The organism is Mangrovibacterium diazotrophicum (assembly GCF_003610535.1).
GTDB classification, from domain to species: Bacteria; Bacteroidota; Bacteroidia; order Bacteroidales; family Prolixibacteraceae; genus Mangrovibacterium; species Mangrovibacterium diazotrophicum.
In genome coordinates, this window is record NZ_RAPN01000001.1 from 3229598 (window position 1) to 3344940 (window position 115343).

Consider the following 115343-nt stretch of genomic DNA (forward strand, 5'->3'; position numbering starts at 1 on the left):
CCCGTTTTCATTACCACCCGATACGCTACCGGTCACATCATAGGACCACGCTGTTTGGAAGAAATCTTCCATATTGTTGTATATCGAACCCGAAACAGGAGCACCCCAGGAACTGGCTGTTCCATCATCGGCGACACCGTTGTTACCCTGTCCGTACATTTTTTGATATTCAGGATATTTATTAGCCACATCCATGCGGAATTTAGAGCTCACGGTAACTTGTGGTACACCGGCCTTCCCTTTTTTAGTCGTGATGATTACAGCACCCGCAGCAGCTTTCAAACCATAAAGCGCTGCAGCAGCAGGACCTTTCAACACCGAGATAGACTCGATATCGTCCGAGTTAAGGTCCAAACCACGGTTGGCCGAGTAAGTTGAAGTGGCACTCAAACCACCGGTACTCGAGTCGCCGCCAACAGCCGAGTTGTCGATTGGAATACCATCAACTACAAATAATGGCTGGTTGTCGCCCGTCAGCGAAGTACCCCCGCGAATAATAATCTGAGACGAAGATCCTGGCGCACCGCCCGAGTTTGTTACGTTCACCCCGGCAATTTTACCATTCAATGAGTTTACCAGGTTGGGCTCTTTGACTTTCACCAGGTCAGCACCCTTCACCTCCTGGACTGCATAGCCCAAGGCTTTGGTTTCTTTTTTGATCCCCATGGCTGTTACAACCACTTCGTTCACCTCTTCAGTTGAAGCTTCGAGCTGAATTTGAAGGCTCGTTGAATTGCCAACGGCTACTTCCTGAGACTCCATCCCGATGAATGAAACCTGCAAAACAGCACCTGGCTTCACCGATAAAGTGAATTTACCACTCATGTCGGTCACTGTACCATTGGTCGTTCCCTTCTCCTGGATAGTCACTCCCGGAAGAGGATCCTTTGTCGTCTTTTCCTGAACGACTCCGGATATCGTTCGGTCTTGTGCTGTTGCCATGATGGCGATCCAACACGAAAGGAAGAGAAAAATTAATCGTTTTTTCATGAGACACCTTTTTGTTTGGGTTAAGTAATACATCCATTAACTATTCAAGTTTCTGGATTGAAAACTGCAAATATTGATTCGATCTATTTTGCTTCTTTTGAGTTTGGCTTTTGATCTTTTTGCTTCGTCGTACGTTGTTTTACTATCGCAACGATTCACAAACACGCGTTCAACGATCAAATTTAATTTTTCAAATCAATAAATCAAGTACATTGTAATATGTATTACAAATTTTCTTAAAAATTTTAACACTCTTACGTCTTTTTCCCAATCGATTGAGTTAAAAACCTTACTAACTGAGTCCTATAGAGACTGCAAACACTTCTAAAATTAGCTGAAAATCACTTGTATTACAAATCGCCGTTAATCTCGTCGTAAAACACTTGTAAAATATTTGTCCGCACATTCAACTTGCCCAGCAAATTATTGTCGCGCGTTGGGTACACCCGGTTACTCAGGAACACATAAACGAGTTTGTATTTGGGATCAGCCCAGATAAATGTACCCGTGAAACCGGAATGGCCGAAACTTTCGGGGCTGGCACCGGGGCAAGGATAGCTGTCTTCGGCATCAACCTCTTTGTTGTTCACCAATGGTTTGTCGAAACCTAGTCCGCGACGATTATTTTCTTCCGGAAACTGGTAGCGTGTGAATTCTTTCATCGTTGCCTCGCTCAAATATTGCCGGCCACCATAGCTTCCCATTTGCATGTACATTTGAACCATCTTCGCCAAATCATTGGCATTTGCGAACAAACCTGCATTACCCGAAACCCCGCCCATCACAGCAGCGGCTTCGTCGTGCACAGTACCTTGCACCAACTGTTTACGATAAAGCGAATCGTATTCCGTGGGGATAATCTGGTCTTTACTATACTTTTCAAGCGGCTTGTAAGTCACATGGTAAGCCCCGAGCGGCTTGTAGTAGTTGTCATCCAGAAACTCCACATAGGATTTCCCTGAAAGTTTTTCGGTCAACTCAGGGATCAACAGGAAGGTAATCCCGCTATACACATATTTTCCGGGAGGATTGATGCTCGACAAGCGGATATCCCGATAGACTGTTTTCTTGAATTTATCTTTCAGGAATAGCCCCGGAGCAACTTCCAAACTATATCCGTCTTCGGATTGTGGCATGTACCACTTTTCAATTAACTGCTCTTTGTCCTTCATGGTCTCTTTCCAGTACTGGATGTAAGGGATCAAACCTGAGCGGTGAGCCAAAATCTCGCGCCATCCCAGATCCTCCTTGTTGGAGCGATGGAACAGGCCTTTTCTCCAATCCGTCCAGTAATCCGAGAACCGGTCATCCAGGTCAATCATCCCTTCATCTGTCAGTTTCAGAACAGCAGCTGTTGCTGCCGAGACTTTGGTCACTGAAGCCAGGTCGTACAAATCGTCTTCGGAAACCGGGATGCGCTTGTCGAAGGTATGATAACCATATGTTTTACTGAAAATGACTTTTCCATCCTTCACAGCAAACACGCTGCAACCGGGCGTTGCTTGTTGTGCAATGGCGTCATTGGCAATCGAATCGATCCGATGACTTAAACGGGCGCTGCTCATTCCAGCTTCCTCCGCAATGGTGTATTTCAAACGGCCCACGCCGTCCAGTTGAATGCCGTCGCCTGCACGATAATAATTGCCAAGCGATACTGGCAATTTCCCTTTAGCACCAATCCCTCCAAAAATCAGTTGAGCCGACAGCTCCTGCACCAGTGTATCATTTTGGTAAGCCATAATCAGGCCTGCCGGAGCTTTAAAATCTTTCACTTCTGCCAATGCATAAGGGCTCGAAAAGAACACCTCAACTGCTTTCTTTTCGGTGCCCAAATATTCCAGCAAAGCTTCTGTTTCGTCGGTCAGTCCGTAAGGCCTTTCAGGCTTTACCGCCTGCATATTACCCACCTGCATCGAATGGCGGCGCTTGGCTTCGTACAAATGAACACCCGCAACAACCAAATTATAGTCTTTCAGCCTTGTTTTTAATTCAGCCAGTTGCTCTGCAGTAAATCTTTCCGGTAAAAAGAAGTTCGTGGTCTTGGTGTACTTGCCTAACATCTTTTGGAAAGGCGTCTCCTCCGTTCTTCCAACCGCCACGCAAGCAACCGTCAAGGTATCTAATCCCTGAAGGGGTAAAATTTCGTTTTTATTTTCCAGTAAAGTGATGGATGCTTCAATCATCTTCCGTTTTGCCAGTTCTACCTCCGGACTGTTCAAATCGGCCATCAGGTTCTTCGCGCTCAGCGGAGAATAGTCTGCCAACCCGGCCCAGTATTTAGCTTTTAGCACACGATGGCACTTTTCGTCAATTTCAGCCCAAGTCAATTTGCCTTCCTTCAATGCCTTCTTGATTCCTTCCAAGGCAACTACAAAATCTTTCGGAAACTCAACAACATCGTTGCCTGCTTTCAACGCCAAAGCTTCCAGCTCGCCGGGTTCGCCAAATGCTTTGGCACCTCCCATGTTCATCGCGTCGGTTACCACCAGGCCATCAAAGGACCACTCGTCACGCAAAATTCCAGTAATAACTTTGGGCGATAAGCTGGACGGAATTCCATCGTGATCATCAAGATGCGGTACATGCAAATGCGCCGACATGATGCCGGTCACCCCTTGCTCAACCATATGTTTAAACGGGTAAAGCTCCACCGAATCCAACCGAGCGCGATCATAGGGAACCAACGGTAAAGTCAGATGCGAGTCGGCCTGTGTATCGCCGTGTCCGGGGAAGTGCTTTGCAACCGCAATAATGCCATTCTTCTGCAGGCCTTTCGCATAGGCAAGGCTCAATTCGGTCACTTCCTTGGGAGATTCACCGAAAGAGCGCATTCCAATAATCGGGTTCAGCGGCTGCGTGTTAATGTCGGCAACGGGTCCAAAGCTCACCTGAACACCCAGACGTTTCATTTGCTGCGCCATTTGGTTGGTGGCTTGTTCAACTAACTCCGGATCGTACGATGCCCCCATCATCATGTTGTACGGGAAGCTGGTTACGCCGTAAAGTCGCATCCCAACGCCCCACTCCGCGTCCATTGCAATCAACAGCGGTGTTTGAGCTACCGACTGGTACAAATTGGTCAACTGAACCTGTTTCTCCGGGTTTCCGGTAAAGAAGATTACCCCACCCAGGTTGTATTTTTTAACGAGGTCGGCAACCTTCATTTGCGCCTCGACTTTATCATCAGCATAAGCATTTATCCAAATCAATTGCGCAATGCGCTGATCGGGTGTTAGCGATTGAAATACAGAATCTACCCATTGCTCCTGCTCCGGGTTTTGCGTATTGAATTGCGCCAGACACTGCCCGGCTAGCGTAAATAATATTCCAAACAGGAAGATCAGTTTCTTCATAATGTCAATTTTAAAGCCTGCTCGTGTAAACAGACCGAACGTTGTAAGAATTGTTTGTTAGACTTTGATAAATATTTTGTTTCTATACATCACATAACCAATCAGCCAAAAAAGCACCACGTGCGCCAATGCGAACAACAACGAGCCGTTTATTGGTCCCGCCAACGGCTCGAAAACCTGCGTGTACAGCCAATTATAACCGTTTTGCACATCTCCTTCGGGCGTTTTCAACTTAATCAGCCGAAGCAACGAAATTGCCCAAAAGGTAGAAAGCGAAAATATAAACAACGGGTTTTTACCGAAAACAACAAAGAAAGAAGTCCATTTTTCGTACGAACGGACGTCGATAATCCAGACTAATACGCCCAATACAAGTGAAGCCCATCCGCCGGCATAAATCACATACGAACTGGTCCACAGAGGTTTGTTAATCGGAAAATAAATCCCCCAAATCCAACCAATAGCAATCCCTGCTGCTCCCCACAAAATCAACATCAACGGAACTTGCGTCTTGGTTCGGCTCTTAATGAGCATCCCAGCCATGTATCCCAGCAAGGCTGTCGCGATAGCCGGGAAAGTACTCAGCAACCCTTCCGGATCGAAACGAATGCCGAATCCTTTGTACATGTGATTTTCTCCCAGAATCGACATATCAAACGGAATTGTTGCGTTTCCCTCGAGGCTATATGGCTCGGACCCTCCGCCGAAATACAGAATTGCCCAATAAGCCAGCAAAATGGCAGCCGTAACCCAGGGCAAGGCTTTACGGCCAACTGTAAGAACAATCAACGACGATATCCCGTACACCACGGCAATCCGCTGCAATACGCCCATAATCCGGACATGCGAAAAGTCCTTCTGCCACTGCGGAAACGAATTAAAAAATAAGCCGATGGCAAAAATCAGCAGGGTTCTCCTGGAAAGTCGAATCAGCGACTCGCGATTTAAAACATTTCCATATTTCGAAAACGAAAAGAACATGGAAACGCCGACTACGAAAAGGAAAAATGGAAAAACCAGGTCGGTCGGGGTGCAACCGTTCCATTCCGAGTGTCGCAAAGGCGAGTAAATGTGCGCCCAACTTCCAGGGTTATTAACGGTAATCATTCCAACGATTGTTATCCCCCGAAGCACATCAAGTGCTAAATATCGCGTTGTTGTTTTCATTCAATAAATTTAAACCTTACTCGTATCAATTCTTTCAATGCTCCAGAAGCCACGAAAGATGCCCGGGGAAAACCCAGGCATCTTTGAAAGACCTCTTTATGTAGCAAATCATCTTTTTAAATTTCCGGATCCTCCGGGCAATTCGGATTATTATCCCGCTCCTCCTGCGGATAAGGATAGTAATTCCGGTTTCGTTCACTTGTTAGATCAGTTCCGGAAGTGATCACTAAATCGGGATGGAAACGTCGGCTATCTGCCAAACGCTGACCAGTAAAGAACAACTCGATACAGCGATTTTTGTAAATCTCCTCCAATAAATCGGCTTGAGACAGAGAACTCAAATAGTCTGTCTGATCCTCCAAACCCGCTTCTACACCATACACATCATTTGTTTTGGTGAGCACTTCATTCAGATAAGTAACGGCTTGCGTTAACTGACCAGAGCGCGCATACGCTTCTGAAATGTTCAACAAAACTTCACCCGGCAGGTAAACCGGTATTTCTGAACTGTAGGTCGAGAAGAAACCTTTAATTTGTTTCATTGTCGCTCCACCCAGCTCGGCCAACTCAACGGTATCCGGGGCCGCCAAATAGAAGTCGTAACGACCATCGCCATCTGCTGGAATGTAATCACCCTTCAACCCGAAATTATCTTTCGGAAACAGATAGGGAGAACCGTTCACTGCAAAATCATATACCGGGTTATAATTTTCGTTGTCATACGAAAAAGTTGAAGTCATTGTCAGGTCGATGCCCTGAGCAGTACTAATACAGCTGGTGTAATCACCCTGGTACAAATAAGCCCTGGACAACAAAGCGTCGATGCAACTTTCCAAATCAATATTTCCCATCACATTTGAAATGAAATCGCTTGACAGGCCTGAAGCAACAGCACTTTTCGCTTCTGTTAGCAAGCTTACTATTTCAGCCATTCCGGCGTCGAAATCCGAGAATTCGGCATCGCCATCAGCGGAATTCATCAAGGGAGCTTCTTCAAAATTTTGATAGAGGTTACAAAGCGTCAAGGCTTTGAAGTATTTCGCGAAGGCCAGAATACCGTTTCGGGTTCCGTCTTCCATCGTGATACTTTCAACATTCCCGATCAAATCTTCCGCCTGGCCCTTGTCTTTTAAAAGTGCCGACCACAGACTACCAACACCCGTGTTGATGTTGGTCAGCGAGGTACTTCCGTAGGTCAAGTCCATCGGTGTTTGATAGGTACTGGTTGTACCGATCTCGCGCGTTGTCACACCGGGAACGTAAATGACATACCGGAGTGAAGTTACCGAGTAATGCGTGCGCAAGCCAACGCAAACCGCGTAAAAACCGGCAAGGCTGTTGTATGCGTTCTCTTCATTGGGCTGGTTGGGGTTCGAGAACTCCGTGTCGCATGCCGACAAACTGACAACCAACAAACCCATCACTATATTTTTAAGTATTCTTTTCATAGTTCTTCGGGATTTTAAAAGTTAACATTCACACCAAAAATGATGGTTCTCGGAATTGGCACGTTGGCCATATCGTTACCCCGTACCACATTCGACTGACCTTCCCGGTTAACTTCGGGGTCCATTCCGTAGTAATTGTCGAATGAGAACAAGTTCCGCCCTGTCAGACTCAACTTGATTGATTCGCACCAGTCAACAGCCGGCTTAATCCGGTAGCCTAACGACAGCTCGCGAAGCTTCACAAATGATCCATCTTCGATGAACGAATCGTAAATACTATACTCAGCTACCCCCCAGCCTTTCGGACGATCGCCGCGCAACTCTTTGGCATAACCGTCACCACCAGCATAACGGTTCAAAATACGTTTATCCCAGCTAATTACATCGTAACCTTGCACAGCATCAAACTGCACACGGAATGACCATTTTTTGTAACGCACTTCGTTGATCAACGAAGCAATGAAATCAGGGTTTGGATCACCAATTACCTTTTTCAGGTTTTCACCTGTTGGCTGTCCGTTAGCGTCGCGCTCAGAAACAGGTTCATTATTTTCATAATGTCCTTTTTCACGCTGCGGAAGACCGTCGGCTGTCAGCAACAAACTACCATCGTCGTTACGTGCATAGTAGTAACCGTAGAAAACACCCAGCGGATAGCCGTTTTTCGCGGCCGATTCACCCCAGGCGTAAGTGATGATATCACCTTCAATTCCGTCAACCTTGTTTTTGTTTGTACTGAAGGTTGCGGTTAAATCCCAGTTCAAATCTTTTTTCTGAATGACTGCAGCTTTTAGCAACAACTCGAAACCTTTATTGGTCATTGTTCCAACGTTCTCAACACGGTATTCAGCGCCGGTTGAAGGAGAAAGTGTGCGTTCAAGCAACAAGTCCTCGATATCTTGTTTGTAGTAAGTCATCTCCAGCCCCAATCTTCCGGAGAGGAATTCCAGATCCGTACCAACTTCAAACTCTGTTTGTCTTTCCGGCTTCACATCTTTATTACCTAAAGTTGAAGGTTTGATCAAACCGGTTGTTCCGTCAATCGAAACCGTGCTGTAGTTGGTGTAACGGTCATAAGCTTCAATCGCAGTCATATTACCCGCCTGCCCCCAGGAAGAACGCAGTTTGAAGGTATTGACAATATTGCCAAATGAACTTTCTTTCCAGAAGTCATTGTCAGAAACAACATACGATCCACTCACTTTAGGATAAGTCTGACGTCTTTCATCATCACCAAAAACCGATGATTCATCAACACGAATCGCTCCGGTCAGGAACAACTTATCCTTGTAGCCAAAAGTCTGTTGCAGATAATAGCCGCGGATCGACTTTTCAGCCATGTAATCATTTCTTCCGGTAACTGTACCGGCGTTCGATGATTCAACTGCAGGAATCAGATTCTCGGCAGACAGTGAAAGGATCTGGTATTTTTCGTATTGCAAGCTATAACCTGCTGCTGTTGTCGACACAATGTCTTCGTTGATGTTAAACATGTAACGGGCATTCAGGTCATTGTTCAACTTCATCTCGTCCAGGCTTTCCTTTTGCGAAACCCCTTGCGGTGTTGTGTTGAAACCTACCGGCACATATAGTTTACCCAGCGAGTTTGAGTAGTCGTAACCAAAGGTATAATCCATGGAGAATCCTTTAAACGGATGCAATGCCAATTTGAAATCGGTAATCGCCCGCTTATTAATCTGTTGCGCGTCTACCAGGTCAATGGCTTCCTGAATGTTTGTGATCCATCCGAAACTTGGGTACACTCCATCAGTAGGACGCATGTCAACTGAGTTATCGGCAAACAACAAGCTGGTTAAAAGTCCGTAGTTGAAATCCTCGTTGTTGAACTGATTTTGGCTGGTGTTGTATGAAATACTTGTACCAACACTCATGTCCATCCACGAAGTCAGTTTATCATCAATCCGCAAACGAGCAGTTGTCCGTTTAAAATTCGTGCCGTTCACAATACCTTCGTTATCGAAGTGTGATGCTGAAAAGAAGTATTTGGTATCGCCTTTGGCACGTGAAAGTGAAACGTAGTTTTTCGTACCAACTGCAGTGTGGAAAATCAAATCCTGGTAATTGTAGCGTTTAACCGGTGTTCCATCAGCATTGGTTGAAGTCGTTCCATCGCCATCCCAAATCAGGTTCACATCGTTATAGGGCAACGTTTTGCGCACTTCCGAAACGCTAAGTTGTGAATTTACATTGATATCCAAACGCTCCGAGCTTCCGCGTTTTGTCCAGATCTGAACAACCCCGTTACTCGCACGAGAACCATAGATCGCTGCAGCGGCAGCACCTTTAATTACCTCAACGCGTTCAATATCCTGTGGTTCAATGTCAACCAAACGGTTTTGCGTATAACCGCCGAGATTGATCAACTCACGCGATTCGTTGTTTACCACTACACCGTCAATGATGTACAGCGGGTCAGAACTACCCAATACCGTACTGGCACCGCGAAGACGAACAGAAATACCACCCGATGGATTACCCGAGTTCTGCATTACCTGCGCACCGGCTAATTTACCTGACAAAGCGCTCCCAACGCTGATAGCGCCCGATTCCTGAATATCAATCGCGGGAATCGTAGAAATGGCGTTACCCAGCTGTTTCTTTTTGGTCAGTGCACCGGCACCAGTCACAACAACCTCATCCAAGCCCAACGCGTCGGCTGCCATCGCAACATCCAACACGGCGCTTGCACCAACTTTAACCTCCTGGGTTTTCATACCGATGAATGAAAAGAGTAGTACATCACCTTCAGCGACCTCAAGGCTGTACTTTCCATCAATATCACTAACAGTCCCTTTTGTGGTCCCTTTTACCGATATATTCACACCCGGCAACGTAGTACCATCAGAAGCAGATGTAACAACTCCGGAGACCATTTTCCCCTGAGCAAAGGCATTTATTAGAAATGCCAGTAAAAAAATAAGCAAGAAAGTTTTTTTCATAGGAATCTCGATTATAAGTTTAAGACTCTTCGTTTTTTTCAATATTACAACTTGTATTACATCTTACAACATGATAAAAACGAAGTCTTCACAAAAACAGAGTATTCTTAAAAAATACTTAACACAGGCTTTTTGATAGCCCAATGCTGTTTAAACATAACGCAAAGACAGCCATGACAAACTTATTCGATCATTTTATCACTTTCGCAAAAACAACAAAAACAATAACAGCCCAAGACAAATAAATCTGGTATGACAAATTATATATAAATTTGAAGAATATTGACATCAAACGATAACTTTCTTTTTATGAGCAAACTTTACATTGGCATAATGTCGGGAACGAGCATGGATGGAATCGATGCAGTTCTGATCTCGTTTGAAAATGGCAAACTGAGCCATTTAGCTGACCACACGATGGCATTTCCAGAAGCGCTTCAAGCCGATCTTCACAAATTAATTGGATCATTCCAAACAAGCTTGAAAGATCTGGGCGAGATTGATCACCGACTTGCTCTCTGTTACGCTCAAGCGGCCAACGAACTAATCGAAAAGGCCAAAGTAGCCGCAACTGACATTGAAGCTATTGGCTGCCACGGGCAAACTGTTTTTCACTCGCCCGATACGCAGCACCCCTTCACCATGCAACTAGGCGACGGCAACCTGATTGCTGCCCGAACCGGCATTAAAATCATTACCGACTTCCGACGAATGGATATGGCGGTTGGCGGCGGTGGCGCTCCGCTAGCACCGGCTTTTCACCAATACTTTCTGAACGACCATTCGGAGAACCGCTGCATTTTAAACCTGGGGGGCATTGCCAATATTACCATACTGGACAACGACGACAACAAAGTTGTTGGTTTCGATACCGGCCCAGCCAACTGCCTGATGAATAGCTGGATTAAAATGAAAAAAGGGGTGGAATATGACGACAATGGAGATTGGGCCAGATCGGGGAAAGTTATTCAGCCACTCCTTGACAAAATGCTAAAGGAACCGTATTTCAGTCTTCCGGCACCGAAAAGTACTGGTCGGGAACTATTCAACCTGGACTGGTTGAACACCCAGATAAAAGATTTGCAACATTATAAAGATGGGGACATCCAGGCAACGCTTTTGGAGTTGACAGCAAAATCCATTGCAGACGCCATTCTTGTGACTGCTCCGCAAACAAGTGCAGTTTATGCGTGTGGCGGCGGAGTTTACAATCCCTACCTCCTGGAGCGGATCTCCGCAAATTTAGATGGTGTAAAAATCGGCACAACAGCCGAACTAGGCACTCACCCGCAATGGGTTGAAGCAATTGCCTTTGCCTGGCTGGCCATGCGCCGCATGACAAACCAACACGGCAACCTGCCTTCTGTTACGGGAGCCAAATCGAAAGTTTTATTGGGAACGATATACGACCCGGCTACATTCTAGTTTGCCGGGTTGTCTTTGCGGTTAACGATCAACAAGCCGAGAAACATGATTAGCCCATTCACCAGCAACAGCTCGAATCCGATTTTATAACCAAAGAGCCAAGCTTCGGAATTCACATTCAGGATGTAAGATAAAACCGGAGAAAGCAAACCAATCACCGGCACGTAGCGATCTATCACTTGGCGCTTCGTCAGGATACCAAATGCAAACAAGCCCAACAACGGTCCGTAAGTGTATCCGGCGACACGAAATACAGCTGACACCACACTTTCGTTATTGATAATGCGGAAGACAACAATCACCAGAAACATCAGCAATGAAAACCCAACGTGCACCAGCATTCGGGTCTGCTTACTTTTCGCACCAGCGGGGTCCAGGTTTAAAAAGTCAATACAAAACGAGGTTGTCAAAGCTGTCAAGGCCGAATCGGCGCTGGAGTAAGCAGCGGACAAAATTCCAAGCAAGAACAGCGCACCTGCAAGTGGCCCAAAGTATTTCATGGCCAGCAAGGGGAACAAATCGTCCGTGTGTTCAGGCAGGCTGATTCCTTTTTGCTGCGCGTAGTAATACAACAAAACACCGAGCGATAGAAAGAAAATATTGGCAATAATGAAGGCAAAACTGAACCAGTAAATATTCTTCTGTGCGTCTTTGCGCGTCTTACAGGTGAGGTTTTTCTGCATCATGTTCTGATCCAAACCATTCATTGTCAACACGATACCAACACCGGCCAAAAATTGCTTGAAGAAGTTTGTTTCTGATTTCCAGTCCCAATCAAAAATGCGACTGTACGGGTGCTGGTCCACCACGGTGAACATGTCACCAAAGCCAAGGTTCATCTGCTTCAGAATCACCCAAATGGTAATGCCGATCGCTCCGAGGATAAAAAATGTTTGCAGCGAGTCGGTCCAAACAACGGTTTTAATACCCGCACGGTAAGTGTACACCCAGATCAAAAACAGGGTGATCAAGACCGTTACACCAAAAGGAATACCCAGGTCGTTGAAGAACGCAAGCTGCAATACCCCGGCCGCCAGGTACAAACGAAAGGAAGCTCCGATTGTCTGTGAAACCAGAAAGAAAAAAGCACCTGTTTTGTACGAACGAACACCAAAGCGCTCGTCGAGGTAGGTATAAATGGAAACTAAATTCAACCGATAATAGAGCGGAATCAAGACGAGCGCGATAATCCAGTAACCGATGAAGTTCCCCATTAAAAACTGAAGGTAAGTCCAGGCCGAATTGCCGACCTCTCCCGGAACAGAAATAAAAGTCACCCCCGAAATTGTCGATCCGATCATCCCGAAAGCGACCAAATACCACGGCGAGCGCCTGTTACCGGTAAAGAAAGTCTCGCTGTCGGCATTACGCGAGGTAAACCACGATACCCCCATTAAAACGGCAAAAAAGGCTAGAATTATGATCGCAATCAATAAAGTACTCATCAGAATTTAATTGTTTGGTTAGAGCTTGCGCTACAAATATGTAAAAGTTTGCTCAATAAGCTTATTGATAATCCACATCAATATCCCAGTTCCACTGGTTAAAATACAGGTTGCCCTCTTCCCATTCCACTTCACCTCGTTGAAAATCGTAAGGTTCACTTCGCAAAAACTTCTTCGGCGGGTAAAGCTCCTGCGCGAAATCGTCATTCACAATCAAGCGATAAGCGTCAATGCCATGCACATAGAATTGACGAAGTTTTTCATCGTCGCTAGATTGAAGTTTGAAGGACTGATCCAAAGGCACCCAGCCAATTCCTTCGTAAAACACTTCGCACCAATCGTGCAAATTCACATGCCCCGGATGCAGCATGAAACCGCTCTGCCACTTGACCGGAACGCCCTGCGAACGCGCCAGACTCATAAACAGGAAGGTCTGCATACCGCAGTCGCCATGCCGGTTCGATAAAACATACTCCGTAATGTTGGCCATCGTGCAGTACTCCAACGCACTGGCCCATGGAATCGAATCGTTGATCCACTGGTAAATCCTTTCTACTTTCCGCAATGGATTCTTTTCTGCACCCACAATTCGACTCCCCAACGCTCTAATTTCATCAGAGAAAAGAATATGCGGCGGCCGTTCCTGCGTGTAGTGCATATAAACGGCACTGGTTGTATCATAAGGCAGCACATCCGAAGGCTCAATGTCGAAATACTGCGCTGATGTTTGAATAGCGTATTTCACGGAGAACACAGTCGGCTGGTTCTTCACGGTCTTCTGTTCCGCATAAAATGTACGCTGCAAATGCTCATTTGGTGCCAAAATGCTGTTATCCGCCTCCGAAGAAAGCACTTTAAAATTCTTCTGCCTGGCAATGCCCTCGCGTGGTGCAGGCAACCAGCAGCGCAACACGGTGCCCTCGGGAACAACATCGGGCTTTACACTGATCGTATAGCTCACAACCAGATTCTGAGGCAACACCGGAGCATAAGTTTTGTCGCTGGCCGCAATCACCTTGGCAGTATGCTCCAGACAAAACGAATCCAATGCTGAAACCTCCGGTGTGAACATAGCAGAATCGAAGATCAAAAGGCGTTGCAAATTGGCAACAGCGTTTTTAAAATAGCGCTTCTCTCCGCCAATTACCCGCATCTCAAGTTTCCCCGATTGCTCCCAATCCTGCATCTGCGAATCTGAAACAGCTCCATAGCGCTTCTCAATTTGTCTCCTCACTTCCGGTTCAGTCAACGAAAAATCCAGCAGAATCCGATCATTGATCTCCTGAATCGAATCAGGATTCGACTCAAGAGCAACCTGCGATTCCACGATCGAAGAACTTAATGCTGTTCGGTTTACGTCGCGAAGCGAAGTGAAAGCAAAAAGCGAAATGACCGCAATTCCGGGTATTAGTAGGAGATATCGATTTTTCATGCTAACTTGTATGACATGTCACAAATATAGCAATTCGAGAATATCAAATCATGACATTTGAAAGAAAGTCTCAAAAATTCAGAAATTACTAAAATAGAGTAATCAGAAGCTCGAATCAAAAACCATATTGACACGATAAATCCTATATTTTACCATAAAGACTAATTCAACAGCTGAACCGACATATGAATGATAACAAAACCACTAATTGGCAAGACAGTCGGAAAACGACAGAAAATCAATAAGCTTTTAGAAATCTAACCAGTGAATTTACCCGAGCCGAAAAACTGAAACGTTAAATAAACCTCAAAATATTTGTAATACATCTTACATGAACGAAATTTATTTGATCAATTGGTCTATATTTGTACAAAGCATAAGAGATCTTTCAAATCATAATATTGAAAAAAAATTCAGGGACAAACCTGAATCATTGACAAGCACAAAAAAGTATAAGTCAATAGTTTACCGAACTTTAAAAATTGAATTATAACCGGTGACCACCGAAATACAGCCACTATTTATGAGCATAAACAGCATAACAGAATCTGAATCACTGTACAACAATTTAGAGGAAATGTCTGTCAGACAGCTATTGGAAGGCATACATGAAGAAGACTGCAAAGTGCTACCGGCAGTTCAAAAAGCGATCCCGCAAATTGAGCAATTGGTTTCAAAAGTCGTGGACCGCGTCAAAAAAGGCGGACGACTGTTTTACATCGGTGCAGGTACCAGCGGACGACTGGGCATACTTGATGCTTCCGAGATCCCCCCAACCTACGGCGTCGGATACAATCTGGTTATTGGGCTAATCGCAGGAGGTGATCAAGCCATCCGGAAAGCAGTAGAATCAGCTGAGGATAATCGCGAACTGGGATGGCAGGAACTGCAGGCTTTCAATATCAGCGAGCATGATACTGTTGTTGGAATAGCAGCTTCCGGTCGTACTCCTTATGTGATCGGCGCCGTTGCAAAAGCTCGGGAAAATGGCATACTTACTGCATGCATCACCAACAATCCGGGCAGTGAGTTAGCTGCTAATGTCGACATCCCCATCGAAGTAGTCGTGGGACCGGAGTTTGTTTCGGGTAGTACCCGCATGAAATCCGGTACGGCACAGAAACTCGTTCTGAATATGATCACCACAACCCTGATGATTAAGTTGGATCGCGTTAAAGGAAACCGGATGGTAAACATGCAACTCACCAACCAGAAACTAGTGGAACGCGGCACCCGGATGATTATGGAAGAATTGGGTTTCGATGAGGAGAAAGCACGTCGCCTTCTACTGCTACACGGCTCTGTTCAGAAAGTTTTGGAAGCCAATAAAGCCGATTAAATCAATCGGCATTGCTACTTTTCAGGAACTTATTATAAACCTGCAGGTTGTGCTCCAAATGGAGTTGCATTTTCTCGTAAGCGCGGTCGGCATCTCTTTCGCCGATGGCATTCACAATCTCTTTGTGATAGCCTAGCGTGATTTCTTTTTCACCCTCTATATTGGCATAAATGTAATTCCGCATGCGGGGAAGCAAGTTGTGCACCGGCTCCATCGTCACAATCACAAAGGGGTTTCCTGTAGCACGCGCTACGGCCAGGTGAAATTTATTATCCAGATCCGACTCCATCTGTGTGTTATCCGGATCACAAATAGAAAACTCGGCCAAATTGCTTTGCAGGTTCTGAAGATCCTCTTCGGTGCGGTTTAAAGCAGCCATTTTCGCAATCTCCGGCTCGAACGCCATCCGAAGCTCAATAATCTGCGAAATAAGATTCACATCGAATTTTAAATCGTAGTAGAGGTTCAACGAGTCAATCGCATCCTTCATGTTGATCTTCTTAACGATCATCCCACTACCTTTGCGGATTTCGATCAAACCGCGGGCACTCAAACGGCGCAAAGCCTCACGCAGCGCTGTGCGGCTTACAGCGAACATTTCGCAAAGTTCCCGCTCCGACGGCAATTTAGAGCCAATCGGAAGCTTCTTCTCTCGGATCGCACGTTCGATGTTTCGCTCAATTTTCTGACTTAACGTTTGTGTCGTCCCAATTTTTTGAAAGATGTCATTCATATCTGCCATAACTGTACTCGGTCTACCTCTATTAGCACAAATTAAAATAATTTTTCGTGTATTCGCTTCAATTCACCGGAATTAAGTTCTTTTTTGTACGAACTTGAAACAAAACGACCACCTGTCGCCGTTCGGACTACAAAAAAGGTGTCAACTAATACAGCCAACACCTTCTAAAATCGTTCAGTCCGAACTAAAAATATTTAATTTCTTCACCTAAAAAATCACTCAGCAAGCTATTGGCTAACCGACTTGCACCGATACGGAACAATTTCGGGTTCAACCATTCGTCACCCAAAATCTCTTTGACAATTTTCAGGTAAAGAATTGCATCGTTGGTTGTTGCGATACCTCCCGCCGGTTTAAAGCCAACCTGTTTTCCGGTTTTCATCCAGAATTCCTTGATCGCGTGACACATCACAATCGCCGCTTCAGGAGTGGCCGCCGGATTCATTTTACCGGTTGATGTTTTGATGAAATCGGCTCCGGCCTCCATGGCCAGCATCGAGGCATGATGAATTTTGTCGGTTTCAACCAAAGCCCCTGTTTCCAAAATAACCTTTAAATGAGCATCGCCGATTGCCTCTTTAATCGTGGCTACTTCTTCCTGGCAAACCAATTTATTGCTCTCAAGAAAAGCCCAAAGCGGAAGTACAATGTCAATCTCATCAGCGCCGTAATCCACCGCCATTTTAGCTTCCTTCACTTTTACATCAATAAAGGTCATGCTGCTCGGAAAACCGCCCGCAACGGCTGCAATGTTTACGCCTTCAACATTTAAAACCTCCTTCACGCTGCGAACCATATTCGGATACACGCAGATGGCTGCCACATTCGACAAATTGGGGTAGTCGTTTGCAAAGTCATTCACCCGTTGCGTGAACGCCTTCACAGAGCTAACGGTATCGGTTGCATTTAGAGTTGTAAGATCAATACAAGAGAATGCCAGTTGCTGCATCTCGCTGATGTTGTCTATGTCGGCTTTTGCTTTCAAAGCAGCCAATTCAGCCTGAATCGTCATCGCTTTTCTATTTAAGTTTCGAATTATTCTGATGGCGGTCTTTATCCCGCACGGTTTTCTTTTCCATACTTTTCAGGAAAGCCTCGTTCAGATCAACACCGGTTTGGTTTGCCAAGCAGATCAACACCCACAACACATCGGCCATCTCTTCACCTAAATCTTTCCCCAAGTCCGATTTTTTAAACGACTGATCGCCGTAAGTACGAGCCATAATTCGCGCTAACTCTCCCACTTCTTCTGTCAGAATGGCTAAGTTGGTTAACTCGCTGAAATACCGAACGCCAATTGTCTGAATCCAGTGATCAACCATTTCTTGCGCTTCCGGTATGCTAACCGGTTTCATTTGCTCTTTAATGCCCTCCATCTGTCGTTTGTTTATACGAAGTTAAGCAATCCTAGTTTAACCCGCTCAAAAATCCTTATTCTGCGAGTCGATAATGATGGTAACAGGTCCGTCATTTAAGAGGTTCACTTTCATGTCTGCACCAAACTCGCCGCTACCGACCGGTTTGCCCAACTTTGCGTCGATTGCCTTCAGGAATTTCTCATACATTGGGATGGCGATGTCGGGTTTCGACGCCCGAATGTACGAAGGACGATTGCCTTTCTTCGTGCTCGCATGAAGCGTGAACTGACTCACAACCAAGGCGTCGCCGTTAACTTCTTCCAGCGACTTATTCATCACGCCGCTCTCGTCATCAAATATCCTGAGTTGACAAATCTTCTTCACCAGCCAATCAATATCTTCATCCGTGTCTGCATCTTCAATACCTAAAAGAATCAACAAACCTTTCTCGATGGATGATTTTACGGTGCCATTTATGGTCACTGACGCCGACGAAACACGTTGAACAACTACCCTCATCTATTTTTCTTTTGTCTATTTTATGTTTCAGTTCCGAACAAGAAATAGCTTATTTTGTTTAAGCATCAAAAAGAAAATATAAACAGAACAAACCAGAATATTCGGGAAGAATGGCAAAGATAAAGATGTATCGAAAAGTTAGGAATGTCTTTTCTCAAAATACAATGAAAGTTAGGAAAAGTACGGGACTCTTTCTCGCGTTATTGCTGATCCCTTTTATTGGCTTCGCCCAAAACGGAAGTGTCGTCGGTCGGGTGTTTGACCAGTCCAGCAACCAGGAATTGCCGTTTGCGAATGTCGTCGTGTCTGGATCAACTACCGGAACAACAACCGACGAAAACGGAAACTTCCAGATTTCCGGACTTCAACCCGGATTTATCCGCATTCAGGTTTCGGTGATTGGCTACAAGAATACACTATCGCCCGAGATTGAAATTAGCAACGCGAAGACAGCCCATGTTGAAATTGCCATGGAACGGAGCAACACAGAGCTCGAGGAAGTTACCGTGTCAGCCTCGCCCTACCGGACAACCGAGGAAAGTCCCCTTTCCCTGAAAACCATCGCCCTCTCAGAAATTGAAAACAGCCCCGGTGCCAATCGCGATATCTCAAAAGTCATTCAGTCGTTTGCCGGGGTGCAGTCCACGCCGAATTTCCGCAACGATATTATCATCCGAGGTGGTGGCCCTTCCGAAAGCCGCTTTTTTCTGGATGATGTGGAAGTACCGAACATCAACCATTTTGCCACCCAGGGTGCATCGGGCGGCGCAGTAGGCATTATCAATGCGGACCTCTTGCGTGAAGTAGAATATTACTCGGGCGCTTTCCCGGCCGACCGAGGTAATGCGCTTAGTGGCGTGTTCGAATTCTCGCTGGTTGACGGCAACAGCGATAAATTCCGGGGCCAGACAACCCTGGGCGCGTCCGAAGTAAGTGGCACCATCGACGGGCCAATTGGCGACAAAACAAGCTACATTTTTTCTGTACGCCGATCCTATTTGCAATTACTTTTTAGCGCATTAGAACTTCCGTTTTTACCAACTTTTAACGACGTTCAGTTTAAAGTGAAAACCCGGATCGACCGGAAAAACGAGATCTCGATTATCGGTCTCGGCGCCTACGACATTACCAAACTGAACACCGGGATTGATGATCCGGATGAACAACAGCAATACATCTTGAGTAGTCTCCCTACGAACAAACAATGGACGTACACGATCGGTGCTGTTTACAAACGCTACAACGATAACGGCTATCAAACCTTTGTTGTGAGCCGAAACCAGCTGAACAACCAAGCCGAAAAATACCTTGACAACGACGAAAGCTCGGAGGCCAACAAAACATTGGATTACAATTCGCAGGAAGCTGAAAACAAAATCCGCTACGAGAATGCCATTCGTTCGGGCAGCGCTAAACTAAACTTCGGCGCCAACCTTGATTTTGTCCATTACACCAATCAGACAGTCCAAACCCGCTATTACGATGATGGCCCGCTGCTGGTCGACTACAACACAACGCTCGACTTTGTGAAATGGGGCCTGTTCGCGCAAGCCAGTCAAAGTCTGATTAATGATCGTCTGAGTCTGAGTCTCGGCATTCGCTTGGATGCTAACAGCTATTCGGCAGACATGCGTTCACCCTTCGACCAGTTTTCGCCCCGGTTTTCAGCTTCGTGGAAACTGACCTCGGCGTGGAGCCTCAACCTTAACACCGGACGTTACTACCAACTGCCGCCCTACACGGCGATGGGCTACCGCGAAAACAATACCTTCGTCAACAAGCAAAACGGACTAAAATACATCCAGGCTGATCACTACATTGCCGGCGTTTCATTTCAACCCAACAGCAATTTGTTTTTCAGCCTCGAAGGGTTTCGAAAAAATTACGCTGATTACCCGTTTTCTGTGAACGACTCAGTTAGCCTGGCTAACCTGGGAGCTGATTACGGGGTGATTGGCAACGAGGAAGTCAGTTCGGTTTCCAAAGGCAGAGCTTACGGAATGGAACTGCAGGGTCGTTATTCAGCCCCCGGAAAATTTAACTTCAACCTCTCGTACACCTTGGTGCGAAGTGAATTTGAAAACAAAAGCGGGAAACTGGTTCCCTCGAGCTGGGACAGCCGCCATGTGCTGGTGCTAACTTCGACCAAAAAGCTGAAACGAAACTGGCAAATCGGGGCACGTTGGCGCTATGTCGGCGGACTGCCCTACACGCCTTGGGACATAGACAAATCGAGCCTTGTGGAAGCCTGGAATGCGAATAACGGACCGTATTACGATACCGACAACTGGAACACCAAACGCTTCAAAGCCTTTCACCAGCTCGACCTGCGCATCGACAAAGCGTACTACCTCAACAAGCTGACGGCAAAATTCTACATCGATATTCAGAATTTCTACAACTTCAAAAATGTAAACCAGGATATTTTGGTTCGCGAACAGGATGCCAACGGCGCGTATCTCACGACCGACGGGGGAACCCGCTATGTTTTGAAGCGCGTGAAAGACGAATCCGGCACGGTTTTACCAACAGTTGGGGTAATCCTTCAATTTTAAATTGAGCGGTTTTGCATAGCCTTGGCTATATTTGCACCAAAATTTGAAATCTGCACACCGCGGAAAATTGCTTTATTAGAACAGAATGACTGTACTTTGTTACCATTTGAATAATCCGGATCCGTATTTCAACCTCGCTACGGAAGAGTATTTGCTGAAAAACTACGAGGAAGATATTTTCATGCTTTGGAGCAGCGAAAGCTCGATTGTTGTGGGCAAGCACCAAAATGCGCTGGCCGAAATCAACCACCGGTATGTCAAAAAGAACAAGATCAAAGTAGCCCGTCGTCTTTCAGGTGGCGGAACGGTTTTTCACGACCCTGGAAACCTCAACTTCACCTTTATGAAAAAGGTTGAAAAGATTGAGGAAGTGAACTACAAACTATTTCTGGCGCCGGTAAAAGCAGCCCTCGAAAAATTGGGACTGGAGATTGGAAGTAGCAAACGCGACGATCTTTTGATTGACGGTAAAAAGATCTCAGGCAATGCCCAGCATGTGTTTCGCAAACGGGTTTTGCACCACGGTACACTTCTTTTTGATAGTCACTTGGCCAAGCTAAAAAGCGCGCTGAAAGTTGATCTTTCGCGCTTCGAGGACAAAGCCGTGCAATCAAACCGAAGCGTGGTAACCAACATTGCCGACTACCTGAAAAAACCGATGACCGTGGAGGCGTTTCGCAATTTCATGTTCGAAACCATCTCCACAAGTTTTGAAGGCTGTCAGTTTGCCGAACTCACCGAAGAAGACAAAGCGGCCATTCAAATTCTTCGCGACGAAAAATACTGTCAGTGGGAATGGATTTACGGCTATTCACCCAAATACATTTACCGCAACACCATCAACATAGATGGCGGCGAACTGAAAGTAACGCTGCGTATTGTAAAAGGCAAAATTGACCAATCAGAATGGGAAGGTCCCCTTTCAGACGAGTTGAAATTCAAGCTAACCGAACTGCTACGCGGTAAAAACCACGCCCACGAAACACTGAAACCAGCACTAAAAATGCTACAGCCCAATCTGGAACAGGAAGGACTAAAACCCAAAGAATTACTTCGCGGTTTACTTTAATTGAAAACCAAACACAACACATTCTAATTCAACACAAAACAAAGATAAAATCATTTGACGCTGGAGATTTTGACGCCGATTGGTTAACACAAGGTTAAAGAATAACGCAAGATTCTTCGTTCAATATCCCCAATTCGTGAAAGTTTTTTATTTTCGCATCGATATATTTATATATTTGGACTATTCGATAAAATAAAGAAGGATAATAACAATATGGAAAAAATACTAATCATTGGAGGAGTCGCAGCCGGAGCAACGGCAGCAGCAAAAGCACGACGCTTATCGCCCGATGCACAAATCACGATGCTCGAAGCCGGCCCGGATATTTCGTTCGCCAATTGCGGACTGCCCTACTACATCGCCGGTGATATCGACAGCCGCTCGAAATTGATTCTTCAAAGCCCCGAGAGCTTCGACGAGCAATACCAGGTAAAAGTACACACCAATACACTGGTCAACGCGATCGACCGGGCGAATAAAAAGGTACAGACAACAGATAGCGTGAACGGATCGAAAAATACTTTCGAATACACCAAACTCATCTTGGCACAGGGTGGCCGGCCAATCCAGCCGGAAATACCCGGAGCTACAGCCGACCATGTTTTCAGTCTGTGGACATTGGATGACATGGATAAAATCGACAATCACCTGAGCAATAAAGATCCGAAAACGGCAGTGGTCGTTGGTGGCGGTTTTATTGGCTTGGAGATGGTGGAAGCGCTCGTAAAACGAGGTTTGAAAGTGCATGTCGTCGAAAAGATGCCCCATGTAATGTCGATTATGGAAGCTGAAATCGCCGGATTTATTACCCGCGAGCTGAAAGCTTACGGCGTGGGTGTCCATACCGAAACGGCAGTGACGAAGATTAACGCAAATTCCGTTGAACTGGAGAATGGGCAAAAGTTGAATGCCGACATGGTTCTGCTTTCGATCGGCGTACGCCCAACATTGCAACTGGCAAAAGATGCCGGTTTGGAAATTGGTGAAGCAGGTGGCTTGCTGGTCAACAACAAGCTGCAAACTTCCGACCCGGATATTTACGCTGCAGGCGACATGGTGGAAATTGAACACCGGGTAAGCGACAAGAAAGTGCGGATTCCGCTGGCTGGCCCTGCAAATCGCCAGGGACGTATTGCCGCTGAAAATGCTTTGGGAGGTCAGCACAGCTACAAAGGATCGATTGGCACATCGGTGGTGCGTGTTTTCGAAGCCGTTGCCGGAACCACTGGTTTATCGCTGAAACAAGCGCGTGCAGCCGGTATCGACGCCGACGCTGTTGTGGTACACAAAGAACACCACACCGCTTACTACCCGGGCGCCGAAACCGTGACCGTTTTACTGGTTTACGATAAAAACACGGGCGTTGTGCTTGGTGGCCAAACCGCCGGCTACAAAGGCGCCGACAAACGATTGGATGTAATTGCAACCGCATGTGCCGCCAAACTGCCTGTTGCCGATATCGCCGATATCGATTTTGCCTATTCACCACCAATCGGCACAGCCAACGACGCCATGAACATGGCTGCTTACGTTGCCGAAAACAAGATCTCGGGCTACGGACCGAGCCTTATGGTTTCGGAATTGGATGATTACCTCGAGGACAAAGAGCAGTTGATTGTTCTGGATATCCGCGATGTATTTGCGCATCAGAAAAGTAACATGAACGGAGCCTATCACATTCCGCTGGAAATGCTTCATCCGAACCTGGACCGGATACCAACGAATATTCCGGTGCTGATTTACGATGAAACGGGGAAAAAAGGACACCAGGCTGTCCGGATGTTGATTGGCGCCGGTCACCCGGAAGTGAACAATATTTCAGGAGGACACACCTCATTGCAACGTCACGCTGCTGCTGTTGGCTTCAAAAACATCAACATGGTTGCGCTGCCAATTGAGAAGAAAACTATTGGCGAGAAAGCAGCTGAAACAGTGGAAACAAACAACGAGGTCAGTACAACTGAACTAAAACGACTGGTGATCGATGTCCGTACACCCGGCGAATTCCGCAGCGGTGCCTTCCCTGATGCCATCAACATCCCACTGGACGACCTGATGCAGGGCAAAGCCGATCTGGGAGAAGACACGAATCGCGAAATTATCGTTTACTGCGCCAGTGGAGCCCGTTCGGCCTATGCGAAACAGATTTTGCAAAGCCGTGGTTTCTCGAATGTGACCAACGGAGGCGGTATTTCAGCTATGATGTCGAGATATTAAAATGGGGCTTTGCCCCAAACCCCACCCACTTTTTTGTCATAACACAAAAAAGTAGGCAAAAAAAGTCTAGGCTGATTTTTATCTTCAACCTCCATCTTTCTAAAAGCTAAGTTCGGCGGGTGATTTCCTCCTCACGTCGGAACTTCCCGTCTGCACTAAGCTTTTAGTTTGACTTCGGTTTCGATAAAAATAGGCCCGTCAGTCTCAACTATTTCGGGCGGTGTTTTTTAAATTACCGAAAGGACGATCTATTAGTTTTGATACGTCATTCCGCTAGCACTGTCAATTAGTTGTTTGCCTGAATTGAAATTTATATAGAAGAAATATATCGGGTGATTATTCTCAAACGAGTTCACTATCAATGAATCATTCGTAACACGATACTCTCCCGTGAATTCCTCGACGGTTTTTCCTTCGCGTCCAAACTTCTTAAATCTGAATATCCCATTTACCAGAGATATTTCTGAGTAGCCAATTTTTTCATTCGAATGAAACTTATCGGGATCTGAATTCTTAAAGTCTCGATAAAACCCTTCCACTTTCCTTTTTTCAGGATTTAGCCCAGAATACTGAATTTTGACTCGGTTACCGATTTGTTGTATCCCAAACCGCTTGCCAACTTTCTTAAAGCCATAGTAAGTTATACCATTGACAGAATAGGCATATTTTACACTTTGGATGTATCCGTCACCTTGTGTCGAATAGCCTAGACTTAGGTCTACTACTTTGCCTGTTGTTACCTTGGTTTCTTCCCAAAAAATCGTTGGCAGCTCAAAATTGTTCCATGCCAAGTACGCAAAGACAGAAATAAAAACTAATCCAAAAGCCCATGGGGTAGTACTTCTACTCATGTTGTAACGTGCAATCTAGAAATTAATAAAATCTTTCCTCGAATAGGTCCCTGGCATTGCATGATCCCCGGGTTCAAAGTCGAAGTTTATATACTCGATGTTTTCAAATTCACTCAAATTATAAACGACGATCGCTAAATAGGAATCAGCTCCAGCTGTTCCGCTTTGCTGGGTTAAAAATTCTCCGTCACTAATTCTGACGTAAGCTGTGTCATTAGAAACTTTGCATAACTCGATCTGGATACTGGGATTTTCCCGATTAATCATCTGAACAATCTGGTCTGCTGACTGAGTTTTTTGGTTACTTCTTTCTTTCATATAGAAGCTTGACGATACTGTATCAAATTCAACCGTCCAGATATTACTTGATTGGAATTCTCGATGGCAACTTATAAACAAAATCACAAATAAAACATAGATCGTCTTTTTCATAGTGGTTCAGATATTGAAAGTATTTATGGGAAGCGATAGTCACGATGAGAAAAGAGTCAGATAACAAAATCAATTTACAAATACTTTTAAAAACTCGCGCACCACATGTCCCTTACAATATTTGCAGTACAATCATCCCATAACGATATCTCCCGACTGCCAGAGTATTTGTGAAATTCTTGAACAATTGCGACCTGTTTATATCCTTGTTAAGCTCAACTAGAATTCGAGTAACAGCCTGCAGACTAACATTTGTGGATACTACTGAAATCTGAAATTCAGGTTCCCAATAGTAATAGTTTCTCCGAATCTCAGGTGTTTTTATTTCGAATGTTACCGAACTTCCATCGCATCCAAACACATAATCTTCAATATCTCTACAGTCAGGCAAAGTTTCAAAATGATTTTCTTTAAAGGTTTCAAATAATCTTTGAGCAGTATCATCTGGGATTGTCAAACACTGACTAATTATTTTGCTTTTCTTCTCCTTGCGAGCAATTTTTTTCACGTAGCATATTAATTTCCCTTTTACACCAGTTTCTCCATCTGAAACTAATTCCACGACCTGATAGTCGTCAAACCACAACCTAAAAATTTCGCTGCTAGTCGTTGAATCGCTCCTTTCAAGGTTTAAAATCTCAATATGAGTATCTATAAATTTTGTTGTCAATGAGTCTCTATTATTTTGTGCTTTAAGACTATTGGCAAAAAGAAACAAAAAGAAAATATGCAGGATTCTATGTTTCATTCAAGATGTCGTAATTTCTCCGAAAACAGGCTAGGCTGTCGCGTCAGTTTGTTCTTCTTAAATCTATAATGCGGACCAGTCGGAAAACAGCTTCAATTTAACATTTTAAACAACAGAATTCAGTATTTCAGCGAAAATGATAACCAACCGAAGAAGATTTGGCAGTATCGAAGCACTTAACATTGGCTTCAGATTTCATTAAGGATTGATAACAATTCTTTGGTCAAATAAGCCGGCATGCTATAAAACACAAAAAGATCCGATTTGTTATAGATACCAGTTAACACACACACGACAAGATCGTTGTACCTGCCGTGTTAAAACAAGCAATTATGTCAAAAAATGTTTCAGACTTATTAGTCGAAATGCTGGTGAAAGCCGGCGTAAAACGTGTATATGCAGTAACAGGAGACAGTTTAAACCCCGTAAATGATGCCATTCGGAAAGACGGCCGTTTACAATGGATTCAGGTTCGCCACGAAGAAGTGGGTGCCTATGCCGCCTCGATGGAAGCCGAGTTGAACGGAATTGGATGTTGTATGGGTAGTAGCGGCCCGGGCCACGTTCACCTGGTTAATGGTTTGTACGATGCCAACCGCTCGGGAAACCCGGTGATTGCCATCGCCTCAACAGCCCCAACAAACAAGCTCGGAACCGATTATTTCCAGGAAACCAACGTCATTAAATTGTTTGACGACTGCAGTAAATATTGTTTCATGGCCAATACCCCCGAACAAGCCATTCACGGCATGCAGGGGGCCATTCAACACGCGATATCCGAAAAAGGAGTGGGCGTTTTAGGATTGCCGGGCGACGTTGCATCGGCCAAAGTAAAATCGGTCCCTTCATCGGATCGTAACTACTTCCCGAAACCAGTTGTAACGCCGGGAACCGAAGAGATAGACCAGCTGGCCAACGTCCTCAACTCGAATAAAAAAGTAATGCTTTACTGTGGTTACGGTGCCAAAGATGCCCAGGAAGAAGTATTGGAGCTTGCTAAAAGATTAAACGCACCAATCGGTTACAGTTTCCGTGGTAAAATTTTCTACGATAAAGACACCAACCCTTATGCCGTTGGTTTGAATGGTTTGCTCGGTACCAGATCGGGTTATGCGGCCATGCACGAAGCCGATGTACTGGTACTACTTGGAACAGACTTCCCCTACTCCGACTTTTTACCCGATAAAAATACCATCGTTCAGATTGACGAAAAACCCGAACGGATTGGCCGACGGGCGAAAGTGGACTACGGTTATGCCGGCGACATTAAAGCCAGCCTGGAAGTGCTGCTCCCCTTGATTGAGCAGAAATACGACGACGCGTTCCTGAAAGAAATGCGGAAAATCACCCAGGACGTAGAGAAAAATTACCTCTCATACGTGGATGCCAAAGCGAAAGAAGAAGCTATCAACCCCGAGTTTGTTGCCTCCGTCATTGACAATGTGGCCACCGACGATGCCATTTTCACTGTTGATACCGGCATGTCGGCCGTGTGGGCGGCCCGCTACCTCAGCGGCAAGAAAAACCGTTACCTGACCGGCTCGTTCAACCACGGATCGATGGCTAACGCGATGCCAATGGCCATTGGTGCCGGACTGGCCTACCCCGACCGACAGGTAGTGGCCCTTTGCGGCGACGGTGGCCTGAACATGTTGATGGGCGATTTGATGACCATTAGCCAATACAAAATCCCGGTCAAACTGATTGTCTTTAACAACCGGTCGTTGGGCATGGTCAAATTGGAAATGGAAGTACAAGGACTCCCCGACTGGCAGACCGACAACGTCAACCCCGACTATGCACTTATTGCCAAAGCAATGAATATAAAATCATTTGCGGTGCACCAAACCGAAGACGTTGCCAAAACAATAAAAGAAGCCTTTGCCTACGATGGCCCGGCACTGGTTGAAGTGTTTACCGATCCCAACGCGCTGGCCATGCCTCCGAAAGTAACCTTTGAACAAGTTCGCGGATTTGCCCTCACCATGGGAAAACTGATGCTGAACGGACGTGGTTCGGAAGTGCTGGAAAGCGCCAAAACAAATATGAAATACATCAAGGAGCTCTTTTGATAAGAACTGAGATCGAGCTCCAAGCAAACAATTCAGCCGATACCTGCTAGGGTGTCGGCTGAATTGTTTTATAAATATTAAGTTACAACAGCTCTCCTGCCAAACCTAATTCACAATCCCATCAATATACGGCCGCAAAGCGTCTCCCCAGATTTGGTATCCGGCATCGGTTGGATGGCAGAAATCACCGGCGATTTCCTTCGTCAAAATTCCCTCCGGAGTCAGCATTTGTGAACTAATATCCAGCAAGGTGATTTCATTCTCGGTGGCAAACTGCTGAAGGATTTTGTTCGTCTCATTGATCAACACCCGGCGTGGATTATCAGGCATTTCCTCGCGTGGCATAATCTGCATCAACACAATTTTGGCTCGTGCCACTTTCGACCGAACACGCATGCAAACAGCTTTCACTCCTTCTGCAATCTCGGGAGCCGTGTTCATGCGCGCATTCTGCGTCTGGCTAGTATTGTTGGTGCCAATGTGTATCACAACCAGTTTAGGGTCGAGGCCGTCCAATTCACCATGATCCAGGCGCCACAGTACATTCTGCGTGCGATCCCAGCCAAAACCGAGGTTCAGCACCCGATGACCGCCGAAAGTTGCTTCCCACGAGTTCGGGCCATTCGGTTTGCGGGCCGCTCCGTCGGCATATTTCAGCGGCGGATACTGGCCTCCCCAGAAATGAGTGATGGAGTTTCCAATCAACACAATCTCCGGATTCAGCGAATCTTTAACCGCCAGCACATCGTGATGACGCACCCACCAGTCGTAGCTGTCCTGTTCGAGTTTCGAAGCCGGGATAATCGCTGTGTTTTGTGGCTTTTGATCGTCATGTGATTTATCGCCCATCAATTCCGAAAGCAGCGGCTCCATGGCCTGTGCCCAGGCTTCCGCTCCGGCCGGCGTTGGATGCAGCCAATCGCCCAGCATGTCGTGATTGATCGAGCCATCCATGTTCAGGAAAACGTGGTTGACATCGCAATAGAACACGTGCTTGTTATCCGCCAAATGCGACACCAAATCGGAAGCGCGCTCCAGTATTCGGCGGTGCGATGTAGGGTTTGGTCCGCCGTAACATCCCGGGAAGCAGCGAAGCACGATGATTTTCGCCTCGGGACATTTTTCGCGAAGCAGGCTCACGATCTTTTCAATTCCCCCTGCCAGCTGCCCCGCTGTATGGCGCGTCGGGTAATTCTTCTCATCAATATTGTTGGTTCCGATCTCCAGCACAATCACTTTCGGCGACTGGTTCTCCAACTCGCCGTTTTCAATATTCCAGATAATATTTTCGGTACGATAGCCTGAAAAACCCAGGTTGACAGCATTGCGCGAACCGTAGTATTTTTTCCAAATCGGCTGGTACTCCGGTTTCTCAAAATTGTTGGTGATCGAGTTTCCAACAAACAGTAAATCGTATTTGTGATTTTTGACCAGCGCGACCTTTTCAGCGTGGCGCTGTGGCGAATAACCTTCAACGGGAACCGCTGCCGGGTTTTCAGCTTCCCTCGGAAAAACCATTTCTCCGTTCAAAAAAGAAGTCAAAGCTTCGGCCAGCCCCTTGTCTTCAGCATCGCCAATTTCTTTCCAGAAGGCCACACCATCGTATCCAATCCAGGTTTTGGTGTACTCACTGGCAGCTATCAACGCTGTTTGGTCCAAAACCAAAGTATCGGCAATGCACAACAAATTTGTTTTTGTGCCCAGCGGAGGATTCACGACCGGAAAGACAGTACCGAAAGTTGTCTCCTCAAAATTGGAAGGGTTAATCAGAATCAAATTGTCCGGGCGTTCGCTTTCGTTCAAATTGTTTTCCGCCAAAGCGACCAATTTCGCACCATCAGAACAACCAACCAAACTGGTGTAATCTGAGTTCAAATTGAGATTTGTACCCGCTTTAACCAGGCGAAAAGCTTTAATCACATCGGCTGTTTTCAGGCTGTCTCCTCGCAGGGTGGCAACCGCAAAACCCATTTGCTGAAATACCGACGAAACAGAAGAATCATTCGCGTCATTACTTGGATAAAGCACAACAATCCCTTTCGTAGACTTCGAGTCCGAAATTTGAAGGTAGGGAACCTCGCTGGAAGCTGCATCAGCTTTATTAAGAACCTTGCCGTCGAGATCAACAAACTGTTCTGTTTGCTGCTGACAACTGAGAATACTAATGGAAAAAAAGACAAAACAAAGTAGTTGGGTCACAAATTTCATGGGTCTAAATTTTAATATATTAAGCCGCTCCATCAATCCGACATGTCTCGATGGAACGCTTCATTGTACAAATTCGAACGTGCATTCCTGGTTTCGGCACGCGATTTCCAAAATTATTGAAAAGCAAATAGAATGAAAGGAATAAGAAACGAAAGAATACCCTAATGCGCATTTTACGCCTAAAACAAGCTGTTTGAACATTCTTTATGCTAGCAAGCAGGAACGGATTTCCGCCCAATCATCCATTTTTTGAAACCGGTTCTAGCTACTTAATTATCAACGAAATCGTCTTTGAAACCATTTTCCCGGCATCGTCAGTTGCCAGTACCTGTACTTTAAATTGCCCGGCCACCGGACTTCCGGGCAGCTCGCGCTCATAAACCGGATCAACAGCAGCAAAGGCTTCCCACCACTGCACACAACGATTCTGATCACCACTATTTAGCATTGTTTCCGCAAATTCGCGGGGTATGCGGTTCCCGTTTTCATATTGCTTGGCCGGTGTATCGTCTGTCACAACTACCCGCTCGCCTTTCTTGGTTGTAATCTCAATCAAGCCCACCGAGTTCAAACCGGTGTATTGCTGAATGTCGATCGGCTTGGTAGAAACACTGATTGACTCCACATCATAGGGCGAAATGGAGCTCAAAAAGCTGGCACTGGTTCCCATTTTTTGACCATCCAACACGATCAGTGCACCATCCTGAAACATCAGTGAATTGTTTCCTCCCGGGAAAATGATTTTATCTCCATCAAGCGTATACGGCTTAATCATTTTAATCACGTCCAGCAGTGAGCCTCCCGATGCCAATTGCTTCTTGTAGGCATCATCTTTTGCCATTTCAGCCGTTCGTTGTGGTCTGATTTTTTGAAATAGTCCTGGATTGATTTTGTAAAACTCCGGCGAAAAGGATGGTTTCAAATCGAGGGCGTGAAGCGAAAAATAGTTCTTTACCTCAACGGGGAGAACTTTCTCCAAATGTGCCCGAGTGACCCCTTCGGCTTGTTTTGCCAGTTTCTGCGAAGCCTGCACGTCACTCCAACGATTGTGTTTAATTTCATTCCCGATGAGCATATAGTTGACCGACATCTCATTTAACCGATCAGCATCAGCTAACTTATCAACACCGGCAAGTGTCGTTTCGAGCCACCCATTTACATTTAAACACCCAACAAACGAAGGCGCAGCGTCCGAAATCAGGACCTCAGGCACCACACTCACGTTGATAATTCCGGAAAGGACTTTTTCCGCCTCTCCCTTCAATTTGACTTTCAAACTATTGGGTGTATTTCTTTCAATCGAGCTCAAGGCCACGTCAGCCTCAACCTGAAGTTCGCTGTCGTTACCGATAAAAATTAACCGACTTCCCAGCTCTACCAACGATTGGTCGAGCACAACCAATTCGCATAAACCGCTCGGGAACCCTTCTTTGGAAATCTTCAATTTCTGCTCTCCTTCCACGCTCAGTTCCGTTCCCCAAATCAACCGACCACCGGCATAGGCCGCCAGGATCATATCAGTCGCAGGCATCCCCGCCAACTGCACACTGCAGTTGATAAACTCTTCGTCCAAACGAGTTACAGCCAAAGCCGCACCTGTACTTTCAACCTTGGGTAAATCAAACAATTGACCTTGCCCTATACCGTCTGTTACCAGAAATTGGTATAGTTTTCCTTGCTCCGCCGAAAATGGGAAAACGCCATAGCCGGGAGTCAAGGTTTTTAACTGCATAATTGAACTGCTCTCCCCTTTTTCAACCAAAACACCTTTCACCGCCACCGGCTGTCCCAATCGGTTGGTCACAGTAAAAGCAATTTTCTGGTTGGCGCCAGCCAAAAACTTACCTCCCTCAGCACTAAAGCGAACCGACAATTTCTCGCTTTCAACATGGAACGGAGACGAATAAACAACCGTCCTTCCGTCGCGCAAAATTAAATCCAGAGGTAGTTCAAACGGCTTGTCCGGAACGTCAATTTCGAGTTTTAAGATCCCGTTATCGTTGGTTTTTGCTTTGCCATCAACCACCAGATTGTCTCCATCCATCAACTCGTAACTCAACTTTCCGCCAAAAGGCTTTCCATCCATCTCGGTTACCCGGAATAACAAGCTGCTTTGCTTTCCCGGAGCCAATGTTTGCGGCTCCTCTTCAGCATTTACCAGCAGCGCACCCGAGTTGAAATCGTCGACAAAAATCAACTTCATAAAAACGTCATCGGGTTGGGTGGTTGCACCGCTGTAGGCAACCAACACGTAACGACCGGGAGCAATGTCAGCCGGCAAATCGAAATCGCCACGACAAATGCCGCCAACCAACTTGTATTTGTCTTCGTTGATCACCTCCCCGTCTTCGTCAAAAAGACTGACCACAAGATTATCAGAGACAGAACCGAGTGCACTCAAGCCCAAATTTCGGACAAACGCACTGAACCAAACAATGTCGCCGCCTTTGTACAAATCGCGATCGGTTTGGACGAAAATATTTTCGGAGGGCTGGTTAGCAGAATGCTTATCCAGCATTTTTTGAATCTTGTCGAATACCTTGTTGTCCTGGGCCGAACCGGCGAACAAACAGAGACAGAATAAAAAGGTTAGCAGGTTTTTCATGTTGTTGGGTTTATTGGGTTTGATTGTTGCCACTTTCGACGCCCAGTGCTCGGATCGCTTTTCGCAAATCGTCGGTGGGTTGAATGATATTGTAGCTCCCCCAAAACTCGGGGTCATAGTCGGAAATAATCTCCGTAAAAATATCGGAGCTGTTCAACTGCTCCTCTTTCGGGAATCGCCGCAAACGCGTGGGTTCGTGTTTCGTAATCAGCAAATCGGAAACGCTGTGAAACACCGAATTAACGTTATCCTCGCGGTTGCGAACCCGAAAACTCGCCGACGATTGCGCGCTGTTTAAATACCATAGTTCTCCGGTTTTTCGGTAGCTAACCTGGTAATGAAGGCCGAGCGCCCGCACAAAAAAACCTCTCGGCTTCTTGCGAATGAGCGTCTCCCGCGCCATGCGCATGCCGTATTTCGACAAACTAAATTCCGCATGAACCAAGGCAAAGTTTTCCTGATCGATAAACAGCTTCCCTTCGTAGGTCAAAAAGTCCTTTTTCCCATTGGGTGAAAAGTAGATCACATAAGTTGGCCGCCCCAGGTAATCAACCATGCTCCCGGCCTCGTATTTATAGTCCGTCCAATAGGTTTGGTCCAGGAAACTGTCCATGGTCTTCACCACATCCAATTGATTGGTGTAATACGGGCCACCCTGCATCTTAAAATCGACCCACTGAAAGGCTTCTACGTCGGCGCTTTTTCGTCCTTTTATGAAGCGAATCCGATCATCACGAAACGGTATATTGTAGGGCGCTTTTAACACCTCGAGCACCGCTTCCGAGACGTTGATGTATGCGTCATCCTGCGTTAAAACCTCCCTGTAAAAAGCTGTCATCAATCGGCTTTGTTTCGGGTAGTTTAAAGGAATATGATCAACCATCTGCTCCATCACCCACATCGGCTTAATCGCCCGAACCTTGATTTCTTTCAGGCGAATATTGATGGGATTCAGCGTGATCAGAAGGTTTTCTGCAGGCAACAACGTTGAATCGAGTAATTCGCGCTGGTAACCGAGACAAGAAACAACGATCATTTCATGCTGATACTTCGGCGGAATCTTCAATTCGAACTTGCCCTCCGTGTTTGTAATCGTTCCGAAAGCTTTATCCAAAATCGATACGCTGGCATAGGGAATTGGCTCGTTAAATTCGCGATCCATAATCAGTCCGCTGAAAATCTGGTATTCCTCCGAATCGGGCACCAAATCAAAAGACGACTCCTCCAACCGGATCACAATTTGGTTTCCCAGTTCCTGAAAAGTGAATTCAGGCCCAAGCAAATCTGAAAGGATGAATTGCAGGCTTTTATTGACATAATTAGCGTCAATACTCTGCTCAGTGTCGACCAGTGTTGGATCGTAGGAGAAGTTAATGCCTGCCAGTTCCGAGATTCTTTCCAGAACCCGATCCAACGACTCACCTTCCTCCGAGAAACTAAACCGGCGATTTAAAAAAACAGCTTCGTTACCTTGTGCTGCACCCGAAAGCGCTAAACAACAAAAGATAAGGAAGCTGATTATTTGCCGGCATTTATGCATTAAAAAACTTTCTCCAAATAAAAGGTCGTTTCAATTTCCGCCCCGTCGCGAAGAACGGTCATGTCGATTTTCCGATCTTCTTTACTCATCAGGATCAAATTTATATCATTTAATGACAAACTTTTATGGTTAGCATGATTTAACGATAAAATTTGATCATTTTCCTGCAGGCCTGCCCGCTCAGCCGGTGAACCTTCGCGCACCATATCGATGGTAAACACGGGCATTCCCGGGAACGGATTCGAAATTTCCAAACCGCTCATGTTGTAGTTGAACTCGTCTTTCACCTTGCTGGTCGGTCTCAGTTTGATCTGGTTATTCGGGTAGTCGATGGTCACATAAAAGCGCCTAAGAATCTCGGCTCCGAGTGTTCCGTTACGGTCGTCGGTGATGATTTGGTCCACCAATTCTGCTTCGGGAAACGACACGATCGGCTCATAGAGGATGAGCGGTCCAACCCAAATGCCCCCGATTCGGCCCTTCTGTCCGAACAGGTCTCCATTCAGCCCTCTTCCCAGGAAAGTTTCGATGTGATTTTCGGGCAAATTGATGCGGTCGTCCGATTTTGTCGACAACCAAATCGCATCGCTGGCACCTGTGTCCACCAATAATTTGACAGGAACATATTCATTTTTATCGGTCACAATTGTGGTACGCACGTACGGCTTGTTATGCTCAAAGTGGATCGGCATCACAATGTCGCGGTTCACCACCCGATCCCGATAATACTCAGGTTTCGTCAGGGTCAATTTATGATTGTCGTAATCGATCTCGACGACGAAATCTTTCAGCAAGTCAAACCCAATGAGCCCATGAACCGGAATTCCCAAAATCTGTGAAATCTGAAAATCTTCGTCAATTACCATGTGCACTTCCTGGTTGAACGAAACCAGCCCCGAACCGATTTTCATGGTGTTATTGCCCGAGCGATAGGCCGTCATGCCTTCGCCTTCACCCAATCCGGCAATCGGAACCGGCTGCATGTAGTTCAGACTCAATTTATCGACAAACGGAAGCTCGGTAATAATCGGAAAACGAACGCCGGTATCGAGGATAAAATTCAACGTGTCGGAATCGTTGATGATCACCGGAATGATGATCAGGTTACTGGCCGACTTAAAATCAACCGTCACCGTTTTTGTCCGCTTATTCACAAATTCGAACCGGTTTTTCCCCGGCTGAAACTTGACTTTCCGTTCGTAATCCAGGGTTTCTTTTAGCGGCACATAATCCCGCACGACAAGAATGTTGTCTTCAATTTCGAAAATGAGGTAATAATCCTTCATCAATTTTCGAAGCAACTCACGAATGGGCACATTCGAAATATTCAGGCTCACTTCTTTTCCCTCAACCAGTTTTGAGTTGTAGGAATAGTCGAGGTTGAAGATTTCACAGATGCGTTGAATGACATTGGACAAGGGTTCTTTTTCAGCAACAATACTAATGTTCTGGTCCAATATCGATTTAGGTTGATCATTTTGGGCGAAAGCTGTAAACGAAGCGAACATCATCAGGACGGTCGCCAGCGCAGTAGCCAATCTCCCACTCCATCTTTTCGTTTTCATAGCTTTATTGGTTTTCTGTTTCTAATTTTTCTGCAAGAGGTATTCGTTTTCGTTGGTTTGCTGAATTTCGAGACCATGTGTCATGGCGATCACCTCTAAAATAAACCGGACCGGCCGGTCATCGAATCGGGCAGTCAACAACAGCCGCTCCAGATCGGGATCAGCTGTTGAAATCTGCACACGGTAAACTTTGTCTAATTGTTGTATGACGTCTTTGAGGCTTGTTTTATTGAAAGAAAATGAATGGGTTTTCCACGACAGGAAATTCACATCGGTATTTTGACTCTTCTGAACCACCTGGTCATTCAAAGCCAGGACCCCTTTTTCGCCGGGAATGAGAACCACTTTCTCACCGGTTTCAGTCAGCTCGTTCGACGAAACCCGCACCCTACCGGTTTGTACAACTACCGATACTTCGCCATTTTGAGGATAGGCATTTACATTGAAGGAAGTTCCCAAGACCTGGATATCCGCTTTCCCGGCGTGGATGATGAATGGCTGTTCCGGATTGGGCTGCACTTCGAAAAAGCCCTCGCCGTCGAGCGTCACTTCCCGGTACTTTCCATTAAACTCATCCGGGTAAGTCAAGGTACTTCCGTAGTTCAGAGTCACCACCGAACCGTCGGCCAGTACAATTTCTGTAATGTCAGCATTTTGGCCTGAGGCGATTTCTTTTTGAGTATTGAATCCGTTTCTTCCACTCATCCAATAGCCGGCACCGCCTAAAAAGAGCGCAATAGCTACAACCGCCGCAATCCGGCTCCAGAATTGGATCGTTTTCTTTGGCTTCAAGGTCGCGGCCTGATTCCTGGCCACATCAATTTTTGTGAAAGCTTCTTTTGCTGAAAATCGTTTTTGCTGAAAATAAAGGTCAACTTGACGAGCAGTCTCGCGGATGTCTTTCAATTCATCCTCATCCCAATCCGCAGCGAGCGATTCGGAATTTTCGGCAGTTGGTTCGTCAAACAAGTGCTTGGCCAATGCTGCCCATTTTTCGTCGGTATTGTTTCGGTTTGTTTCCATTTGCCCCTATGACAAGGAGCTACCCGAAACACCCTGAATGGAAATCAAAAATATTTTTGAAAAATGCTGATTCCGATCAGCAGATGGCGGTATTCCTTCAGATCCTCGCGCAGTTGTTTCAGTGCGAGCCCCATTTGTGTTTCAACGGTTTTTACTGAAACCTCCAGTTTTTCCGCTATTTCGCGATAAGTCAATCCCTCTTCCCGACTTAGTTTGAATATTTCTTTCCGTTTCGGTGGAAGTGCTTCAACACTCGCTTCAATTTTTTGCTGCAAATCAACCTCCAGAAAATATTGCCCAGGCTGAAGCTGCTCCTGTTCCGACCGAATCATCTCCAGGTATTTCTGCTCGACCTTCTGATGATTGACCCAGTTAATCAACTGATTCTTGACTGCCCGAAACAAATAGCTTTTGACCGACGAATGCACCTGGATTTCTTTGCGTTTCACCCAAACCTGCACAAAAACTTCCTGCACCAGCTCCTGGGTTTTCTGGTCATCGTGCAAAAACTGGAACGCGTACACACACAGCCCCGAATAGTACCGATTGAAAAGCTCACTGAACGCTTTTTCATCGTCATGCAAAATTTTCGCGAATAGTTCCAGGTCAGTCTGTGTGTTCATTTTAGGGAAAATAGGGTGCAAATTTCAAAGATGGCTTAAAACCGACAAAACGAAGATGATGTTACTATATTTTTCAACATAAGCAAAGATTCTATATTTGCAATAATCCTGAAAATTCGAACACTATGCAAAAATCATCATCTTCAGCGCGGTTTAGCCGGGCATTTTGGGTAGCCAACTCGGTTGAGCTGCTCGAGCGACTGGCTTACTACGCCGTTTTCATCGTAATCACCATCTACCTATCCAACGTTTGGGGTTTCTCCGACATCGAAGCGGGCTGGATCAGTGGTATCTTTTCGGCTACCTTATACCTGCTACCAACCTTCCTCGGCGCTTATGCTGATAAAATTGGCTTCCGGAATGCGATTATCATTGCTTTTTCTCTGTTAACAGCCGGATATGCGGGGCTGGGTATCCTTCCAACGTTGCTCGAAAGTGCCGGTTTGGTAAGCTACGGAATGGAAACAACTTTCAACGGACTCAACACAAGCGCGCTCCGTTGGACCATTGTCCCGGTTATGGTACTGATCGTGATCGGTGGCTCATTCATCAAATCGGTGATCTCGGGAACTGTCGCCCGCGAAACCACTTCCGAAACACGTGCCCGCGGCTATGCCATCTTCTATATGATGGTCAACATCGGCGCTTTTATCGGTAAAACAGTGGTTGACCCGCTGCGCAAAAGCTTGGGCGATCAAGGGCTGGTTTACCTGAACTTCTTCTCGGCATCCATGACTGCACTCGCATTAGTTGCGGTGTTCTTCCTGTATAAATCGGTTCAAACCGAAGGACAAGGCAAAACATTCCGCGAGCTGGGCCACGGGCTTGTCAAAGTAGTCAGCAATGTGAAGCTTGTAATCCTGATCCTGATCATCAGCGGCTTCTGGATGATTCAAGGACAGATGTACGCCACCATGCCGAAATACGTCATCCGCATGATCGGACAGGACGCATCACCGGGCTGGTATGCTAACGTTAACCCGCTGGTGGTTTTCCTGTTAGTGAATTTGGTTACGACCATTATGAAAAAATATACCGCTTTGCGCTCCATGACGATCGGAATGTTGATCATTCCACTATCCGCCCTGGTCATGTCGCTGGGCACGCAGGTGGGCAAAGAAGCGATCCTCGGGATGCACCCGGTTGCTTTTATGATGATCGTCGGAATAGCAATGCAGGCCATTGCTGAATGTTTCATCACTCCCCGTTACCTGGAGTATTTCTCACTGCAATCGCCCAAAGGAGAGGAAGGGCTTTACCTTGGATTTAGCCATCTACACTCCTTCGTTTCCTATTTATTCGCTTTCGGCTTGGGTGGATTCCTGCTGGATAAGTATTGCCCTGATCCTCGTTTGTTCGATTCAACCGAAGCATACGGAGTGGCAACGCAGCACGCCCACTACATTTGGTTCGTTTTTGTCGGAATCGGTTTAATTTCGGCGATTGCACTGTTGATTTACGGTTACTTGGTGAAGCAAAAACCGGCGGCTTCAGTTTAAACTCCCATAAAAATCGGTCAATGCGAAAATATTTTTCAAAAAAAGTTCAAACACAAAATGCGCACATACAACTGAAATACAACGACTTTTAAACACACCTGAAAAATCAGCTCATTGAATTTCAAAAGTTTTTTCTGAGAATGCTTTGAGCGAATAATATTTCCACTATTTTTGCATCGCTAATTCAGCCACGGGTAAGTAATTCGAAAGAAAACCAAACCCAGACCACACGCCCGGGTGGCGGAATTGGTAGACGCGCTGGACTCAAAATCCAGTGATAGCAATATCGTGCGGGTTCGATTCCCGCCCCGGGTACAGAGCCCCAATCATCACTGATGGTTGGGGTTTTTTGTTTTACATCCCCACCCCTTCGTCGACGAAATCCAAACCTTTGTCTACACAAAACCCATGAATTCAACCTCTTTGCTCACCCTAAAAACCATGTTTTATGTTTACAATATAACCTCCTAACACCTCCCAACTCAAATTACACATTGCAACTTACAAGCACAACTAAATCTCAGTCAAACCGTAGAACAACACAAAGCATAGAACACTTACGGATTCTATATTCTTTTTTTATATTAAATTTGATATACTCTTAAAACAAACAACAAAGTAGCTCAACTAGCTCTCTCATTCTTACCGATTCATACCGTCCTTGATGGATATCGATTGATGAGAGAGCAATTGGTAATTGGTAATCGTTCCGCATAAAATCGGCGCGATATACGAACGTTTAAGTTACCCCAAAAACAGAACTCCGATGAAATGCAAGTGTATTATTGTTGAAGATAAACCACCCGCCCTCGAGACCATCAAAAACTACGCAAATTCCCTGGCTAACCTCGAAGTGGTCGGAACTTTTCAGAATGCCTTTCAGGCTATTGCTCTTCTCAACCAAGTAAAAATTGACTTGATGTTTCTCGACATCAACATCCTCATTCTATTAGGAACGAAGGTGCTCAGCTCTATTCTTCACCCTCCAAAAATCATTTTTACCTCCGAACACAAAGAGCTGGCAATTGAAGCATTCGAACTCGATGCCGTCGATTACCTGCTAAAACCGGTATCCTTCGAACGTTTCCTGAAAGCTGTCAACAAATTTTGCGACCTCGACCAGACGGATCAGACGAATAAAAATCCCGATTTTCTATACTTCCGCTCCGACCGAAAAATGGTTAAAGTGTTTTTGAATGACGTTACTTACATTGAAAGCTTCAAAGATTATATTGTGATTCATCGACTGAGTTTGCCCGCATTAAAAGTGAAATACCCAATTGGAAGTGTCGAAAACATGCTGCCGCAACGCAAGTTTCTGCGCATCCACCGCTCCTTCATTGTATCAATTTCTAAAGTCACAGCATTCACCAACAATGATGTGGAAATTGGCACAACCGAACTCCCCATCGGAAGGAGCTATCCGGAGGTTGCAAAACGACTGACAGTTGACGGCGCCCTATAGACAACAAACGACTTTTAAAAGAATAGAACTGCCCGGCACCACACACAGGATGCCTTGTGCCGGGCAATTGCCGAATTTATTACTCACCGGCAATAGGCCAATCTGCTCATTGGCAAAACATGAACAGGTGCAATTATTAACCGCAAGAATAAACCGCTACTTAATCGGCCTCAAGTTATTCTGAAAAACATATGAAGCTATTTTTTCGCCCAATGCATTGCCTTCTTCAATATCGTGCCTGAAATTGTGCCCTCCATAGAGACGCGACAGCCCCATAATTTCTCCGACTTCAGCGATATCATTATAAGTTCGTTGCTCATTGGGAGCAGAATAACTGCCCACAACCACCGGCCCAACCGGCTTTCCCAAGACTTCGCTAATTATAACAACACCTCCTCTTCCCGCTACAGCATAGGTTGACGGATAGGCAGGCAAAGGAGGAATAGCTCTGGCCGCTGTAACGGCGTTCCAACCCGCATCTCCCTCCGTGTCTTCATTTCCGTCGTTATTCCCCTCACGAATGGCAGTAAATGGTCGCCAAAAGTTGTAGAAATAGAGCTCGTGAAATCCGCAAATAATGGCATCAATCTGAACCATATTAGTCAGTGCCAGCAAACGGGCTGCATCCCAACCGCCCAATCCCTCAGAGATTGCAACATAGCGCGCCACCCGGTTAATCATACTGGGCATATTGTCGGTGAAGAAAATAACATCGGCAGTTTGCTCTGCCGTACGCACCGCAGAAGTGTTGGAACCAATTGATTTGACTTCATCATAATCAGCGGTGTATTCAGGTGAATTGATGGAATATGGCGCGGAAGCCGGGAACTGATTGCCGGCCATAACCCCAAAAGGCGACAGGTTACCCAAAGTAGCACCGTACACTGCGTTATCCGGCCAAACAGGAGGAAAGGCAACAGCATAAGGCATCGTTGAACGATATTCTCCAGGTATGGTTCCCTGCGGGTAACTGGAGAAGCTAAAACCGGTGTCGCTGGCACGTTTATCCTGCACAGCCAGTGCAGCGCTTTTACCAATCTCAATTCCTAAATCTTTAGACTCCGAATCGTCAATTCCTTCCAAACAAGTCTGCAAAACAGAATCAGCTTTTGCTGTATATGACGTAAAAAGTGACACCAAAACATCATGAGCGGCCTGCGACACTGCTGCGTCTGAAATCGCAGCAACAGTCTTTTTAGTAACCTCTTTCGAGCCTGTGCCCGAATTGTCCAAAGCATACGTGTGAAACATCGGGTAAACATTATTCAGCGCATCGTGCATCGCAATGGAAACCATCGCGTAGACTCTCGCCTCTGCCGGAGCAGGTAATTTGGTATCTATTGCGAGGCTGGTTGTCTCTGACCATTTCAGCACCATATCGCCACTGTACGACTTCACGACCCCGTTTCCCAAAAAATCGGAGCTATCAACAAAATCGTTTTTCTTTTCACAAGCAACGATCGCTACACACAACAAAAGCATGTAAGCCAAAACCTTGAAATTGCCTTTCATAATCGTAATTTTTAGAGTTTCTGATCTAAAATTACGATACACGAACTGGCGGTTTTCAGGATGTCGCTCATGGTTGGGTTCCGGAAGACGAATTAACAAATTCAGTCGACGAAGGAATTTGCATCTCACTCCAAGGTCCCTCAAATATGATCCTTTGCAGATTGAAAATCGAAGCCCCCATTTTTTGACCGCTCTGCAGAATGACTATGCTGCAACCAGCTTAAATCAAAAAAAAGATCGAACGAATTGAAATCGATAAATTCAGATTCAAAAGCGTTCGATCTTCGGATCAAGAGCCTACTACGGGTCCTCGAATTTATGAGGCACCGCGCAGTTCGGCCAAGTCATCATCGAGCAGTCCCCTACCAATTTTAGCATTTAATGCAGTCGAAATTAGATCAATCGCAGCCAGAGAGACAGCGCCTTCCCCGCCCATCATCCGAATCGGGGATAACATGCCAGGCAGCGCCGCAAAAATTTCATTCACCTTTTCATCTTCCGGGTTATCGTCTTCGGGAACCTTATTCAGATGGCGCATAGTGAGTCCCAAGTCGACGCACGAAAAAACCCAATAACAAAAGATTGAAATTTCGTCACGGCGTTTCATACGTTGTATTTTTGGTGGTTCTTTGGAACTGCTAGCAGCCTTTCCGATAGAAAACATAACTAAAGCTACGTCGAGCCAATAAACAGCGGTTCGCCATCCCCACATCACCCGTTCACTGCGGAGCATTTCCTTTTCATCATTCTCCAATGCATCAAACTTGCTTCCTCTTAACTTATGCTTACAAAGATTGTAAGGCCGACCTCCCGGAAAACCCGGTGACGAGGGGAAGCTGGCCAGCCAACTAATTCCGCTCAACGCCAGACTGACGATTTCCAGCCCAAGACCTGCTGTTACCTCGTTTAACTTATCATCTTCGCCTTCGGCAAAAGCATCCAGAATACAGTTAATGACTCCGTTCATAACATCAACCGTAAGTGCTGCACGGCCCCAAACCTTCACCGATCGTATTCTTGCAGCGCTGGCTCGTTGATTCTCATCTTCGTTTGCGGCGGAATCTTCACCAGTCGAATCAACGGAGATAGACAAGAGCAAGGTGCTTTGCACACTGAGGTTATCCCCATCCGAAGCAGCAAAATCGGGCAGTGGCTCTCCCTCGAAAGGTTTTTCTCCGGATATCAATTTAGAAATGGCTGTAAGCGGTATGGCGACAAGCAGCGATGTAAGATTAAGAATATTAAGCTTGCCTGCACCAATGAGCTTGAATAAATCGGAAATGAAAGGAATCTTAATCTCGCCATTGAGTAAATTTTGAAAGAGCTGAACAGCTTCTTCGAGCACATTTAGAAAATCGCCCACCAGATCCCCTGCAATTTCCAACAGCTGAATAATGGAATCGCGGGCAGCTTCGATTAAAACAGCAAGGGCTAGTTGCGGCCGAAGCGGATTTTTAACAAGGGCGACAAGGGCATCTGCAAGTCCTCCAATGCCGATGGACAGTAAGTCGGTAATACTTTTGATACGTTCGAAAAAGACGCCCATGAAGTCGGCTAGTCCGCCGGCCCCCTTCTGCTCCGGTGCATCAGGTGCGGTTTGGGCACCTTTCTTTTTACTGCCACTCAACAACTTGGAAAAAAACCACTCCACCGATTCGGGTAAAACAGACCGACTGCTCTGAACTTCCGACGGTTCGACACCCAAAGCTTCCACCAGTTTATTCATACCATCTTCGACCGAATCCTGCAAACCATCCACAAAGTCGGCGACCGCGTCTTTGGCATTTTCAATACCATCTTTCATGGCAACGAAGCCCGAGTTTACAGCTTTGACCAGGTAGCGCTGGGTATCCAGGATATCTTTCCAGGCGAAGAGGGCCCGTAAAAATTCAATCGCTTTTTCAATGGCACCCATAATTTTCTCGAACAATCCTTCGACAAATCCAGCGACTTTCTCCACCGTGTCGAGCACAAAAGAAACGAGTTTCCCGCCTACATCAACAATAATGTTCATCGTATTTTTTGCTGCTGCCGAGGCTACGCCAGCCAGATCCTTCGCAAAGCCAATGGTGACCGATTTAGCTCCACTCACCGCACTCTTGATCGCCCTTCCGATTTTAAGCCGGGCGGCGGCGGCGCTCAAGGATTGAAGTTCATCATCTGCTCCACTGCTCGCTTCTGCAAGTATTTTCAGGAAATCATCTTCTTTAACTGGTTCTTCCCAAATGGCTTTAGTGGCACTCACCGACGACATTATCAACGGGTTGTTATTAGCCGGGGCTGAAGTTGTTTCGGCATCCGAAAATTTAATTGCCCAGGGCTTGGGCTCGGTAGCATCAGAAACCAGCCGACTCGCCGATGTTTTGGCACTGAACTCGTTTTTATCTACTCCGTCGGCTTTGGTTACCGAAGGTGCGTTTTCAGGCACCACTGTTGCCATGACCCGAGAAATGGTGTTTTGGGCAGCAGCAATCTCGGTTTGAGTGAACGCATTTTGATCTACAAGCGGGTTACCCTCGGCGTCCTTGGCATTCCAAAGTTCATCGGGCTGCATGTTGGCAATTTTCCGATGCACTTCGCGATCGGGGAACAATACCACGCGCTCATTGGTCGCCATCGATTGGGTTTTAAACTTCAGGCCCGGGGTGCTCAGCCCTTCTGCCTCGGAGGTTATCATGATTCGCCCCATCGCGTTGGGCTTCACTTTTACCGAACTTACTTCATCAACTTCGTAGGTTTCGTCATCTATTTCAATAACAGTGAAGTCGGTAGCCGAAATTTCGACCTCTTCGTTCGTGCCCGGAGGAAAAGCAACAATGGTACGATAGGAGCTAAATTCCTCCAGCTCATTGTCCACCATGCGGTAGTCCTGCCCAAGCACGGCGCTGTACGACTCAAACACATCTTCGGGTGCAAGCGTACGAAAAATGCGCAACGATGAAAGTCGGTCGTGCCCAATCTGTCCCTCCCCTAAGCTACTGCTGTTTTTCAAGTAATCCTCAATTTCATTTTCCCGATTCTTTTCATTGACTTTCAAATCCGGATTAGCAAACAAACTCACTCCGGTACCCGGCCCCAGCCGAATTGACGAAGCCACATTATCCAGGTTCGGAAACACATTTAGGTTACGATACACACCCTCCAGGCCAGGTTCACCATCGTTTAAAATCCATGCCCGCCCATGGTAATAGGAATGTTCGTACAAGGCTACTTCTCCGGGCGACAGCTCCCCCACCTGCCCTTCAGTTTCGGCTATCTTCGATGCCCGGTAAAAAAGGCTTCGTTTTTCGGGCTTGGATGTCCAGACAAATAATTTATCCTCTTCGCGAAGCCGCAACCAGCGTTCATGTTTAAAATCAACAATCGAGAAGAAACCTTCGTCACCGTCACTATCGTCGATAAGTAGCAACGAAGTGCGCTGCTTGTTGATCAAAAACTGACTGAAATACCCTTCAGGCTGACCAGGCGACACCAACTGAATTTGTTGCAGCGAATCATTGAATTGAAACTGAAAAAGCTCGTTGACCGTTCGGCTGGAAGCTGTAGTTAGCAGGGCGCGGTCGGCACTCAGGTATTCACCATTAGGCGCCTGCAACAACCACTTGCCCGTAAATGGATCGTTACGGCTCGACCAAATTTGAATGGAACGCAGATAGGCACCAATCTTTGTCGATGGAATATTATCGATATCAGCATAAAGTTTCAACGCCTGCCCTTTGAAATCGACATATTGGTAGAGCGTTGCTCCGGTATTTGGCCCCAGGCGGATCTCCCTAAACTGTGTCTCGAAGCCGTCGAGATTTGCACGGGCAATGGATAAAATTACGGCCGTGTCGTCGGTACCAATCAATTCAATTTCCCCGGGGTTCAAAGCTCGGTTAAACGGGATGACAAGGTTTTGAATCTCTACCGGATTTAGTGCACTCTGGTAAATGCGAAGATCTTCGTACCTGGCAATCGGCGTTCCTCGCTTCCAGTCGCCCAGACGCACTTCAGCACTGTTAGTGATATTGGCAATGCCGGTTTCAGATTTGGCTTCAACAACAAACTGCCCGTCGAAATAAACCTGCAAAACAACTCCTTTCCGAACAAAAGCCAAATGGTGCCATTTACCGTCGGATAGCTTAAGATCATTGGTTTTGGCCACAATGTAATTGGTCCCATTGCCATCCTGATCGACCTCAAACCAGAGGTTGTGTTGATGATTACTCCGGATGGCGAAGAAATTGCCGTGCCCACTCACCGATCGGTTTCCGAAAAGATCTAAATCATCCTGTCTTTGATTATGAAAAATGCGTACACCGAAAGCAATCGTAAAATCACTGGTGCCAAACTGCCCAATTTCTGCAGGAAATACAATTTTTTGATTGAGTCCGTTAACCTTGACGGCATCGCCAAAACGACCGTAACCTTCGTAATAAGTGCCAAATAACTTCCCTTCAATTCCTTTTACGCTGTCTTTGACGATTGAACCTTCGCGCTCTTGAAAAGTCCAATGATAGCTGGGTTGAACTGCCATAAGTTCTTAAATTTTGTTGTTCATCTGAAAAAAATTGGATAACTGCCGGCGAAGTAAACGTCGACATGCGCAGATCGAATGACCTGTTTCAGAGAAAAGGATTCATATCTCCCATTCAATTTACGATAATTATTGCAATACAAAAATAAAGATCGACCAACCAAAATCGCCAAAATAACTCCCGATGAAGAACTTATACGCGAGAAAACGACTATCTATAAGCTTTACAGCAAAGCATTGAAACGGAAAAACAAACCGGTATTTAACAGTATTTAACACACTGGTCGTCAAAAGCACGAAATTGAGCCGTTTATCGAAATCCCAATAAAACAAAATTCAACCTGTGACGATTTCTGCCTGGCAAAATTCCGGCAAGTCTCACGCGTTGCAATAACAATGTGAAAAACTCAGTTTTCACACCCGCCCCAAAAATCAGCTGGCACAACTATCCTTTATATTCTCATATCGAATAGCCAGGCACCACACCACTGAACCACACCGGGAGCTGTACTTTTCAACTAAAAAATCCAATTCGAACAACCGAAACAGTCAATAATCCTCGAAAAACATGGACCTAACAAAAACATATCATTTAAACACTCACAAACAATACTTTACACACGAACAGAATCGTTACTCGTCATACCTTCCGTAAAAAACGACACCGAGGTATAGCATTTGAAAGTCAGATGCAATATCTTTGTTAATCAAGATTAAAAGCAAAAACATGATTGTGGTGGATTCGCTAAAAATATTGATCGCCGAGGATGTGGAATCCAATTTCCTCTATCTGAATGCTGTGCTTAGTAAAATCAAAGCGGAAATTGTATGGGCCAAAAACGGGCGGGAAGCTGTTGAGCTTTTTAAAAAACACGAAAATTTTGACCTCATTTTAATGGATCTTCAAATGCCGGAAATGAATGGATACGAAGCCACCCGTTTGATTAAATCGATTAATCCGAATATCCGGATCATTGCTCAAACAGCCTTTGCGATGGCCGAAGACCGGGCAAAAGCATTGGAAGCCGGCTGCGACGAATACCTGGCAAAACCAATTCGTTCCAAAGATCTTTTGAACTTGGTCGAAAAGTTCATGCACGTCTGAAACTGACTACATTTTGAATATTGTCAACGTTCATTTCCTTGCAGAGGTGAACGTTTTTTATTGCCGGAATCGTTCAAAAGCAATCTCATTTATTACTTTTGAGAATTCACAAAACCGAAAATGGATAACAAACAATACCTTTTAGACAAACGCTATTTGAAAATGGCCGCCATCTGGGCGCAAAACTCGTATTGCAAACGTCGGCAAGTCGGAGCCATCCTGGTCAAAGACAAAATGATTATCTCCGACGGCTACAACGGCACACCCTCCGGATTTGAAAATAATTGTGAAGACGAAAACAATAAAACCAAACCATACGTTCTGCATGCTGAAGCGAATGCGATATCCAAAGTTGCCAAATCGAGCAACAGCAGCGATGGCGCTACCATGTATGTCACCTCTTCACCTTGTATGGAATGCTCCAAATTAATTATTCAGGCCGGTATTAAACGCGTTGTTTTTACCGACAATTACCGATTGGAAGATGGCATTGAACTACTGAAAAGAGCAAATATTGAAGTAGTTCAGGTAGAAATTGAAGATTAGGAATACGAAAACAGAAAACAAAAAATGAACAAGCGAATTGGCATCTATTTACCACTGCTGATAGCAGTGTCCGTAATCGTAGGTATATTTCTGGGCAACCACTTAAGCACCCAGTCCCCGCAAATTGGTTTTCAAAATTTGTCGGCTCCAAGGCCGGATAAACTCAGCACAATCACAGATCTGATTTCCAATGCCTACGTCGACTCTGTCGATATCAATAAAATTGAAGAAGATGCCATCCCGGTTCTTTTAAAAAATCTGGATCCACACTCCACCTATATTCCAGCTCAAGACATGCAGGAAGTGAACGAAGAAATGCAGGGAAATTTCGGCGGTATCGGCGTTCAGTTCTCCATTCACAACGACACCGTTCAGGTTGTTGATGTGATTTCCGGTGGTCCTTCCTCAAAACTTGGCATTCAGCCGGGCGACCGCATTGTCATGGTTGATGACTCGCTCATCGCCGGCAATGGTGTTAAAAACGAAACCGTTCTGAATTTGCTGCGCGGCGAAAAAGGGACACAGGTAAACGTTGGCATTAAGCGGAAAGGGTTTAAAGATCTGATGAGTTACGACATCACACGGGGTGATATTCCAATCATCAGTGTCGATGTGAGCTACATGATCAACGACACAACCGGTTACGTGAAAGTTAGCCGCTTCGCAGAAAAAACATATGCCGAATTCATGAAAGCGGTGAGCACCATCAATGGCGAAGGTGCCAAGCAAATCATCGTTGATCTGCGCGGAAACCCGGGAGGATACCTGATGGCTGTCGTAAAAATGGTCAACGAATTTTTGGATGAAGGCGACCTGATTGTTTACACTGAAGGACACTCGCAACCACGCAAAACATACAACGCGACCGGAAAAGCGCATTGGGCCGACAAACGGGTTTTTGTGTTGATGGACGAATATTCAGCTTCGGCCAGTGAAATTTTTGCCGGAGCACTGCAGGACAACGACAAAGGTATCATTGTTGGACGCCGCTCGTTCGGGAAAGGCCTGGTTCAGGAGCAAATTCCTTTCAGCGACGGATCGGCTTTGCGCCTGACTGTTGCCCGCTACTATACCCCCAGCGGACGTAGCATCCAGAAACCGTACACCGACGGAACCGACGAATATTACCACGACATCATGAACCGCGCTGTTCACGGGGAATTCCAGGAAGCAGACAGTATTCATTTTTCCGACTCACTGAAGTATGAAACAAAAGGCGGACGGATTGTCTACGGCGGAGGCGGTATTATGCCCGACTATTTCGTTCCGCTTGATACCATGGGCTATTCCGATTACTATTCGAAGATCGTTCAAAAGGCATTGGTCTACAACTTTGCATTCGACTACGCCGATAAAAACCGCGACAAATTGCTTAAACTGACTTCTGCCAGACAATTTGAACAATACCTGACCGATGTGAAGATCATGGATCAGTTTATTGCCTTCGCTGCCGGTAAAGGTGTAAAACGCAATGAGGCCGACCTGAAAATTTCGGGCGACATTATCGAACACCAACTCATGGCTTACATTGCCCGGAACATTATCGGCGACGTAGGATTCTACCCAATCATACAGGAAATAGACAAAACATTGTTGAAAGCGATCGAACTTTCCGAAGAAAATCAAACATTAACTCAACTTTTGGCTGTAACAAAATAAAATCTCGTTCGTCATATGGGGAAATGTGCAGAAAACCCCATGACCGTTGAAGATTATAACGAGGCCGTAAACAAACATGCCGACGGAGTTTTTCGATTTGTTTTGAAAAATATTCGCGACGAAGAAAAAGCGCGCGATATTGTTCAGGACAGTTTCGAGAAGCTTTGGCTTCATCGGGAGCAGGTTTCTGGAGAGAAAGTGAAAGCTTATCTCTACTCGACGGCTTACCATCGTTTAATCGATTTGATTCGGAAGGACAGTCGCTTGAGTATCGTGGAAGAAGTTCAGTCGGAAGAAGTTCACTTCGAGCAATATTCCGATCTTCACGAGATCCTCAACAAAGCTATTCTTCTGCTCCCCGACGATCAGCGTTCGGTACTGCTGTTGCGCGATTACGAAGGTTATTCCTACAAAGAAATAGCCGAGATTACCACCCTCAACGAGTCGCAGGTGAAAGTTTACATTTACCGCGCCCGGGTGTTTTTGAAGAATTACATTGGTAAAATGGACGTTTTAGTTTGAAAGATGAGAATAGACCGGTCAAATTATGAAAGTTATTTCGTCGACTATATCGATGGCAACCTGCCTGCCGATCTGGTTGATGAATTTCTGGATTTTCTGGAGAACAACCCGGATTTGGCCGCAGAGTTGAAAGCCGTCGGAGACATCAAACTGGAAGCAGAAACAGTAATTTTTGCAAGCAAGGAACAACTTCTCAAATCAGAATCCAATATTAACGATAGCTTCGACTATCGCGCCGTCGCTTTCCTGGAAGGCGATTTCAGCGCTGAAAAAAAACAACAATTTGAATCTGAAGTAGAAGACGATTCGGAAAAATTGAAAAGCCTGCACCTGTTGAAAAAGATGCACTTGCAAGCCGATTTGTCCGTCCAATTTCCTGACAAAGAGAAACTGCTTCGAAAAAAAAGAACGCCAATATACCTGTGGGCGACCCGCGTGGCTGCACTGTTGCTGTTATTCTTCTCGGTTTGGGCCTTGGTTCCCCGCAAACAGGTAAACAATCCGCAAAACCAGGTAGCAGAACAACAGATCGACCAAAGCCAGAAAAGCGAAAAAATAGAATTGCCGAAGGATGTGGCGACTGAAAACACCGTTGAGAGCCAGATGGCACAAACACTTCCGGCAACCGAGGAAAAGACAGAGCAGCAAATTAGTCCGAAAAAGACAGTCGCTATTCAACCTCAACTGAAAACAGAACCACAGAGCACCGGACTCGTTGCAACACGCGATCAGGTGCCGGATAAAATGCAGCCGCTAACAGCCCATTTGGACATGAACAGCATGGCCGTATCATCCATTCATATGCCAAGTCAAACTGCCTTTGTGCCCAGAGAAAGCTTGAGTGTAGACGAATTTTTGGCTTACAAGCTGATTGATGCCCCAAAGGGAGAATCATTCACCTTCAACAACCTGGCAAATGCTGGTTTAAAAGCCGCTCAAAACATTTCCAACGATCGCCTCGCAGTGGAACGCAATAACAAAGGCAAGGTTGAAGAAATCAAATTTGAAAGCCGCCTTATCGCCTTTTCAATTCCTTTCAAAAAAAATCGCTAGCCCTGTAACAAACCCCGACAACCATCCGTCATAGGGCAGAATGAAAACAGAAACAAACAAATTTTGACCTATGAAAAAGTTTATTTTACTATTTACCATCGTTCTCGTCGCTGCTCAAATTCAGGCTCAGGATACCACCAGCGTAAAGGTGTTGAAGAAAAACATCGTCACCGTTAATGAAGAGCCCAATAAAACGGAAGTGAGCATCATGAACGACAAAATCAACATCCAGGATAACAATTTCAGTGACACCACCACCATCCGCGTTGGCCGACGAAACATTGAAATCATCGAAGGCGGGTCAAAAACCTACGTGAACATGACCAAAGCTATCGACAGCGACGATAACGAATGCACCTGGAGACGTTACAAAAAGAAATTCAACGGGCACTGGTCGGGTTTTGAAATTGGTGTGAACGGCTTTTACGACACCAATTACAGCATGTACGACGATCCAACCAACGAATTTATGGACCTGAACCAATCGGCTTCGCTCGAAGTAAATCTCAACTTTGTAGAGTACAACATTACCTTGGTTCCGCAGCGTTTGGGTATCGTGTCCGGCTTTGGGTTGCAGTACAACAACTACAAATTCGACAACCCGGTGACCATTGACAAAGGCGACGACGGCATCATTGAATGGCTTCCGGTTGACGATTCAAACTTCAAAAAATCGAAGTTGACCGTCTCGTACCTGACCTTGCCGATTATGCTCGAATGGCAAATTCCGGTGAACGACCACTCAAACTATTTCTTCATCAGCGGTGGTATGGTTGGCGGCCTCAACCTGGGATCGCATACCAAAATCAAAGCCAACAGCAGCAAGTCAAAAGACAAAGGAAGCTTCAACATCAACCCGTTCAAGTATTCGGTGATTGGCCGTATCGGTTTGCGCGACTTCTCGGTTTACGCGACCTACAGCTTGTCAGACCTGTTTAAAGATAACAAAGGCCCGGAACTGACACCATTCACCATTGGTATCTGCCTGGTAAACTTCTAAGCCTTCTCAAAGCCAAAATAAAGAAAGACCTGCCGAAAGCGGGTCTTTTTCGTTTGAATGCTTTAACTTGCCTGCTCGAGGCGGAGGGAAACTGCTTGAAAAATGAAATTGATGGTTACTTTTGTCAGAACGCTTGAATTACCTAATCCAATGATCTTGAAAAAAGTCTTTCTACTTCTGATTATCTCTTTGCTGACCGCTAAATTGGGTACAATCCAGGCACAGGACAGCCTGCTGCAGGAAACCGATTCCCTTTCGAACGACTCGGTCAATACCACTTTGATCATTGATGTTACACCCAAAGATGGGTTTAATTTTTGGGAAGAACGTTTCAAAGGAAACTGGGCCGGCGTGTTTATCGCGGTCAACGGTTTCGCCCAACCCGATTATTCCATGTATGCTGAAATGGACGACGGCTTTATGGAACCGGAAATCTGGCGTTCAAATTGTTTAAGTATTAACCTCATTCAGGCTTCATTGGGTCTGCAGCGTAACCGAAATTTCATCGGTTTGGTTACCGGCTTGGGTGCCGACTTCCAATCGTATCGGCTGGATAAAAACTACAGCCTCGAAAAAGGAACGGACAGGGTTGAACCGGTTCAACTGGCTTACGAGGACAACCTGAAATCGAAGTTTTCATCGATATATCTGAGCGCTCCGGTACTCCTGGAATTTCAGATCCCGATGGGGCAATACTCCAACCGCATGTATTTCTCGGCAGGTGTCATCACTAGTGTAAGACTGGAAACGCACACCAAGGTGAAATACCGGGTCGATAACAAACGGCAAAAGCTGAAAGAACCGGGTGACTTCTATTTGCGCGATATTCGCTTTGCCGGAACGGTTCGACTGGGTTACCGTTGGATTAACCTGTTTGCCACCTACGACCTTCAGCCACTGTTTAAAGACGGCAAGGGACCCGAACTTTACCCGTTCTCTGTAGGTGTCGCTCTCATCACTTTTTAGAAATACTGACTAATTTTCTGTTCACTTCGCGCCAAAAGTTTTATTTTAGCTCAGAACTGAAAACACGAAAAAATGAAACTTTTACTGAGTAGCAATTCGACCATGCCCGGCGAAGAATACCTGGGTTTTCCAAGTCCATATATCAAAACATTTTTAGGCGAAAAACCCGTCAAAGCGCTGTTTATCCCCTATGCTGCAGTCACTTTCAGCTTCGACGAATACGAGCAAAAAGTGAACGAAGCTTTTCAACGTGGAGGACACAGCGTGGTAAGTATTCACCATTTCGACAACCCGGCGAAAGCGATTGAAGAAGCCGAAGCCATCGTTGTTGGCGGTGGAAATACCTGGCAGCTGGTGCGCATGCTCCACGATCAGAACCTGATGATGGCAATCCGCCGGAATGTGCAAAGCGGAACACCTTACATTGGCTGGAGTGCCGGCTCAAATGTGGCCTGCCCTACCCTGCGTACGACCAACGACATGCCGATCATCGACCCGACTAGCTTCAATACAACCGGTTTGGTGCCGTTCCAAATCAACCCGCACTACATGGATGCCAATCCGGACGGTCATGCCGGGGAAACCCGTGAACAACGCATCAACGAGTTCATCGAAATAAACCCGCTGACTTTTGTTGTGGGGCTACGCGAAGGTACCTTGCTAAAATTGGAAAATGAAAAACTGGAGCTGATCGGAAACCGCTCCGCCCGCATCTTCATCCAAGGTTTGGATGCTTACGAGCTGAATCCCGGCGACGACTTTAATTTCCTGTTGAAATAGATTGCAATCAAATCATAAAAAGACCTCGAAAATTGGTTCGGGGTCTTTACTTTAAAAACCATAAAAGTCGACCAACTGTTATTGCAGTTACAATCAAAGTGCTAATTTTGAGTATGGCTATCGACATTCAAAATAAAAAACTCGAATTGATTCAATGGTTGTCAACCTTGGAGGATAAAGCAATGATTGAAAAAATCATGGCCTTGAGGGATAGTGAACGAGAGGATTGGTGGAATAAAATTTCCGTATGCGAGCGGGAATCCCTGGAAAAAGGAATTGAAGATGCCGATCAGGGAAAATTAAGTTCACACGCTCAAGCTCGCAAACTCTATGGAAAGTGGTTATAAAATTCAGTGGACTGATCACGCACTATCCGAATTGAAGCAACATTTCGATTACCTTGAAGCTAATTGGACGAAAAAGGAACTGAAGAATTTCGCCCGAGAATTAGAGCATATCCTGGAGCTGATCTCCAAAAACCCGGCTATTTTTCAGGCCAGCCAACACCACAAAAATATCAGAAGAGCGGTCGTTTACAAACATTACTCGCTTTACTACCGAACAAAGGGAAAAACGATCCAAATTCTATCCTTATTCGGAAATCGGCAGAATCCTGCTGATAAAAAAGTCTAAATTAATCGTCTGCAACCGACCAGCATGCGTCATTAATCGTCCTCAAACCGGACTGCTGTTACTTTTCCAATCCATGAAAAACCTAGCTGCAGTAGACTGGATTTCGAGATACATTTTTTGAAAGCTGATCCTCGCAGAGACGCGAAGTCGTAGTAATGCTTGATTTGTATTAAATAAAGTTCGGAGACAACCCGACAACGCTCATGACAACAACGACAACATTGAATTACCCTTTGATGGAGCGAACCGGATACCAGGCGGCAAAGAAGCCAATCGTTAAAACAATCAGCACGGTTGCGAGCACATCGAAAAGCTCGAGCTTCACGGGGTAGGCTGAAATGGCAAATGCGCCACTTCCGGGCAGTTTTAAGAGCTCGAAACGGGTTTGTGCCCACACCAGTCCAATTCCGGCAAAAACGCCGATAATAGCGCCCGAAATCGAGATCAGCCAGCCTTCGAATAAAAAGATGCGGCGAATGAGCGTTTGATTACCGCCCATGCTTTCCAAAATATAGATATCGTCTTTCTTATCGAGAATAATCATCGTTAGCGAGCCCAGCAGGTTAAACGAGGCGATAATCAGGATAAAGCTCAGGATTAAAAAGCTCGTCCACTTTTCCGATTTCATCACCCGGTACAGAAACTCGTGTTGCTCGTAGCGATCCTGCACTTTGTAGCCAGGCCCCAGCAATTCCTTGACTTTTTTCTGCAGTTCGGCAACTTCAACTCCCGGTTTTAATTTCAGTTCCAGCGAACTAACACGACCATCGAGGTCGAAGATTTCGCGGGCAAATTGAATCGGCACCAAAATGTATTGGCCATCAATTTCCTGCTGCACCGAGAACACACCGGTCGGAAACAAGTAGTCGTGGTTAAACGCGTTTTGCGGTACCAAAGCCGCTTTCGCATCACGTTTCGGATAGTAGACATGAATCGGCGTTACGAAATTGAGTCCGACACCCAGATCGACTGCCACGCCCTGACCAATGACGGTAAACATGCGGTTATCGTAATTCAGCAGAAACCTGCCGTCAATCACCATGGAATCCAGGCCCGAGAATTCGGCATAACCTTCCTCAACGCCTTTCACAATGCCGTACTTCTGGCGGTCGTCGTACTGCAGCAGGGCGTTATCTTCCACCACCTGCATAAACGAAGCAACTCCCTCGGTTTGCATCAGTTCCTTAATTTCGGGACTGTCGAGTGCAAAACTTTTGCCCTCGGTTGCGGTCACTTTCAAATCAGGATCGAAGCTCGAAAGCATTCCCTGGATGAAATCGTCGATGCCATTGAAAGCTGAAAGAACCACAATGAGCGCCATCGTGCCAACCGCCACACCAACGACCGAGAGGGCCGAGATGAGGTTGATCACATTCACCGATTTCTTCGAAACCAGGTAACGACGCGCTATGTGGAACGCCAGTCTCAATTATTTAAAAGCTTTGACGATTAACCCGGTTCCGCTGGCATGCGTTCCCTTCACATCGAAATAATTCAGCACGGCTGACACAGGGAAAGCAATAATGTAGTAGAAAGGCAGCAAAATGAAAAACAGCTTGCTGACTCCCAGTAACTGGATCGGGTATTTCATCGACAGGCGCCAGCTGATTTTGCCGGGGCAACCGTACGAATAACGAGCCTCAACACGAGTGAAACCAACCGATTTCAATTTATCTTCAATCTCCTGGATGTTGTAACCATCGCGCACGTGCTCGTCAATGAAGCCCTGCACGCCACCTTCTTCGTGATCGTGGTCGTGCACATCCGATCCGCCCTGATCCGACGGTGTGGAAATCAGCACTACCCCACCCGGTTTCAGCGAGTGGTAAAAGTTTTTGAAAACCTGCACATCTTCCTCGATATGTTCCATCACATCGATCGACAAAACCAGGTTGAAAGCTTCCGGCTTCACAAATTTGGTCAGGTCGGCTTCTTCAAAGCGAACGCGATCGGACTGGTTGATTTGCGCAAAGAAGCGGTTGCAATCGGCAATCTGTTCTTCTTTCACATCAACTGCCAGGATGTTCGATTTGGCAAACAGGCGGCTCATGCGGTAGGTGTACTGCCCAAAGCCAGAGCCGGCATCCAGGATGGAGCAGTCGGCCGACAGGGGTAAATTCTTCAGTTCCTTGCGCACATGCCAGGCCCGCAGCAGCAACAAATCGAGCAGGCGGTAAAACAGTTTTCTCAGGGCCGGAGTTTGATTAAAAACTTTCCCCAGCGAGCGTTTAATGGGATCGTATTGCATGGTTGAGTAAGAGTTCCAAGTCTCAAGTTTCAAGTTCCAAGTTGCGCATTGGGCAACCGAGACTGTCAACTGCGACTTAATTTACGATTTCAGGAGGTTATCCAGGTTGTCAATGTAATCCAGGCTGTCGTCGATATAGAACTCCAGCTCGGGAATTACGCGGATTTGCTTACCCACTTTGCGACCCAGCATATACCGGATTTTGGGGTTCACGATCCGAATTTCCTTCAGCACTTCGCGGATTCCTTCCGTTGGGAAAATACTCAGGTAAGCACGCGCCAAACCTAAATCGGGGGTCACGCGAACCACGGTCACACTAATCATTTTTCCCATGAACATGGTGCGGGCTTCGCGTTGAAAAATCTCCGCCAACTCCTTTTGCAGCAGGCGACTTATCTTTTGTTGTCTTGTCGATTCCATTTTTATGTCAAAATTGTCCGCGCCAAAGTTAATCAAAAATACCGGACGGTCTGATTTGATTTGACTTCGGGTGTAAAGAATGCTTGTGCCCGTATCCCGCTCACGGCCTCAACCTCCGAGAATAAGCATTCTGCCCGATGGAACAACTTTGCTGACACGTGGAACCATAGATATTCTCGAAGGCAGCAAATATATTCTATAGAGAATTACTATGATTCCAAAGGGAATGATCGTTCTGCCACATGGAATAATGATCCTGCCATGTGGAATCATAGCTATTCCAAACAGCAGCGGAGCAATTCCATCGGGAATAGTCATCATTCCAAACGGAATAGTCTTGCTGCGCTCTGAAATTAGATGCGTGCCGGAGCTCTGACTTCTCCTGCCGACGGGGTTTTCGACTATTTTTTAAAGAAAAAAAAGCCACTCCCCGAAATCAGTTTCGACGAATGGCTCTTTGTAAAAATATTTGGTTGACATTCCGTCAATCCGACAATTCAGTTCTTTTGCAATTCTTCGGTACAAGCGGCGATATAATCTACGTCACCAGCAGTCCAGGAAACCGTTAACCACAGAAGTAACGATTTTCCGCTATTATCACCATGGCCGCTGATTGTATACTGCAAACCGTTATACACAACTGCTTGCTCTGAAATAGATATTACGTCTTCCGAAATCGTCCCATGGATCGCGGCTCCTTTAATACCATCGATGACTATTTCTCCTTCCACATCGCTTTCGCTAATTACTCTTAAAACTGATTCAGAATCAAAATACATGTCATCTCCATAGGAAACTATCATATTATTCTGTCCAGAATAAGAACCTACAATCTTTTCTAAGTCAGAAGTCGGTTCATTTTCAACACTTTCTTTTGAACACGAATTCAGCAAAACGCTGAAAATAAAAACAAAACCAAGTATCTTTTTCATGTTTAGGGGTGATTAAAAGGTTAACAAAACAAATTTAAACGAAAAAAACACCCCGATTCATATTTACATAAAATATTTTTCAAATCAATAAATTCTTTAATACTGGGATCAGGATCTTCCTTTAAACACGACTCATTTTCAATAAAAAAGCCCCTCGCCAGATTGCTTGAACGAGGGGCTTGGTAAACGTATACCGTTTAACTGAACTTTCAATTTATTTCGGAAGCGGGTAGCCTTTCAGCGCGGCCAGGTTTTCCGCGATTTCGTGTTCCGGGTATTCGTAATCCGACAGCGCGCCCGACATGTACTTGTCGTAGCCCACCAGGTCCATCAAACCATGGCCCGAGAAGTTGAACAGGATCACTTTCTCTTTGCCTTCTTCCTTCGCCTTTTTGGCTTCGCGAATAGTAGCGGCAATGGCGTGGGTCGTTTCCGGAGCAGGAATAATGCCTTCGGTTTTCGCAAACAGCAAGCCCGCCTCGAAACACTCACTTTGGTGAATAGCCTGGGCTTCCATCAGGCCGTCGCGCAGGGCACCACTTACCAGCGGAGCCATACCGTGGTAGCGCAAGCCACCGGCATGAATCGGCGCCGGGATGAAGTTATGTCCCAAGCTGTGCATGGCCAGTAGCGGTGTCATTTGGGCCACATCGCCGTGGTCGTAAATGAAAGGAGCTTTGGTCAGCGTTGGGCAACTGAACGGCTCGGCACCAATGATCTGAATGTCGGCACCGTTGATTTTATCGTACATGAACGGGAACGACAAACCGGCAAAGTTGGAACCACCACCGCAGCAGCCGATCACCACATCCGGTTTTTTGATGCCCACTTTGGCCAGCTGTTTCTTGGCTTCCAAACCGATGATGGTTTGGTGCAGCATCACGTGGTTCAACACCGATCCCAGTGCATAGCGCGTTTCTCCTTTGGGGTCGGTCACGGCAGCCTCAACAGCTTCGGAAATAGCAATCCCCAACGATCCCGGGGTATCCGGGTATTTGGCCAAAATATCGCGACCAGCCTGTGTTTCCATGCTCGGACTGGCGACGCAGGTTCCGCCCCAGGTTTGCATCATCATTTTGCGGAAAGGCTTTTGGTCGAAGCTGACGCGTACCATGTACACTTTACAGTCGATGCCGCCAATCAGTGCACAGGCAAACGACAGGGCCGATCCCCATTGTCCGGCACCGGTTTCAGTAGTCAGGTGCTTAATGCCAAACTGCTTGTTGTACCAGGCCTGTGCAATCGCCGTGTTGGGCTTGTGACTTCCGGCCGGCGAAACACCTTCGTTCTTGTAGTAGATTTTAGCGGGCGTTCCCAGCGCTTCTTCCAGCTCGTAAGCACGAATCAGCGGGCTTGGGCGCCAGCGAAACAAGATCTGACGGATTTCTTCGGGAATATCAATCCAGCGTTCCTGGCTCACTTCCTGCTCAATCAGGTTCATCGGGAACACTGGCGCCAACATTTCAGGCGTCACCGGCACTCCACCGGGCCCCAGCGGCGGGTTCAACGCTGTTGGGAGGTCGGGCGCCAGGTTATACCATTGTTTGGGCATGTCGGCTTCATCCAAAAAAATCTTCTTCTGTCTTGTCATAATTGTATGGTTAAAAGGTTTTTAATAAACGCAAAAAGGGACTTGCCGCATAAACAGCAAATCCCTTCTCTCCGCCTTCAACCGGAAATCAGAACGGCATCCCGCACTTCATTTTTCACGTTGCGCCATGCTTGTTCGGTTCCGTATAAGGGCGATTGGTACATTCTCTTTTTTTGATTTTGGGTTTTAAATCTAGCGAATATTTTGCGAAATGACGAGCGGAAATGCAGGGAAAATCGGCGGTATTATTGCTTTTTCTCCTCAAGGAATGAAGGTCATTGATTGTCATTCCTTGTCATTGGTCATTCTTTGAAAAATCCCAATGTCGTTGGGCATGTCGTCCGAAAATCCAATAATCCGACATCCGACAATCCAATCTTCAAAATAAAATTTTGTGTTTCAAGGAATCAGGTTAATTTTGCTGATCGAATTGAATCAGCGAGCTGAAATTGATTCGACAAGAACCGTTGATGAAGGCTGTCCTGCAAGCTTGAAATGAGAAACCGTCGAATTTCAAATTGAAAGAAATCTGTGGTATAACCCCTCCAAACCTCCCCTAAAGGTGAGGCTTACAGTCCCCTTCAGGGGATTTAGGGGTCAATTGCTTGAGAAGAACTTACAACTGCCAAATTCTGACTGCACTCTTTGCACTTTTCAGAAGGCGTCTTTGGCAACGGGAATTTTTAATCTCTATCATTGCACAAAATGAGTAAACCAATTGTAGTTAGCGGCATCAGGCCAACCGGGAACCTGCACCTGGGAAACTATTTCGGCGCGGTACGCAGCTTTTTGAAAATGCAGGAAGAGTACAATTGCTATTTTTTCATTGCCGACATACATTCACTGACCACGCACCCAACACCTGAGAACCTGCAAGCAGGGGTAAAACAGGTCTTGGCTGAATACCTGGCCTGCGGAATTGATCCGGAGAAAGCCACAATTTTCATCCAGAGCGATGTGCCGGAAATTACCGAACTGTACACGTTCCTGAACATGAACGCCTACCTGGGCGAGCTGGAGCGAACCACTTCGTTTAAGGAAAAAGCCCGCAAAAATCCGGAAAACGTAAACGCCGGTTTGCTGACTTACCCGGTTTTGATGGCTTCGGATATCATCATCCACAAAGCGGAATTTGTGCCGGTTGGAAAAGACCAGGAACAAAACCTGGAAATGGCCCGTAAATTTGCCGGTCGTTTCAACCGCATGTACAACTCTGAAGTATTCCCGATTCCACGTCCGTTTACCTTCGATGGTGGCGACATGGTGAAAATTCCGGGACTGGATGGCAGCGGAAAAATGGGTAAATCGGAAGGCAACGCCATTGCCCTTGTAGAAGATCCGAAATCGATCCGTAAAAAGGTGATGCGCGCCGTGACCGACGCCGGCCCGACTGAGCCGAACTCACCGAAACCGGAACCAATTCAGAACCTGTTCACCCTGATGAACATCATGACAGATCCGGCCATTGTGAAACAATTTGACGAGGCTTACAAAGACTGCAGTATCCGTTACGGTGATCTGAAAAAGCAGCTGGCCGAGGATATCGTGACCTTTACAACGCCAATTCGCGAACGTATCAACGAAATCCTGGCTGATGAAGCTTACCTGGCCAAAGTGGCTAAAATGGGCGCTGAAAAAGCCCGTGAATCGGCTCAGGCAACCTTGAAAGAGGTGAAAGCACTGATCGGTTTCAAAAAACTGTTTTAAACGACGACTTCCAGAGAAGACGAGATAAAAAGAAAGCCGGCAAATGCCGGCTTTTCTTATTGTTTGAGAGTCGCTACAATGGTCTCCTTCTTAGGAGTAATGCTAAATACCGGAGCTTTCGTTCGCAGGATCACTTCCGACGCCAGCTTTCCGATGTAGTTGAAATCGAAAATGTTTTCCTGGTGCGTCATGATCAAGGTCAGATCCGGATTGGTTTCGTCGATAAATTCGGGAATCAGATCGTGCAGTTTCCTGCCCGCCTCCTCGCGTAACAGCGTCGCTTCGGTCTCAATCCCCTCTTCTTCCAGTCGATACCGAACGCCTTTTATCTTTTTATAAATCATACTGTCTTCTTCTTCGATGTTCGCTTTCAAAGCCGAAACAACATGCACTTTCGAGCCAAATACTTTTGCCAGTCGAATGGCCCAGGCAACCTTGTGCTTGTGGGGTTGAAAAATGTCAACCGGAACCATGATTGTTTTGATGTTGAACGGTTTGTCGTCGCCATCGTAAGTCAATACCGGGCAAAGCGCTTCCCCTACAATCAGTTTTATCCCATTGGCCCAGGCCGATTGCAACTTCGGCGATTGTTCCAGTTTCTTATTCAACACAACCAGGTCGTACCGGAAGTGATTCAGCATCCGGACGATGCATTTGGTCAGCGAACCGGAACGAACCTTCAGGCGAACATAGGACGGAAGTTTCCCGTCAAAATGTTTCGCGATGAAAGCTTTCAAAGCTTTGCGGTGTTCCAGCAAATTCGATTGTTTCCGGATTGGGCGAAACCAGTCGGTAATCACCGATTCCTCGGGAACAACATATAACAAGGTAATTTTCGTTTCAAATTTTTCGTGGATTTCCTGTGCACGTCGGATCGCACTCGCGCCCTGATCGTCCAGCGTTATCGGCACTAAAACCCGGTGTACTGTCGTCTTAATCATACTCAATGTAATTTGAATGTTTCAAGTTTCTGTTTAATGGCCCGTTTGGCACGGACAGCCATGAAATGCAAAATCCGAACCATTTTCGTGTAAAATGGACAATTACCCGCTGAAAGCCGCAGTTGCTTAGGAATCATTTACAATAATTCACACTCTTTAAGGAAAATCGGGGTCAACCTGCTAATTTTCAGGCGATGGAAACAATTTTCATCCGAATTTGCGGTTATATCACCGGAAGGAAATTTAAAATCAATCCGGGATCGAAATCTGAAAATACCGAGCTGTAAAACAGCATTTTATTGATCAGTATCGAACGGAATTATTGGATTTTAATTACTTTTAGCATATGCGCAAAAGGGGAAAAACGGGTATTCTGACTAAGCTCAACCTAACACTTCTATGCTGGTTGTCGGCTGTGGCTGTTTCCAATAGCCAGGATGTTTCCTTTTCGCAATATTACAGCAATCCACTTTATTTGAATCCCGCTTTTGCAGGTACCATTGGCGCGCCTCGCGTGGCACTGCAATACCGCGATCAATGGCAGCACATGGACGGTGCCTACACCTCGTACAGTGCCGCTTTCGATGCACCTGTAAAAAAGCTGCAAGGTGGTTTGGGAATCTACCTGTTGAATGATGCGCAGGCCAGCCAAATGTTGAATTCATTCCAAGTGAATGCGGCTTATTCGGTTAGAGTACAGTTAAACGAAGACTACTTTTTTCACGGGGGCATCCAAATTGGTTATGCCGAAAATACGCTGAAAACCAACCAGCTCGTTTTTGCCGACAACCTGGAAAACAACAACGGTATTCCGGGTACATCAGCCGAAGTATTTACCGATCCTAAGTTCTCCTACCTCGACTATTCATTCGGACTTTTGGTTTACAACAAACGTGTGTTTGGCGGCCTGGCTATTCATCACCTCACCGAGCCCGATTTGACTTTTTCAGAAGAAAGTACTTCAGAAAGTAAACTGCCCCGAAAATACAGCCTGCATGCAGGTGCCCGTTTACCGGTTTTCCGCCACGGCCATTTGCGCAAAAAGTTCGATGTTTCGCCGCAAATCATCTTTCAAAAACAGGGCGTGTCGGATCAAATCAACTACGGTATGTTTGCCACCAAACACGGCTTTACCGGTGGTGCCTGGTTTCGCCAAAACTTTGGCCTGCGCTACGATGCCGTAATTTTGCTGGTCGGTTACACCACGCCCTGGGTGCAGTTCACCTACAGTTACGACTGGACAGTTTCGGGACTGGCCGGACAAACCGGTGGCACTAGTGAGATCTCCTTGTCATTTGTATTGAATAAGCGGCGTGATCCGGGTCGTTTGCCCTTTTTTGTTCCGTACGAGGAACGTTTCGGTGGAGAGTAAGACCTATCTGATCAGTAGAATTTGCCCGGACTGGCGGTGCTCCTGCCCGTCGATATCGCTGTAAGTTGCCATCCAGATGTAGTTGCTCATTGGCGCCTCTTTTCCACTTTTATCAAAGCCTTCCCAAGGATTGGCAGTCGAGCTGGTTTCAAAAACAACCTGTCCCCAACGGTCGTAAATCTGCAGAATGAAGTTGGTTCCGTTCAGTCCCAAACCGGTTGGCATGAATACGCGGTTTTCGGGAATGTTGCTATCAGGCCGGAAGGCATTCGGCGCATAAATCTGGTCCATCACAACCTGTATCAGCATCGATGTCGAATCGGAACATCCTGCGTCCATACTGGCAATTAAAGTTGCACGGTAGGTGCCCAAATCTGTGTAGGTATGATCCGTTTCGAACAAATCAGAGCGTTCGCCGTCACCAAATATCCAGCTGAAAGAATCGGCGTAATTCGAATTATTGTAGAAAGTAACAGTAGCATCCTGTAGCGGCACCTGCTGACGATCGACCTCAAAAGCAGCCACAGGTAACGGAACAACTTCCAGGTAATTGTACTTTGTCAGCGTGTCTACACATCCGGTGGAGGTAGAAGAAGCGATTAAACGCACATCGTGCAAGCCGGCATCGGTGATCGTAAAATCAACCGTTTGCCCAAATCCTGAATTTCCGGCAGCGAACCACTCGTAAGACAATGAAGAATCATCTGAACTAGCCGTAAGCTGCGTATTCAGTTGACCGCAAGCAGTTGTATCGCTGGCTTCAAAATCGAGCGAGAATAGGGGTAAAAACTGCAATTCGAGCGTATCGCCACTCACGCAGTTATCTTTCGTTGTCAATATGTAATAAAGTTCATAAACACCATAATCAGGCGCCGTAACCGTAGCTTGCAAGTCGGTCGAATTACCAATTGTAAGTCCATTGGACAACCACTCGAAACCGCCTGGAGCAGTGTTCCACAACGAATCAGGATAACCCGCAAAATCGACCGTGACATTCGCTTCCAAGTCGCCACAGGCAATCTCCTCAACCTGCAAATTCACCGGCGGATTGCCGAAAACAATCACATCGGCTGTATCCGTCGACTGGCAGCCATACTGATCGGTAACAGTCAGCACATACAGTGCCGTTGAATCGACCGTCAGGCTTGAAGTGGTGCCCAAGGTCTTTCCATCCAGAGTTTCCCAGAGATAGCTAATACCTGTTTGATCGGATGTCACGGTAGCCGTCAATTCAACCGCAGCCGGAGCACAGGCGTAATAGTTTTTAGGATCAATTGTAAATTCAGGCCCGGGGGTAAAGCGGAGCTGCAGTGTATCGCCACTTATACAGCCGTCCTTCGTTGTTAAGGTATAATAGATTTCATAAACGCCGTAAGTGGTAGCCGATGCAATCGCCATAGAATCTGATTCATCACTAAAAGAAACTGCAGGGTCATTCGAACTCCATTCGAAACCACCCGGAGCAGTGGTCCACAGCGAATCCGGGTAGGTCCCCAAATCTGCCGTAACGGTTGTTTGCAAATCACCGCAAACCAAACTATCTGCATGAATCGTGACGGGTGGTCGGCCGAAAATAATCACATCGGCGGTATCGGTAGCAACACAGCCAAAGAGATCATGCACGGTGACCCGATAAAGCGCCGTAGAATCAACGTACAAGCTCTGATCGAAGCCCAAACTATCCCCTTCCATACTTTGCCAAAGAAACGACGAACCAGTGGTTGCATCGGCCTGCAAAGTTACCTGGCTTGGAAAGCAATCGTAAAACTGGTCGGGAGTGATGGTCAGCTGCGGATTGCTGTACAACACGTAAACAGAATCCTCCAACGCAGGACAATCGCTCACGGTCGTTGTAATTTTGTACAATCCCTCTTCGGTTACCCGAATAACCTGTGAAGTCTCCCCCGTCGACCAGGTGTAGGTATCGAAATACGGCCCCGGATCGAGCGTCAGCGTATCACCCTCACAAAGAAGCAAGGTATCGCCGTCAAAGTCGATGCTTTCACCCAAATCCAGCACAATATTCAGGTTAAAACCAACCGGATAACCATAGGACTCCTTATCGCCCTGACCGTAAACGTAAGCCAAAAATCCCTGGTTCGGATCCGTGTTTACCAGCGTATGAGAACCACTGCTGCTCAGCAATATTTGGGTGTAGGAATAATCCGTTCCGGCAAAAGGAGTCGCACTAACCGGGTTTCCATCCAGGCGCAAATTGGCGACCTGATCGGTCAAACTAACAATGTTGACGTGGTAGGTAGATATACTTGCAGATTCGTAGGCCACGAAAGTCACGTTATTTTTTGATTGATCCGTTGAGCTCAAAACAATCATCGATGGATCGCCATGAGGTTTCGAAATTTCATCGAAAGGATTATCTATCGACTGCGATTGGCTAAACTGAGCAACCAAAATTGGCTTATCTGCCAAAATGCGTGAAGGCTCACTTTCTTTCAAAATAATCTCTGCAAATTCACCTTTATCCAATTGATAAGTTTGTCCCAGCGCATCCACATAAACAGAGGTTCCATCCTGGTTGGCCAAGATCCGGTATCGATCAGCATTCCGTCCCATCATAGGAACCGCATAGTATTCTTTTCCCCAGGAATAGAGTGGTGGCATTTGCTCGTAAAGATGATCGTATCCACTGGCATTCGCCAAATTCGGAACCGTGGTCGCAAAATTACCGGCATATACAGCAATATTTTTGTCTGCAGAAATATAACTCCCGGTCAAATCTCCCTGACCAGCTAAATTCTCCTGATTTGCCGACTGCACCTGGTAGGTTTGCCCCTTGTTTAAGGTGACCGTGAACGCTGTGCCGGCAGGCTTCAACCCTGTTGTCACTTTCGACGGTGTTATCGTCACCAGTGTATTGTCTTCCGTAGCCACAATCAAAAATTCGCTGTTTCGGCCGTTGTACCCCGTGACGATCGTACCATTGACATTGGCAGAATAAGTGGCATAATGCGGTTCGTAACACATGGCAAAATATTGTTTCCCGATAGATTCCAACGGGTAAATGACCGCTGCATCCGACGACTTGTAGTCGCTGTTCATCGCATAAACATTCACCGGATCATTAGCAACCAGATAAATACCTTTGTTTTCAGGTGTTTCTGAGCCAATTACTTCGTTTGCATTCCAGGGAATAGTAACGGCTTGAGGAATATTACTGGTAATCGAATAGCTTGCGATCGGGTTGGTTCCGCCTTCCGTGTAAATAGAAAAGCTGGTGTTGTAAGCAGAAGTTACGGTAATAGTCAGATCGTGCCCATAAGGATTATCATGACGCCCTTCCATAAATCCAAACCAAAATTCGGTGCCCTCGGTTGAACGCTGGCACACATCGTGATCTGCCTTCATTTGAAACGGACAAAGCGAAAATAGAATAAGCGCAAATAAGAGTTTCTTCACAGTGGTACAAGATTCTGCTTTAAAACTAACGAAAATCCGCGCAAAACATTTTACAAGCCATTTAATTTTAAAAACATAGGATCGGAGAAAGAGCGAGATATCTTTACGACTTACCGCTGAAGTAACGACGGAAAAGCACCTTCTTCAGATCGCGGAAGATGATTTGATGAGCGATAATTTCAACATGATTGTAGAAAGGAAACTCTGCCTGTGTGCGATCGATGTCGCGTTGGCTGATGTCTACCTGGTATAGAATCGACATGAGCAGATCGGCATTCGAGTTCATCAGGTGATCAATTTGCCCAACCAGTTGCCGATGCAGCTTGTCGTAAGCATCCTCGATCGATCCCGAATACTCAATCTCCACACCAAACATCCCAAAATCCTTCATAATCTGGGCAATGGTGTCCAAAATAATTTCCTCGCGATCGAGGTACGAACGAACATTATTGGAATGAATATCGGGCAGATTCTCCATGGTTGTTGATTTTCCCGGCAAGGTACGGATTTTTGAAAAGAAACCGTTGCCAAACAGCTTAACAAGGCTTAACAGAACATAAACATCCTTTAACTAACAATAAACGTTTCGCCCCGTTAAAAAGAACAGAAATCAGACACAAACTTTTAAATCAAAAATACCATGCTCGAACAAATTAAAATCTTCGAAAATAATGTATTAGCCATCGAAGTGATTGACAGTTTCACCGAAACAGACGAAAAAATATGCCAGAAATTTTTCAACGAAAAGCTGGAAAAAGGCTTTCAACAGGTGAATGTTTTGGTCAAACTCGACGAGATGAAGATCAGTCACATTCAAACCAAAGCGTTCATGGAGGACATTATTTGGGCTTTGAGAAACTACAAAAGTATCGGTCACATGGCCATTGTTGCACACTCGAAAATACTGAAGGCTTTTGTTCCGATCGACAACCTGTTGTTCCAGCGCGCCAAAGAAGGCCGTTTAGAGCGTTATTTCGACGTTTCGCAAATGAACGAAGCCATGGCCTTTGTCAACTCGGTTGATTAAATATAGCACCTTCCTGTAAACTTCGGGGGCGATAATTGTTATTCAGTTATTGCCCCCGAATCATTTAAACCCCCAGGACGATGAATAAAGGACGATTGGAAGCTTTCAGCGATGGCGTTTTGGCCATTATCATCACAATCATGGTGCTCGAAATTAAAGTCCCGCACGGACACGATTTGAAGGATCTAAAACCACTAATCCCGATCTTCCTGAGCTACCTGCTCAGTTTCATCTACATCGGAATCTACTGGAACAATCATCATCACATGTTACACACCGCCAAACAAGTTCGCGGCGATGTGCTTTGGGCCAACCTGCACCTGCTGTTTTGGCTGTCTCTGATTCCTTTTGTGACCGGCTGGATGGGAGAAAACCATTTTCAGGCAATGCCCATGGCGCTATACGGTATTGTATTGCTGATGGCTGCCCTCGCCTACTTCCTGCTGCAACGGCGTATCATCGTCTCCCAAGGAGAAAATTCCATTCTCAAAAAGGCAGTTGGCAAGGATATCAAAGGCAAAATTTCGCCTATCATTTACCTGATTTCCATCGCAGCCAGCTTCTTATCGGGTTGGCTGGCCGGTGGCGGATATGTGCTGGTCGCATTGATTTGGCTGATACCCGATAAACGAATCGAGCGAATTCTGAAAGAGACCAAAGACTGAGCCAGCGGAAAAAGAAAAATCCGGAACAGATGCCCCGGATTTCTTCTATGGTTTGAATTGAATTTCTATTAAAATACAGCCTCAACAATTTTGCGGGCATTGTCCGACATACCCATGGTATACAAGTGCAAACTGGGTACTTTATTTGCCACTAACTCTTTTGACTGCTGAATAGCCCATTCGGTACCCACCAATTTGGCATCGGCATTATTCTTACATTTTTTCAGTTCATTTACCAGGTCTTGTGGCATATCGATGCTGAAAATCTTCGGCAGGATCGTCAGGTGATTCAAGTTGCTGATCGGCTTAATGCCCGGAATAACCGGTACATTGATTCCAGCCTCGCGGCACTTCTTCACAAAGTCGAAATACACCTGGTTATCGAAAAACATCTGTGTGACAATATACTCGGCACCGGCATCAACTTTTTGTTTCAGATAAGCCAAATCCGTGTCGAAGTTTGGCGCTTCGAAGTGTTTCTCCGGGTAGCCAGCCACTCCGATACAGAACTCCAGCGGCGTGCTGTTTTTCAGATCCGGATCGAGGTATTTGCCCTTGCCCAGATCAACAATCTGCTTCACCAGTTCGTCGGCATTGCCGTGTCCGTTCGGATCGGGGCGAAACACGCTGTCCGACTTCAGACCATCACCACGCAAAGCCAACACATTCTCAATACCCATGAAATGCAAATCAATCAGCACGTGTTCGGTCTCACTTTTGGTGAAGCCACCGCACAAAATATGCGGCACTACCGGGATTCCGAATTTGTGTTGAATAGCCGCCGCAATGGCCACCGTTCCGGGGCGCTTGCGTACCACCTGCTTCACAATGGTGCCATCCGGCATTTCCTTGTAAATCATCTCATCGCGGTGAGTCGTAATGTTGATGTACTTCGGATTGTAATCGATTAAACTTTCAATAGTTCGGTAAATGTTGCTCGCGTCGTTTCCTTTCAACGGCGGAAGCAACTCGAATGAGAATACCGTTTTATCGCTTTGATTGATGATATCTATAACTTTCATTTTCCGGGCCTTTTTGTCTGTTCTCCGTTTATTTGAATATGTTTTCGATCTTCTTCTGTGTCTTCTGGCTCTGACGTTGCATTTCTTTTTCAACCGAGTTATTGAAATGGAAAATCATGTCGAGTATGAACATGAAAATCATTCCTAACACAAAAAACAGAATTCTTTTAAATGGCATATTACTACGTTTTTAGTTCTTTGTTTGGTAACGTTTGGGGTGTTTTAGTTCGATATTAAATTCCTTTGTAATTGATATTTACCGGAAGGAATTGCTCCACCAGATCCACTGCTACCCCTTTTCGTTTAGCGTAATCTTCAACCTGATCTTTACTGATTTTCTCCAGGCTGAAGTAGCGAGATTCCGGATGTGCAAAGTACTGGCCACAAACCGCAGCTGTTGGGTACATTGCATAGTGCTCGGTTAGTTTGATGCCGATTTTCTCGGCTCCCAACAGGTTGAACAGGTTTTCTTTTTCCTGGTGTTCCGGACAAGCCGGATAGCCCAACGCCGGGCGAATTCCCTGGTAACGAACTTTCAAAATATCGTCCCAGCTGAGGTTTTCATCGGGGGCATAAGCCCAGTATTCCCGACGCACCTTCTCGTGCAGCAGCTCAGCAAAAGCTTCTGCCAGGCGGTCGGCCAGCGCCTCAAGCATAATGGCTTTATAATCGTCGTGGTCGGCTTTGTATTGCTCCAACCATTGCTCGATTCCAATACCCGCAGTTACGGCAAATCCACCGCAATAGTCCGTTCTACCGCTCTCTTTCGGTGCAACGAAGTCTGACAGACAGAAGTTTGGGATACCTTCTTTCTTCTTCTCTTGCTGACGCAGATGGTAGAAACGTCCCAGCTCCGTTTTGCAGCTTTCGTCCTCAAACAACACGATATCATCGCCTTCCGCTTGTGCCGGCCAAAGCGAGTAAACGCCGTTCGCCTGCAACATTTTCTTCTCAATGATTTCGTCGAGCATGATCTGGGCATCTTCATACACTTTGCGTGCCTGTTCACCCTGAACTTCGTCGTCCAGGATTTCGGGGAAGCGACCTTTCAGCTCCCACACAAAGAAGAAGAAGTTCCAGTCGATGTATTTGCGTAGCTCCTCGAGCGGGAAGTCGATGAGCTCGAACACCCCGGTTTGCTTCGGTTTATAGATTACATCGGCGCTCCAGTCAGGTGTGAATTTATTGGCACGGGCTTCCTCCAGCGTCAGGTATTCCTTCTGCTTTTTCTGCCCGTGGAATTCGCGAATCTGCGCGTATTCATCCCTCACCGACTGCATGTATTCTTCGTTTTTAGCCAGCAAATTGGCCACCACATTCACCGTACGGCTGGCATCTTTCACATGCACCACCGGATGCGAATATTGCGGGGCAATTTTCACGGCTGTATGTATTTTCGAGGTTGTGGCACCACCAATCAACAGTGGCAAGCTAAAGCCCTGGCGCTCCATTTCGGCAGCAACATTCACCATGATTTCCAGCGATGGCGTAATCAAACCACTAAGGCCGATCATATCCACCTTTTCCTTGATAGCTGTTTCCAGGATCTTCTCGGTTGGCACCATCACCCCCAGGTCGATCACCTCGTAGTTGTTACAGCCCAGCACCACGCCCACAATGTTTTTACCAATGTCGTGCACATCGCCTTTCACGGTTGCCATCAGCACCCTTTTCTGGTTGCTTTGCTGATCCTTGAATTTCGCTTTATCGGCTTCGATGAATGGCAGCAAGTGGGCCACCGCTTTTTTCATTACACGAGCAGATTTGATGACCTGTGGCAGGAACATTTTACCCGATCCAAACAGGTCGCCCACCACGTTCATGCCGTCCATCAGCGGACCTTCAATGATATTCAGCGTTGGGCTGTATGATGGAATAATCTCGTCCAAATCCTGCTCCACAAAATCCGGAATACCTTTTACCAAGGCGTGTTCCAGACGCTTTTCTGCGGGCAGTTCCCGCCATTCGTCTTTCTTCACGACTTTGCCCTCATCAGCCTTCAATGTTTGGGCAAAATCCAGCAAACGTTCGGTGGCGTCCGGGCGGCGGTTCATCACCAAATCTTCAATGTATTCGAGTAAATCCTTCGGAATTTCATCGTAAATCTGCAGCATCCCCGGGTTCACAATACCCATGTCCAGCCCCGCTTTGATGGCGTGGAACAGGAACACCGAGTGAATGGCCTCGCGCACCAGATTGTTTCCGCGGAACGAGAAGGACACGTTACTCACCCCACCACTTGTTTTGGCATGCGGCAGGTTTTGTTTGATCCAGCGCACCGCGTCGATGAAGTCCACAGCGTAGTTGTTGTGTTCTTCCATACCGGTTCCGATGGTCAGAATATTCGGGTCGAAGATGATGTCCTCGGCCGGGAAATTCAGCTTTTCGGTCAGTAACTTGTAGGCGCGTGTACAAATCTCCACGCGGCGCTCGAAGTTATCGGCCTGACCTTTTTCATCGAAGGCCATCACCACCACGGCAGCACCGTAGAGTTTGATTTTATGGGCGTGTTCGAGGAACTGCTCCTCGCCTTCTTTCAAGCTAATCGAGTTTACAATGGCTTTCCCCTGCAGGCACTTCAAACCGGCTTCAATCACCGTCCATTTGGAGCTGTCCACCATCACCGGCAACTTGGCAATGTCCGGTTCAGCCATCAGCAGGTTCAGGAATGTCACCATTTCCTTTTCGGCATCGAGCATGGCATCGTCCAAATTCACGTCGATCACCTGTGCGCCGTTCTCTACCTGATCACGGGCTACAGCCAATGCCTCTTCGTATTTTTGTTCCCGAATCAGGCGCGCAAACTTGATGGAACCCGACACATTACAGCGTTCACCAATATTCACAAAATTGGTTTCGGGCGTGATGGTCACCGGCTCCAGTCCGCTGAAACGGGTTAACTCGTCGTTCTTTTGTTTCACGTGTGGCTCGGCAGCAGCCGCCACTCCGGCAAATTTCCGGATGTGATCGGGCGTAGTTCCGCAGCAACCGCCAATGATGTTTACAAAGTGGTTATCCAGGAAATCTTTCACCTGGGTAGCCATTTCTTCGGGCGTTTCGTCGTACTCGCCAAACTGGTTTGGCAAGCCCGCATTCGGGTACGCGCTGATGTAGAAAGGCGCTTTTTTCGACATTTCTTCCAGGTACGGACGCATGTCTTTCGCACCGAGCGAGCAGTTCAAACCAATACTCAGCAGGTCGATGTGGCGCACCGAGTTCAGGAATGCCTCCACGGTTTGTCCCGACAGTGTTCGTCCGCTGGCATCGGTAATTGTTCCCGACACCATCACCGGCAGGTGCAGGTCACGTTCTTCCAGTTCTTCCTCAATGGCAAACAAGGCCGCTTTGGCGTTCAGCGTGTCGAAGATGGTTTCCACCAGCAGCAAATCCACGCCGCCATCCAGCAAGCCTTTTACCTGCTCGCGGTACGATTCCTTCACCAAATCGAAGGTCGTAGCGCGGTAACCCGGGTCGTTCACATCGGGCGACAGCGAGAGTGTTTTATTGGTTGGTCCCAACGCACCGGCTACGTAACGCGGTTTATCGGGATTTTTAGCCGTGTATTCGTCGGCGACTTCGCGGGCAATGATGGCCGATTGCAAGTTGATTTGGTACACCCATTTTTCGGTGTGATAATCGGCTTGCGAAATGCTGGTCGCGTTGAAGGTATTGGTTTCGATAATATCGGAACCGGCATCGAGGAACTGGCTGTGAATGGTCTTGATGATGTCCGGACGGGTAATCGACAGCAAGTCGTTGTTTCCGAACAGCTCATTGGTCAATTCAGCAAATTCAGGCGTTCTGAAATCGGCTTCCGTCAGCTTGTACTTTTGGATCATGGTTCCCATGGCTCCGTCGAGCACCAGCACGCGGTGTTTCAGTTCCTCACGTATGTCTTTTTTTTGTGTCATCTTAAAAAATCAGTTTCAATTCGTTATCGCCATGCACGGCAATTTGGTCTTCCACAATAAAAACGGCTGCCAACACTTCGGGCACCAGTTTCAAATGCTTCAGCACTTTGTCCAGGTCGTCGACCTTTTTCACCCGGTTGCCCACGCCAACGGCAAATGCACTGGCATCGGCCCCGCTTTGAGCCATAACCATCACGGCATCAGCTTTGGTGTGATTGATCGGGTGGCCCTTGGTTCCCAAGCCGGTACCAATACCAACCGGGGTTTGTTCGGGCAGCACTTCGAGGCCCATCAGGCCCGAATCTTCCAAATCGTCGGCAAAAATACTCACAATCAGCGAATCTCGAAGCTTTAAATACAAATCTCCGCTATTTTCCAGGATCAATTCGTTGATTTCGAACTTTTCGAGCAGGGCCTGACCGATGCGTTCGTTCAGCAAACCGCTCTTTGCGGCCAGCGGCCCGGTTGCTGCCTGTGCCGACGATTCAGCCAGCTTCCGGATATTATCGGGAGCCTCTTCCGACACCGGACAAGGCTTTAAACTCTTCCGAAAAAGCGGATCAGTTTCCACGTAAGCCCGCAGCTCATCGATCGTTTCCTTTAAGGTCACGAATACTTCAGCCTCCATTTCGGGCCGAAAAGACTCCGGGTCAACCCCAACCCAAACATCGGCGTCGAGATATTCTACAACAAACGACTGAAAACGCTCCTTTGGGAAGCAGTTTCGATATGTTCTCGGTTCAAATAACATAACCTGATCAATTCATTTTTAAAAGAAAATAAAACCCGTTGATTGAACGGTATTTTTAGCCTTTGGTTTAAAAAATAAGGAAAGTTTTGCGGGCCATTCATAGCCCTGAAAGTCAAACACACGCGCCAATCAGCGCATACAACTATTCGCATAGTGGCGATAGCTTAACAGGAAAAGCGATAAAACAGTTGTACGTCGTGTCTTCATACTTCAAATAAGTTTCAGGTAAGGAGTTGTCACCCACAAAATACCTGATTGATAATAATTGCTGACAAATGTAACTGCAAAAGGCTGAAATTTCAAATTAGCGACCGACCTGAATCAAAGAATTAACGAACACCGCCCTATTTTCCAAAAGCGCAACAAAATTAGAGCTGTTGAAATGGCACCTCTCGCACCAACCGCTTTGATCCGATGGCACCATTTTTGAAACATCTGTACCTTTGTTCAAACTAAAATAGGTCAATCAACGTTCTAGTTGCCGGATATTTTAGATGACAAAGCTCTCGTGTATGTGATCAAAAGCTCGTTTAAAATGCCTTTTGATTATATTACAATCAATTAAATAAAAACAGATAACCATGAAAAAGAGAATTTTATTTATCGCACTGGTATTAATTTCGGGAAGTATTTTCGCACAAGGCTCAGCTCCGCTATCAAAAGGAGAACAGCAATTGAATTTTGGTCTTGGCGCCAGCGATCACGGATTGCCGGTTTACATCGGGGCCGATTTTGCTTTTCACAACGACTGGACTGCCGGACCGGTATTGAAGCTCATTCTTGATGATGACACTAAATTTGCAGCTCTCGGACGTGTTGATTATCACTGGAATCGCCTTTTGGATATCCCTTCAAACTGGGACTTTTACCTGGGTGCAAACGTCGGAGTTTTAAGCAACAACGGTGCTGATCTGAACCTCGGACTTCAACTTGGCGGACGCTACTACTGGAGCAATCGTTGGGGTGTTAACCTGGAAGTTGGCGGTGGTACCGGATTCGACACTTCGCTGGGATTGACCATGAAATTCTAATCGCGAAAAAATATAAAAATGAAGGCCGGGAAAACCGGCCTTTTTTTATTTCATGTTAAAAGTAATCTCCCAAACCTTCAGGAATAAATTCGTAGGTCATAATGTGTTGTAATTCTGCATCTTCTACTTCAGCGTAGGTTTCCCTTTTATCCAGAATAGCATCCATGACGCTCATCCTGAGTTCATTCAATTCAACAGGCAAACAAGCCGCACGCCGTTCCACAACTACTTCTTTTTCATCATTCAGGTAAATGGTTTCGAGATCGTTCAAGCCTGTAGCTTGCGGAAAAATGTGGCTCACATGGTATTCAACATATACCGGTAAACCCAACTGTCTCGCTTTTTCGAGTTGTTCCACGTGAAAATCCAGTCGACCGCTCCGCGCTGAAAAACTCGCTTTTCCGGCTGCAATTTCAGGTGCAAAAACAGCTTCTATTTCCGACTTTTTATCAGCAGGTACTTTCGTAAACAGGTTGCGGATAAAACCATTTGTGGTGACATTTTCCCACGGATATGCCACAATGTGTGCATGTTTTTGCCGGTTCGCCGATTTCTGATGACGATTCTTATACACGAAGGCGCAATAGTTGATTGGTAAGTCAATCCCCTCGTCCAAACTGTATTGGATCAATCTTAAAGCGGTTAATTCCGAGTCGATTACCGTCACTTTTTCGCCGTGTGTGTAGGTGTAATCGTGTTCTACTAATTGATTGAAATTATAAGGTGTCAACCTCATTTGGTGGAAGTTGAGATGACTCACGCCGAGATCTTTCAGCTCGCGGATCTTTGCTTTCAACAAATCTTCTTCCTGCGGTACAGCCGGTATTTCGACCGTTACCACCGGGATTTTACCAACCGCCAGTTGCAGCTGATCTGTCTTGTACTCCGTTGCTCCAATGTCGAAGCGCATTTCATTCAAACCAGCTAATTTGAAAGCTTCAACCTTTTCCGGAGTCAACAGAATTCCGTTGGTGTACAACCAGACGTAAACCTCGTCGCCGAAGGCCTCTTTCACCGCTTTTACAAAAGCCAGACTCTTGTCGAAACTAATCAGCGGCTCGCCCCCCGAAATACTCACGCCTTTAAAGCCAAACTGCCGAATATATTCCACATAGCTTTCCGGTTCGTCAAAAATAAGTGTATTCGTCTCTGGCCGAGCCAAATCGTTTTGCTGTGTCGGGCAGTAAAAACACTTCCCGTTACACAGGTTGTTGATGAAAAGACACGACCACTGCCCTTCGCCGCAAAGCTGGCAGCCCCGTGAAAGTTTTTTTACATCAACTTTACTCTTATGAAATCCCCATTCAACGCGGTCGCCGATGGCCTCCAAAATTTGTTGGCGCTCCAGCATCGCGGTAGCAGCTTCATCGGGCGACGGGAACTTCAAATAGTTGTATTTCACCTGATATTCTTCCTGATTCCTCAGCAAGTGCCGCTGTTTTAAAGGCGTTAACCCATTCATTCAGTACTTCAAATAACTTGGCGCAAATATAATTTCAAAATGAATCGCTTGATTCAGCCGCTTGCATTTTCAGCGAAGCATTTTTGCGGTGGCAGAACTTTTGTACAGCTCGAATGTCTATTTTATTGAACCTGAAAAGCTACACGTGATGAATTACCGTATTGAACACGATACTTTGGGTGAGGTCAATGTACCTGCCGACAAGTACTGGGGCGCACAAACACAACGATCAATTCAAAATTTTAAAATCGGAAAACCGGCAAGCATGCCGATCGAAGTTATTCATGCTTATGGAATTTTAAAGAAAGCAGCAGCTATTACCAATTGCAGTTTGGGCGTTTTGACTACTAAGAAAAAGAAAGCGATTATCGCTGTTTGCGATGAAATTGTAGCCGGCAAACTCGACGACCAGTTCCCACTAGTCGTTTGGCAAACAGGTTCGGGCACGCAAACAAATATGAATGTGAATGAGGTGATTTCGAACCGTTCACATGTGCTAGCGGGCAATAAATTGGGAGAAGGCAAACCTGCCATTCACCCAAATGATGATGTCAACAAATCGCAGTCGTCCAACGATACCTTTCCCACTGCCATGCACATTGCGGCCTGCATCAAACTCCTGGATCACACCATTCCTGCATTGGAAATGTTGCGCGATGCTTTGGAGGAGCAATCCGAGGCCATGATGAGCCTGGTGAAGATTGGACGCACCCATTGGATGGACGCTACCCCGCTCACTTTTGGACAGGAGTTCTCGGGTTATGTGTCTCAAATCGAACACGGATTAGTTGCGCTGAAAAATACCTTGCCGCACCTCCTCGAACTGGCTTTGGGCGGAACAGCTGTTGGTACCGGCTTGAATACGCCCGATGGATATGCTGAAAAAGTAGCTGACACCATAGCAGAACTGACCGAATTGCCCTTCAGGACGGCCCGAAATAAATTTGAGGCCCTGGCTGCGCATGATGCCTTGGTTGAATCGCATGGAGCGCTGAAACAAATTGCCGTCAGTTTGATGAAAATTGCCAACGATATTCGCCTGATGGCATCCGGACCGCGCTCCGGAATCGGCGAACTTATTCTGCCTGCCAATGAACCGGGATCGTCCATCATGCCCGGGAAAGTAAATCCAACTCAAATTGAAGCGCTCACCATGGTCTGTGTTCAGGTAATGGGCAACGACACCACCATGAGCATTGCAGGATCCAATGGTTTCTTCGAACTAAATGTTTACAAACCACTCATGATCAACACCTTTTTGCAATCAGCCACACTTTTGGGCGATGCTTGCAAATCATTCACAGAACTTTGTGTTTCAGGAATTCGGGCAAACACCAGCCGGGTTCAGCAACAGGTTGAGCAGTCGCTGATGCTTGTAACAGCTCTCAATACGCACATAGGTTACGAAAATGCGGCAAAGATTGCCAAGAAGGCTTATGCAGAAAACACGAGTCTGAAAGAAGCGGCGCTCGCTCTCAACCTACTGACCGCCGAGCAGTTTGATGAATGGATAGTTCCTGAAAAAATGGTGAATTTACAAAAGCATAAAAATCCCTCTGGGGGCTCAGAAACAGAATAGTTTTCGAGAAATTTCTACCTTTGCAAAAATTTCTCAAATCGATGGACAACCAACTACAGATCTACAATACATTATCACGCAAAAAAGAGGTTTTTGAACCGCTCCATCCGGGCAAAGTCGGATTGTACGTTTGCGGCCCTACCGTTTACGGCAAGGCGCACCTGGGACACGCGCGTCCGGCGGTCACTTACGACCTTCTTTTCCGCTATTTAAAACACCTTGGCTACAAGGTTCGCTACGTGCGCAACATCACCGATGTTGGTCACCTGGCCAACGATGCCGATGAAGGTGAGGACAAAATTGCCAAAAAAGCACGTTTGGATGAACTGGAACCCATGGAAGTGGTGCAGCTTTACACAAACGATTATCATAAAAATATGGAGAAGCTGAATGTGCTTCCTCCAAGCATTGAGCCGCGTGCAACAGGGCACATCATCGAGCAAATCGACGTTGTTCAGAAAATTCTGGATGCCGGATACGCTTATGAAAGTAAAGGTTCGGTCTATTTCGACGTTGAAAAATACGCGAAAGACTACCCTTACGGAGAGCTTTCGGGTCGTAAAATTGAAGACCTGCAAGCTAACACCCGCGACCTAGACGGACAGGATGAAAAACATTCTCCACTGGATTTCGCCATTTGGAAAAAAGCTTCGCCGGAACACATCATGCGCTGGCCATCCAAATGGAGCGACGGTTTTCCGGGATGGCACCTCGAGTGTACGGCGATGAGCTGCAAATATTTAGGCGAAACCTTTGATATTCATGGCGGTGGAATGGATTTGACTTTCCCGCACCACGAAGCTGAGATAGCTCAGGCAAAAGCAGCAAACGGACACGATGCCGTTCGCTACTGGATGCACAACAACATGATTACGCTGAACGGGCAGAAAATGGGAAAATCATTGGGCAACGCGATTTCTTTGGACGAATTTTTCGCAGGCGATCATCCGTTGCTCGAAAAGGCTTACAACCCGATGACTATTCGTTTCTTCATGCTGACAGCTCACTATCGCAGCACACTGGATTTCTCGAATGAGGCTTTGCAAGCAGCAGAAAAGGGCATGGAGCGTCTGCTGAAAGCATCGGAAACACTGGACAAATTAACGGCCAGCGATCAATCATCAGCGTCGGTAAACGTAGCAGAGCTGAAAGAAAAATGCTATGCGGCCATGAACGATGATTTGAACAGCCCAATTGCTATTGCTCACCTATTTGATGGTGTGAAGTTGATCAACTCGATTGCAGACGGCAAAGCAACAATTTCAGCTGAAGATCTGGAGGCCTTGAAATCGTTGTTCAATACCTTCGTTTTCGATTTGTTTGGCCTGAACAAGCCTGAACAAGCTTCCGGAAACGTTGAAGCATTTGATTCTGCAATTGACTTGTTGTTGCAACTGCGCCAGGATGCAAAAGCCAATAAAGACTGGGCTACTGCTGATAAAATCCGCAACGAACTGACCAGACTGGGTTTTGAAATTAAAGACACCAAAGAAGGTTCGACCTGGGAATTGAAGTAAATTCAATCAACAACATACCGAAACCCTTGCAATAACCTGCAGGGGTTTTTTGTTTCTCAGAAGCCTTTCTGCTCTAAAAAATCTATTTTTACTTGTTCAACAAAAAGAACCACATCATGGCAGTATCACGATTTGGCGTATCGTTAGACGAAGAGTTACTCAAAGCACTGGATGAATACGTCCAGGAAAACAATTTCTCCAATCGGTCGCAAGCAATCCGGTTCCTCGTGGAAAAAAACCTTGTGGAAAAAAAGTGGAAATGCGATAACATTGTCGCTGGTGCCATCACCTTGGTTTACAATACAAAAAAGAAAGAAATCCGTTCCCGAATTCAGGATATTCAAGCTGATAACACCGAGGTTATTCTATCCTCTCAACTTTTTCACCTAAACCCGGAAAACTGCATGGAAATCGTAGCCGTCAAAGGTCCCTCCTCCAAACTAACTGAACTTTCGGACCAGTTGATTGCTGTAAAAGGCATTCAACACGGCAAACTCATCATGAGTAAAGTCGAATAGAAATTACGATCTAAAACAGACAATAATTAAAAGCTATGAAACAATTTTTGACGGTACTTTTTTTCGCACTTGCTGTAATTGCGCAAGCTCAGGTAGAGCCAATTTACAACCCCGAAGCAGATGCTCAGGCAGACATTAACGCCGCCGTTGAACAAGCTGCCAAAGAAGGTAAACACGTCTTTCTGAAAATTGGCGGAAACTGGTGCGGTTGGTGTCGCCAGTTTCATCAGTTCATTAAGGATGACGCTGAAATCAGCGAATACATCTCAGCTAATTTTGTCGTTGTGAACGTAAACTACAGCAAGGAAAACAAAAACGAAGATGTATTGGAAAAACTGGGGTTTCCACAACGATTTGGGTTCCCGGTATTCGTCATCCTCGACGCAAAAGGAAACCGCATTCATACGCAGAATTCAGCCTATTTAGAAGCTAAAGTAGGCTACGACAAGAGCAAAGTACTTGCCTTTTTCAAGCAGTGGTCACCGGCTGCGCTCGACCCGAAGACCTACGAAAATTAGGCCCGGAAACATGATTTTCATTCTGTATTATCCCTTGAAATTCCCATAACTTGCGGGAAACATCAAGGGATTTTTTATGAAAGCAATTGTCAAAAGCAAGCCGGAACGCGGCCTTTGGATGGAAGAGGTTCCCATGCCTGCTGTCGGTCCAAACGACGTTCTCATCAAGGTGAAAAAGGCTGCTGTTTGCGGAACTGACTTACACATTTACAAATGGGACGAATGGGCGCAAAATACCATTAAAACGCCGGTCACCATTGGCCACGAATACATGGGTGAGGTAGTTGAAACCGGATCCGAAGTTGACCGGGTTCATGTGGGCGAACGTGTTACTGTTGAAGGCCACATTGCCTGCGGTTTCTGCCGAAATTGCCGCCGTGGGCGCCAGCACATATGCGACCACACGCTTGGCATCGGGGTTCAGCGCGACGGTGGATTTGCCGAATACATTTCGGTGCCTGCAAAAAACGTTCTGAAGATTGATAGCCGCATTCCTGACGAAATCCTTTCGATCATGGATCCGCTCGGCAATGCCACACATACTGCGCTCTCCTTCCCGCTTTTGGGAGAAGATGTGCTGATCACCGGTATCGGCGGCCCGATTGGAGCAATGGCTACAGCGGTCTCTCGCTTCGCAGGAGCGCGAAACATTGTCGGAACTGACCTTTCCCCCTATCGACGAAATTTAGCCCGTCAAATGGGCGCTACGCTCGTTATTGACCCGATGAAGGAAAATGTGAACGAAGCCATGAGAAGCCTCGGAATGGTTGCCGGCTTCGACATCGGCCTGGAATGCAGTGGTTCGCCAGTCGCTTTCAACGATATGGTTGAGAATATGTACAACGGTGGCAAAATATCCCTGCTCGGCCTGCTGCCTAAAAACACTCAAATAAATTGGAGTAAATTGATTTTTAAAGGATTAACTTTAAAAGGAATCTACGGACGGGAAATGTACGAAACCTGGTATCACATGGAAATGATGCTGACAACTGGCCTCGATATTTCACCGGTCATCACCCATCGCATGGAAGCAGATGATTTTCAGCAAGCTTTCGATATTATGGAAGAAGGAAACTGCGGGAAAATTATTCTGAACTGGGAATAGCTTTTCATTCAATTTTTAGATAAAACGAAAAAGGATCAGGCTCTAGAGTTTGATCCTTTTGCTTATCGTGAACTCCAGAAAACTGGTGCCATTGGCAATTTGCAACGAATTAAACCGCACATCCGAGTTGAACTGTGTTTGCACGAAAGAGGCGCCGAAGTAAAACCAAGGGAAGTGATAACCCCCGGATAATCTCACTTCACCCCCTAAACCGGGCTTCGTTTGCGAAATGTCGTTTTCGTCAGTAAAGGCTAACTGGTTGTAACGAACGCCGAATTTAGCAGAAGTTGAAGCTGTTAAAATTGCATATTTGAAAGGAACCAGCGAATAGGCATAGCCCAAACTACCGGAGATCGAGTAGGAATGGAAATTCATCAATCCATCCCAATCTTTGAAATACTGCTCTGTGAACTCAGACGGGATAATCGCCTCTCCGTTTTCAATTTTAAAGGATGAAAGACCGCAGCCCCAAATCAGAGAACCGGCGCTTTTCTTTTGTAAATCCGTCTGGTTGAAAGCTGCCTTATAGGAAAATCGCTTTGAATTTAAAACGTAAATGAAGTTGACGCCCAAATTACTCGTTTTTAGCCCTCTATTTACGTGATAGACACCAGAGGCGTCAGCGTCAAACTGATTCGCGTTCTTACCATGTAAAGTGAGGTAATAACCCGTTGTACGCAAAGCAACAACATCCAAAATGAAGGGCCGGGCAATGATGTAACTTTGCAAGCCAAAACTGGACGACTTTCCGTAAATATCCGGATTGCTATGTGAAAAGGGTAAGTCAGCTCCGACCTTCAACCCAAACCATTTGTAGTTTACACCGACACCCAGTTTAAAGGAATCGTTTGATCGATAGCGAATTCCGATATTATTGGCCCGATCACTGAAATAGACGTGATTTCCTTTGTCCGCCGTGTACAAGCGAACAACCACATCATCATAATACGAATCAATGTAATTCGAATCAAATTTGGGCGTTTTCTTTTCCCCCAAGTCTTGCCCGCTAACAAATTTTCCAGCACAAAGAAGTGCAAGAATCACCAATCCCCTTTTCATTCAATTTTCTAGACATCCAGCTCAAGCCATACCGGACAGTGATCCGAATGGACAACTTCCGGCAATATACCCGCTGCTTTTATTTTTTCTTTCAATGGTTCTGTTACCATGTTATAATCAATCCGCCAGCCTTTGTTTCGGGCTCTGGAGCCCGCTCGGTAACTCCACCAGGAATACTGATCAGGCTCGGAAACAATCTCGCGAAACGAATCGACGTAGCCCAACTCCACAAATTGCTGAAACCACTCTCGCTCTTCCGGCAGGAATCCAGAGGTATTTTGCTGCTTTTCCGGGTTGTGAATGTCGATCCAAAGGCGGCAAATATTATAATCGCCCGAAATTACTAAATTTGGTAAGCTATCACGCAACTCATTTAAATAAGCCGTGAAATCAGCTAAAAAATCCATTTTATAGTCCTGTCTGGGCCCTCCAGTCGTTCCCGAGGGGAAATAGGCGCTAAGCACCGAAAAACCGCTAAAATCAGCTCTAATAACCCTTCCCTCCACGTCATACTTCTCATTGCCAATTCCCTTTTCCACGTGAAATGCAGGTTCTTTACTCAAAATCGCTACACCGCTGTAGCCAGGCCTTGCCGCTGAAAAACTGTAAAAATGATAACCTAACGCCTCAAAATCAGACTCATTCATCTGACCGGGTAGCGCTTTAATCTCTTGCAAACAGATGATATCCGGATCTTCCTGCTTTAACCAACCCAAAAAATCTTTCTTTATCGCAGCGCGAATGCCATTAACATTATAGGATAGAATACGTTTCACAAATTTTCGTAATTTTGATTTATCTTTTCAAAAATAACAGAAACAATTAACTCAGAAAACCCCGTGAACAAAGGCATTGTCATAAAATCAACCGGTAGTTGGTACAGTGTGAAATCCGAGTCCGGACAAACTATCGAATGCAAAATCAAAGGGAATTTTCGCATCAAAGATATTAAAAGTACCAACCCAATCGCAGTAGGTGATCATGTAGAGTTCCGCCTCGATGATCAGGAAGGAGATGATACGACCAAACCCGTCGGTTTGATTACGGAAATTGCTGACCGTAAAAACTACATTGTGCGCAAAGCTCCCAACCTCTCCAAACAATCTCACATCATCGCGGCAAACATCGATCAGGCGTTCCTGGTGGTCACAATCAACTACCCGATTACCACTCCTACATTTGTAGACCGATTTTTAGCTTCAGCAGAAGCCTACAGAATACCTTGCACATTGATTTTCAATAAAATAGACCGTTTCAACAAAGAACAAACAGCCCATTTAGACGAATTGATCGAAACCTACCAGGCAATTGGCTACCGATGCCTGAAAACTTCAACTAAAAAGAATATCGGTTTGGATACCTTGAAAGGTTGGATGACAAATAAAATCAATGTTTTCTCCGGCCACTCCGGTGTAGGCAAATCTTCGCTGATTAATAAAATTGAACCAACCTTAAATCTGAAGACGAAAGAAATTTCAGAATACCATCTCTCAGGGATGCATACCACAACTTTCTCGGAAATGTTCGAATTGAGTTTTGGCGGCTACATTATCGACACTCCCGGGATAAAAGGATTCGGGATGTTGGATATGGAAAAATCGGAAATTGGCCATTACTTCCCAGAAATTTTCCAGCGCCTCGAAAATTGTCAATACTATAATTGCACCCATACACACGAACCAGGTTGCGCGGTCAAAAAAGCGGTGATTGAAAATGAAATTGCAGAGAGTCGTTACTATTCTTACCTCGGTTTACTCGAAGCAGACGAAAAATACAGAAATTGATCTAGATCAAACTAAAATATGAACCCGCCAAAAGCGGGTTTTTTATTGCATTCTTATCTTTATTTCAGCGTTTTAAGCCAAAATGATCGAAAATTTTAGTCGTACGAGAATCGCCTATTTCAGCGGAGATCGTACCGTAGGCCTGTTTTTTAAGATTCTCAAGGCTCTTAAATTTTCGCAAAAGGTGTTGAACGGTCTTTTCTCCAATTCCGGGAATATTACTTAACTCCGATTGAATAAAATTCTTTGATCGTTTCTGTCGATGGAAAGTAATTCCGAAACGGTGTGCTTCATCTCGCGCTTGCTGAATCACTTTTAGGGTTTCTGAATTTTTGTCGAGATACAACGGAACCGAATCTCCCGGGAAAAATATTTCTTCCAATTTTTTTGCGATTCCAATAATCGGAACCTTCCCCCGCAAATCCAATTTTTCGAGCGCATTTAAAGCAGCACCCAATTGCCCCTTTCCCCCATCGATGATTATCAAATTCGGCAATGTTTTATTTTCGTCCAATTGGCGTTTGTAACGTCGGTAAACAATTTCCTCCATCGAGGCAAAGTCATTCGGCCCTTCTACTGTTTTTACATTGAAATGGCGATACTCTTTTTTGGCGGGTTTTGCATTTTTAAAAACAACACAGGCAGCAACCGGATTTGTTCCCTGTAAATTTGAGTTATCGAAACATTCGATCTGAACAGGAAGATCTTTCAACTGAAGATCCTTCTTCATCGTCTCTAAAATTCGGTTTGTGCTCGTTGCCGGCTTCGAAAGCGCAAATTGCTTTTCCTTTTCCAGTCGATAATATTTTGCATTACGAACTGAAAGATCCATCAATTTCTTTTTATCCCCTCGAACAGGTACTTTAAACTCTACCCCATCCAATTGAATATCGGGTTTGAAAGAAACCAGCAACTCTTTCGCATTACTGAAAATTTTTTGGCGAATGTCCACGATCGCATATTCAAGTAATTCTTCAGCCGATTCGTCCAACGCTTTTTTTATCTCGGTTGTGTACGTTTGAACAATTGCGCCATTGATCACTTTCAGGTAATTTACAAAAGCCGATTTCTCCACCACTTCAATCCCGAACACATCAACATCGGTAATCGTCGCACTAACCACCGTCGAGCGATTTTGAAATTTCTCCAAAATATCCAGCTTTTCCTTTACCTGGTTCGCCTCCTCGAATTGGTAATTCGAAGCAAATTCCTTCATCATTTCCCGAAGGTATTTAATCACACCCGCGATATTTCCTTTTAAAATATCTTTGATTTCTTCAATGTATTTAAAATACTCATGCTCCGTTTGATTTCCTTCGCAAGGCCCCAAACAATTTCCGATATGATACTCCAAACACACTTTATATTTGCCGGCATCCACATTATCCTTTTGCAAATTCAAATTACAATTGCGCAGTTTATACAATCGACGGAAAAGATCGAGCAGAGTACGAACAGCAATCACCGAAGTGTAAGGACCAAAATAAGTGGAGCCATCGCGAACTACATTTCGGGTTTGAAAGACGCGTGGAAAAGCTTCATTTTTGACAACAATCCAAGGATAAGTTTTGTCGTCTTTCAACCGAATATTATACCGAGGTTGATATTTTTTAATGAGGTTATTTTCGAGAAGAAGCGCATCTTGTTCCGTCTCCACCACCAGATGTTTGATGTCGTAAATATTTCGAACCAACAAAGCTGTCTTCCGATTTTCATGATTTTTGCTAAAATAGGAAGACACCCGTTTCTTCAAATTCTTCGCTTTTCCCACATAAATAATCTTCCCCGTATTGTCAAAATACTGGTAAATTCCCGGCTGATCCGGCAACACCGAAACCAACTTTTTCAGATGATCTGCGCGACTATTTACACTCGAATATTTCAAATTTCTAAACTCCTTTCAATAAAAAAGCGGATCTTTCTAAATTAGAATATCCGCTTCAAATTAAAACAAATTTTATCGTTTGTCACTAAAAAACCGATGATCAATATTCGACCAAACTATGGGTTTCGTACTGCGACAAAATATCCTTATTTCCGTTTTCGATAAACTTCAAATCGCAAATAAAAGAGAAATAAACTTTCTTCACATTCATTTGCTGCACCAACTTCAGTGCTGCCAAAGCTGTCCCTCCGGTAGCTAACAAATCGTCATGAATCAACACGACATCATCTTCCGAAAGTGCATCTTCGTGCATCTCGATCGTGTCGGTTCCGTACTCCAATTCATAGGATTCCTTCACCGTTTTCGATGGCAGTTTTCCCTTCTTACGAATAGGTACAAAGCCGGCATTAATGCAATATGCTACTGCCCCACCAACAATAAATCCACGGGATTCCAGGGATACAATCTTTGTAATTCCTTTATTTGCGAAATAAGAACTAATCTCTTCTACAACCTGGCGAAAGGCTTTTTCATCCTTCAGTAGTGTTGTAATATCCTTAAAATTGATTCCCTCAATCGGATAATCCTGAATTTCGCGGATATATTTTTTCAAATCCATATTTTTATTTTTCATGTTCCACGTGGAACATTAGCGACCTAACATGATCAAAAGAACATTAATATCTGCCGGACTAACACCTGAAATACGACTAGCCTGGCCGATTGTTTGAGGCTTAATTTTAGTCAATTTTTGTCGTGCCTCGGTAGATATAGTGTGTATACTTTCGTAATCAAATTTGTCTTCGATATTGATATTCTCAAGCCTTTTAAACTTATCAGCCATCTGTTTTTCACGTTCAATATAACCCGAATATTTGATCAAAATTTCAGCTGACTGAACGATCTCTTCATACCTATCCTGAGGTATATTCTTTAAAAACTTCTGAAATGGAACGACTGGTTCGATGACATCAAAAATAGAAATTTGAGGACGAGAAATGACATCTTTTAACTTTACTCCTTGCTTCAACGGAGAGGTATTTTTAGCCTCTAAAAGCTCATTGATGTATTGCGGTTTGATTGAGAAGTTAGAAACAAACTCTACTATTTCGTCTCTAAATTTCAACTTCTCCTGAAGCAAATCCATGCGTTCCTGCTTGGCTAAACCAAGCTCAAATCCTTTCGGAGTTAGTCGAGAATCCGCATCATCCTGCCGCAAAAGAATGCGATATTCTGCTCGCGAAGTAAACATACGATAGGGCTCGTCTACCCCTTTTGTAACCAAGTCATCTACCAAAACCCCAATATAAGCTTCATCCCGATTCAATACAAAATCACCCAAATCATGCGCATTTTGATGCGCATTAATACCGGCCATCAAACCTTGCGCTGCTGCTTCCTCATAGCCTGTAGTACCGTTAATTTGACCCGCAAAAAACAGGTTAGAAATCATTTTCGTTTCCAGGGTATGATACAACTGAGTCGGGTCGAAATAGTCGTATTCAATGGCGTAACCAGGTCTGAAAATCTTAGCATTTTCCAATCCAGGAATCAATTGCATCGCTTTATACTGAACATCCCATGGCAGAGACGACGAAAAACCGTTCAAATAGTACTCAACCGTTGTCTCACCCTCTGGTTCGAGGAACAACTGATGCTGCAATTTTTCAGCAAAAGTCACAATTTTTGATTCAATACTAGGGCAATATCTGGGACCAGAACCCTTAATAGTGCCGTTGTACATTGGAGAATCTTCAAAGCCAACTTCTAGTGTTTTGTGAACCTCTTCGTTCGTATAAGTGATCCAACAACTACGCTGTGTCAGCTCTGATTTCTCGTAGGGTAAGTACGAAAATTTATAGTGTTCTTTATCTCCTTCCTGCTCTGTTAACTTCGAAAAATCAATAGTACGACCATCGATCCGAACGGGTGTTCCTGTCTTCAAACGACCGGTTACAAAACCTGCTTCTGCCAATTGGTCGCTGATGAAATAGGAAGCAGACTCCCCTATCCGACCACCCTCCATCTGAGCACGTCCGATATGCATTAAACCGTTCAAAAAAGTACCGTTCGTTAGCACCACAGTCTTCGATTTGAACTCAACGCCAATCTTCGTTTTGACCCCTTTTACAACACCGTCTTCCAACAATAGGTGGATAACCGCGTCCTGCCAAAGATCAAGATTTTCAATTTTTTCCAGCTCGTTACGCCACTCTTCCGAGAAACGCATACGGTCACTTTGAGCGCGCGGACTCCACATAGCTGGTCCTTTCGAGCGGTTCAGCATGCGAAACTGAATGGAAGTACGGTCGGTAATTATACCGGTGTATCCTCCTAAAGCATCAATTTCGCGTACAATTTGTCCTTTTGCAATTCCACCAATGGCGGGATTGCAGGACATCTGGGCATATTTACCCATATCCATTGTGATGAGCAAAGTCTTCGATCCCAAATTGGCAGCTGCAGCTGCAGCCTCACAACCGGCATGCCCTCCTCCTACTACAATGACATCATAAAATGGTAACATCTACTTAAATTTTAGAGCCACAAAATTAATAGAAAAGCTTAAATTACAAAAGGTTAGAAAGTTGCCAAATAATGATCCTCTTTTTGGGTCATCACCTTCTTCTGTTCGGGCTCCTTATCGGGGTAACCCAAAAGGTGCAAAACACCATGAACTAGTATGCGTCTTAACTCCTCGTCAAAAGAAACCTGAAACTTGTCGGCGTTCTCAGAAACCCGGTCTACACTAACGAAAATATCGCCGGAAATAAGCTTTCCTTCTACATAATCAAACGTAATTATATCCGTAAAGTAATCGTGATCCAGGTACTGTTTATTAACCTGAAGCAGATACTCGTCGCTGCAAAAGATAAAGTTGATAGACCCGATTTTTTTATTTTCTGAAGCAATAACAGAAGAAATCCAAGTTTTGATTTTTCTTCTTTCCAATTTTAGAGGTTTGACATCCTCATGATAAAATAGAATGGGCACGATCGATATTGAATTTTAATTGAATGACGGAACCGTTGTTTTTAAAAGATACCTGGTCAACCAGGTTGTGTATGATGAAAAGCCCTCTCCCACCCTCGGCCTTGATATTCTCCTTGGATGTAGGGTCCGGAATTTGCGTATAATCAAAACCTTCTCCTTCGTCGTGCACCTCGAACAAAACTGACTCATGTGTCAATTCAGCGAACAACGTCACGAATTTGCCTTCGTCGCACTTATTCCCATGGTTAATTGCATTATTCACCGATTCACAAACTCCCAAAGTAATAAAGGGAATCCTTTTGTGATCGATATTGCAATTATCTATAAAGTCTTCGATGAAATCTTCGACCTCCCTAAGATAAATGTAATTTGACTTTATACGAATAGACTTTTTCAATCTTTCTGATTTACCTTATTAATGTAGCTTCTGAACTTCTCTTCATAAAACTTGCGCAACCGGAAATCATTATACATGATACCATCCAAATTATTTTTCTCTTTGGGGTTATACTCGAAAATTAATTCGGGGTTACTGTAAAAAATCTGATCTGCCGTTTTTGACTCCCTCTGATCATCGAGGTCTCTCTCCCTTTCAGACTTTTCGGCCTTCAATAACCGATCGAGAATCAAATTTTGACGGGCAATCATGTTATCCGATATATTTTTTTGAATTAAATCAAGTCTATTTTGTTCAATTAACTGTTCAATCACTCTAAGTTGCTCTTTTGCAGAGCTTCCGATCCCATCGTCCATCATCAAGTCAGAAATCATCTGTTTCATCATTTCCTGCTGAATCAAAGATTTTCCGATCTGCTGATCAAGTTGCCCGTTTTCTCCATTCTTCAATCCTTCAATCATTCGTTGGAGCTGATCTTTTAAGGACTGTTGTGCATCCTGCAATTTTTTCATAGAACTTTTACCACCCTGACCAGGTTTATCACATTCCTGATCACCCGGCATAGCATTTGCCATTGCCTTCTCAATATTTTCCAACGCCTCGTTTAACAGAAGCGCTAGTTCGTTATAGGCAGTGATTGTATTTTGTTGGAGTTTCGGTACATTATTGATTAAACCCTCTTTCAAGTCGTTAATCGTTTGGTGAATCGAATAATCGATTTTCAGAAGCTCGCTACTAATCTTCGAATTAACAGCGGGGGTCCGTGATGCCAGAGCATAAAGCGAGTCTTCTATCACTTTAGACTGCTCCAATAACAAATCCTGTCTGTTTTGAACCACACCAAGTAGCGGATCATTTACATCAAGATCGACAGTCAAATTTAATACTTCTTCCTGATCTAAGGATACATAAATTAAATTCTTAAGAATTTGTTTCAGATTAGCAAGGTTTTCACCATTCTGTTGCATCTCATTATTTTGAAGCATTTGATTGACAGCGAATGCAACACCACGGATAGCATCCTCGTTTTGAGGCAATTGATCTTGTAGTTTATTGCGACGCTTATCTTGAATATTTTTCTGTATCTCCTTGTAATTCAGCTGAATATTATCTAATTCTTTATCAACCGGAAACAAATTCATTTTCTTTTCCAGTTGCTGATTCATCTCGAAAACATTTTCCAACTCTTTCGCTAATTCTTCAATTCCCTCACTATTACTCGACTCTTTTTCTGACAGTTGAGTAAAATCCTTTTCCTCAAGAAACTCTAAATTTACTTTTTCTTTATCAGCAATACCATTCAATTCACTGGCGATATTAGTTAACTTTTGCTCAATCTTAAGTTTCTTCAGCATCTCAAGGTTCCGATCCAATTGCTTCGACAGATCCTCCATAGGGAAATCCAGACGATCCATCATTTCATTAAAACGATCCTGATTGAAATTATCAGCCAATTCATTGAGCTCATCAAATAACTGTTTCAATTCATCCGTCATAATTTCATCAAGCAATTGTTGAATCTGCTTTTGTTTCTCCGCCAACGCTTCCTGCTGATTACCAAAAGAATCGTTCATATTATTCATCTGCGCATTCTTGTCTTGAAGTTGTTTTAATGTTTCCTCAAGTTTCGAGCGTTTATCCTGAATATTCTGCATTAACTGTTGATTCTCCCAATCGTTTATATCACCGGAAATACGACGATAATTTAAATTATTTAAATCTCTGTTAATATCATCAACCATTGATTTACTTTGACCGATAAGATCCTCAATATCATTGAAGAATGTATCATTTGCAGCCTCCAGTTCCCTCCGATCAGGAAATTGAAAATTGAAAACATCCGAAGTACTTTGTTTGTAACTATGGAAATAATCATTGTCTCTCACCGTAAAGTAGTAGCTGAAAGAAATACCCAAACTATTGTAGTCTTTGAAGTCAACGTAATAGTAGAAATCCTGAACGTTTAAACCAGGCACGACAGGCAGGGTAAAAACACTGTCTAAATCAATATTTTTAATGTTGAAGTACAGATCATGAAAACCATAGTCGTCGACGATCTCGCCTTTAAAATAAAACCGACTTAAAAAGACAGAGTCCTGCTGTTGAACCACCGTGATATCGGGGAAAAGATCGGGTACTAGCTGTATATCGAAACTAATTAGTTCTTTTCGATCTTCAAATTGATTAGAGAGTAACACACTGTACTTCGTATCCTTTAAACACTTATAGCTGAAATCGAAAGAATCACCATTCTTAGCAGCTGCAAACAATTCACCCCCTATCTTTAAGAATAAAGAATCTGTATCAGCACAATTGAATTTCCATTTAATTTCGCTGCCAAATGGCACTTTAAGATTCCCGACGTCATCATACTCTTCTTTCGGTAAATTCGTATAGCTAGGTGCGTTAACTTCAACCTTGTAAGATAGAAGCAACGGATCCGGTACGGCTTCGACAAAATAACGATCAGAAGAAAATCGGAGGTCAGTGAAAAACACAGGAAAAGAATTTTGAACATGCTCCAGACGATAACTGAATACAGAATCAGCAGATGACATGATGAAATTACTTCCACCGATATTCACATACAAATTACCGGGAGAATCTGCGCCTACACATTTAACTTTCAATTCGATTGAGGTACCCTTTTTAACCCTGATATTCGAGTTTAATAAAACAAAATCAAATGGCGCTGGCTTCAGAAAAACCTGATTAAAGTGAGCCAAGCGAAACCCAGCTGTTGAAACCATACCTGGAAAAGCAAAACTGAAAACGACCAGAAGTATCAAAGAAGAAACTAAAAAGATACTATTCCTGCGAATTAACCTAAAATGGAAATAATTCCGAAAATCAAACGGCGATAAGCTCGCTATCTTCTGATCGATACTGGATGCTACCAACGAGTTACTATCGTCCATTTGACCCAATTCAATAATATTCACCAACTGGTCTTTTAACTCCGGGAACAAACTTGACACGAGTCGTGCTTTCTGTATTTCAGAAGAGGATTTAAAACCGAGTAAGACCAAGAGAGAGTTTCCAACATATTTTATAAAAAGGAACGATACAAGAATAATTAAGAAAATCAAAAACGAAGCGCGCCATCCTATCGAAGTATATACCTGATATTCAATAAATAAAACGAATAAGATATAAAAACTGACACAAGCTATTAACAACATCAATCCCTTAATCAGTAGAAGTAAGTAATAGCTACGACTGAATTTATTGAGTTTATCAACAATTTGAGAATAGTTGTTAGTCATGATTTTCAAAATACTTATTTACAGCCTAAAAATACAGGTAATAATTGTTAATTAACTGTCGCTATCTGTTGAAATTTTTACGGAAAAATGTTACGGTAATATTTCCTCAATCCTAAATAAATTTTAAAAGACAGCTAAAAATGAAAAATCAAAGTAAAATTTCCGCTTAAAAACAAAGCAAAATTCAACACTAACAACATGCCTACACAACCAGTATTTACTGATAACACAGCTTTTCTAACAATTGTTAATTACATTCAAAATACATTGATTTTCATGAAATAGAGTTGTTAATTCACCGTTAACAAAACAAGAGAAATATGCGTTTATTGAAAAAGCAACGAATTCTTGGATTTTTTATCAAAGGAATTAACAGCCTATCATTATCAATATTCTTTCTTTTAAATTAAAAATGAATAATAATAAGAAATAGTCATGTTTACAGGGTTTCCTTTTAAACGAAAACAGGATTAATTTTCGAACGGTTTAACAGATACGTGAATGAATGAGAAGCTTTCCATATTGCTAGTGGAAGATAATGTGTTGAATCAGAGGATTGTAACCTTCAGCTTAAAAAAATACAACCATTCGGTGCAAATTGCCAACAATGGATTGGAAGCGTTGGAGGTATTCAAAAGCAACAAGTTTGATGTTATCCTGATGGATATCATGATGCCTGTTATGGATGGTTTGGAAGCAACTCTCAAAATCCGTGAGTACGAAGAGCAAAACAACATTTTAGACAAAACCCCTATTATTGCTGTAACTGCGAACACGATGGACAACGATCGTGAAAAATGCCTTTCGTACGGGATGAATGAATTTATGGCGAAACCATTTGACGTGGAGAAACTTGCGGTGATTTTTAGTGAACTTCGAATTAATAGCGCTTAGGTTCACTTTAACCCCATCCGAAATAAAATTATATTTGTTCCTTTAAGTGAAAGAATAATTTTATGGCGGATTCCATTGATTTACACAACCAATCTTTTTCCGACAGGGACAACGAAATTGACAAACGTTTGCGTCCCCTGTCTTTTCATGACTTTAAGGGACAGCAACAGGTCGTTGAAAACCTTAAAGTTTTTGTCCAGGCTGCAAAGATGCGTGGTGAAGCCTTGGATCATGTTCTGCTGTTTGGTCCTCCCGGACTAGGAAAAACAACTCTTTCAAATATTATTGCAAACGAATTGGGTGTTAGTTTGAAGCTGACTTCCGGCCCCGTTTTGGATAAACCTGGCGATTTAGCAGGCCTTCTGACAAACCTTGAAGAACGCGATGTTCTTTTCATCGACGAAATACACCGTTTAAGCCCCATAGTTGAAGAATATTTGTATTCGGCAATGGAGGACTACAAAATCGATATACTGATCGATAAAGGGCCCTCAGCACGCTCAATTCAGCTCGAATTAAATCCCTTCACCCTGGTCGGTGCGACGACACGTTCCGGCTTGCTGACAAGTCCCCTTCGCGCTCGTTTTGGAATCAAGGCTCACTTCGAGTACTACGATCTTAAAATTTTAACGGGTATTGTGAAGCGTTCTGCTTCGATACTTGATATCGAAATTGACGAACGTGCAGCGATTGAAATTGCTTCCAGAAGCCGTGGAACGCCGCGTATTGTGAATGCCCTTTTACGTAGAGTTCGCGATTTTGCGCAGGTGAAAGGAAATGGTCGAATTGACATGGAAATCACCAGGTTTTCGCTGGAAGCCTTGAATATCGACACGCATGGCTTGGATGAAATGGATAACAAGATCCTTCGCACGATTATCGAGAAATTCAAAGGGGGTCCTGTTGGAATCAGCACGATTGCTACCGCCGTTGGAGAAGATAGCGGAACAATTGAGGAAGTTTACGAGCCTTTCCTGATTAAAGAAGGATTCATTAAAAGAACACCGCGTGGACGCGAAGTTACCGATCTGGCATACAAACATCTGGGCGTTTTCAGAACTGGTGGGGATGCTACGCTCTTTTAATTTTAGGATTCGCTCGTAGTTTCACGTGGACTATCTGTCGCTCGATCTTCGTGGTTGGGCACATCGAGCACGTGTAAATCGAGTTGCGGGAATGGAATTTCAATATTGGCTTCTTTAAAAGCTTTGTCAATCGCGACGGACACATCGCTTTTTACCTGTATGCCTTGCTCAAACAATACCCAGAATAACAATCTGAAATTGAGTGAACTATCTGCGAATTCATTAAAAAGTACCATCGGTTCCGGAAATTTTGCGACAAGTTCGTGACTACTTGCCGTTTCTTTCAAGATGCGAATTACCTCTTCCGGATCGCTGCCGTATTTCACTCCGATGATTATTTCGAGCCTACGCCGGTTGTCTGACAAGGTCCAGTTGATCAATTGATCGGATACGAGGATTGAGTTCGGCACAACTACCTCTGCTCCATCGTAAGTTCGCACTTTACTGCTGCGAATCCCTATTTTTTTCACCTCTCCCATCAAGGTATTTATTTCAATCGTATCACCTACTTGTATTGGTCTTTCGTAGATCAGAATCAATCCTGATATGAAGTTGTTGACGATGTTTTGGAGACCGAAACCAATACCCACACTGAATGCGCCCAGCATGATGCTTATCTTTGTAAGATCAATCCCGGCAGCAGACAACGCAAATAAAAATCCCCCGATGGCAACGAGCATGCGAAGGGTAATTGAAATAGCTGCAGGAACTCCTCTAAGCCGTTGTGTTCGTTTAAAATTACCGTCGTTCAGGCTAATTTTGATGATCGTAACCAAGCCCCATGTAACCAACATGATAATCAGAAACTGGTAAATAGCCCCCCAGGTAAAAATAAAGCTGCCGACTTGTCTTTCGATCGTCATGAATTGATCCAGGCTGGAATAAAAAAGAGTATCAATTTCAAGCGTCACCAGAAAGATGTGAAAGCCTACAAGGGAAAAAAGGAAGCTGACAAATAGATTCAATCTTTTCCGCAGAATTGGGAAATACTCGTAGGACTTATGTTTTTCAAATCGGGTTAATACCTGGAACAACAGATGGATAGCGCTGGCAGTAATTTCCCAGGCTCCGAGGATAATGATGATGGCGTACGAAGTGTGTGTACCGACACGCAAAAAGAAAACGGTCAGGTTTTGAAAGCCAAATAGATTGACAATAAAAGCCGCTGTGTACAGAAAGAAAATAGGGTATCGCAGTAAATTGACAATCAGTTTATATCGAAAGGTTGGATTGATTTTTCTGGCGAAGGCAGGTGTCATGAAATACAGTATAAGCCCCACTCCTAATGCAGCCTCAAAAGCCAGGTAGAGCCGGGCATAATTTCCAAAATACCAAAAAACGATCTCGCCGAGATTGGCAATTAGAAGCGGTATGAAGATTAGAATCAATCGCTGGCCCTGAACATTGATGTAGCGACGCAGTAAAAAGTAGGTGATTACAAGCATACTGAGCGCGAGAACTCCGGACAAAACGATTGGAATATTATCGAACAGGAGATAGAATGTGAAGAGCACCAAGTACATGATTGAAGCTGCTGTATGATCGATAATCAGCTCTTTGATATCCTGTTCATCCGATTTATTGTTCGGTTTTTTCTGCTTAATGTAGAAGTAGCGTAGCCCAAAAATGACGATTAAGATGATGATAATCCAGGTAATAAATTCATTGATATGTCCCATGAAAATAGGAAGGCTATCTTTCATCGATTTGAGATTTTCATGCAGGGCTTTCTTCATTCGTTCAGTCACCGTGCCGTCGAAGGTCTCCTTGAGTTTTGTTTTCCAGATTACAGTTTGAGTTGCTTTGAAAAGGCTTGCACGATATTGTTTGTGAAGTTCTTCGATGGTTTCAATGTACTGGTCCAGGTCAATCATTTGATCAATGATTTTCGAATCGAGCACAGCTATTTTTTCCACCGCTTCGTACAGGCTTTTTTCCAGTTCCTGCAGGTTATCAATTGTCGTGTTTATGCGATTATTGATTTCATCGGGTAGGAAGTCAGTGGCAGAGTTTTTCGAAGTTTCAACCCAAAGGCTCTCTCTCTTTTTGATTTTATCAGAAATCTCCATTAAATCCTGAAGTCGGCCTGAAAGCTCGTTTTGCCAATCGTCAAGCTGGGCCCTGTAATTCGACCAGACTCGTTTGGTGTTAATCAGAAACGATTTGGATAAGTTCTGAATGTTGTAACTGTCGAACTCTTCAAATTCGGTTTTAATCAGCGTATTCAGAAGCGCGAACGATGTATCAATTTTCTGCGTGTTTTCATAAGCTTTTATTTTCTTGGTCGCATCCTTTATGTCCCGGCTTGCCCGTTCAATCTCGTAGGCAATTTCAGCTGTTTTGTACGAGTGCTGTGTCTTTACAACAACAGTGTCGGTGTTGGTGCTGGTTGGTTCAGCTGGAGTTAATTGGCCGGATGCCAGGTTTGGTGCAGCAAAGCATAAAGCAGTAAACAGAGAAAAAAGAATGGCTCTCATTATGCAGGATTTATCGGTTCGCAATACGTGTTCTAACAAATTTAACGAATTCGAGTCGAACAAGTCGCAAACGCTTCATCCTTTGATGATAAGCTTTGGTTAAAAAACAGATGATCTTTCAGGCAATTCTGAAATCAACGACTGAAAGCGTATACTGGGGAGAATAAAAGGATTTTAGGGGAAAACTGGTGTTCGCCAGAGGTGATGTTTGGTCAGACGAAAGAAAGGGCGAAAAATCGCTTTATAATACCAAAAGGAGCAAGGAAGGCTGTTAGGTTCCCTACTCCTTTTGCGATTTTTATTCTTGCTTTAGCAATTTTACTTCAAACAGGCTGGGCCAAAGTTTACCGGTAACGTACATTTTGCCATTCGCTTTATTGAAAGCAATTCCGTTTAGTACATCGATCGGCTTTTCCGGGTTGTACATGACCGACATGAGGCCTGAAAAATCGATCTTCGCAACAATTCGACCGGTTTGCGGATCAATCTTCACGGCAAAGTTTGTTTGCCAGATATTGGCGTACACATAACCTTCGTAGTATTCCAGCTCGTTCAGGTTGCGCACCGGGCCGTTATTGTCGTAAACAGCTTGTCTTCGCAGCACTTCGTAGGTATCCGGATTCATAAAGTCAAGGAATTCAGAGCCGTCGGTTTTAATCAAAAACACGCCGTCGTGCGTCAATCCCCATCCTTCGGCAGTGGCATAAGTAAAGCTGTCGACGCGGGCGAAGCTGTTTAAATCGTACACAAAACCTTTTTGTGCTTTGTAAGTGAGCTGGTAGATTTTGTCGTTCACAATGGTGATCCCTTCGCCGAAATATTTCTCTTCCATATTGAAGGTTTTCAGCACATCTCCGCTTTTCAGGTCGAACAGGTAAATACCCGATTTGCCGTTTTGGCCTGTACTTTCGTAGAATTTATTTTCGTGCACCTCGAGGCCCTGTGTAAAGTGGTCGGTGTTGTGCGGGTAGGTATTCACAATCTCGTAGGTATAGAGCTCCGGAGTCAGGTTTGAAACCACTTCCAGGCTTTGATAGCTGATTCCCTCTACCCCATCTTTTTTGGTGGCAATCACTTTTAACTGGTGTTTTCCCAGACTGTTTAGAACAAGTGCTGGGTAGTTAAATTCAGCATTTTCGGATGTCGTCAGCAAGTTGTCGTCCAAATAAAGTTCTGCTTTTGCCAATTCGCCGTTTTTTGGGTTTACTTTAATTTCAACATGGACGGTATCACCCAAAGCAAGTTTTTGTCGTTTAGGAAGAATATCAATTTTGGACACCGGAGTTCGTGATTTTTGAGACGTATTACTACATGAGATTCCGGTAATGACAAGCAGACAAACACTTACGAGTACAAAAACTTTAAATTTCATTCTTTTTTATTTTTATCCGAAAGCGTAAAAATAGTCAATTCCGTTTCAAACCGCGGGTATTTACTTTAAAGTTTGTTACCGAAATTGATGGAATTAAATATCTTACTGTTTGAATATCTTGTTAATTGCGAATAGCTATCTTTGGCAGAAAATTTCAGCGCTTTGAGCTCATTTAAAAAATTAGTCGGCGATACCGCCATTTACGGAGTTAGCAGTATTGTAGGTCGTTTTCTGAATTGGTGGCTTGTGCCCTACTATTCGCACATTTTTTTAGCGGCTGAGTATGGTATTGTGGCTAACCTGTACTCGTACATGGCTTTTTTGCTGGTTTTGCTCACCTACGGTATGGAAACCGGCTACTTCCGCTTCGCTTCGCAGGCTGAGGATAAAAAGCTGGTTTACTCGAGCTCGTTAATCAGTTTGTTTGCCACTTCGCTGGCTTTTGTATTGGTTGTTTTTGCCTTCTCCGGCGACATTGCGCGATGGCTCGAATACGGCAGTCATCCGGAGTACATTCGCTGGATTGCACTCATCATGGCTTTCGATGCCTTCACTTCGATCCCTTTTGCAAAGCTGCGGATTGAGTCCCGGCCAATCAAGTTTGCCTTTCTGAAATTGGTCAACATTTTTGCCAATATCTTCTTCAATATATTTTTCCTCAGCATTTGCCCGGCTATCTTGAAAAGCAATCCGGAAAGTGCTATTCGCTTAATTTATAATGAAGAGATCGGTGTGGGCTATGTGTTTATTTCGAATTTGATTGCCAGTGGAGTGACGCTTTTGATGCTTCTACCCGACCTTCGCATCAAATTGCGATTCAGCGGAAGGCTTCTCAAGGAAATAGTCTGGTATTCGTTCCCGATTCTGGTGGTTGGAGTCTCCGGAATGGTAAATCAGAATATCGATAAGATTTTGATTCCGAAACTGATTCCCGACGATCAGGGACCTTGGGAACAAGTTGGTATTTACAGTGCCAATTACAAGCTGGCGGTACTGATGAACATGTTTATCCAGGCCTTCCGCTATGCGTTCGAACCGTTCTTTTTCTCGCAGGTAAAGTCCGATAATAACAAACGCGGCTATGCGCTAATTTTGAAATATTTTGTCATTTTTGGCTTGCTGATATTTCTAGGAATCAGTCTGTTTTTGGATCTCTTCAAGACCCTCCATATTTTGGATGAATCGTATTTCTCGGGTCTGAAAGTTGTGCCAATTGTGTTGATGGCCAATTTATTCTTGGGAATCTATTACACGCTTTCATTGTGGTACAAACTCACAGATAAAACCCGGTTTGGAGCGTACTTTGCCTTGATTGGCGCCGCTATCAGCTTAACGATTAACATCATCTTCATCCCTGTATTTGGCTATATGGCTTCAGCTTGGGCGGTGTTGATTTGCTTTGTCATCATGTCGGTCATGTCTTATTTCATAGGTCAAAAATATTTCCGGGTTGACTACCCGATTCAGCGAATTGGTTTGTACTTTTTGCTGGCGTTGGGCTTATATGCACTTTCGGTCATAATCCCCATTTCCAATTCAGTTTTGTCTTACCTGCTGAACGCCGTATTGTTCGGTATTTTCGTCTCTGTGACGTTTATGTTAGAAAATAAGGAATTCAGAAAGTTTCTAAGGTAAAAAATCGCATATAAATACTTTTAAGTATTATTTTTGTTTTTAAGTTTGCTTAAGGAAAACAGGATATTGTTTACCAAATTTTGTTTGCGCGATTCAAACTGTTTAAGATTTAAAAGTTTATTTGCCAAAATGAAATAATTGGAATAATGCTGTTCCCGGGAAGCATTCTTTATTTATGCACTTGTAAAACCGAAAATTCCGTGCTATGACCGAGGTAAAAGAAAAATTCCTGCACGATGCTGACAAAATTGCTTTCGATAAAAAACACAGAGCAACGATAAAATTCAACATTTCGCGCTACGATTTAGCTGTCGACAAAGGTATGAAACGCTATTCGAACCTGGAGTTGGCCAAAGAACGTGGATCCTTTGTAAAACAGACTGCTGTTGAAAATCTGGATCAGTACCTGGTTCAGTTTGAAAAGAATATTTCAGCTCGCGGAGCTGAGGTGATTTGGGCTGAAGACAGTGCTGAAGCGATTCAATCTGTTGTCAAAATTTTGAAAGAGAATGGCGCAAAGCTCATCGTGAAGAGTAAGTCGATGACGACGGAAGAGGTCGATTTGAACGAGCATGTTGAAGAAATAGGTGTTCATTCACTTGAAACCGACTTGGGTGAATACATTGTGCAGCTGGCGGGCGAAAAGCCTTACCACATTGTGACACCTTGTATGCACAAATCGAAAGAAGATATTGCAGAGCTTTTCCACGAAAAATTTGATACGCCGGAGAAAAGTACACCTGAGTACCTGACTGCTTTTGTGCGCAGTAAGCTTCGTGAAAATTTCACGAAAGCAGACGTAGGTGTTACTGGTGCTAATTTTTTGATTGCCGATATCGGCGGGATCGCCCTAACCGAAAATGAAGGTAACGCGATGATGACGTTTTCTTTTCCAAAGGTGCACATCGTGATCGCAGGTATTGAAAAACTGGTTCCGAAAATGAATGATTTGGGTTTGATGTGGCCGCTTTTGGCAGCTCACGGAACCGGTCAGCAAATTACGGTTTACAATTCAATCGTGTCGGGTCCGAAACGCGAAGGCGAGAAAGATGGTCCTGAAAAAATGTACGTCATTCTTTTGGACAACAAACGAAGCGAATTGTACCAGCAAAAAGAACAATATTTGGCGTTAAAGTGCATCCGTTGTGGTGCTTGTTTGAACGCCTGCCCGATTTATAAAAACATTGGCGGTTACACCTATGCTGCGACTTACAGCGGCCCAATCGGTTCAGTAATCACACCGTTTTTCAAAGGATTTTCGGATTACAATCACTTGAGTTCAGCTTGCTCTGTCTGTGGTAAATGTACCGAAGTTTGCCCGGTAAAAATACCGTTGCACAATTTGTTGTTGTTCAATCGTCGCGATGCGGTGGAACAAGGCAACGGAGCATTTATGTGGAATCAGGGAATGAAAGCCTACCAATTTGCTTTTGCCAAACGAAGCCGTTTGGATGCGGTTGGCGGTAAATTGAAGAACACTCTGGCTGGATTTGGTAAAAATGCATTGGGCGAGCAAAAGCAAGTTCCGCATTTTGCCGACAAATCATTCAGTCAACAATGGAAATCAACGCACAAGGATAATAACTAAAAAAGGACGTTACTTAAAACTTATCTATATGCTTTCAAATACGTGTAAATATGCTGTTCGGGCGCTGATTTACCTCGGAAAATTCAGCGAGGACGGCGAGAAAATCGGTATCAAGAAAATCGCGGGCGATTTGGACATCCCTACCCCGTTTTTAGGTAAAATCCTTCAAAACCTGGTGAAGCAAAAAATTCTTTCTTCAACAAAAGGCCCAAATGGTGGTTTTGGTTTAGGTAAAGCAGCCGAGGAAATTACGCTTTACGACATTGTGAAAACAATCGACGGCGAAGACTTTTTCCATAACTGTCTGATTAGTTTGGAGCCCTGCTCAACGCACCATGCCTCGGGTAAACCTTGCGCTGTGCACAACCAGTTTAGCGCCGTGCGTGCTGAATTGATGGAATTCTATTCCCAAACAAGTATCGCCAAGATTATTGCCGATATGAAGGGACACGAAGATGTCATTAAAATTTGATTGATTTCGTCCTTGAATTCCCTGAAATTTCAGTCATTTCCGGCGCGTATTGAAAGGCATGCGAAAACTTTTGGTTCTCGGCAGTGTTTGTGATTTGATTTGTTATTTACCGAAATGGCTGGAATTTATATTCATATCCCTTTTTGCAAAACGAAATGTCATTACTGCGATTTTTATAAATCGACAGATTTTGCATCGCGTCCCGACTTTTTGTCGGCCTTAAAGATCGAAATCCAAAGTCGCACTAACGAACTTTCGGACGAGAAAATTGAAAGCATCTACTTTGGTGGAGGAACACCCTCTGTTTTGAAAGTAAGCGAGATATCCGCAATTTTAGATCAGATTTTCAATAACTACCCGGTTGCTGAAGACGTTGAAATTACCATGGAATGCAACCCCGATGATCTTTCGGCTGCATTTTTAAGTGAACTTCGGAAAAGCCCGGTTAACAGGCTGAGCATCGGAACCCAGTCATTCAACGATCAGGATCTGAAAAGTATGAACCGCCGCCACAACGGAAATCAGGCGATTACGGCGGTGAAACTGGCGCAGGAAAGCGGCTTTTCAAACATCAGCATCGACTTGATTTACGGGCTTCCCAACCAAATGCTCGAGCAATGGAAGCTGAATGTTGAGCAAGCCATTCAACTCAACGTTTCCCACATTTCAGCTTATCACCTAACCTATCACGAAGGCACCGTTTTTTACGATTATCTGAAAACAGGGAAGATCAAAGAACTGCCCGATGAACTCAGTTTCGACCAGTTTAAGCTGCTGAAAGCAGCACTTGAGAATGCTGGTTTTGAACATTACGAGATTTCCAATTTCGCCAAGTCAGGGCTTTATTCGCGGCATAACCGGGCGTATTGGCAACGGAAGAGCTATCTCGGATTCGGTCCGTCGGCTCATTCCTTCGACTTGAAAACCCGGCGATGGAATGTCTCTTCACTACGAAAATACCTGCAGGCTTTTGAGCTAAACACACCCTATTGGGAAAACGAAATATTGACCGAACAGGATAAGTATAACGATTATGTAATTACCTCTTTGAGAACAATCTGGGGTATTTCCGATCAGTACCTGGAAGACCATTTTCAAGGTCGGTTTCATGATCATTTTAAGCAGGAAGCTAAAAAGTTCATTGCGAGTCATCACTTGGCTTTCGATGATGGTTCGTACAAACTGAACCGCGAAGGGCTGTTTATTTCCGACAAGATTATGGAGCAGTTGCTCTATGTGGAGGATTGATTTAAATAGTGTTAATAGATGAAATCGCAGGGCTTGGCTCCCGGATAAATACCTATATTTGACAATTGAAAAAATTTGAAACGGTTGAATTACCTTTAAAATGACGGATTTATGCAAATTAAAATCATCAATAAATCAGAAAATCCTTTACCAAATTACAGTACTTCTTTATCGGCCGGAATGGACTTGCGGGCAAATCTGTCAGAGGCAGTGACGCTGAAGCCACTTCAACGCGCGTTGATCCCAACCGGTTTGTTTATTGAATTGCCGGAGGGTTACGAAGCTCAAATTCGCCCAAGAAGTGGTTTGGCTTTAAAGAAAGGAATTACCGTTTTAAACTCCCCCGGAACTGTTGATGCTGATTATCGCGGCGAAATCGGTATTATTTTGATCAATCTTTCAGAGGAAGAATTTACCATTGAGCATGGCGAACGTATTTGCCAAATGGTCATTGCCAAACACGAAACAATCAGCTGGGATGAAGTTGAAATTCTGGCTGAAACAGAACGGGGCGCAGGCGGATTTGGCCACACAGGTAAAAACTAAAAACTGTTTGCCGGGTTATTTAGTACATAGAGTTTGATTCGTGTTCCGGAAGTTTTTAATAATCAGGTCGGACGACCGCAAAGGGAAAGAATGAACGTAAAGAAATTTGGATATTTTGTAGTGCTTGGCTTGGCGCTGGCATCGTGTGCAACAAGCAAACAAGTTGCTACACCAGTGGCTCCCGAAAAAACAACAAGCCGCGAAACCTTATTAACCGAGGATCAGAAGAACGAGTTCGAGTATTTGTTTATCGAAGGAATAAAGCAAAAGAAGCTTGGAAATGTCTCCAACGCGGTTTCTATTTTCTCCCGCTGTCTCGAAATTGATCCGCAATCGGCTGTTGCGATGTACGAAATGGGTACTTTGCATTACGCCAACAAAGATTTGACCAGTGCAGCGCTGTTGCTTGAAAAAGCGAACACAATCGAGCCTCAGAATAAGTGGTATAAAATTTCGTTAGCTCAGGTATACCAGCAACGGCGCCAGTTTTCCGAAGCAGCTGCTATTTACGATCAGCTGGTCAAAATGGAGCCGGATAACATGGAATTCATGTACAGCAAAGCTGTTTTATACGGGATGGCTGAGAACTATCAGGAAGCAATTGACACCTACAACCAGCTTGAAAAACAGATTGGTTTGAATGATCAAATCTCAGTTGCCAAGCAGAATTTGTACCTTAAAATGAATCAGCCGGACAAGGCTTTTGAGGAAATTCAACGGTTAATTGATTCCAATCCGACTGAGCCTCAGTATTACGGTTTGATGGCTGAAATGTACCAGAGTCAAGGAGATTCGGTGAACGCACTGAAATACTACCAGAAGATACTGGAAATTGATCCGGGCAACGGCTTTGTACACTTTTCCTTGGCTGGTTATTATACAGAACAGGGTGATTTCGATAAAGCATTTGAGCATGCCAAACTGGCTTTCCAAAACGATGAACTGGATGCCGATACGAAGATTCAGTATTACATGATGCAAACTGCCCAAGCTGATAAGTCGGACTGGACAGATGCGCAAATTGATGAATTGCTGGATATTTTACACGACAAATACCCGGATGATAACCGCATGTTTGCCATTTATGCTGATCATTTGGTTCGTCAAAATAAACTGGCCGAAGCTCGCGACTATTTGAAGAAATACCTGGATTCGGACAAGAGCAGCTTCGAAATTTGGTGGCAATATTTGCTCATCAGTAACGATTTGCAAGATTGGAATGCGCTCTATTCCGACAGCAATGAAGCCATTGAGCTGTTTCCAAATCAGTCGGCGCTTTACGCTTTAAATGCCGTTGCAGCCCTTCAACTTGAAAAGTATGAAGAAGCGTTGAAGATTGTTGATGAGGGCGAAACTTATGCCGGCGACAACGTCAATTTAAAAATACAGCTGGCTATTTACAGAGCCGAGGCGAATTATAAATTGAAGCATATTGATGAAGCGCTTCAGGCTTATGAAGATGTCATCAAAATGGATCCTGAAAACTTCATGGCGATGAATAATCTGGCTTACTACTTATCGGTTCAAAACCGTAATTTGGATAAGGCAGAGCGTTTTGGTAACAAAGTTGTTCAGGCAAATCCGAACAATCCAACCTATTTGGATACCTATGCTTGGGTACTTTTTAAGCGCAAAGACTACAGTTTGGCCAAGTTCTACATTGAAAGTGCTTTGGAAAACGGCGGAAGCGACAATGCAGTTTTGGTAGAGCATTACGGCGACATTTTGTTTATGCTAGGTGAGAAAAACAAGGCTGTTGAAGAATGGAAAAAAGCGCTGGATCTGGGCGACGGATCAAGTGTTTTACCACAGAAAATTAAGGAATTACGCTACATTGAAAGTACCGACGAATAGTGAAAAGATCGATATTAAATACTCAAAACCTATTATTCTTTTTCGTTTTACTGTTATTGGCTTCGTGTAAAGCCACCAAAACAGTTACCTCTTACGAAAAACTCAAACCGATCAGCACGAACCGGCTGATTAAAAATATTGAGGACAACGCCTTCGAGTACAAAGGACTCGACATTAAACGTATAGCCTGTGTTTACGAGACACCTGATAACAAAACCTCGTTTCGGGCGACCCTTTCATCCAAATTGGACGAACACATCCAGGTGACCATTAGCAAATTGAACTTGCCGGTTGCCCGCATTTTACTGACGCCCGACAGTGTGAAAATGATCAATTACCTGCAAAAGACATACTTCTTGGGCGACTACTCGTACATAGAAAAAATGCTTGGGGCCGCCGTCGATTTTCAGGTTGTTCAATCCATTTTAACAAACGATGTGTTTTCGTATCGGAAGGACGAAAAAGACAACGATTTTAAAGAATTCGTTTCGTACACTGATAGCGGGAATTATGTGCTGCAATCGGTTAAAAACCGGAAACTCGATAAAATAAGCCGCAAAGGGAAGGACGATAAAGTGGATCGGTATCTGAAGAAGCTGGATGAAGAAAGTTTCATTGTTCAGTACTTGTATGTCGATCCCGTTACGTTTAAAGTGCGCAAGATTATCATGGATGATGTTACTGAAGGGCGAAAAGTATCGGTGAATTTTGATGAATTTACACCCGTTGAGAAGCAGCTCTACCCGGGAAGTATCGATATTCATTTCGTGAGCCAAGAAAATGACTTGAAAATGAAAATTAAACTCAGTAAATTTTCGCTGGATCCCGATCCAACCATTAATTTTAACATTCCGGAGAAATATAAATTGGCGAATTGATAGCTTTGTGCATGAAACGACTGCTCTTCATTTTCAGTTTTCTACTTGCAATCAGTAGTTTGCAGGCGCAATCAATTGCTGAGCTGAGAGCGAAGAAGTCGGATGCTGAAAAGCAAATTCGCCTGACCAACTCCTTGTTGGAAGAAGCTCAGAAGAATGAGAAGGCCTCACTTTCCAAACTGCAATTGCTGAAGTCGCAAATCGCCTATCGTTCCGAAATCATTGAAAGTATCAACAGCGAGATTGAAGTGGTCGATTGGAGCATTGCAAACAACAACGAGATTATCGGCATGTTGCAATCCGACCTGGATCGGTTGAAGAAGGAATATGCATCGATGATCCGGTTTGCTCAGAAGAACAAGAACAGTTATGACCTGTTGATTTTTCTGTTCTCAGCCGATAATGTCAACCAGGCCTACAAAAGATGGCTTTACCTTCGTCAATATGCCAAGTACCGCCGCTCGCAGGCTGATATTATCCGCACTGTATCCGAGTCGCTGGATGAAAATCTGGTCAAGTTGAATGAGAAAAAAGAACTGAAAACAGAATTGCTTCAAGTTAAAATTACTGAGTTCGAGACCTTGGAAAAGGAGAGAGGGCAGCAAAACAGCACGGTTGCCACGCTTCAGAAAAAGCAGCGGGAACTCCGAATTGAAATCAAAGAACAGCAGAAAATACAGGACGAGTTGGATCGTCAGATTCAAAAGATATTGGAAGAAGAAGCCAAGAAATCAGGCTATGCGCTGACGCCCGAGCAAAAATTGATTGCCAGTGATTTTGAGAAGAATAAAGGACGCATTCCCTGGCCGGTTGCACGTGGAATTATTACCGAACATTTTGGGGTTCACAGTCATCCGGTATTGAAGCAAATTCAGGTTCGCAGCAACGGGATTGATATCAGCACAGCTGCCGGATCAAAGGCTCGTGCAGTTTTTGAAGGAGAGGTGAGTCGGGTGTTTGCAATTTCCGGTGGTAACATGGCCGTTATTATTCGCCATGGGAGCTTTTTAAGCGTTTACTCCAACCTGCGGGAGGTAACGGTCAAGCCGGGGCAGAAAGTAGCGTTAAAGCAGGAAATAGGCACAATTTTCACCGATCCCGCCGACGGCAACACGACGGTAATGAAGTTCCAGATTTGGAAGGAGAGCCAGAAACTCGATCCGGAAGAATGGATCTCCAATTAAGGGGTACAAAAAAACCCGCCTGCAGCGGGTCTGTTTTATAAGTTGGCGACTTTCGTCAATGCATTTACATCCAGGAGTTTAATTTTCCGCCCTTGCAACTCAATCAGCTTGTCTTGTTTAAATTCCGACAACAAACGAATAACACTTTCGGTAGCTGTACCAACAATGTTTGCCAGTTCTTCACGCGTCAACGAGATTTGGAGGGTATTCGAATTATCCAAGTCAAAGCTTTCTTTCAACAACAAAAGTACCTCCGCCAGTCGTTCGCGAACTGTTTTTTGTGCAATATCGGTGATGTAATCGTTCGCTTCGCGCAGCTCCTTGCAAACAATCTGCAGCATGTGGTGCGAGAATTCCCAGTTGTTCTGAATCAGGTAAAGCAGTGTTTGGTATGGAATATGGCACAACACAGCCTCTTCAATTACTTTCGACGTGGTACAGGCCAGTTCCTGGCTCAACAGTGAACGGTAGGCTACAATTTCGCCTTTTTTAGCAAAACGAATAATCTGTTCCTTTCCGTCGATACCGGTCTTGTATATTTTCAGAATACCTTTGGTAACACAGTAAAACCCTGTTAACCGGCTTCCTTCACGATAGATGATACTACCTTTCTTGTAAAGAGAGCAGGTTTTATCGTAGTTAAGCTGAACGAATTCTTGTTCTGTCAATTTTTTAAATAATTGAAATCCAGATAAATCACATTCTTCTTCTACTGGTCTTTTTAAAGAACTTTTCATTTACCCAATTGAATTAATTTTGATAAAGTATTCATTTTAAAATTAAACTAAATATGCATTCATACCTTATATTTGTAAAACAAATTTAGATAGATGGATATTTGAAATATCCGCAATTATGGGACAAAAATAGTTCAAATTAGAATATAAACCAGTTTGTTATGAAACACGTTCTAGATTTAGCCTGGAAAGAGAATATGGCCTTTGAAACTGATATGGATGGGCATAAATTGGTTATCGATGCTGCGGAAGAGTCGGGAGGTGGCGATACAGGACCTCGTCCAAAGAAGTTGATGCTCGCGGCGCTGGCGGGTTGCACCGGCATGGATGTGATCATGATTCTGAAGAAAATGAAGGTTGAGCCCGAAGCTTTTAATGTGATTGTTGAAGGAGATGTAGCGGAAGATCACCCGAAAAAATATACCAAAATGAAGGTGATTTACCAGTTTAAAGGGCAAAATCTGCCAATGGATAAATTAGAAAAGGCGGTTAACCTGTCGGAAGAAAAGTACTGCGGTGTGAGCGCTGTTTACAAAGCAGCCTTGGATCTCACGACCGAGATTCGGATTGTTGAATAGTCAAAATTCATCCTAAAATAGATTGAAGGAGCCTTTGATAGGGCTCCTTTTTTGTTCCCTGTAAATTCGTCTAATTTGATATGTTAGTAGGCATGTGTTGATTGGTATTCAGAAAGTTACTTTTAAATTGAAGGCCACTAACCACAATAATTACTAAACATATGAGAAATCTGGATCGTCGTCAGTTTTTAAACACAGCTGGAGTACTTACGGCTGGCACTCTTCTATCCAACCCGCTTCAAACTTTCGGTAATAAATCGCAAACAAAAATGAAATTGGCTTTGGCTGGAACCGGTATTCGCGGCACGAGCTTTTGGGGAAAGGCGATCGTTGAACGCTATCCGGACGTGACCGAGTTCGTGGCTTTATTTGATCACAATCCGGGTCGGCTTGAGTTTGCCAAACAGTTCATGGGAATCGAGTGTCCCGTGTTTTCTGATTTTGAGGCGATGATCAACCAAACAAAACCCGACTATGTCATTGTCACCACGGTTGACGCGACGCACCACTTGTTCATCATCAAGGCCTTGGAGATGGGCTGTAATGTGATTACGGAAAAGCCAATGACGACGGATGAAGGTAAATGTCAGGCAATTTTGGATGCCGAGCGAAAAACAGGGCGAAAGGTGATTGTCGGCTTCAATTATCGCTACGGTTTGCAGTTTACCAAATTAAAGGAATTGTTGGTGAAACAGGAAGCCGGGCGCCTGACTTCCGTCGATTTTCACTGGTATCTGAATACTTATCACGGCGCATCGTATTTCCGTCGGTGGCATGGCGAGCGTGATAAAAGCGGCACTTTGTTGCTGCACAAAGCCACCCATCATTTCGATTTGCTGAATTGGTGGATCGATTCTGATCCGATGGAAGTTGTGGCATTTGGTGCACTGGAACATTACGGAAAAAACAACGCGTTTCGTGGTGAAAATTGTCGCTCATGCCCTCATACAAAAGAATGTAAATTTTACTGGGACATCATGGCCGAACCGCATATGGTAGATTTGTACGTGAAGAACGAAAAGTACGATGGCTACATTCGTGATAACTGTTTGTGGCGCGATCGGATCGACATTTACGATAAAATGGCTGTTCAGATTAAATATGCCAACAACGTGCAGGTCAGTTATTCACTCACGACCTATTCACCTTACGAGGGATGGCGGATCGCGTTTAACGGAATGGACGGACGCATTGATTCCTGGGAAGGTATTCCATGGGAAACTGAAAAATTGGTGAGCCAATCACAATTGCACGCAGCTGAAATGAGTCAAAAGGGAGCGGAAGAACCCGAAGAATACGACGAAATAATGGTGATGAAAAACTGGCAGGATTACAACCTGGTGAAAGTGCCGAGAGTCCGGTCGGGCCACGGAGGTGGTGATGTTCGCCTGCATGACAAAATTTTTAAAGATCCGAATATGGCTGATCCGTACAAACACTCGGCCGGAACCCGTGATGGCGCGATGTCTATTCTGATTGGAATTGCGGCTCGTAAAAGTATTGAAGAAGGGCGAATGGTAAAAATTGAAGAATTAACAGATTTACCAATTCTTGCCGTCAGGCCGTAGCTATAAAACACACTGAAAGAGGATTTGCGACAGCAGGTCCTTTTTTTCATGCGGTTTTCCTGCTAAATTTGACTGTCTCATACAAAATTCAGGTTCATGAAAGCTATTAATCCGTTTACAGGCAAGGTTTGTGGTATCTATCCGAAACACACAGAGAAGGAAGTTATTCAGATTATTGATAAGGTTGATTTGGCTTTTAAAAGCTGGAAAAGAGTTGCTTTTGCTGATCGTGCAAAATACATGTTCCGATTGGGCGAGTTGCTTCTTGAGAAGAAGGATTGGCTGTCGGATCTGATCAGCACTGAAATGGGCAAGGTTAAAAAGGAAGCGGGTGGAGAAGTTGAAAAATGCGCGTGGGTGTGCCGGTACTACGCAGAGAATGCAGAGGCTTTTCTGAAGAATGAGACGATAAAAACCGAGGCCAGTCTGTCTTTTGTTAGCTTTCAGCCTGTAGGAACGATATTGGCCATCATGCCGTGGAATTTCCCGTTTTGGCAGGTTTTCCGCTTTTTGGCACCCAACCTGATGGCCGGAAATACAGGCTTGCTGAAACATGCGAGTAACGTACCCGGCTGTGCACTGGCCATCGAGCAACTGGTCGGAGAAGCTGGTTTTCCGGAAGATGTCTTTCGAGCGGTTTTGATCAGCGGTTCTGAAACAAAGTCGGTTATTGAAAATGCCAAAATAAAAGGAGTTACCCTGACTGGCAGCACGCCTGCAGGTAAGGCCGTCGCCGCTGCGGCTGGTGCTGTACTGAAAAAGACGGTTTTGGAATTGGGCGGTAGCGACCCTTATGTGATTCTGGAAGACGCTGATATTGCTGAAGCGGCGGGTTTGTGTGCCAGCGGACGTTTGCTAAATGCCGGGCAGAGTTGTATTGGGGCGAAGCGTTTTATCGTGATGGATGCTGTTTACGATGAGTTTAAGGCCGAATTTTTGAAGCACATGCAGGCAGCTGTTTTTGGCGATCCGATGGATGATAAAACGACGATTGGTCCGATGGCGCGTACCGATTTGCGGGATGAATTGCACGAACAGGTGACCAAAAGTGTGGAGAAAGGAGCAGCCATTTTGTGTGGAGGGTTTGTTCCCCAAGCAGAAGCAGCTTTTTATCCGGCAACGGTTCTCGAAAATGTAAAACCGGGAATGCCTGCTTATCACGAAGAGCTGTTTGGACCGGTGGCGTCGCTCTTTCGTGTTTACAATCTCGAAGAAGCCGTTTCGATAGCAAATGACACTGTTTTTGGCCTAGGAGCGGCGGTCTTCACACGAGACCATGAAAAAGGCCTGAAATTAGCTGAAACCGGCGTGGAATCGGGCTGTGTGTTTATCAACGATTTTGTGAAATCGGACCCACGTTTACCTTTTGGCGGTGTCAAGGAAAGTGGTTATGGACGCGAATTGTCGTTACTGGGTATTCGCGAATTTGTAAACGCGAAAACAGTTGTGCTGAAATAGATTGCAGCAATAAAAAAAGGAGTATTTCAGTCTGATCCGGAACTTTACATTTCTAAATGAAGTTTCTTGCAAACCATCCAAATGCAGCAATAAACAGCACGATTGAAAGTACCAACATACTTGCTTCAATGCGGTATCGTCGTTTCAGATCGGCTTTAATTTGTTGCTGAATTCGTTGCTTTTCAGCTTCTGTACCTTCTTTGAATTTTAACTCCAGATGTGATCCAAAATAGATAAATCCTTCTTCATCCTCTCCAAAATGTCTGCGCTTTTTTAATAGATCACGGTTGAATTTTAATCGGCTAATCATATCCGCGATATGGCCAGCACCTGCTTCTAACATGATTTGTATAGTTTAAGTTTGAATCAAGTTACGACAACTATACTTAAATCACAATTATGTTTTGAAATTATTTGATAAAAAACAGGTGATTTAATGTTGATCTGACTTATTTCGAACTGCAGGAGGAAATAATTTTTCCAATGTTTTTTGTCGGTAGGAGAAGATGGCTTGGAGTTGTCCTTTAACGAAAAGGGCGTGAGCGAAATGCCCGAGAAACCCGAAAGGCAGTTTATAGGAAACCTTGTCAGTCATCAACACGCCATCCTTTATCGTTTTAAAACGGTGTTCGTGATGCCACATTTTGTAAGGTCCAAAACGTTGTTCATCAACGAAGTAATTGCCGATGTCAGCTACTGTAATCTCTGTTACCCAATTCGTTTTTGTTCCGGGAAATAGAGATAAGGTGTAACTAATGATCTGACCCACATACATTCTTTCGGGTTTTCCCGATGTGATCCTGAATTTCATGTGGGGCGGTGTCATCAGGCACAAATTCTCAGGCGATGAAAAAAATTCCCAGGCTTTGTCTATGGTAATGGGTACGAATTGTTCGGTTTCTAAGGTGAACATACCCGAATGGCGGCGAAATTCAATCATTGGACTTTACTTTAATTTCCATGATGAACAACGTTTAATTACAATTTGTTTATAGTATTGCCCGTAATATTAAACAAAAATAATGCTCGAAATAATCTGCGTTTACAAGAAAATAGAAAAAAAACAGATAAAAATTCATACCAGATTTGAACCATCCCTGCAACATGTTGTTTTAATGTCAGAGTTCGATGTTCAGAAAGATGTTGAAGAGGTCGAGAGAAAAGGTAATGATCGTGGAGATGAAGTGAGGGAACGTCGAACTATTTTGAAAAAGATAAAGAAGATTTTCTAGCAGATAGATTCAGGTTTAGTTTAGGTTTAGTTGGTTTATTAGTGTAAAAGGTTCGTTGAAGAAACGAACCTTTTTTTTATGCAAAAAACCGCTCTTGCGTACAAAAGCGGTTCAAAATATGTAGAGTAAGTTGCCGATCCGCAGTGCAGTACTGCAACTTACGAAAGCGCCGCCAACAAGAGTTGGCAACGACTGTTTTTAAATCATTTCCTCAGTACCTTTTCAAAACAAACACTGTCCAGAACACCTTCGTATTGACCGTAATTGGGAATACGATGGTAACTGTTTTTGGTGTACAGTGCGATGGCCTCCGGTTGTTTAACTCCGGTTTCCAAAATACACCTGGAATAGTGTAATTCGGCAGCCCAGCGTTCCAGTTCTTTCAAAACAGTAGAGGCGATTCCTTTACCCCGAAGCTCCGGGTTTGTGAACATCCGTTTCACTTCTGTAACACCTTCCGAGTACTCTTTAAT

General features: G+C 44.8%; 91 protein-coding genes and 1 tRNA gene (2 of these 92 running past the window's edge). 43 read left to right on the forward strand and 49 right to left on the reverse strand.

Annotated features, from left to right (window positions below; translation table 11 throughout):
* From BC643_RS12675 to BC643_RS12695, 5 genes are all read right to left on the reverse strand, one after another.
* Window positions 1-990, reverse strand: the beginning of a protein-coding gene (locus BC643_RS12675) for a SusC/RagA family TonB-linked outer membrane protein (RefSeq protein WP_120273439.1). 2073 nt of this gene lie to the left of the window's left edge; the window shows 990 of its 3063 coding nt (coding positions 1-990); the start codon lies at window positions 988-990; its stop codon lies beyond the left edge, outside the window.
* Window positions 991-1340: 350 nt separating this feature from the next.
* Window positions 1341-4343, reverse strand: coding sequence for a glycoside hydrolase family 3 N-terminal domain-containing protein (locus BC643_RS12680; protein WP_120273440.1), 3003 nt, complete (start codon window positions 4341-4343; stop codon window positions 1341-1343).
* 57 nt (window positions 4344-4400) lie between these two features.
* Window positions 4401-5510 carry an acyltransferase family protein gene (locus tag BC643_RS12685; protein WP_120273441.1) on the reverse strand — a complete coding sequence of 370 codons (1110 nt, stop codon included), beginning with the start codon at window positions 5508-5510 and terminating at the stop codon, window positions 4401-4403.
* Window positions 5511-5626: 116 nt separating this feature from the next.
* Entirely contained in the window at window positions 5627-6958 is a 1332-nt protein-coding gene (locus tag BC643_RS12690) for a RagB/SusD family nutrient uptake outer membrane protein (RefSeq protein WP_120273442.1), read from the reverse strand.
* A gap of 14 nt (window positions 6959-6972) precedes the next feature.
* Window positions 6973-9918 (reverse strand): SusC/RagA family TonB-linked outer membrane protein, encoded by a 2946-nt coding sequence (locus BC643_RS12695; protein WP_120273443.1) that lies wholly within the window; start codon window positions 9916-9918, stop codon window positions 6973-6975.
* Window positions 9919-10227: 309 nt separating this feature from the next.
* Between BC643_RS12695 and BC643_RS12700 the strand changes: the two genes are divergently transcribed.
* Entirely contained in the window at window positions 10228-11343 is a 1116-nt protein-coding gene (locus BC643_RS12700) for an anhydro-N-acetylmuramic acid kinase (protein WP_120273444.1), read from the forward strand.
* On the opposite strand, the gene BC643_RS12705 is transcribed toward BC643_RS12700, so the two are convergent.
* On the reverse strand, window positions 11340-12788 hold the full coding sequence (locus tag BC643_RS12705) for a sodium:solute symporter (protein WP_120273445.1): 1449 nt from the start codon (window positions 12786-12788) through the stop codon (window positions 11340-11342). The two genes, BC643_RS12700 and BC643_RS12705, sit on opposite strands and share 4 nt — an antisense overlap.
* A 61-nt stretch (window positions 12789-12849) precedes the next feature.
* Window positions 12850-14220, reverse strand: a complete 1371-nt coding sequence (locus BC643_RS12710) for a transglutaminase-like domain-containing protein (RefSeq protein WP_120273446.1) — start codon at window positions 14218-14220, stop codon at window positions 12850-12852.
* Between the two features lie 523 nt (window positions 14221-14743).
* Here BC643_RS12710 and murQ point away from each other — a divergent pair.
* Window positions 14744-15559, forward strand: coding sequence for an N-acetylmuramic acid 6-phosphate etherase (murQ, locus tag BC643_RS12715; protein ID WP_120273447.1), 816 nt, complete (start codon window positions 14744-14746; stop codon window positions 15557-15559).
* Between the two features lies 1 nt (window position 15560).
* Here murQ and BC643_RS12720 read toward each other — a convergent pair whose 3' ends face one another.
* The 4 genes from BC643_RS12720 to dtd all read right to left on the reverse strand — a co-directional run bounded on the left by BC643_RS12720 (window position 15561) and on the right by dtd (window position 18178).
* On the reverse strand, window positions 15561-16301 hold the full coding sequence (locus BC643_RS12720) for a FadR/GntR family transcriptional regulator (RefSeq protein WP_245994941.1): 741 nt from the start codon (window positions 16299-16301) through the stop codon (window positions 15561-15563).
* A gap of 184 nt (window positions 16302-16485) precedes the next feature.
* The gene (deoC, locus tag BC643_RS12725; protein ID WP_120273448.1) at window positions 16486-17313 is read right to left on the reverse strand and encodes a deoxyribose-phosphate aldolase; all 828 of its coding nucleotides are present in this window, start codon (window positions 17311-17313) and stop codon (window positions 16486-16488) included.
* A gap of 7 nt (window positions 17314-17320) precedes the next feature.
* Complete coding sequence (locus BC643_RS12730; protein ID WP_245994943.1) at window positions 17321-17677, reverse strand: nucleotide pyrophosphohydrolase; 357 nt, start codon at window positions 17675-17677, stop codon at window positions 17321-17323.
* Window positions 17678-17722: 45 nt separating this feature from the next.
* Window positions 17723-18178, reverse strand: a complete 456-nt coding sequence (dtd, locus tag BC643_RS12735) for a D-aminoacyl-tRNA deacylase (protein WP_120273449.1) — start codon at window positions 18176-18178, stop codon at window positions 17723-17725.
* 164 nt (window positions 18179-18342) lie between these two features.
* Between dtd and BC643_RS12740 the strand changes: the two genes are divergently transcribed.
* From BC643_RS12740 to BC643_RS12750, 3 genes are all read left to right on the forward strand, one after another.
* Window positions 18343-20733 carry a TonB-dependent receptor gene (locus BC643_RS12740; RefSeq protein ID WP_120273450.1) on the forward strand — a complete coding sequence of 797 codons (2391 nt, stop codon included), beginning with the start codon at window positions 18343-18345 and terminating at the stop codon, window positions 20731-20733.
* 85 nt (window positions 20734-20818) lie between these two features.
* Window positions 20819-21802, forward strand: coding sequence for a lipoate--protein ligase family protein (locus BC643_RS12745; protein ID WP_120273451.1), 984 nt, complete (start codon window positions 20819-20821; stop codon window positions 21800-21802).
* Window positions 21803-22015: 213 nt separating this feature from the next.
* The gene (locus tag BC643_RS12750) at window positions 22016-24019 is read left to right on the forward strand and encodes an FAD-dependent oxidoreductase (RefSeq protein ID WP_120273452.1); all 2004 of its coding nucleotides are present in this window, start codon (window positions 22016-22018) and stop codon (window positions 24017-24019) included.
* 251 nt (window positions 24020-24270) lie between these two features.
* Here BC643_RS12750 and BC643_RS12755 read toward each other — a convergent pair whose 3' ends face one another.
* The 3 genes from BC643_RS12755 to BC643_RS12765 all read right to left on the reverse strand — a co-directional run bounded on the left by BC643_RS12755 (window position 24271) and on the right by BC643_RS12765 (window position 26050).
* The gene (locus BC643_RS12755; protein ID WP_120273453.1) at window positions 24271-24870 is read right to left on the reverse strand and encodes a DUF3592 domain-containing protein; all 600 of its coding nucleotides are present in this window, start codon (window positions 24868-24870) and stop codon (window positions 24271-24273) included.
* Between the two features lie 15 nt (window positions 24871-24885).
* Window positions 24886-25302 (reverse strand): hypothetical protein, encoded by a 417-nt coding sequence (locus BC643_RS12760; RefSeq protein WP_147377220.1) that lies wholly within the window; start codon window positions 25300-25302, stop codon window positions 24886-24888.
* 112 nt (window positions 25303-25414) lie between these two features.
* Window positions 25415-26050, reverse strand: a complete 636-nt coding sequence (locus tag BC643_RS12765; RefSeq protein ID WP_120273455.1) for a hypothetical protein — start codon at window positions 26048-26050, stop codon at window positions 25415-25417.
* A gap of 332 nt (window positions 26051-26382) precedes the next feature.
* Between BC643_RS12765 and BC643_RS12770 the strand changes: the two genes are divergently transcribed.
* Window positions 26383-28122 carry a thiamine pyrophosphate-dependent enzyme gene (locus BC643_RS12770; RefSeq protein ID WP_120273456.1) on the forward strand — a complete coding sequence of 580 codons (1740 nt, stop codon included), beginning with the start codon at window positions 26383-26385 and terminating at the stop codon, window positions 28120-28122.
* 105 nt (window positions 28123-28227) lie between these two features.
* On the opposite strand, the gene BC643_RS23530 is transcribed toward BC643_RS12770, so the two are convergent.
* The 6 genes from BC643_RS23530 to BC643_RS12800 all read right to left on the reverse strand — a co-directional run bounded on the left by BC643_RS23530 (window position 28228) and on the right by BC643_RS12800 (window position 37686).
* The gene (locus tag BC643_RS23530; RefSeq protein ID WP_211338049.1) at window positions 28228-30330 is read right to left on the reverse strand and encodes a GDSL-type esterase/lipase family protein; all 2103 of its coding nucleotides are present in this window, start codon (window positions 30328-30330) and stop codon (window positions 28228-28230) included.
* 265 nt (window positions 30331-30595) lie between these two features.
* A complete protein-coding gene (locus BC643_RS12780) occupies window positions 30596-32935 on the reverse strand; it encodes an MG2 domain-containing protein (protein WP_170154539.1) in 2340 nt (779 codons plus the stop codon).
* Window positions 32936-32945: 10 nt separating this feature from the next.
* The gene (locus BC643_RS12785; protein ID WP_120273458.1) at window positions 32946-34475 is read right to left on the reverse strand and encodes a carboxypeptidase-like regulatory domain-containing protein; all 1530 of its coding nucleotides are present in this window, start codon (window positions 34473-34475) and stop codon (window positions 32946-32948) included.
* Complete coding sequence (locus BC643_RS12790; RefSeq protein WP_120273459.1) at window positions 34475-36040, reverse strand: aspartyl protease family protein; 1566 nt, start codon at window positions 36038-36040, stop codon at window positions 34475-34477. Before BC643_RS12790 ends, BC643_RS12785 begins: the two co-directional genes overlap by 1 nt.
* 21 nt (window positions 36041-36061) lie before the next feature.
* Window positions 36062-37063, reverse strand: coding sequence for a FecR family protein (locus BC643_RS12795; protein ID WP_120273460.1), 1002 nt, complete (start codon window positions 37061-37063; stop codon window positions 36062-36064).
* 44 nt (window positions 37064-37107) lie between these two features.
* Window positions 37108-37686 carry an RNA polymerase sigma-70 factor gene (locus BC643_RS12800; protein WP_120273461.1) on the reverse strand — a complete coding sequence of 193 codons (579 nt, stop codon included), beginning with the start codon at window positions 37684-37686 and terminating at the stop codon, window positions 37108-37110.
* 125 nt (window positions 37687-37811) lie between these two features.
* On the opposite strand from BC643_RS12800, the gene BC643_RS12805 reads away from it, so the two are divergent.
* The 3 genes from BC643_RS12805 to BC643_RS12815 all read left to right on the forward strand — a co-directional run bounded on the left by BC643_RS12805 (window position 37812) and on the right by BC643_RS12815 (window position 40650).
* On the forward strand, window positions 37812-39185 hold the full coding sequence (locus BC643_RS12805) for an MFS transporter (RefSeq protein ID WP_120273462.1): 1374 nt from the start codon (window positions 37812-37814) through the stop codon (window positions 39183-39185).
* 231 nt (window positions 39186-39416) lie between these two features.
* Window positions 39417-39500, forward strand: a tRNA-Leu gene (locus tag BC643_RS12810).
* 451 nt (window positions 39501-39951) lie between these two features.
* The gene (locus tag BC643_RS12815; protein WP_120274269.1) at window positions 39952-40650 is read left to right on the forward strand and encodes a LytR/AlgR family response regulator transcription factor; all 699 of its coding nucleotides are present in this window, start codon (window positions 39952-39954) and stop codon (window positions 40648-40650) included.
* Between the two features lie 156 nt (window positions 40651-40806).
* Here the strand turns inward: BC643_RS12815 and BC643_RS12820 are convergent, their stop codons facing one another.
* Together BC643_RS12820 and BC643_RS12825 are read right to left on the reverse strand one after the other, a co-directional pair.
* Window positions 40807-42162: a vanadium-dependent haloperoxidase gene (locus tag BC643_RS12820; protein ID WP_120273463.1), complete on the reverse strand. Its 1356-nt coding sequence runs from the start codon at window positions 42160-42162 to the stop codon at window positions 40807-40809.
* 316 nt (window positions 42163-42478) lie between these two features.
* Window positions 42479-46681: a LamG domain-containing protein gene (locus tag BC643_RS12825; protein WP_120273464.1), complete on the reverse strand. Its 4203-nt coding sequence runs from the start codon at window positions 46679-46681 to the stop codon at window positions 42479-42481.
* A gap of 727 nt (window positions 46682-47408) precedes the next feature.
* Between BC643_RS12825 and BC643_RS12830 the strand changes: the two genes are divergently transcribed.
* From BC643_RS12830 to BC643_RS12875, 10 genes are all read left to right on the forward strand, one after another.
* The gene (locus BC643_RS12830; protein WP_120273465.1) at window positions 47409-47786 is read left to right on the forward strand and encodes a response regulator; all 378 of its coding nucleotides are present in this window, start codon (window positions 47409-47411) and stop codon (window positions 47784-47786) included.
* A gap of 120 nt (window positions 47787-47906) precedes the next feature.
* Window positions 47907-48332: a deoxycytidylate deaminase gene (locus BC643_RS12835; RefSeq protein WP_120273466.1), complete on the forward strand. Its 426-nt coding sequence runs from the start codon at window positions 47907-47909 to the stop codon at window positions 48330-48332.
* Window positions 48333-48356: 24 nt separating this feature from the next.
* Complete coding sequence (locus tag BC643_RS12840) at window positions 48357-49991, forward strand: S41 family peptidase (RefSeq protein ID WP_120273467.1); 1635 nt, start codon at window positions 48357-48359, stop codon at window positions 49989-49991.
* Between the two features lie 15 nt (window positions 49992-50006).
* A complete protein-coding gene (locus BC643_RS12845) occupies window positions 50007-50513 on the forward strand; it encodes an RNA polymerase sigma factor (RefSeq protein ID WP_245994946.1) in 507 nt (168 codons plus the stop codon).
* Window positions 50514-50516: 3 nt separating this feature from the next.
* Window positions 50517-51566, forward strand: coding sequence for a hypothetical protein (locus tag BC643_RS12850; RefSeq protein ID WP_120273468.1), 1050 nt, complete (start codon window positions 50517-50519; stop codon window positions 51564-51566).
* Window positions 51567-51636: 70 nt separating this feature from the next.
* The gene (locus BC643_RS12855; protein ID WP_120273469.1) at window positions 51637-52566 is read left to right on the forward strand and encodes a porin family protein; all 930 of its coding nucleotides are present in this window, start codon (window positions 51637-51639) and stop codon (window positions 52564-52566) included.
* A 102-nt stretch (window positions 52567-52668) separates the two neighbouring features.
* Complete coding sequence (locus tag BC643_RS12860) at window positions 52669-53532, forward strand: outer membrane beta-barrel protein (RefSeq protein WP_120273470.1); 864 nt, start codon at window positions 52669-52671, stop codon at window positions 53530-53532.
* A gap of 72 nt (window positions 53533-53604) precedes the next feature.
* Window positions 53605-54312 (forward strand): dipeptidase PepE, encoded by a 708-nt coding sequence (pepE, locus tag BC643_RS12865; protein WP_120273471.1) that lies wholly within the window; start codon window positions 53605-53607, stop codon window positions 54310-54312.
* Window positions 54313-54425: 113 nt separating this feature from the next.
* Window positions 54426-54659: a hypothetical protein gene (locus BC643_RS12870; RefSeq protein WP_120273472.1), complete on the forward strand. Its 234-nt coding sequence runs from the start codon at window positions 54426-54428 to the stop codon at window positions 54657-54659.
* A complete protein-coding gene (locus BC643_RS12875; protein ID WP_120273473.1) occupies window positions 54643-54945 on the forward strand; it encodes a type II toxin-antitoxin system RelE/ParE family toxin in 303 nt (100 codons plus the stop codon). The genes BC643_RS12870 and BC643_RS12875 overlap by 17 nt, the downstream gene beginning before the upstream one ends.
* A gap of 226 nt (window positions 54946-55171) precedes the next feature.
* On the opposite strand, the gene BC643_RS12880 is transcribed toward BC643_RS12875, so the two are convergent.
* The 5 genes from BC643_RS12880 to BC643_RS12900 all read right to left on the reverse strand — a co-directional run bounded on the left by BC643_RS12880 (window position 55172) and on the right by BC643_RS12900 (window position 60136).
* Window positions 55172-56374, reverse strand: a complete 1203-nt coding sequence (locus BC643_RS12880) for an ABC transporter permease (protein ID WP_120273474.1) — start codon at window positions 56372-56374, stop codon at window positions 55172-55174.
* Window positions 56375-57193, reverse strand: coding sequence for a class I SAM-dependent methyltransferase (locus tag BC643_RS12885; RefSeq protein ID WP_120273475.1), 819 nt, complete (start codon window positions 57191-57193; stop codon window positions 56375-56377).
* Window positions 57194-57274: 81 nt separating this feature from the next.
* Window positions 57275-57613 carry a 30S ribosome-binding factor RbfA gene (rbfA, locus tag BC643_RS12890; RefSeq protein WP_120273476.1) on the reverse strand — a complete coding sequence of 113 codons (339 nt, stop codon included), beginning with the start codon at window positions 57611-57613 and terminating at the stop codon, window positions 57275-57277.
* Window positions 57614-58110: 497 nt separating this feature from the next.
* Complete coding sequence (locus BC643_RS12895; protein ID WP_120273477.1) at window positions 58111-58545, reverse strand: hypothetical protein; 435 nt, start codon at window positions 58543-58545, stop codon at window positions 58111-58113.
* Between the two features lie 214 nt (window positions 58546-58759).
* The gene (locus BC643_RS12900; protein WP_120273478.1) at window positions 58760-60136 is read right to left on the reverse strand and encodes a TrpB-like pyridoxal phosphate-dependent enzyme; all 1377 of its coding nucleotides are present in this window, start codon (window positions 60134-60136) and stop codon (window positions 58760-58762) included.
* A 705-nt stretch (window positions 60137-60841) separates the two neighbouring features.
* Between BC643_RS12900 and trpS the strand changes: the two genes are divergently transcribed.
* On the forward strand, window positions 60842-61843 hold the full coding sequence (trpS, locus tag BC643_RS12905) for a tryptophan--tRNA ligase (protein WP_120273479.1): 1002 nt from the start codon (window positions 60842-60844) through the stop codon (window positions 61841-61843).
* A gap of 56 nt (window positions 61844-61899) precedes the next feature.
* Here trpS and BC643_RS12910 read toward each other — a convergent pair whose 3' ends face one another.
* On the reverse strand, window positions 61900-62784 hold the full coding sequence (locus tag BC643_RS12910) for a universal stress protein (RefSeq protein ID WP_120273480.1): 885 nt from the start codon (window positions 62782-62784) through the stop codon (window positions 61900-61902).
* 346 nt (window positions 62785-63130) lie between these two features.
* Here BC643_RS12910 and BC643_RS12915 point away from each other — a divergent pair, with 346 nt between their 5' ends.
* A complete protein-coding gene (locus tag BC643_RS12915) occupies window positions 63131-64156 on the forward strand; it encodes a PorP/SprF family type IX secretion system membrane protein (protein ID WP_120273481.1) in 1026 nt (341 codons plus the stop codon).
* Between the two features lie 3 nt (window positions 64157-64159).
* Here BC643_RS12915 and BC643_RS12920 read toward each other — a convergent pair whose 3' ends face one another.
* Both BC643_RS12920 and BC643_RS12925 read right to left on the reverse strand, forming a co-directional pair.
* Entirely contained in the window at window positions 64160-67573 is a 3414-nt protein-coding gene (locus BC643_RS12920) for a PKD domain-containing protein (protein WP_147377221.1), read from the reverse strand.
* A gap of 103 nt (window positions 67574-67676) precedes the next feature.
* Window positions 67677-68051 (reverse strand): hypothetical protein, encoded by a 375-nt coding sequence (locus tag BC643_RS12925; protein ID WP_120273483.1) that lies wholly within the window; start codon window positions 68049-68051, stop codon window positions 67677-67679.
* Between the two features lie 162 nt (window positions 68052-68213).
* Here BC643_RS12925 and BC643_RS12930 point away from each other — a divergent pair, with 162 nt between their 5' ends.
* Window positions 68214-68600, forward strand: coding sequence for a SpoIIAA family protein (locus BC643_RS12930; protein ID WP_120273484.1), 387 nt, complete (start codon window positions 68214-68216; stop codon window positions 68598-68600).
* Between the two features lie 80 nt (window positions 68601-68680).
* On the forward strand, window positions 68681-69265 hold the full coding sequence (locus BC643_RS12935) for a TMEM175 family protein (protein ID WP_120273485.1): 585 nt from the start codon (window positions 68681-68683) through the stop codon (window positions 69263-69265).
* A gap of 68 nt (window positions 69266-69333) precedes the next feature.
* On the opposite strand, the gene metF is transcribed toward BC643_RS12935, so the two are convergent.
* The 4 genes from metF to BC643_RS12950 are packed head-to-tail and all read right to left on the reverse strand — an operon-like array spanning window position 69334 to window position 74949.
* Window positions 69334-70287: a methylenetetrahydrofolate reductase [NAD(P)H] gene (metF, locus tag BC643_RS12940; protein ID WP_120273486.1), complete on the reverse strand. Its 954-nt coding sequence runs from the start codon at window positions 70285-70287 to the stop codon at window positions 69334-69336.
* 28 nt (window positions 70288-70315) lie between these two features.
* On the reverse strand, window positions 70316-70465 hold the full coding sequence (locus tag BC643_RS23395; protein WP_170154540.1) for a hypothetical protein: 150 nt from the start codon (window positions 70463-70465) through the stop codon (window positions 70316-70318).
* 55 nt (window positions 70466-70520) lie between these two features.
* Window positions 70521-74198 carry a methionine synthase gene (gene metH, locus BC643_RS12945; protein WP_120273487.1) on the reverse strand — a complete coding sequence of 1226 codons (3678 nt, stop codon included), beginning with the start codon at window positions 74196-74198 and terminating at the stop codon, window positions 70521-70523.
* A gap of 1 nt (window position 74199) precedes the next feature.
* Window positions 74200-74949, reverse strand: coding sequence for a UPF0280 family protein (locus tag BC643_RS12950; RefSeq protein WP_120273488.1), 750 nt, complete (start codon window positions 74947-74949; stop codon window positions 74200-74202).
* A gap of 581 nt (window positions 74950-75530) precedes the next feature.
* Between BC643_RS12950 and BC643_RS12955 the strand changes: the two genes are divergently transcribed.
* Entirely contained in the window at window positions 75531-75980 is a 450-nt protein-coding gene (locus BC643_RS12955) for a hypothetical protein (protein ID WP_120273489.1), read from the forward strand.
* Between the two features lie 55 nt (window positions 75981-76035).
* On the opposite strand, the gene BC643_RS12960 is transcribed toward BC643_RS12955, so the two are convergent.
* Entirely contained in the window at window positions 76036-77409 is a 1374-nt protein-coding gene (locus BC643_RS12960; RefSeq protein WP_170154541.1) for a radical SAM protein, read from the reverse strand.
* A gap of 181 nt (window positions 77410-77590) precedes the next feature.
* Here BC643_RS12960 and fumC point away from each other — a divergent pair, with 181 nt between their 5' ends.
* The 5 genes from fumC (at window position 77591) to tdh (ending at window position 82679) form a co-directional block, all read left to right on the forward strand.
* Entirely contained in the window at window positions 77591-79021 is a 1431-nt protein-coding gene (gene fumC / locus BC643_RS12965; protein ID WP_120274271.1) for a class II fumarate hydratase, read from the forward strand.
* A gap of 41 nt (window positions 79022-79062) precedes the next feature.
* The gene (gene cysS, locus BC643_RS12970) at window positions 79063-80538 is read left to right on the forward strand and encodes a cysteine--tRNA ligase (RefSeq protein WP_120273491.1); all 1476 of its coding nucleotides are present in this window, start codon (window positions 79063-79065) and stop codon (window positions 80536-80538) included.
* Window positions 80539-80654: 116 nt separating this feature from the next.
* On the forward strand, window positions 80655-81056 hold the full coding sequence (gene nikR / locus BC643_RS12975) for a nickel-responsive transcriptional regulator NikR (protein ID WP_120274272.1): 402 nt from the start codon (window positions 80655-80657) through the stop codon (window positions 81054-81056).
* 35 nt (window positions 81057-81091) lie between these two features.
* Window positions 81092-81574 (forward strand): thioredoxin family protein, encoded by a 483-nt coding sequence (locus BC643_RS12980; RefSeq protein WP_120273492.1) that lies wholly within the window; start codon window positions 81092-81094, stop codon window positions 81572-81574.
* A gap of 76 nt (window positions 81575-81650) precedes the next feature.
* A complete protein-coding gene (gene tdh, locus BC643_RS12985; RefSeq protein WP_120273493.1) occupies window positions 81651-82679 on the forward strand; it encodes an L-threonine 3-dehydrogenase in 1029 nt (342 codons plus the stop codon).
* Window positions 82680-82721: 42 nt separating this feature from the next.
* On the opposite strand, the gene BC643_RS12990 is transcribed toward tdh, so the two are convergent.
* Both BC643_RS12990 and BC643_RS12995 read right to left on the reverse strand, forming a co-directional pair.
* The gene (locus tag BC643_RS12990; RefSeq protein WP_120273494.1) at window positions 82722-83738 is read right to left on the reverse strand and encodes a DUF4421 family protein; all 1017 of its coding nucleotides are present in this window, start codon (window positions 83736-83738) and stop codon (window positions 82722-82724) included.
* 8 nt (window positions 83739-83746) lie between these two features.
* Window positions 83747-84514: an exodeoxyribonuclease III gene (locus BC643_RS12995; protein ID WP_120273495.1), complete on the reverse strand. Its 768-nt coding sequence runs from the start codon at window positions 84512-84514 to the stop codon at window positions 83747-83749.
* 63 nt (window positions 84515-84577) lie between these two features.
* Between BC643_RS12995 and rsgA the strand changes: the two genes are divergently transcribed.
* A complete protein-coding gene (rsgA, locus tag BC643_RS13000) occupies window positions 84578-85522 on the forward strand; it encodes a ribosome small subunit-dependent GTPase A (RefSeq protein ID WP_120273496.1) in 945 nt (314 codons plus the stop codon).
* Window positions 85523-85586: 64 nt separating this feature from the next.
* Here the strand turns inward: rsgA and uvrC are convergent, their stop codons facing one another.
* The 6 genes from uvrC to BC643_RS13030 all read right to left on the reverse strand — a co-directional run bounded on the left by uvrC (window position 85587) and on the right by BC643_RS13030 (window position 93740).
* Complete coding sequence (uvrC, locus tag BC643_RS13005) at window positions 85587-87407, reverse strand: excinuclease ABC subunit UvrC (RefSeq protein ID WP_211338050.1); 1821 nt, start codon at window positions 87405-87407, stop codon at window positions 85587-85589.
* Window positions 87408-87507: 100 nt separating this feature from the next.
* Window positions 87508-88041 (reverse strand): adenine phosphoribosyltransferase, encoded by a 534-nt coding sequence (locus BC643_RS13010; RefSeq protein ID WP_262697250.1) that lies wholly within the window; start codon window positions 88039-88041, stop codon window positions 87508-87510.
* A 15-nt stretch (window positions 88042-88056) separates the two neighbouring features.
* Entirely contained in the window at window positions 88057-89934 is a 1878-nt protein-coding gene (gene mnmG, locus BC643_RS13015) for a tRNA uridine-5-carboxymethylaminomethyl(34) synthesis enzyme MnmG (protein ID WP_120273497.1), read from the reverse strand.
* 53 nt (window positions 89935-89987) lie between these two features.
* Window positions 89988-90359, reverse strand: coding sequence for an rRNA maturation RNase YbeY (gene ybeY / locus BC643_RS13020; protein ID WP_245994948.1), 372 nt, complete (start codon window positions 90357-90359; stop codon window positions 89988-89990).
* A 19-nt stretch (window positions 90360-90378) separates the two neighbouring features.
* Entirely contained in the window at window positions 90379-90798 is a 420-nt protein-coding gene (locus BC643_RS13025; protein ID WP_120273499.1) for an ATP-binding protein, read from the reverse strand.
* Complete coding sequence (locus BC643_RS13030) at window positions 90795-93740, reverse strand: DUF4175 family protein (RefSeq protein ID WP_147377222.1); 2946 nt, start codon at window positions 93738-93740, stop codon at window positions 90795-90797. Before BC643_RS13030 ends, BC643_RS13025 begins: the two co-directional genes overlap by 4 nt.
* Window positions 93741-94565: 825 nt before the next feature.
* Here BC643_RS13030 and BC643_RS13035 point away from each other — a divergent pair.
* Together BC643_RS13035 and ruvB are read left to right on the forward strand one after the other, a co-directional pair.
* The gene (locus BC643_RS13035) at window positions 94566-94958 is read left to right on the forward strand and encodes a response regulator (RefSeq protein WP_120273501.1); all 393 of its coding nucleotides are present in this window, start codon (window positions 94566-94568) and stop codon (window positions 94956-94958) included.
* 62 nt (window positions 94959-95020) lie between these two features.
* Window positions 95021-96043 (forward strand): Holliday junction branch migration DNA helicase RuvB, encoded by a 1023-nt coding sequence (ruvB, locus tag BC643_RS13040; RefSeq protein WP_120273502.1) that lies wholly within the window; start codon window positions 95021-95023, stop codon window positions 96041-96043.
* Window positions 96044-96045: 2 nt separating this feature from the next.
* Here the strand turns inward: ruvB and BC643_RS13045 are convergent, their stop codons facing one another.
* Both BC643_RS13045 and BC643_RS13050 read right to left on the reverse strand, forming a co-directional pair.
* Window positions 96046-98520, reverse strand: coding sequence for a mechanosensitive ion channel family protein (locus BC643_RS13045; protein ID WP_120273503.1), 2475 nt, complete (start codon window positions 98518-98520; stop codon window positions 96046-96048).
* A 298-nt stretch (window positions 98521-98818) separates the two neighbouring features.
* Window positions 98819-99892 carry a glutaminyl-peptide cyclotransferase gene (locus tag BC643_RS13050; protein WP_120273504.1) on the reverse strand — a complete coding sequence of 358 codons (1074 nt, stop codon included), beginning with the start codon at window positions 99890-99892 and terminating at the stop codon, window positions 98819-98821.
* A gap of 162 nt (window positions 99893-100054) precedes the next feature.
* Here BC643_RS13050 and BC643_RS13055 point away from each other — a divergent pair, with 162 nt between their 5' ends.
* From BC643_RS13055 to BC643_RS13090, 8 genes are all read left to right on the forward strand, one after another.
* Complete coding sequence (locus BC643_RS13055; protein ID WP_170154542.1) at window positions 100055-101527, forward strand: lipopolysaccharide biosynthesis protein; 1473 nt, start codon at window positions 100055-100057, stop codon at window positions 101525-101527.
* A 205-nt stretch (window positions 101528-101732) separates the two neighbouring features.
* On the forward strand, window positions 101733-103115 hold the full coding sequence (locus BC643_RS13060; RefSeq protein ID WP_120273506.1) for a lactate utilization protein B: 1383 nt from the start codon (window positions 101733-101735) through the stop codon (window positions 103113-103115).
* A 28-nt stretch (window positions 103116-103143) separates the two neighbouring features.
* Window positions 103144-103587 carry an RrF2 family transcriptional regulator gene (locus BC643_RS13065; protein ID WP_170154543.1) on the forward strand — a complete coding sequence of 148 codons (444 nt, stop codon included), beginning with the start codon at window positions 103144-103146 and terminating at the stop codon, window positions 103585-103587.
* Between the two features lie 114 nt (window positions 103588-103701).
* Window positions 103702-104835, forward strand: a complete 1134-nt coding sequence (gene hemW / locus BC643_RS13070) for a radical SAM family heme chaperone HemW (RefSeq protein WP_120273508.1) — start codon at window positions 103702-103704, stop codon at window positions 104833-104835.
* Between the two features lie 111 nt (window positions 104836-104946).
* Complete coding sequence (dut, locus tag BC643_RS13075; RefSeq protein ID WP_120273509.1) at window positions 104947-105381, forward strand: dUTP diphosphatase; 435 nt, start codon at window positions 104947-104949, stop codon at window positions 105379-105381.
* A 90-nt stretch (window positions 105382-105471) separates the two neighbouring features.
* The gene (locus BC643_RS13080; protein WP_120273510.1) at window positions 105472-107235 is read left to right on the forward strand and encodes a tetratricopeptide repeat protein; all 1764 of its coding nucleotides are present in this window, start codon (window positions 105472-105474) and stop codon (window positions 107233-107235) included.
* Window positions 107235-108113: a DUF4292 domain-containing protein gene (locus BC643_RS13085; RefSeq protein WP_170154544.1), complete on the forward strand. Its 879-nt coding sequence runs from the start codon at window positions 107235-107237 to the stop codon at window positions 108111-108113. Before BC643_RS13080 ends, BC643_RS13085 begins: the two co-directional genes overlap by 1 nt.
* An 11-nt stretch (window positions 108114-108124) precedes the next feature.
* Window positions 108125-109297, forward strand: a complete 1173-nt coding sequence (locus BC643_RS13090) for a murein hydrolase activator EnvC family protein (protein ID WP_120273512.1) — start codon at window positions 108125-108127, stop codon at window positions 109295-109297.
* 35 nt (window positions 109298-109332) lie between these two features.
* Here the strand turns inward: BC643_RS13090 and BC643_RS13095 are convergent, their stop codons facing one another.
* Complete coding sequence (locus BC643_RS13095) at window positions 109333-109965, reverse strand: Crp/Fnr family transcriptional regulator (RefSeq protein WP_245994950.1); 633 nt, start codon at window positions 109963-109965, stop codon at window positions 109333-109335.
* Between the two features lie 230 nt (window positions 109966-110195).
* Between BC643_RS13095 and BC643_RS13100 the strand changes: the two genes are divergently transcribed.
* From BC643_RS13100 to BC643_RS13110, 3 genes are all read left to right on the forward strand, one after another.
* Window positions 110196-110612, forward strand: coding sequence for an OsmC family protein (locus BC643_RS13100; protein ID WP_120273514.1), 417 nt, complete (start codon window positions 110196-110198; stop codon window positions 110610-110612).
* 161 nt (window positions 110613-110773) lie between these two features.
* Window positions 110774-112180: a Gfo/Idh/MocA family protein gene (locus BC643_RS13105; RefSeq protein WP_120273515.1), complete on the forward strand. Its 1407-nt coding sequence runs from the start codon at window positions 110774-110776 to the stop codon at window positions 112178-112180.
* Window positions 112181-112276: 96 nt separating this feature from the next.
* On the forward strand, window positions 112277-113638 hold the full coding sequence (locus tag BC643_RS13110) for an NAD-dependent succinate-semialdehyde dehydrogenase (protein WP_120273516.1): 1362 nt from the start codon (window positions 112277-112279) through the stop codon (window positions 113636-113638).
* Between the two features lie 52 nt (window positions 113639-113690).
* Here BC643_RS13110 and BC643_RS13115 read toward each other — a convergent pair whose 3' ends face one another.
* The 3 genes from BC643_RS13115 to BC643_RS13130 form a co-directional block, all read right to left on the reverse strand.
* On the reverse strand, window positions 113691-113981 hold the full coding sequence (locus BC643_RS13115; protein ID WP_120273517.1) for a hypothetical protein: 291 nt from the start codon (window positions 113979-113981) through the stop codon (window positions 113691-113693).
* A 90-nt stretch (window positions 113982-114071) separates the two neighbouring features.
* Complete coding sequence (locus tag BC643_RS13120; protein WP_245994952.1) at window positions 114072-114578, reverse strand: SRPBCC family protein; 507 nt, start codon at window positions 114576-114578, stop codon at window positions 114072-114074.
* A gap of 495 nt (window positions 114579-115073) precedes the next feature.
* Window positions 115074-115343, reverse strand: the 3' portion of a protein-coding gene (locus BC643_RS13130) for a GNAT family N-acetyltransferase (protein ID WP_211338051.1). It continues 186 nt past the right edge of the window; only the last 270 of its 456 coding nucleotides appear in the window; the start codon falls outside the window, past its right edge — the gene reads right to left on this strand; its stop codon occupies window positions 115074-115076.

What these genes read in the sequence shown, in the direction of transcription:
- BC643_RS12925 (WP_120273483.1), bottom strand. Translation starts at nt 68,051, where the DNA reads ATGGAGAATCTGCCCGATATTCATTCCAATAATGTTCGTTCGTACCTC.
- BC643_RS13010 (WP_262697250.1), bottom strand. Translation starts at nt 88,041, where the DNA reads ATGAAAAATAAAAATATGGATTTGAAAAAATATATCCGCGAAATTCAG.
- BC643_RS12740 (WP_120273450.1), top strand. Translation starts at nt 18,343, where the DNA reads ATGAAAGTTAGGAAAAGTACGGGACTCTTTCTCGCGTTATTGCTGATC.
- BC643_RS12935 (WP_120273485.1), top strand. Translation starts at nt 68,681, where the DNA reads ATGAATAAAGGACGATTGGAAGCTTTCAGCGATGGCGTTTTGGCCATT.
- BC643_RS13090 (WP_120273512.1), top strand. Translation starts at nt 108,125, where the DNA reads ATGAAACGACTGCTCTTCATTTTCAGTTTTCTACTTGCAATCAGTAGT.
- BC643_RS12785 (WP_120273458.1), bottom strand. Translation starts at nt 34,475, where the DNA reads ATGCATAAATGCCGGCAAATAATCAGCTTCCTTATCTTTTGTTGTTTA.
- BC643_RS13035 (WP_120273501.1), top strand. Translation starts at nt 94,566, where the DNA reads ATGAATGAGAAGCTTTCCATATTGCTAGTGGAAGATAATGTGTTGAAT.
- BC643_RS13105 (WP_120273515.1), top strand. Translation starts at nt 110,774, where the DNA reads ATGAGAAATCTGGATCGTCGTCAGTTTTTAAACACAGCTGGAGTACTT.
- BC643_RS13060 (WP_120273506.1), top strand. Translation starts at nt 101,733, where the DNA reads ATGACCGAGGTAAAAGAAAAATTCCTGCACGATGCTGACAAAATTGCT.
- BC643_RS12915 (WP_120273481.1), top strand. Translation starts at nt 63,131, where the DNA reads ATGCGCAAAAGGGGAAAAACGGGTATTCTGACTAAGCTCAACCTAACA.
- BC643_RS13100 (WP_120273514.1), top strand. Translation starts at nt 110,196, where the DNA reads ATGAAACACGTTCTAGATTTAGCCTGGAAAGAGAATATGGCCTTTGAA.
- BC643_RS13045 (WP_120273503.1), bottom strand. Translation starts at nt 98,520, where the DNA reads ATGAGAGCCATTCTTTTTTCTCTGTTTACTGCTTTATGCTTTGCTGCA.
- BC643_RS12790 (WP_120273459.1), bottom strand. Translation starts at nt 36,040, where the DNA reads ATGAAAACGAAAAGATGGAGTGGGAGATTGGCTACTGCGCTGGCGACC.
- BC643_RS12885 (WP_120273475.1), bottom strand. Translation starts at nt 57,193, where the DNA reads ATGCAATACGATCCCATTAAACGCTCGCTGGGGAAAGTTTTTAATCAA.
- BC643_RS12870 (WP_120273472.1), top strand. Translation starts at nt 54,426, where the DNA reads ATGGCTATCGACATTCAAAATAAAAAACTCGAATTGATTCAATGGTTG.
- BC643_RS13120 (WP_245994952.1), bottom strand. Translation starts at nt 114,578, where the DNA reads ATGATTGAATTTCGCCGCCATTCGGGTATGTTCACCTTAGAAACCGAA.
- BC643_RS23395 (WP_170154540.1), bottom strand. Translation starts at nt 70,465, where the DNA reads ATGCCATTTAAAAGAATTCTGTTTTTTGTGTTAGGAATGATTTTCATG.
- BC643_RS12695 (WP_120273443.1), bottom strand. Translation starts at nt 9,918, where the DNA reads ATGAAAAAAACTTTCTTGCTTATTTTTTTACTGGCATTTCTAATAAAT.
- dtd (WP_120273449.1), bottom strand. Translation starts at nt 18,178, where the DNA reads ATGAGGGTAGTTGTTCAACGTGTTTCGTCGGCGTCAGTGACCATAAAT.
- BC643_RS23530 (WP_211338049.1), bottom strand. Translation starts at nt 30,330, where the DNA reads ATGAAATTTGTGACCCAACTACTTTGTTTTGTCTTTTTTTCCATTAGT.
- BC643_RS12690 (WP_120273442.1), bottom strand. Translation starts at nt 6,958, where the DNA reads ATGAAAAGAATACTTAAAAATATAGTGATGGGTTTGTTGGTTGTCAGT.
- fumC (WP_120274271.1), top strand. Translation starts at nt 77,591, where the DNA reads ATGAATTACCGTATTGAACACGATACTTTGGGTGAGGTCAATGTACCT.
- BC643_RS12930 (WP_120273484.1), top strand. Translation starts at nt 68,214, where the DNA reads ATGCTCGAACAAATTAAAATCTTCGAAAATAATGTATTAGCCATCGAA.
- BC643_RS12765 (WP_120273455.1), bottom strand. Translation starts at nt 26,050, where the DNA reads ATGAAACATAGAATCCTGCATATTTTCTTTTTGTTTCTTTTTGCCAAT.
- BC643_RS13050 (WP_120273504.1), bottom strand. Translation starts at nt 99,892, where the DNA reads ATGAAATTTAAAGTTTTTGTACTCGTAAGTGTTTGTCTGCTTGTCATT.
- BC643_RS12815 (WP_120274269.1), top strand. Translation starts at nt 39,952, where the DNA reads ATGAAATGCAAGTGTATTATTGTTGAAGATAAACCACCCGCCCTCGAG.
- BC643_RS12760 (WP_147377220.1), bottom strand. Translation starts at nt 25,302, where the DNA reads ATGAAAAAGACGATCTATGTTTTATTTGTGATTTTGTTTATAAGTTGC.
- hemW (WP_120273508.1), top strand. Translation starts at nt 103,702, where the DNA reads ATGGCTGGAATTTATATTCATATCCCTTTTTGCAAAACGAAATGTCAT.
- BC643_RS12800 (WP_120273461.1), bottom strand. Translation starts at nt 37,686, where the DNA reads ATGAACACACAGACTGACCTGGAACTATTCGCGAAAATTTTGCATGAC.
- BC643_RS13080 (WP_120273510.1), top strand. Translation starts at nt 105,472, where the DNA reads ATGAACGTAAAGAAATTTGGATATTTTGTAGTGCTTGGCTTGGCGCTG.
- nikR (WP_120274272.1), top strand. Translation starts at nt 80,655, where the DNA reads ATGGCAGTATCACGATTTGGCGTATCGTTAGACGAAGAGTTACTCAAA.
- BC643_RS12820 (WP_120273463.1), bottom strand. Translation starts at nt 42,162, where the DNA reads ATGAAAGGCAATTTCAAGGTTTTGGCTTACATGCTTTTGTTGTGTGTA.
- BC643_RS12825 (WP_120273464.1), bottom strand. Translation starts at nt 46,681, where the DNA reads ATGGCAGTTCAACCCAGCTATCATTGGACTTTTCAAGAGCGCGAAGGT.
- BC643_RS12845 (WP_245994946.1), top strand. Translation starts at nt 50,007, where the DNA reads ATGGGGAAATGTGCAGAAAACCCCATGACCGTTGAAGATTATAACGAG.
- BC643_RS13115 (WP_120273517.1), bottom strand. Translation starts at nt 113,981, where the DNA reads ATGTTAGAAGCAGGTGCTGGCCATATCGCGGATATGATTAGCCGATTA.
- BC643_RS12705 (WP_120273445.1), bottom strand. Translation starts at nt 12,788, where the DNA reads ATGAGTACTTTATTGATTGCGATCATAATTCTAGCCTTTTTTGCCGTT.
- BC643_RS12745 (WP_120273451.1), top strand. Translation starts at nt 20,819, where the DNA reads ATGACTGTACTTTGTTACCATTTGAATAATCCGGATCCGTATTTCAAC.
- BC643_RS12770 (WP_120273456.1), top strand. Translation starts at nt 26,383, where the DNA reads ATGTCAAAAAATGTTTCAGACTTATTAGTCGAAATGCTGGTGAAAGCC.
- BC643_RS12680 (WP_120273440.1), bottom strand. Translation starts at nt 4,343, where the DNA reads ATGAAGAAACTGATCTTCCTGTTTGGAATATTATTTACGCTAGCCGGG.
- BC643_RS12860 (WP_120273470.1), top strand. Translation starts at nt 52,669, where the DNA reads ATGAAATTGATGGTTACTTTTGTCAGAACGCTTGAATTACCTAATCCA.
- BC643_RS12700 (WP_120273444.1), top strand. Translation starts at nt 10,228, where the DNA reads ATGAGCAAACTTTACATTGGCATAATGTCGGGAACGAGCATGGATGGA.
- dut (WP_120273509.1), top strand. Translation starts at nt 104,947, where the DNA reads ATGCAAATTAAAATCATCAATAAATCAGAAAATCCTTTACCAAATTAC.
- BC643_RS12720 (WP_245994941.1), bottom strand. Translation starts at nt 16,301, where the DNA reads ATGGCAGATATGAATGACATCTTTCAAAAAATTGGGACGACACAAACG.
- mnmG (WP_120273497.1), bottom strand. Translation starts at nt 89,934, where the DNA reads ATGTTACCATTTTATGATGTCATTGTAGTAGGAGGAGGGCATGCCGGT.
- BC643_RS12835 (WP_120273466.1), top strand. Translation starts at nt 47,907, where the DNA reads ATGGATAACAAACAATACCTTTTAGACAAACGCTATTTGAAAATGGCC.
- ruvB (WP_120273502.1), top strand. Translation starts at nt 95,021, where the DNA reads ATGGCGGATTCCATTGATTTACACAACCAATCTTTTTCCGACAGGGAC.
- BC643_RS12780 (WP_170154539.1), bottom strand. Translation starts at nt 32,935, where the DNA reads ATGAAAAACCTGCTAACCTTTTTATTCTGTCTCTGTTTGTTCGCCGGT.
- BC643_RS12795 (WP_120273460.1), bottom strand. Translation starts at nt 37,063, where the DNA reads ATGGAAACAAACCGAAACAATACCGACGAAAAATGGGCAGCATTGGCC.
- BC643_RS12685 (WP_120273441.1), bottom strand. Translation starts at nt 5,510, where the DNA reads ATGAAAACAACAACGCGATATTTAGCACTTGATGTGCTTCGGGGGATA.
- cysS (WP_120273491.1), top strand. Translation starts at nt 79,063, where the DNA reads ATGGACAACCAACTACAGATCTACAATACATTATCACGCAAAAAAGAG.
- BC643_RS12875 (WP_120273473.1), top strand. Translation starts at nt 54,643, where the DNA reads ATGGAAAGTGGTTATAAAATTCAGTGGACTGATCACGCACTATCCGAA.
- BC643_RS12855 (WP_120273469.1), top strand. Translation starts at nt 51,637, where the DNA reads ATGAAAAAGTTTATTTTACTATTTACCATCGTTCTCGTCGCTGCTCAA.
- metF (WP_120273486.1), bottom strand. Translation starts at nt 70,287, where the DNA reads ATGAAAGTTATAGATATCATCAATCAAAGCGATAAAACGGTATTCTCA.
- metH (WP_120273487.1), bottom strand. Translation starts at nt 74,198, where the DNA reads ATGACACAAAAAAAAGACATACGTGAGGAACTGAAACACCGCGTGCTG.
- BC643_RS12955 (WP_120273489.1), top strand. Translation starts at nt 75,531, where the DNA reads ATGAAAAAGAGAATTTTATTTATCGCACTGGTATTAATTTCGGGAAGT.
- BC643_RS12805 (WP_120273462.1), top strand. Translation starts at nt 37,812, where the DNA reads ATGCAAAAATCATCATCTTCAGCGCGGTTTAGCCGGGCATTTTGGGTA.
- BC643_RS12750 (WP_120273452.1), top strand. Translation starts at nt 22,016, where the DNA reads ATGGAAAAAATACTAATCATTGGAGGAGTCGCAGCCGGAGCAACGGCA.
- BC643_RS12980 (WP_120273492.1), top strand. Translation starts at nt 81,092, where the DNA reads ATGAAACAATTTTTGACGGTACTTTTTTTCGCACTTGCTGTAATTGCG.
- BC643_RS13065 (WP_170154543.1), top strand. Translation starts at nt 103,144, where the DNA reads ATGCTTTCAAATACGTGTAAATATGCTGTTCGGGCGCTGATTTACCTC.
- rbfA (WP_120273476.1), bottom strand. Translation starts at nt 57,613, where the DNA reads ATGGAATCGACAAGACAACAAAAGATAAGTCGCCTGCTGCAAAAGGAG.
- BC643_RS12950 (WP_120273488.1), bottom strand. Translation starts at nt 74,949, where the DNA reads ATGTTATTTGAACCGAGAACATATCGAAACTGCTTCCCAAAGGAGCGT.
- BC643_RS12990 (WP_120273494.1), bottom strand. Translation starts at nt 83,738, where the DNA reads ATGAAAAGGGGATTGGTGATTCTTGCACTTCTTTGTGCTGGAAAATTT.
- murQ (WP_120273447.1), top strand. Translation starts at nt 14,744, where the DNA reads ATGAGCATAAACAGCATAACAGAATCTGAATCACTGTACAACAATTTA.
- deoC (WP_120273448.1), bottom strand. Translation starts at nt 17,313, where the DNA reads ATGACGATTCAGGCTGAATTGGCTGCTTTGAAAGCAAAAGCCGACATA.
- BC643_RS12755 (WP_120273453.1), bottom strand. Translation starts at nt 24,870, where the DNA reads ATGAGTAGAAGTACTACCCCATGGGCTTTTGGATTAGTTTTTATTTCT.
- trpS (WP_120273479.1), top strand. Translation starts at nt 60,842, where the DNA reads ATGAGTAAACCAATTGTAGTTAGCGGCATCAGGCCAACCGGGAACCTG.
- BC643_RS12730 (WP_245994943.1), bottom strand. Translation starts at nt 17,677, where the DNA reads ATGGAGGGCATTAAAGAGCAAATGAAACCGGTTAGCATACCGGAAGCG.
- pepE (WP_120273471.1), top strand. Translation starts at nt 53,605, where the DNA reads ATGAAACTTTTACTGAGTAGCAATTCGACCATGCCCGGCGAAGAATAC.
- BC643_RS13110 (WP_120273516.1), top strand. Translation starts at nt 112,277, where the DNA reads ATGAAAGCTATTAATCCGTTTACAGGCAAGGTTTGTGGTATCTATCCG.
- BC643_RS12910 (WP_120273480.1), bottom strand. Translation starts at nt 62,784, where the DNA reads ATGATTAAGACGACAGTACACCGGGTTTTAGTGCCGATAACGCTGGAC.
- BC643_RS12895 (WP_120273477.1), bottom strand. Translation starts at nt 58,545, where the DNA reads ATGAAAAAGATACTTGGTTTTGTTTTTATTTTCAGCGTTTTGCTGAAT.
- BC643_RS12900 (WP_120273478.1), bottom strand. Translation starts at nt 60,136, where the DNA reads ATGACAAGACAGAAGAAGATTTTTTTGGATGAAGCCGACATGCCCAAA.
- BC643_RS12830 (WP_120273465.1), top strand. Translation starts at nt 47,409, where the DNA reads ATGATTGTGGTGGATTCGCTAAAAATATTGATCGCCGAGGATGTGGAA.
- tdh (WP_120273493.1), top strand. Translation starts at nt 81,651, where the DNA reads ATGAAAGCAATTGTCAAAAGCAAGCCGGAACGCGGCCTTTGGATGGAA.
- BC643_RS12710 (WP_120273446.1), bottom strand. Translation starts at nt 14,220, where the DNA reads ATGAAAAATCGATATCTCCTACTAATACCCGGAATTGCGGTCATTTCG.
- BC643_RS12850 (WP_120273468.1), top strand. Translation starts at nt 50,517, where the DNA reads ATGAGAATAGACCGGTCAAATTATGAAAGTTATTTCGTCGACTATATC.
- BC643_RS12840 (WP_120273467.1), top strand. Translation starts at nt 48,357, where the DNA reads ATGAACAAGCGAATTGGCATCTATTTACCACTGCTGATAGCAGTGTCC.